This is a genomic window from Streptomyces tibetensis (assembly GCF_007655005.1).
Classification (GTDB): Bacteria; Actinomycetota; Actinomycetes; order Streptomycetales; family Streptomycetaceae; genus Streptomyces; species Streptomyces tibetensis.
This window is the reverse complement of the sequence record NZ_SZVW01000007.1, coordinates 1-112,442: the sequence shown is the minus strand read 5'-3', so window position 1 is coordinate 112,442 and position 112,442 is coordinate 1. Positions and strand designations below refer to the sequence as shown.

The 112,442-nt window shown below is 71.3% G+C and carries 104 protein-coding genes and 4 pseudogenes (1 of these 108 running past the window's edge); 58 read left to right on the top strand and 50 right to left on the bottom strand.

What is annotated here, in order from left to right; translation table 11 throughout:
* Window positions 1-74: the start of an ATP-binding protein gene (locus tag FDO69_RS13920; protein ID WP_104780112.1), read on the bottom strand. It extends 349 nt beyond the left edge of the window; 74 of the gene's 423 nt are visible here — the first part of the coding sequence; it begins with the start codon at window positions 72-74; its stop codon lies off the left edge, out of view.
* A gap of 245 nt (window positions 75-319) precedes the next feature.
* Here FDO69_RS13920 and FDO69_RS13915 point away from each other — a divergent pair, with 245 nt between their 5' ends.
* Window positions 320-1,573: a helix-turn-helix domain-containing protein gene (locus FDO69_RS13915; RefSeq protein ID WP_104780111.1), complete on the top strand. Its 1,254-nt coding sequence runs from the start codon at window positions 320-322 to the stop codon at window positions 1,571-1,573.
* Window positions 1,558-2,088, top strand: coding sequence for a GNAT family N-acetyltransferase (locus FDO69_RS13910; RefSeq protein ID WP_104780110.1), 531 nt, complete (start codon window positions 1,558-1,560; stop codon window positions 2,086-2,088). Before FDO69_RS13915 ends, FDO69_RS13910 begins: the two co-directional genes overlap by 16 nt.
* A gap of 648 nt (window positions 2,089-2,736) precedes the next feature.
* On the opposite strand, the gene FDO69_RS41160 is transcribed toward FDO69_RS13910, so the two are convergent.
* From FDO69_RS41160 to FDO69_RS13880, 6 genes are all read right to left on the bottom strand, one after another.
* Window positions 2,737-2,907, bottom strand: coding sequence for a hypothetical protein (locus tag FDO69_RS41160; protein WP_167526585.1), 171 nt, complete (start codon window positions 2,905-2,907; stop codon window positions 2,737-2,739).
* 352 nt (window positions 2,908-3,259) lie between these two features.
* Window positions 3,260-3,853 carry an alkaline shock response membrane anchor protein AmaP gene (amaP, locus tag FDO69_RS13900; RefSeq protein WP_104780291.1) on the bottom strand — a complete coding sequence of 198 codons (594 nt, stop codon included), beginning with the start codon at window positions 3,851-3,853 and terminating at the stop codon, window positions 3,260-3,262.
* 10 nt (window positions 3,854-3,863) lie between these two features.
* Window positions 3,864-4,553, bottom strand: a complete 690-nt coding sequence (locus FDO69_RS13895; RefSeq protein ID WP_104780109.1) for a DUF6286 domain-containing protein — start codon at window positions 4,551-4,553, stop codon at window positions 3,864-3,866.
* Window positions 4,550-4,996, bottom strand: a complete 447-nt coding sequence (locus tag FDO69_RS13890; RefSeq protein ID WP_104780108.1) for a hypothetical protein — start codon at window positions 4,994-4,996, stop codon at window positions 4,550-4,552. The genes FDO69_RS13895 and FDO69_RS13890 overlap by 4 nt, the downstream gene beginning before the upstream one ends.
* Complete coding sequence (locus FDO69_RS13885; RefSeq protein ID WP_020115651.1) at window positions 4,993-5,220, bottom strand: hypothetical protein; 228 nt, start codon at window positions 5,218-5,220, stop codon at window positions 4,993-4,995. Before FDO69_RS13885 ends, FDO69_RS13890 begins: the two co-directional genes overlap by 4 nt.
* A gap of 36 nt (window positions 5,221-5,256) precedes the next feature.
* Entirely contained in the window at window positions 5,257-5,688 is a 432-nt protein-coding gene (locus tag FDO69_RS13880; protein WP_104780107.1) for an Asp23/Gls24 family envelope stress response protein, read from the bottom strand.
* A gap of 727 nt (window positions 5,689-6,415) precedes the next feature.
* Between FDO69_RS13880 and FDO69_RS43035 the strand changes: the two genes are divergently transcribed.
* Together FDO69_RS43035 and FDO69_RS13870 are read left to right on the top strand one after the other, a co-directional pair.
* Window positions 6,416-6,697: a hypothetical protein gene (locus FDO69_RS43035; protein WP_420878506.1), complete on the top strand. Its 282-nt coding sequence runs from the start codon at window positions 6,416-6,418 to the stop codon at window positions 6,695-6,697.
* A gap of 243 nt (window positions 6,698-6,940) precedes the next feature.
* On the top strand, window positions 6,941-7,984 hold the full coding sequence (locus FDO69_RS13870; RefSeq protein WP_104780105.1) for a fatty acid desaturase family protein: 1,044 nt from the start codon (window positions 6,941-6,943) through the stop codon (window positions 7,982-7,984).
* A gap of 429 nt (window positions 7,985-8,413) precedes the next feature.
* On the opposite strand, the pseudogene FDO69_RS13865 reads toward FDO69_RS13870, so the two are convergent.
* Window positions 8,414-8,644 (bottom strand): annotated as a pseudogene (locus FDO69_RS13865) (tyrosine-type recombinase/integrase); the annotation flags it as partial.
* Between the two features lie 38 nt (window positions 8,645-8,682).
* Window positions 8,683-8,808, bottom strand: a complete 126-nt coding sequence (locus tag FDO69_RS42690; RefSeq protein ID WP_267896233.1) for a hypothetical protein — start codon at window positions 8,806-8,808, stop codon at window positions 8,683-8,685.
* Between the two features lie 6 nt (window positions 8,809-8,814).
* Here FDO69_RS42690 and FDO69_RS41935 point away from each other — a divergent pair, with 6 nt between their 5' ends.
* Window positions 8,815-9,303: a transposase gene (locus tag FDO69_RS41935; RefSeq protein ID WP_234387928.1), complete on the top strand. Its 489-nt coding sequence runs from the start codon at window positions 8,815-8,817 to the stop codon at window positions 9,301-9,303.
* A 9-nt stretch (window positions 9,304-9,312) separates the two neighbouring features.
* Here the strand turns inward: FDO69_RS41935 and FDO69_RS13855 are convergent, their stop codons facing one another.
* On the bottom strand, window positions 9,313-9,741 hold the full coding sequence (locus FDO69_RS13855) for a pyridoxamine 5'-phosphate oxidase family protein (protein WP_104780104.1): 429 nt from the start codon (window positions 9,739-9,741) through the stop codon (window positions 9,313-9,315).
* Window positions 9,742-9,925: 184 nt separating this feature from the next.
* Window positions 9,926-10,762, bottom strand: a complete 837-nt coding sequence (locus FDO69_RS13850) for an NAD(P)H-binding protein (protein ID WP_104780103.1) — start codon at window positions 10,760-10,762, stop codon at window positions 9,926-9,928.
* 82 nt (window positions 10,763-10,844) lie between these two features.
* On the opposite strand from FDO69_RS13850, the gene FDO69_RS13845 reads away from it, so the two are divergent.
* Window positions 10,845-11,873, top strand: a complete 1,029-nt coding sequence (locus tag FDO69_RS13845; protein WP_104780102.1) for an AraC family transcriptional regulator — start codon at window positions 10,845-10,847, stop codon at window positions 11,871-11,873.
* Between the two features lie 542 nt (window positions 11,874-12,415).
* Window positions 12,416-12,660 (top strand): annotated as a pseudogene (locus FDO69_RS41930) (SAM-dependent methyltransferase); the annotation flags it as partial.
* 543 nt (window positions 12,661-13,203) lie between these two features.
* Here FDO69_RS41930 and FDO69_RS41155 read toward each other — a convergent pair.
* The 3 genes and pseudogenes from FDO69_RS41155 to FDO69_RS13825 all read right to left on the bottom strand — a co-directional run.
* A complete protein-coding gene (locus FDO69_RS41155; protein ID WP_159030611.1) occupies window positions 13,204-13,341 on the bottom strand; it encodes a hypothetical protein in 138 nt (45 codons plus the stop codon).
* A 119-nt stretch (window positions 13,342-13,460) separates the two neighbouring features.
* Window positions 13,461-15,890: a SpoIIE family protein phosphatase gene (locus tag FDO69_RS13830; protein WP_104780101.1), complete on the bottom strand. Its 2,430-nt coding sequence runs from the start codon at window positions 15,888-15,890 to the stop codon at window positions 13,461-13,463.
* A gap of 152 nt (window positions 15,891-16,042) precedes the next feature.
* A pseudogene (locus FDO69_RS13825) lies at window positions 16,043-16,330 on the bottom strand (tyrosine-type recombinase/integrase); the annotation flags it as partial.
* Window positions 16,331-17,115: 785 nt separating this feature from the next.
* On the opposite strand from FDO69_RS13825, the gene FDO69_RS13820 reads away from it, so the two are divergent.
* The 3 genes from FDO69_RS13820 (at window position 17,116) to FDO69_RS13810 (ending at window position 23,505) form a co-directional block, all read left to right on the top strand.
* Entirely contained in the window at window positions 17,116-19,131 is a 2,016-nt protein-coding gene (locus tag FDO69_RS13820) for a glycosyl hydrolase (protein ID WP_104780100.1), read from the top strand.
* A 560-nt stretch (window positions 19,132-19,691) separates the two neighbouring features.
* Window positions 19,692-20,525 (top strand): PIG-L family deacetylase, encoded by an 834-nt coding sequence (locus FDO69_RS13815; protein ID WP_104780099.1) that lies wholly within the window; start codon window positions 19,692-19,694, stop codon window positions 20,523-20,525.
* 424 nt (window positions 20,526-20,949) lie between these two features.
* Window positions 20,950-23,505, top strand: coding sequence for a glycoside hydrolase family 32 protein (locus tag FDO69_RS13810; protein ID WP_104780098.1), 2,556 nt, complete (start codon window positions 20,950-20,952; stop codon window positions 23,503-23,505).
* Between the two features lie 146 nt (window positions 23,506-23,651).
* On the opposite strand, the gene FDO69_RS13805 is transcribed toward FDO69_RS13810, so the two are convergent.
* The 3 genes from FDO69_RS13805 to FDO69_RS13795 all read right to left on the bottom strand — a co-directional run bounded on the left by FDO69_RS13805 (window position 23,652) and on the right by FDO69_RS13795 (window position 27,245).
* The gene (locus FDO69_RS13805) at window positions 23,652-25,823 is read right to left on the bottom strand and encodes a TerD family protein (protein WP_104780097.1); all 2,172 of its coding nucleotides are present in this window, start codon (window positions 25,821-25,823) and stop codon (window positions 23,652-23,654) included.
* 99 nt (window positions 25,824-25,922) lie between these two features.
* Window positions 25,923-26,225: a putative quinol monooxygenase gene (locus FDO69_RS13800; RefSeq protein WP_104780096.1), complete on the bottom strand. Its 303-nt coding sequence runs from the start codon at window positions 26,223-26,225 to the stop codon at window positions 25,923-25,925.
* Window positions 26,226-26,258: 33 nt separating this feature from the next.
* Complete coding sequence (locus FDO69_RS13795) at window positions 26,259-27,245, bottom strand: carbohydrate kinase family protein (RefSeq protein WP_104780095.1); 987 nt, start codon at window positions 27,243-27,245, stop codon at window positions 26,259-26,261.
* 250 nt (window positions 27,246-27,495) lie between these two features.
* Between FDO69_RS13795 and FDO69_RS13790 the strand changes: the two genes are divergently transcribed.
* From FDO69_RS13790 to infA, 8 genes are all read left to right on the top strand, one after another.
* Window positions 27,496-28,512 (top strand): sugar ABC transporter substrate-binding protein, encoded by a 1,017-nt coding sequence (locus tag FDO69_RS13790; protein ID WP_104780094.1) that lies wholly within the window; start codon window positions 27,496-27,498, stop codon window positions 28,510-28,512.
* Between the two features lie 143 nt (window positions 28,513-28,655).
* Entirely contained in the window at window positions 28,656-29,669 is a 1,014-nt protein-coding gene (locus FDO69_RS13785; RefSeq protein ID WP_104780093.1) for an ABC transporter permease, read from the top strand.
* Window positions 29,666-30,502: an ATP-binding cassette domain-containing protein gene (locus FDO69_RS13780; protein ID WP_104780092.1), complete on the top strand. Its 837-nt coding sequence runs from the start codon at window positions 29,666-29,668 to the stop codon at window positions 30,500-30,502. The genes FDO69_RS13785 and FDO69_RS13780 overlap by 4 nt, the downstream gene beginning before the upstream one ends.
* A gap of 76 nt (window positions 30,503-30,578) precedes the next feature.
* Complete coding sequence (locus FDO69_RS13775; protein ID WP_104780091.1) at window positions 30,579-31,607, top strand: LacI family DNA-binding transcriptional regulator; 1,029 nt, start codon at window positions 30,579-30,581, stop codon at window positions 31,605-31,607.
* Between the two features lie 127 nt (window positions 31,608-31,734).
* The gene (locus tag FDO69_RS13770; RefSeq protein WP_104780090.1) at window positions 31,735-32,748 is read left to right on the top strand and encodes a LacI family DNA-binding transcriptional regulator; all 1,014 of its coding nucleotides are present in this window, start codon (window positions 31,735-31,737) and stop codon (window positions 32,746-32,748) included.
* Between the two features lie 183 nt (window positions 32,749-32,931).
* Window positions 32,932-34,266: a glycoside hydrolase family 68 protein gene (locus tag FDO69_RS13765; protein WP_104780089.1), complete on the top strand. Its 1,335-nt coding sequence runs from the start codon at window positions 32,932-32,934 to the stop codon at window positions 34,264-34,266.
* Between the two features lie 252 nt (window positions 34,267-34,518).
* The gene (locus FDO69_RS13760) at window positions 34,519-35,313 is read left to right on the top strand and encodes a GNAT family N-acetyltransferase (RefSeq protein ID WP_104780088.1); all 795 of its coding nucleotides are present in this window, start codon (window positions 34,519-34,521) and stop codon (window positions 35,311-35,313) included.
* Window positions 35,310-35,534, top strand: a complete 225-nt coding sequence (gene infA / locus FDO69_RS13755) for a translation initiation factor IF-1 (RefSeq protein WP_104780087.1) — start codon at window positions 35,310-35,312, stop codon at window positions 35,532-35,534. Before FDO69_RS13760 ends, infA begins: the two co-directional genes overlap by 4 nt.
* Before the next feature lie 181 nt (window positions 35,535-35,715).
* Here the strand turns inward: infA and FDO69_RS13750 are convergent, their stop codons facing one another.
* Window positions 35,716-37,053, bottom strand: a complete 1,338-nt coding sequence (locus FDO69_RS13750) for a GNAT family N-acetyltransferase (protein ID WP_104780086.1) — start codon at window positions 37,051-37,053, stop codon at window positions 35,716-35,718.
* Window positions 37,054-37,620: 567 nt separating this feature from the next.
* On the opposite strand from FDO69_RS13750, the gene FDO69_RS13745 reads away from it, so the two are divergent.
* The 3 genes from FDO69_RS13745 to FDO69_RS13735 all read left to right on the top strand — a co-directional run bounded on the left by FDO69_RS13745 (window position 37,621) and on the right by FDO69_RS13735 (window position 39,183).
* Window positions 37,621-38,277 carry a DUF6461 domain-containing protein gene (locus FDO69_RS13745; protein ID WP_104780085.1) on the top strand — a complete coding sequence of 219 codons (657 nt, stop codon included), beginning with the start codon at window positions 37,621-37,623 and terminating at the stop codon, window positions 38,275-38,277.
* Window positions 38,278-38,491: 214 nt separating this feature from the next.
* On the top strand, window positions 38,492-38,872 hold the full coding sequence (locus FDO69_RS13740) for a VOC family protein (protein WP_104780084.1): 381 nt from the start codon (window positions 38,492-38,494) through the stop codon (window positions 38,870-38,872).
* A gap of 50 nt (window positions 38,873-38,922) precedes the next feature.
* Window positions 38,923-39,183 carry a DUF7683 domain-containing protein gene (locus tag FDO69_RS13735; RefSeq protein ID WP_104780083.1) on the top strand — a complete coding sequence of 87 codons (261 nt, stop codon included), beginning with the start codon at window positions 38,923-38,925 and terminating at the stop codon, window positions 39,181-39,183.
* A 66-nt stretch (window positions 39,184-39,249) separates the two neighbouring features.
* Here the strand turns inward: FDO69_RS13735 and FDO69_RS13730 are convergent, their stop codons facing one another.
* Window positions 39,250-39,846 carry a hypothetical protein gene (locus FDO69_RS13730; protein WP_104780082.1) on the bottom strand — a complete coding sequence of 199 codons (597 nt, stop codon included), beginning with the start codon at window positions 39,844-39,846 and terminating at the stop codon, window positions 39,250-39,252.
* Between the two features lie 358 nt (window positions 39,847-40,204).
* Here FDO69_RS13730 and FDO69_RS13725 point away from each other — a divergent pair, with 358 nt between their 5' ends.
* Window positions 40,205-40,882 carry a glycoside hydrolase family 11 protein gene (locus FDO69_RS13725; RefSeq protein ID WP_104780081.1) on the top strand — a complete coding sequence of 226 codons (678 nt, stop codon included), beginning with the start codon at window positions 40,205-40,207 and terminating at the stop codon, window positions 40,880-40,882.
* A gap of 11 nt (window positions 40,883-40,893) precedes the next feature.
* Complete coding sequence (locus FDO69_RS13720; protein WP_420878505.1) at window positions 40,894-41,577, top strand: polysaccharide deacetylase family protein; 684 nt, start codon at window positions 40,894-40,896, stop codon at window positions 41,575-41,577.
* A 65-nt stretch (window positions 41,578-41,642) separates the two neighbouring features.
* Here the strand turns inward: FDO69_RS13720 and FDO69_RS13715 are convergent, their stop codons facing one another.
* Window positions 41,643-42,872 carry an HNH endonuclease signature motif containing protein gene (locus tag FDO69_RS13715; RefSeq protein WP_104780079.1) on the bottom strand — a complete coding sequence of 410 codons (1,230 nt, stop codon included), beginning with the start codon at window positions 42,870-42,872 and terminating at the stop codon, window positions 41,643-41,645.
* A 189-nt stretch (window positions 42,873-43,061) separates the two neighbouring features.
* Here FDO69_RS13715 and FDO69_RS13710 point away from each other — a divergent pair, with 189 nt between their 5' ends.
* The 6 genes from FDO69_RS13710 (at window position 43,062) to FDO69_RS13685 (ending at window position 47,177) form a co-directional block, all read left to right on the top strand.
* Window positions 43,062-43,556, top strand: coding sequence for a hypothetical protein (locus FDO69_RS13710; RefSeq protein WP_138430097.1), 495 nt, complete (start codon window positions 43,062-43,064; stop codon window positions 43,554-43,556).
* Between the two features lie 126 nt (window positions 43,557-43,682).
* Window positions 43,683-44,492 (top strand): SAM-dependent methyltransferase, encoded by an 810-nt coding sequence (locus FDO69_RS13705; protein ID WP_104780077.1) that lies wholly within the window; start codon window positions 43,683-43,685, stop codon window positions 44,490-44,492.
* A gap of 293 nt (window positions 44,493-44,785) precedes the next feature.
* Window positions 44,786-45,214, top strand: a complete 429-nt coding sequence (locus FDO69_RS13700; RefSeq protein WP_104780076.1) for a DUF5959 family protein — start codon at window positions 44,786-44,788, stop codon at window positions 45,212-45,214.
* A 71-nt stretch (window positions 45,215-45,285) separates the two neighbouring features.
* The gene (locus FDO69_RS13695; protein ID WP_104780075.1) at window positions 45,286-45,969 is read left to right on the top strand and encodes a hypothetical protein; all 684 of its coding nucleotides are present in this window, start codon (window positions 45,286-45,288) and stop codon (window positions 45,967-45,969) included.
* A gap of 44 nt (window positions 45,970-46,013) precedes the next feature.
* Entirely contained in the window at window positions 46,014-46,493 is a 480-nt protein-coding gene (locus tag FDO69_RS13690; protein ID WP_104780074.1) for a MarR family winged helix-turn-helix transcriptional regulator, read from the top strand.
* A gap of 144 nt (window positions 46,494-46,637) precedes the next feature.
* Complete coding sequence (locus FDO69_RS13685) at window positions 46,638-47,177, top strand: GNAT family N-acetyltransferase (RefSeq protein WP_104780290.1); 540 nt, start codon at window positions 46,638-46,640, stop codon at window positions 47,175-47,177.
* A 59-nt stretch (window positions 47,178-47,236) separates the two neighbouring features.
* On the opposite strand, the gene FDO69_RS13680 is transcribed toward FDO69_RS13685, so the two are convergent.
* Window positions 47,237-48,442, bottom strand: coding sequence for an MFS transporter (locus FDO69_RS13680; protein WP_104780073.1), 1,206 nt, complete (start codon window positions 48,440-48,442; stop codon window positions 47,237-47,239).
* A gap of 243 nt (window positions 48,443-48,685) precedes the next feature.
* On the opposite strand from FDO69_RS13680, the gene FDO69_RS13675 reads away from it, so the two are divergent.
* From FDO69_RS13675 to FDO69_RS13665, 3 genes are all read left to right on the top strand, one after another.
* A complete protein-coding gene (locus FDO69_RS13675) occupies window positions 48,686-49,678 on the top strand; it encodes an ArsR/SmtB family transcription factor (protein WP_104780072.1) in 993 nt (330 codons plus the stop codon).
* A gap of 9 nt (window positions 49,679-49,687) precedes the next feature.
* Complete coding sequence (locus FDO69_RS13670) at window positions 49,688-50,191, top strand: glutathione peroxidase (RefSeq protein ID WP_104780071.1); 504 nt, start codon at window positions 49,688-49,690, stop codon at window positions 50,189-50,191.
* Window positions 50,192-50,267: 76 nt separating this feature from the next.
* Window positions 50,268-51,152 (top strand): MerR family transcriptional regulator, encoded by an 885-nt coding sequence (locus FDO69_RS13665; RefSeq protein ID WP_104780070.1) that lies wholly within the window; start codon window positions 50,268-50,270, stop codon window positions 51,150-51,152.
* A 108-nt stretch (window positions 51,153-51,260) separates the two neighbouring features.
* Here FDO69_RS13665 and FDO69_RS13660 read toward each other — a convergent pair whose 3' ends face one another.
* From FDO69_RS13660 to FDO69_RS13650, 3 genes are all read right to left on the bottom strand, one after another.
* Window positions 51,261-51,452 carry a DUF397 domain-containing protein gene (locus tag FDO69_RS13660; RefSeq protein ID WP_104780069.1) on the bottom strand — a complete coding sequence of 64 codons (192 nt, stop codon included), beginning with the start codon at window positions 51,450-51,452 and terminating at the stop codon, window positions 51,261-51,263.
* Between the two features lie 197 nt (window positions 51,453-51,649).
* On the bottom strand, window positions 51,650-52,507 hold the full coding sequence (locus FDO69_RS13655; RefSeq protein ID WP_104780068.1) for a helix-turn-helix domain-containing protein: 858 nt from the start codon (window positions 52,505-52,507) through the stop codon (window positions 51,650-51,652).
* A 250-nt stretch (window positions 52,508-52,757) separates the two neighbouring features.
* Entirely contained in the window at window positions 52,758-53,513 is a 756-nt protein-coding gene (locus FDO69_RS13650) for a GOLPH3/VPS74 family protein (RefSeq protein WP_104780067.1), read from the bottom strand.
* A gap of 235 nt (window positions 53,514-53,748) precedes the next feature.
* Between FDO69_RS13650 and FDO69_RS13645 the strand changes: the two genes are divergently transcribed.
* Both FDO69_RS13645 and FDO69_RS13640 read left to right on the top strand, forming a co-directional pair.
* Complete coding sequence (locus FDO69_RS13645) at window positions 53,749-56,844, top strand: D-alanyl-D-alanine carboxypeptidase (RefSeq protein WP_234387927.1); 3,096 nt, start codon at window positions 53,749-53,751, stop codon at window positions 56,842-56,844.
* Between the two features lie 162 nt (window positions 56,845-57,006).
* Window positions 57,007-59,022 (top strand): hypothetical protein, encoded by a 2,016-nt coding sequence (locus FDO69_RS13640; RefSeq protein ID WP_104780065.1) that lies wholly within the window; start codon window positions 57,007-57,009, stop codon window positions 59,020-59,022.
* 3 nt (window positions 59,023-59,025) lie between these two features.
* On the opposite strand, the gene FDO69_RS13635 is transcribed toward FDO69_RS13640, so the two are convergent.
* Entirely contained in the window at window positions 59,026-59,865 is an 840-nt protein-coding gene (locus FDO69_RS13635; RefSeq protein ID WP_104780064.1) for a hypothetical protein, read from the bottom strand.
* An 85-nt stretch (window positions 59,866-59,950) separates the two neighbouring features.
* Here FDO69_RS13635 and FDO69_RS13630 point away from each other — a divergent pair, with 85 nt between their 5' ends.
* Together FDO69_RS13630 and FDO69_RS13625 are read left to right on the top strand one after the other, a co-directional pair.
* Complete coding sequence (locus tag FDO69_RS13630) at window positions 59,951-60,736, top strand: SDR family oxidoreductase (protein ID WP_104780063.1); 786 nt, start codon at window positions 59,951-59,953, stop codon at window positions 60,734-60,736.
* Between the two features lie 162 nt (window positions 60,737-60,898).
* Complete coding sequence (locus FDO69_RS13625) at window positions 60,899-62,467, top strand: sodium:solute symporter family protein (RefSeq protein WP_104780062.1); 1,569 nt, start codon at window positions 60,899-60,901, stop codon at window positions 62,465-62,467.
* A gap of 102 nt (window positions 62,468-62,569) precedes the next feature.
* On the opposite strand, the gene FDO69_RS13620 is transcribed toward FDO69_RS13625, so the two are convergent.
* Window positions 62,570-63,685: an ADP-ribosylglycohydrolase family protein gene (locus tag FDO69_RS13620; protein WP_104780289.1), complete on the bottom strand. Its 1,116-nt coding sequence runs from the start codon at window positions 63,683-63,685 to the stop codon at window positions 62,570-62,572.
* A 157-nt stretch (window positions 63,686-63,842) separates the two neighbouring features.
* On the opposite strand from FDO69_RS13620, the gene FDO69_RS13615 reads away from it, so the two are divergent.
* On the top strand, window positions 63,843-64,412 hold the full coding sequence (locus FDO69_RS13615; protein ID WP_104780061.1) for a GNAT family N-acetyltransferase: 570 nt from the start codon (window positions 63,843-63,845) through the stop codon (window positions 64,410-64,412).
* A gap of 17 nt (window positions 64,413-64,429) precedes the next feature.
* On the opposite strand, the gene FDO69_RS13610 is transcribed toward FDO69_RS13615, so the two are convergent.
* The 4 genes from FDO69_RS13610 to FDO69_RS13595 all read right to left on the bottom strand — a co-directional run bounded on the left by FDO69_RS13610 (window position 64,430) and on the right by FDO69_RS13595 (window position 66,638).
* Window positions 64,430-64,690, bottom strand: coding sequence for a hypothetical protein (locus tag FDO69_RS13610; protein ID WP_104780060.1), 261 nt, complete (start codon window positions 64,688-64,690; stop codon window positions 64,430-64,432).
* Entirely contained in the window at window positions 64,687-65,034 is a 348-nt protein-coding gene (locus FDO69_RS13605; protein ID WP_104780059.1) for a hypothetical protein, read from the bottom strand. The genes FDO69_RS13610 and FDO69_RS13605 overlap by 4 nt, the downstream gene beginning before the upstream one ends.
* Window positions 65,035-65,135: 101 nt before the next feature.
* Entirely contained in the window at window positions 65,136-65,978 is an 843-nt protein-coding gene (locus FDO69_RS13600; RefSeq protein ID WP_167526584.1) for a helix-turn-helix domain-containing protein, read from the bottom strand.
* A 225-nt stretch (window positions 65,979-66,203) separates the two neighbouring features.
* A complete protein-coding gene (locus FDO69_RS13595; RefSeq protein WP_104780058.1) occupies window positions 66,204-66,638 on the bottom strand; it encodes an ATP-binding protein in 435 nt (144 codons plus the stop codon).
* A 113-nt stretch (window positions 66,639-66,751) separates the two neighbouring features.
* Between FDO69_RS13595 and FDO69_RS13590 the strand changes: the two genes are divergently transcribed.
* The gene (locus FDO69_RS13590) at window positions 66,752-67,564 is read left to right on the top strand and encodes a helix-turn-helix domain-containing protein (protein WP_104780057.1); all 813 of its coding nucleotides are present in this window, start codon (window positions 66,752-66,754) and stop codon (window positions 67,562-67,564) included.
* The gene (locus tag FDO69_RS13585) at window positions 67,561-67,749 is read left to right on the top strand and encodes a DUF397 domain-containing protein (RefSeq protein WP_104780056.1); all 189 of its coding nucleotides are present in this window, start codon (window positions 67,561-67,563) and stop codon (window positions 67,747-67,749) included. The genes FDO69_RS13590 and FDO69_RS13585 overlap by 4 nt, the downstream gene beginning before the upstream one ends.
* A 3-nt stretch (window positions 67,750-67,752) precedes the next feature.
* Here FDO69_RS13585 and FDO69_RS42685 read toward each other — a convergent pair whose 3' ends face one another.
* The gene (locus FDO69_RS42685; RefSeq protein WP_267896229.1) at window positions 67,753-67,887 is read right to left on the bottom strand and encodes a hypothetical protein; all 135 of its coding nucleotides are present in this window, start codon (window positions 67,885-67,887) and stop codon (window positions 67,753-67,755) included.
* A gap of 273 nt (window positions 67,888-68,160) precedes the next feature.
* On the bottom strand, window positions 68,161-70,662 hold the full coding sequence (locus tag FDO69_RS13580) for a tetratricopeptide repeat protein (RefSeq protein ID WP_104780055.1): 2,502 nt from the start codon (window positions 70,660-70,662) through the stop codon (window positions 68,161-68,163).
* 99 nt (window positions 70,663-70,761) lie between these two features.
* On the opposite strand from FDO69_RS13580, the gene FDO69_RS13575 reads away from it, so the two are divergent.
* Window positions 70,762-71,274, top strand: coding sequence for a DUF2165 domain-containing protein (locus tag FDO69_RS13575; protein ID WP_104780287.1), 513 nt, complete (start codon window positions 70,762-70,764; stop codon window positions 71,272-71,274).
* Window positions 71,275-71,301: 27 nt separating this feature from the next.
* Here the strand turns inward: FDO69_RS13575 and FDO69_RS13570 are convergent, their stop codons facing one another.
* Window positions 71,302-71,856, bottom strand: a complete 555-nt coding sequence (locus FDO69_RS13570) for a hypothetical protein (RefSeq protein ID WP_167526583.1) — start codon at window positions 71,854-71,856, stop codon at window positions 71,302-71,304.
* A gap of 89 nt (window positions 71,857-71,945) precedes the next feature.
* A complete protein-coding gene (locus tag FDO69_RS13565; RefSeq protein WP_104780053.1) occupies window positions 71,946-72,944 on the bottom strand; it encodes a glycosyltransferase family 2 protein in 999 nt (332 codons plus the stop codon).
* Window positions 72,945-73,083: 139 nt separating this feature from the next.
* On the opposite strand from FDO69_RS13565, the gene FDO69_RS13560 reads away from it, so the two are divergent.
* Entirely contained in the window at window positions 73,084-73,554 is a 471-nt protein-coding gene (locus FDO69_RS13560) for a GtrA family protein (RefSeq protein ID WP_104780052.1), read from the top strand.
* Between the two features lie 36 nt (window positions 73,555-73,590).
* Window positions 73,591-75,015 carry a hypothetical protein gene (locus FDO69_RS13555; RefSeq protein ID WP_104780051.1) on the top strand — a complete coding sequence of 475 codons (1,425 nt, stop codon included), beginning with the start codon at window positions 73,591-73,593 and terminating at the stop codon, window positions 75,013-75,015.
* Window positions 75,016-75,187: 172 nt separating this feature from the next.
* Here the strand turns inward: FDO69_RS13555 and FDO69_RS13550 are convergent, their stop codons facing one another.
* From FDO69_RS13550 to FDO69_RS41605, 4 genes are all read right to left on the bottom strand, one after another.
* On the bottom strand, window positions 75,188-77,773 hold the full coding sequence (locus tag FDO69_RS13550) for a bifunctional FO biosynthesis protein CofGH (protein ID WP_104780050.1): 2,586 nt from the start codon (window positions 77,771-77,773) through the stop codon (window positions 75,188-75,190).
* Window positions 77,774-77,817: 44 nt separating this feature from the next.
* Complete coding sequence (locus FDO69_RS13545; protein WP_104780049.1) at window positions 77,818-78,024, bottom strand: hypothetical protein; 207 nt, start codon at window positions 78,022-78,024, stop codon at window positions 77,818-77,820.
* Window positions 78,025-78,167: 143 nt separating this feature from the next.
* The gene (locus tag FDO69_RS13540) at window positions 78,168-79,013 is read right to left on the bottom strand and encodes an LLM class F420-dependent oxidoreductase (protein ID WP_104780048.1); all 846 of its coding nucleotides are present in this window, start codon (window positions 79,011-79,013) and stop codon (window positions 78,168-78,170) included.
* 9 nt (window positions 79,014-79,022) lie between these two features.
* A complete protein-coding gene (locus FDO69_RS41605; RefSeq protein WP_199838286.1) occupies window positions 79,023-79,274 on the bottom strand; it encodes a hypothetical protein in 252 nt (83 codons plus the stop codon).
* Here FDO69_RS41605 and FDO69_RS13530 point away from each other — a divergent pair.
* The 8 genes and pseudogenes from FDO69_RS13530 to FDO69_RS13495 form a co-directional block, all read left to right on the top strand.
* Window positions 79,258-79,401: pseudogene (locus tag FDO69_RS13530) on the top strand (LuxR C-terminal-related transcriptional regulator); the annotation flags it as partial. The gene FDO69_RS41605 and the pseudogene FDO69_RS13530 sit on opposite strands and share 17 nt — an antisense overlap.
* A gap of 137 nt (window positions 79,402-79,538) precedes the next feature.
* Window positions 79,539-81,047 carry a CehA/McbA family metallohydrolase gene (locus tag FDO69_RS13525; RefSeq protein WP_104780047.1) on the top strand — a complete coding sequence of 503 codons (1,509 nt, stop codon included), beginning with the start codon at window positions 79,539-79,541 and terminating at the stop codon, window positions 81,045-81,047.
* A 230-nt stretch (window positions 81,048-81,277) separates the two neighbouring features.
* Complete coding sequence (locus FDO69_RS13520) at window positions 81,278-82,876, top strand: amino acid permease (RefSeq protein ID WP_104780046.1); 1,599 nt, start codon at window positions 81,278-81,280, stop codon at window positions 82,874-82,876.
* Window positions 82,877-82,934: 58 nt separating this feature from the next.
* Window positions 82,935-83,858 carry an urea amidolyase associated protein UAAP1 gene (locus FDO69_RS13515; protein WP_104780045.1) on the top strand — a complete coding sequence of 308 codons (924 nt, stop codon included), beginning with the start codon at window positions 82,935-82,937 and terminating at the stop codon, window positions 83,856-83,858.
* 1 nt (window position 83,859) lies between these two features.
* Window positions 83,860-84,666 (top strand): urea amidolyase associated protein UAAP2, encoded by an 807-nt coding sequence (locus FDO69_RS13510; protein WP_104780044.1) that lies wholly within the window; start codon window positions 83,860-83,862, stop codon window positions 84,664-84,666.
* On the top strand, window positions 84,663-88,253 hold the full coding sequence (gene uca, locus FDO69_RS13505) for an urea carboxylase (RefSeq protein ID WP_104780043.1): 3,591 nt from the start codon (window positions 84,663-84,665) through the stop codon (window positions 88,251-88,253). The genes FDO69_RS13510 and uca overlap by 4 nt, the downstream gene beginning before the upstream one ends.
* Window positions 88,254-88,258: 5 nt before the next feature.
* Window positions 88,259-89,926, top strand: a complete 1,668-nt coding sequence (locus tag FDO69_RS13500; protein ID WP_104780042.1) for an allophanate hydrolase — start codon at window positions 88,259-88,261, stop codon at window positions 89,924-89,926.
* A 75-nt stretch (window positions 89,927-90,001) separates the two neighbouring features.
* A complete protein-coding gene (locus FDO69_RS13495; protein WP_104780041.1) occupies window positions 90,002-90,703 on the top strand; it encodes a TetR/AcrR family transcriptional regulator in 702 nt (233 codons plus the stop codon).
* Window positions 90,704-90,798: 95 nt separating this feature from the next.
* Here FDO69_RS13495 and FDO69_RS13490 read toward each other — a convergent pair whose 3' ends face one another.
* Window positions 90,799-91,623: an endonuclease/exonuclease/phosphatase family protein gene (locus FDO69_RS13490; protein ID WP_104780040.1), complete on the bottom strand. Its 825-nt coding sequence runs from the start codon at window positions 91,621-91,623 to the stop codon at window positions 90,799-90,801.
* A 99-nt stretch (window positions 91,624-91,722) separates the two neighbouring features.
* On the opposite strand from FDO69_RS13490, the gene FDO69_RS13485 reads away from it, so the two are divergent.
* Complete coding sequence (locus tag FDO69_RS13485) at window positions 91,723-92,115, top strand: nitroreductase/quinone reductase family protein (protein WP_104780039.1); 393 nt, start codon at window positions 91,723-91,725, stop codon at window positions 92,113-92,115.
* Between the two features lie 6 nt (window positions 92,116-92,121).
* Here the strand turns inward: FDO69_RS13485 and FDO69_RS13480 are convergent, their stop codons facing one another.
* From FDO69_RS13480 to FDO69_RS13455, 6 genes are all read right to left on the bottom strand, one after another.
* Window positions 92,122-93,573, bottom strand: a complete 1,452-nt coding sequence (locus FDO69_RS13480; RefSeq protein ID WP_234387925.1) for an aldehyde dehydrogenase family protein — start codon at window positions 93,571-93,573, stop codon at window positions 92,122-92,124.
* Entirely contained in the window at window positions 93,570-95,300 is a 1,731-nt protein-coding gene (locus tag FDO69_RS13475) for an N-acyl-D-amino-acid deacylase family protein (protein ID WP_104780038.1), read from the bottom strand. Before FDO69_RS13475 ends, FDO69_RS13480 begins: the two co-directional genes overlap by 4 nt.
* A 104-nt stretch (window positions 95,301-95,404) precedes the next feature.
* Entirely contained in the window at window positions 95,405-96,523 is a 1,119-nt protein-coding gene (locus tag FDO69_RS13470; RefSeq protein WP_104780037.1) for an LLM class flavin-dependent oxidoreductase, read from the bottom strand.
* A gap of 97 nt (window positions 96,524-96,620) precedes the next feature.
* The gene (locus FDO69_RS13465; RefSeq protein ID WP_104780036.1) at window positions 96,621-97,391 is read right to left on the bottom strand and encodes an SDR family NAD(P)-dependent oxidoreductase; all 771 of its coding nucleotides are present in this window, start codon (window positions 97,389-97,391) and stop codon (window positions 96,621-96,623) included.
* A gap of 9 nt (window positions 97,392-97,400) precedes the next feature.
* Window positions 97,401-98,303, bottom strand: coding sequence for a TIGR03619 family F420-dependent LLM class oxidoreductase (locus tag FDO69_RS13460; RefSeq protein WP_104780285.1), 903 nt, complete (start codon window positions 98,301-98,303; stop codon window positions 97,401-97,403).
* A 14-nt stretch (window positions 98,304-98,317) separates the two neighbouring features.
* Complete coding sequence (locus tag FDO69_RS13455) at window positions 98,318-99,562, bottom strand: amidohydrolase family protein (protein WP_104780035.1); 1,245 nt, start codon at window positions 99,560-99,562, stop codon at window positions 98,318-98,320.
* Window positions 99,563-99,788: 226 nt separating this feature from the next.
* Here FDO69_RS13455 and afsR point away from each other — a divergent pair, with 226 nt between their 5' ends.
* Window positions 99,789-102,830 (top strand): SARP-family global regulator AfsR, encoded by a 3,042-nt coding sequence (gene afsR, locus FDO69_RS13450; protein ID WP_104780034.1) that lies wholly within the window; start codon window positions 99,789-99,791, stop codon window positions 102,828-102,830.
* Between the two features lie 227 nt (window positions 102,831-103,057).
* Window positions 103,058-103,234 carry a hypothetical protein gene (locus tag FDO69_RS41150; RefSeq protein WP_167526582.1) on the top strand — a complete coding sequence of 59 codons (177 nt, stop codon included), beginning with the start codon at window positions 103,058-103,060 and terminating at the stop codon, window positions 103,232-103,234.
* A gap of 84 nt (window positions 103,235-103,318) precedes the next feature.
* Here FDO69_RS41150 and FDO69_RS13445 read toward each other — a convergent pair whose 3' ends face one another.
* On the bottom strand, window positions 103,319-103,696 hold the full coding sequence (locus tag FDO69_RS13445; RefSeq protein ID WP_324826429.1) for a PIN domain-containing protein: 378 nt from the start codon (window positions 103,694-103,696) through the stop codon (window positions 103,319-103,321).
* A gap of 17 nt (window positions 103,697-103,713) precedes the next feature.
* Entirely contained in the window at window positions 103,714-103,995 is a 282-nt protein-coding gene (locus FDO69_RS13440) for a hypothetical protein (RefSeq protein ID WP_104780032.1), read from the bottom strand.
* A 117-nt stretch (window positions 103,996-104,112) separates the two neighbouring features.
* Here FDO69_RS13440 and FDO69_RS13435 point away from each other — a divergent pair, with 117 nt between their 5' ends.
* Window positions 104,113-105,048, top strand: a complete 936-nt coding sequence (locus FDO69_RS13435) for an SMP-30/gluconolactonase/LRE family protein (protein ID WP_104780031.1) — start codon at window positions 104,113-104,115, stop codon at window positions 105,046-105,048.
* Between the two features lie 80 nt (window positions 105,049-105,128).
* Here the strand turns inward: FDO69_RS13435 and FDO69_RS13430 are convergent, their stop codons facing one another.
* Window positions 105,129-106,751 (bottom strand): FadD3 family acyl-CoA ligase, encoded by a 1,623-nt coding sequence (locus FDO69_RS13430; RefSeq protein WP_104780030.1) that lies wholly within the window; start codon window positions 106,749-106,751, stop codon window positions 105,129-105,131.
* Between the two features lie 97 nt (window positions 106,752-106,848).
* On the opposite strand from FDO69_RS13430, the gene FDO69_RS13425 reads away from it, so the two are divergent.
* From FDO69_RS13425 to FDO69_RS13410, 4 genes are read left to right on the top strand one after another with little or no spacing between them, the layout of a single operon-like run.
* Window positions 106,849-108,009 (top strand): lipid-transfer protein, encoded by a 1,161-nt coding sequence (locus tag FDO69_RS13425; RefSeq protein ID WP_104780029.1) that lies wholly within the window; start codon window positions 106,849-106,851, stop codon window positions 108,007-108,009.
* A gap of 10 nt (window positions 108,010-108,019) precedes the next feature.
* Window positions 108,020-108,433, top strand: coding sequence for a Zn-ribbon domain-containing OB-fold protein (locus FDO69_RS13420; protein WP_104780028.1), 414 nt, complete (start codon window positions 108,020-108,022; stop codon window positions 108,431-108,433).
* Complete coding sequence (locus FDO69_RS13415; protein ID WP_104780027.1) at window positions 108,430-109,203, top strand: enoyl-CoA hydratase/isomerase family protein; 774 nt, start codon at window positions 108,430-108,432, stop codon at window positions 109,201-109,203. The genes FDO69_RS13420 and FDO69_RS13415 overlap by 4 nt, the downstream gene beginning before the upstream one ends.
* A gap of 50 nt (window positions 109,204-109,253) precedes the next feature.
* The gene (locus FDO69_RS13410; protein ID WP_104780026.1) at window positions 109,254-110,195 is read left to right on the top strand and encodes an alpha/beta fold hydrolase; all 942 of its coding nucleotides are present in this window, start codon (window positions 109,254-109,256) and stop codon (window positions 110,193-110,195) included.
* 23 nt (window positions 110,196-110,218) lie between these two features.
* On the opposite strand, the gene FDO69_RS13405 is transcribed toward FDO69_RS13410, so the two are convergent.
* Complete coding sequence (locus FDO69_RS13405) at window positions 110,219-110,842, bottom strand: hypothetical protein (RefSeq protein WP_104780025.1); 624 nt, start codon at window positions 110,840-110,842, stop codon at window positions 110,219-110,221.
* Between the two features lie 296 nt (window positions 110,843-111,138).
* The coding region (locus FDO69_RS13400; RefSeq protein WP_145475626.1) for an outer membrane protein assembly factor BamB family protein at window positions 111,139-112,442 on the bottom strand (1,304 nt) is incomplete at its 5' end.

The following is a 112,442-nucleotide window of genomic DNA, read 5'->3' as shown; positions in this document are numbered from 1 at the left end:
TCCGGCTCGCACGGCAACGTCTCGGTGTAGCCGGGGCTGCCGGTCGCAGTAGGTCTGGCTGCGGTCACGGTCACAGGAACATCCCTCCGGGGTGGACGCCCGCCCCCGCGACGGGGTGGCGCCGGGGCGGGCTCTCCTCCATGCCGTCGAAGGAAGGGGGAAATCAGGACCTCGACGGGCTGATACCAAGTCAACGACCTGCGGCCTGGGAGGAACAGGAAAGGTCGTGCTCCCACCGGTCGTCCCGAACCGGAAGACTTTACGGTCCCGTGATCTGGGGTCTGGTTCGGTCGGTGACTGTCGGTCTACGGTCGGTGGCATGGGAGCGAACGCCGTCCTCAAGGGCCGGATGGACGAACTCGGGCTCACGCAGGACGAATTGGCAGGTCGGATGAATGTGGCGCTGGCAGAGATCACCGGCAGGCCCGGCGACGTCTCGGCCCGTACGGTCCGCAACCTGCTGAACGGATCCTCCCACCGCCCCATCGGACGTACATGCGCGGCACTGGAGCGGGTGTTCGGCTGTCCCGTCGAGGATCTAGGGTTCAGCGCACCACGCACGATGCACCACCCGCAGGAGGACCCCGTGCGGCGTCGCACCTTCATCGCCTCGGCCACCGGGACCGCAGCCGCCGCCGTTCCCCTGGTGGCCCAGCGCCGCGCGGTCGGCATGTCGGACGTGGCTCGGGCAGCCGCCGGGATGAACGCCCTCGTCGAGGCCGACGACCGCCAGGGCGGTCACGCGGAGCTGGAGAAGGCTGCGATGAAGGGTCGTGACGGCGTACTGGAGTTGCAGCAGCGCAATGCCGGGGAACGCGTCCGCCGGGCCCTGTACGCGCTGGCCGCCGAGTACTCCACCGTCGCGGCCTGGTCCTGCATCGACGCCCGCAACCTCGACCAGGCGCAGCGGCACCTGAACGAGTCCGCGACGTATGCCGGTCTCTCCCAGGACGGCCCCACCGAAATGCGGGTATGGGTCAACCTCTCGATGCTCGCCTACCAGCGGCAGAACTGGCCCGAAGCGCTTGCGGCGGCTCAGGCCGCACAAGCCTCCTCGGCCGCTCGTCGCGACCCGTTCTTCGACTCGCTGGGGCGAGTCCGTGCCGCACTCGCCTACGCGGCTCTCGGCGACGGCCGTATCGCTGTGCGGTCTCTTGGATCCGCCCAGGACGCCTTCACCAGGACATCGGAGCGCGAGCGTCCGCGCTGGACGGCCTTCTACGGCCAGGCCGAACTCGATCACCTCGCCGCCGTCGTCCACTACAACAGCGGACACCACGCCCACGCCGAGGCCATGGCACACCGCGCCCTGGCCAAGATCCCGACCGCGTTCCGGCGCAACCGAGCACTCGCGACCGCCCAGCTCGCCCTCGCGCAACTGGACCAGGGCGAACCCGAGGAGGCCACGACCACCGCTGCCGATGTCTTCACGATCATGAACGGTGACCCCCTGCCCGGCCGTATGCGCACCCTCATCGGCGACTTCCACCGGGGCCTGTTCGTCCTGGCCCCCTCCGCCTCCTACGCACGAGACTGGGCAGACCGCATGCGAACCGAATGGAGTCGAGCGTGACCGACCTGCGTCACTTCCAGCACGGAAACCTCCCTGAGGACTTCCGGCAGATGCTCATCGACGTACACGCCGACGCCTACGCCGACCAGATGGACGACCCCTTCCACCAGCGCTTCGCCTGGTTCGTCGACCACTGGTCGGGGATGGACGGCTTCTCGTGCGTCGTCGCATACGACGCGGACGAGCCGGCCGGCTTCGCCTACGGCGCCCCGCTCGCCCCAGGCCGAGAGTGGTGGCGCTCCACCGGCTTCGAGCCGAATGACGACTATGCCGCCACCTACGCCGTCTCAGAGGTCATGGTGCGCCCGAGCTGGCGCAAGCAGGGCATCTCGAAACAACTGCATGAAGCGCTACTGAAGGAGCGCACGGAAGACCTTGCAGTACTCCTGGTCGACGTGACCCACCCCAAAGTGCAGGAGCTCTACGAATCGTGGGGATACGCCAAGGCCGGCGAGCAACAGCCTTTCGCCGACTCTCCGGTGTACGCGGTGATGGTCACCGACCTTCGCGGCTGAGTCGGGTGTTGCGCAGCTCCGGATCCCCCAGCAGCATCTCCCACCGCCTGCGCTTATCTGGCAGGCGAGGGACTCGTCACGGTCGACTGGGAGCAGGGAAACACACCCGCGATGGTCACGCTGACACACCAGAGGATCCGGCTCATGGAAAGCGGGGAGGAGGAACGCGGCTGACGCAGGGCGAAAGCCCTTCCCGGGCCGCGCGGAACCGAATGGACACGAGAACCGCGAGACACCGGATGCCTGAAATGTGCACCAGGCATAGCATGAAAGCGGGTCGGCACACTCTCACGTGCGACCGGCCCGGAAGGGCGACCCCGGTGTGTATACGCCGGGGTCGTTGGAGCACGACGGACGCGGCCGCCGGGGGCAGGGCGTGATCCGTTCCGCCGATGGCCGGTAGTGGCGCGACCCACGACGTCGTGGACCCGAAGGGGGCGCGGGATCGGCACTTTGGAAGCGGTCTACGCGAACACCACTACCGACCAACCGGCCATGGCCACCGTCTGCCCCTTCGATCAAGACCAGTACCCTCACCCTGGCCCGCTCACCGGCCGACGTGCCCATGTCCCCGTCGAACCAAGCCCCTTGTGGTGACTGGCGTTTGGTGGCGACGTGCCGGCCATGACGTGATCGGCGGAAAGCCGGTCAGCGGGCCGGGCGCCGGGTGGAGCGCCAGATGGAGCGGGCCGCCAGGTAGAGCAGATCGACGATGAGAAGCAGTACGCCGATGGACATCAGGTAGGGCATGCCGTCGACGGCCGCGCCGATGGCGACCAGAGCGATTCCGGCGATGAGCAGGATCAGGAAGAGGACCATGACGGGATGCCTCCTGGAACCGTGCGAGATCTGCGTGTTCTCTCGGCTACGGCAGGACACGCTGTGCCTGTGCTCGATGTCGCGTCGGCCGAGGGGTGATACGTGACGGCCCCGGTGCACAAGGCCGCCACCAGGGTGGCGGCCTCCGCCGACGGCGTGCCCCACCGACCTCAGGGTTCTCAGGATGATGCCGACGACAACCAAGGCAGGTGTCTTTGCGCACGCCGTCAGCGAAGCGAGTGCGCCAGGCAGCGTGCTGTTCGTTCACTCCTCCGCGTGCCAAAACGCTCGGGTTCCAGTAATCCGGGGCGCTTCGCGGCCGATACCCCCATGAGGCTTAGCCCAGGGGGTCCTAGGTGGCGCGTTTGGCGCGGTGGCGGGCTTCCCGGAGTCGGACCTTCGAGGGGAGGCGGTCCAGGCCGGCCGAGTCCCGTGCGTGTGCGAGTGTTTCGCAGCTCAGCTGCCCAAGAGCCCGCGCTGGATCGGCGTGAGGCTCCAACAGCAGCCGCACGCGTGCGGTCGGAGCGGTACGTCGGCCCGTCAGCCGGACATGAGCGCGCGAGACCCCGTCCAGGGCTTGCGCCTCTTCCTCGATGACGTTCTCCAGTGTGCGGCCGTTGAGTCGGGCTGCCGCGCCGTCTTCGCTGTCGACGAGTACACGGTCCAGGCGGTGTCTGCGTTGCGCTAGGAGCCACCACAGCAGCAGGGCCAGCAGCACGGCGAGCACCGCGATGACGGTCGGCCACCACCAGTCCTCTTCCCGCCACCGGGTGCGTCCCTCGGTGCCCAGCACCACATCGTCCGGCCCACGGAAGGGCCACCAGCCCGGCACGTCGAAGTCCCAGTGGCGCTGCAGGTCCAGTGCGCCCAGCAGTACGCCGCCGCCCAGGGCGAACAGTCCGAGGCCGAGCAGTGCGAGCAGCACCCGGTTCGCCGTCTTGAGCATCAGGATCACCTCAGCCCTTCTTGGGGCGCCGGACGCGCACGGCCAGTGTGGGTTGCCGGGCCAGGCCCAAGGACGTCACGGCTTCGCCCAGCTCGGCGTGCAGGTCCGCGCGGACCTCCTCGAGGTCGCGGAAATGTGCCCGTGCCTGGGCTTTGACCTTACGGCGGCCGACAGCGACCTGTGCCGACTGGACGCCGGGCACCTGCATGGCCCGGTCGCGCAGAACCAGCGCGGCCGCGCGGCGGTCAAGCCCGGCTCGGACGTCCTCTGTCCCAGGGATACCGGTGGGCCGCCGCATGGGCAGCAGCCTGCGCAGTCCCGGCGTCACCGCCAGCAGGAAAAGCCACAGGCCGAGGGCCATCGCCACTGCGGCCCCGACGATCATCCAGACGTCGTCCAGGGGCCGTGTGGCCAGTTCCTTGGCGAGCCGCCGCCGCCAGCGCATCGCATTACGACCTGCCCGCACCGCGACCACGTCGTACAGGAGAAATCCGACGGCCGCGGCGGACAGCAGGGCTGCCAAGGCCGCGGGGATCCGCCGCCCGGACCAGAAACGGTGCGTCGGCCGGCCTGATCCGTCGATCACCTTCGTAGCGTCCTCGGCCGCCCCCGGGGTGCCGTCGGCGGTCGGAGCCGCCTGTCCCGGACCGGAGGAGAGGTCGCTGTCACCGGTCGGCTGCCGCGAGGTGTTCGCGCTCATCTCACCCTCTCCCGGTCCGTGTGCCGCGTATGCGCCGAGTGCAGGTGCTCGACCGATACCGCGAGGTCGGACACCTTCATGCCGGCCCATGTCCTGAGCCGTTCGGTGACCTCCCGGCGCACCGCGGCGCACTGCGCCCCGATGTCGGACGGATAGCCGAGCTCGACGGTGATGCGCATCCGTGCCTCGCCGAGCACCGCCTGCCGTCCGGCGGCGGACTCGGCGTCTCGTCCTGCGCTGGTCCGTTCCGGCGCCCGCCGTACGGATGTGCTCACGTGTGGCTTCCGGCGGCCGGGAGGTACATGGCCGGCCGACTCGGTGAACCGGCTCAGCGCCTCGCGCGCCACCCGGGCAGCGATCTTCGCGACGACCCGGTCGGTGACGGCGGTCGCCCCGCGCTCCCCGCGGGGGACGCCCGGACGCTCATCGGTTTCCCCGCTCACCGCCGCCAGTCTCCCCGAGCCTGTCGCCGGTCATCTCGGATCCGATCCTGCCGGTCCCGGCGACGGACGAAGTCGCCCGGTTCGAGATCACCCTCCATGAACCGCCCGATGACGAGACCGACGAGGCCCAGCCCCAGCACCAGCAGGAAAGCCCAGAAGTCACCGAAATACGCGGCGAAACCCAGCGCCATTCCGGCCATCAAGCCCACCACGGCCCTGCTCATTTCGCGCTCCTTCACTCAAGCTGGCTGCCGCCCCGGCTACTGGATCCGCTGCCGCTCCTCCCCTTCGTCCTCCTCGTCGGGCAGCTTCACGTCGCTGACCATGATGTTGACTTCCACGACTTCCCGACCCGCCATCCGCTCCACCGCGGAGATCACGTTCTCCCGCACCGCGGCGGCCACGTCCGTGATCGAAACGCCGTAGTCGACGACGACCTCCAGATCGATGGCCGCCTGCAGCTCTCCAACCTCGACACTGACCCCACGCGTGGCGGATTTGCCACTGCCGGCGCCGGGCATCCGCTCCCGCATGGATCCCATCGAGCGGGCGAATCCGCTGCCCAGGGCATAAACGCCGCGTACGTCCCGTGCCGCCATTCCGGCGATCTTCTCCACCACCACATCGGCGATGGTCGTCCGGCCGCGAGAACCGGGCGCAGCGCCGAGCCTGACGCCGGTGTTCTCAGTCATCGGGATATTCCTCCCTCGCGAGGCCACAGAGCACCCATTACTCGGATTATAGTCTTTTTAGTACCTTTTGCCCGGCTGTAGAGCGTGAGACGGGGTGGTCCGACGAGTGGCCTGAGGCCCCTGCCCCGAGCTCTCGCGGACACTCCGGGCAGAGCGCCGCGGGAAGAGAACCGCGGCCGTGGAGAAGAACGGTGAGAGGCCAGTGACCGAGGCGTGGACGCAGGCAGTACGAAGCCAGCTCGACCTGGGCCGGCTGCTCCCGCTCGGCGGGCCCCACGACGGGACGTGGATCACCGAGCAAGCGGCCGTCCAGGCCCTCGGGCACACTGCCGCCGAGGTCCCAGGTGTCCGACTGGAGTCCCTGCGCATCGGGTCGGCGCCGCTCCAACCCGTGTCCGAGCCAGCCGTCCGTCCGCCGGCCAGCGCGCTACCGCCTGGCCCGCTCACCATCGAGGCCGCCTTCACCGCATCCCTCGTGCGGCCGCTGCCGGAGACCGCCGACGAATTGAGGAGCACACTGCTGGGCGCGGCAACTGAACGGCTCGGGCTGGCCACGGTGACGGCTGACATGCGCGTAACGGATCTCCGTGAGGTCCCGGAGGCAGGCATGACTTCTCGGACCGCGACGACGGCCATGAGGCCCACGCCGGAAGCTGCGGAGCCGCGGAGCTCGCCCCCGGTGACCGGAACAGGGTCCATGCGGGGACTCGTCAGGGAGCTGGCGGACATGGCAGCGGGTGTGCCGGGCGTCGCCCGCCTCACCGCCGTGCTGGGCAGCCGCCCGGTCAGGGTGGAGGACCATGATGATCCACCCGGCCGACACATCGAGGTTCACCTCGCGGTCGGCCCCGGACACCATCCGCTGAAAGTCGCCCGCGCCGTCCGGGAGGCGGTAGCCGAGGCAGCCACCACTGAGACCCCGGTCCCGGCCACTGTCGCCGTCCTCATCACGGAAACCGCGGCCTGGCGACGGACCTCGCCGGTCACCGTGATGAGTGCCCCTCAGTGATCAGCCGCCCCCCTTCCCCGTTCCCTGAAAGCGCGCGGCCGTTGCTCCGCCAGCCCTGTCCTGCCACGGTGTGAGACCTGCCTGGCAGGGAACCCGCATGCGGAGAGGGATGTCGTCGTCGCCCCTGCTCCTCGCGCGATGTGTATCCGCAACGGCGAAAGCGCATCCCTTCCTGTGGCCCGGTCTCAGCAACTCCGAGGCGGCGCCTGACCATCTGCCTCCTTCGGAGAGAGTTACAGCAACATGACCATAGACACCACGGTCCGCCCCCCGCCTTCGGAGGCGTCGGGCAGTGACTTCGCCCGATTGTCGAGAAGGATCGCTGATGCCGGCCTGTTAGGGCGCCGTCCGGGCTATTACGCAGTGCGGATCACAGTGGTGGCCGTGCTCTACGTCGGTGGGTGGGCCGCCGTCGCGCTCATCGGCGACAGTTGGTGGACGCTGACCGTCGCCGGCTTCCTGGCCGTCGTCTTCGGCCAGGTCGCCCTGATCGCCCATGACGCGGCCCACCGCCAGGTGTTCCGCCGACGCCGGGCCAGCGAAGCATCCGGCCGGATCGCCGGCACCGGCGTCGGGATGAGCTACGGATGGTGGCAGGACAAGCACACCCGCCACCACGCCAACCCCAACCACGAGGAACTCGACCCCGACCTCGACCCCGACCTGCTGGTCTGGTCCCGGGACCAGGCTCGGGCCGCCAAGGGGCTCCCCCGCCTCATCGGCCGCTGGCAGGCGTTCCTGTTCTTCCCGCTCCTCACCCTGGAGGGCGTCAACCTGCACGTGTCGAGCGTGAAGGCGCTGGCCAACCGCTCGCTCAAGCACCGAACGCTCGACGGCACCCTGCTGTTCGCGCACTTCGCGCTCTATCTGACCGTCGTGCTCTGGCTGCTGCCGCCCGGCATGGCGATCGCCTTCATCGTCGTCCACCAGGGCCTGTTCGGCGTCTACCTCGGCTCCCTCTTCGCTCCGAACCACAAGGGCATGCCGATCCTGACGGGCGATGACCGCCCGGACTTCCTCCGCCGCCAGGTGCTCACCTCACGCAACGTGCGCGGCGGCCGGTTCACCGACATCGCACTGGGCGGGCTGAACCACCAGATCGAGCACCACCTGTTCCCCAGCATGCCCAGCCCCAACCTGCGCAAGGCCCGAACCATCGTCCGCCGCTACTGCGAGGAACTGGGCGTGGACTACCTCGAGACCGGGCTGATCACCTCCTACCGGCAGGCCCTCACCAGCCTCCATGAGGCCGGAGCACCGCTCAGGCACCCCGGCGTCCCGGCCTAGAGACGCGCTGCCGCAGCCGTCGGTGCCCGTGATGCGGTGACTGACACGGCACACATCGGTCCAGGAGCACGGCTATCCGGCATACGGCGACGAATGCGTCACCGTCGACGACGAGCTCTGGTCGGCGGTCGCGGACCCGGCCCGGCGCTACAAGGTTGCCGTCGACTCGTCGTCGGACGAGGGCCTGGCAGAACGGATTCAGCACACATAAGGTCGGGAACCTCCGTGAACACGTGAGAACTACGGAGGGGTATTTCCCCAGGCCAGGCACCGTAATGTCGGCGTTTCCGCAGGTCACAGCCCCGCCCAAGGAAAACTCCTAAAGCGGGTGTCGCAGGTTCGAATCCTGCCGGGGGCACCAGCCAAAAGGCCCCGGACCGATCATGGTCCGGGGCCTTTGACATCTACTTCTGACATCAACGCGGGCAGTCACTCGCGGATGGGGCGTCTCCTGAGCAGCCGGTCCATGTGGCTCATGGCTTCGCGCTGCGTGTCCTGTACGACGTGCGTGTAGACGTTCATGGTGATGCTGATCTGGGAGTGGCCGAGGATCTCCATCACCACGCGGGGCGCGACTCCGGCCGCCGTGAGGAGGGTGGCGGTGCCGTGCCGGGCATCGTGCAGCCGGATGACGCGGAGGCCGGCGGACTGGGCGTGTCGTGCGATTGCCTCGCGCACGTGTACGACAACGCGGCAGATCATCCGGACCGGGTGCGCCGGTATCCCTCGGACATGAGCGACGAGGAGTGGACGGTGGTACGGCCGCTGTTGCCCACGCCGGCCTGGCTGGAGGGCCGGGCGGGCAGCCCGAAGGGTACTGCCACCGGCAGATGTTGGATGCGATCCGCTATCTCGTGGCGGGCGGGATCTCCTGGCGGTCAATGCCCGTGGACTTCCCCGGCTGGGACCGCGTCTACGCCTTCTTCCGCCGTGGGCGGCAGCACGGACTGATCACCGAGTTCCACGACCGGCTTCGTGACCGGGTCCGGGTCCGCGAGGGCCGCGAGGCGGAACCGACGGCCGGGATCATCGACGCGCAGTCGGTGAAGGCCGCCGCGACGGTACCCGCCGGCTCACGCGGCTACGACGGAGGCAAGCAGATCAACGGGCGGAAGCGGCACATCGTGACCGACTGCCTCGGCCTACCGTCTGAAGAACTGCCTCAGGGCCACCGGCCGGGACACCAACGCGGCCTGACGACTGGCCACGTTCAAGCGTACCGGCCCGGCCGCGCACCGGAGAGTACGCGGAAACCAGGGCACGCTGGGCACGCTGGCAACTATCTTTGCGCAGTCCGACGTACCGGTGGCGCGAGCTGAGGCTGGAGGTCAGTGCCCGTAGCGGTGCACGGTCTCCGGGTGGATGACGACGCGGAGTGGGTCAGCGGCCAGCATCATGGCGAGGTCGTGGGCCCGGGCCTGGTCGTCGAGGTCCCAGTAGCGAGCGGCGAGGCGGGAACACAGGTCGTGCGCTCCGTCGGCCGCCATCGTGGTGCGGCCGACGACGGACACCCAGCGCTCACGCTCACCTACCGGGGCTGCGACAACGATCGAGGCGCGGGGGTCGCGGTGCAGGCGCCGCACCTTCAGCGAGCCCGGCTCCGTGAAGAACTGGATCGTCCCCTCTGCGGTGGCCTCGAACCACACTGGCCGGGGCTGTGGCGGCTGCGTTCCCCCGGCCACGGACAGGAACCCGTGCAGGGGGCGTCCGAGGAACTCGAGGTCCTCGGCGGTCAGCCGGCTGGTGGCGGTGCTCATTGCGGTCCTTTCAGAAGATGCTGGCGTGACGGTGGATGGAGGTTTCGCTCCGTTCGCTCACCGCGATCACGGCGGGCTGACAGCGCGGACCGGATGCGCGGCGGCAACCGTTGGGAGACCACCCCGGCGCGCAACACCCCCACCGCCGGAGTCCGGCGCAGCCGCTGGACGGCCGCCCGAGAGGTCATGGCCGCCAGGCTCCCGCTGCCGCGGCCCGCACCACGTAGTCCTCGAAGTTTCGGGGCGCTCGCCCCAACACGGTGGCGATACCGTCCGTCGTTTCGGCAATCACCCCGCGCTCCATCAACACGAACATCTCGGCGACGTGGTGCGCGTCGTCCTCGCCCCACCCCTCCGCGACCAGCGCCGCGGTGTACTCGGCGGGGGAAAGCCGCTTGTAGGTCATGGGCAGTCCGGACGCCCGGGAGATCAGCTCGACGGCCTCCTCGAAGGTCAGCGCGCGCGGCCCGGTCAGCTCGTAGATCCGCCCGGCGTGCCGGCCGGGCTCGGCCAGCACCGCGGCCGCGGCGTCGGCGACGTCCTCCAGGTCGATGAACGGCTCGGGGACAGCACCGGCCGGGAGCGCCAGTTCGCCGGCGACCAGCGGGGCGTGGAAGAGGTCCTCGTCGAAGTTCTGGTTGAAGTTCGACGGCCGCAGGACGGTCCACTCCAGTGCCGAGCCGCGCACGGCGTCTTCGGCCGAGCGCATGTCCAGGCCGAACGTGGAGTCGCCCCAGGCGTCGGCGCCGTGCCCGGAGAGCAGGACAAGGTGCTGCACGCCGGCGGCCTCGGCCCGCGCCACGAACTCGTGTACCGGTCCGGGCACGGGCGGGGGTACCACGTAGGCGGAGGTGGTGCCCTGCAGGGCCGAATCCCAGCCGTCGGGGTCGGACCAGTCGAAGCGGGTCCGGCTGGATCGGGAGGCGGCGCGCACCTGCGTGCCGCGCAGCCGCAACCGGGCGGCGACCCGTCGGCCGGTCTTGCCGGTGGCGCCGAGGACGAGGGTGGTGTCGTTGCTCATGGCAGCGATTCAACGGCGTCTGCTCGGACGAATACATAGATGAAAAGCCGGATCGCATGTGTGATCGTCTAACCTCGGTGGGGTGGACGCGTTCGGTGACCTCTTCCGCGGGATGCGGGCCCAGGGCTCGTTGTTCGGCAACTCGATCCTGTCCCCGCCCTGGGCGTTGCACTTCGTGGACGGCGCGCCGCTGACGTTGTGCACCGTCCTCGGCGGGGCGGGCTGGATCGTGCCGGAGCACCGCCCGCCCGAACAGCTCCGCGCCGGCGAGACGGTCATCGTGCGGGGCCCCGCACCGTTCACCTTCGTCGACGAGGTCGGCACCCGGGCCGAACCGATCGCGTGCGGCGAGCACTGCGCGACGCCCGAGCAAGGCGGGACCCGGCACCGGCTCGGCTGGAACGACTGCGACGGCGACGCCGGCGACGGCGCGACGACGCTGATCGTCGGCGCCTACCCGGTACGCGGCGAGATCAGCCGCAGGCTGCTGGACGGGCTGCCCGTCGTGCTGCACGTCGTATCCGGCGGCGGGACCGACGCCGTACTCGACCACCTCGCCGCCGAGGTCGCCACCGACACCCCGGGCCAGCAGGTGGTCCTCGACCGGCTGCTGGACTGGATGCTGGTGTGCGCGCTGCGCGAGTACTTCGACCGGCCCGGCGGCGAGCCGCCCGCCTGGTACGCCGCCCAGCGGGACCCGGTGGTCGGCGACGCGCTGCGCCTGCTGCACGCCGAACCAGCGGCCCCGTGGACGGTGTCCTCGCTGGCCGACCGGACCGGAGTGTCACGTTCCACGTTGGCGAAGCGGTTCGCCGACCTGGTCGGCGAACCGCCGCTGACCTACCTCACCCGCTGGCGCATGACGCTCGCGGCGGACCTGCTGGCCGAACGTGAGGCGGCGACCGTCGCGGAGATCGGCCGCACCGTGGGCTACTCCGACGCGTTCGCGTTCAGCGCAGCGTTCAAACGGATCCGAGGCGTCAGCCCGAGCCGGTTCCGGCGCACCGGTACGGTCGTTCCCGAGCGGCCGACCGTCCCGCCCCTGCGGCCTCAGGGCACCGAACTGCCCGTCGTCCCCGCTCCTCCTCCCGGCGTTCGTGTGCGGTCCTGATGCCAGGACCGTAGACCTGGTATCAGGAACTCCACGGAACCGGGATCAGTTCAGGGCCGCCGCCGATGGGCGGCGGGAAGCCGTAGCCCGAGCATCTGACACAGCGGCTTGCGGGGCTTTGGCGGGCTGTCGCGGGAGCCGCCATGGGGATGACACCGCCCGCACCACTGCCCGCAGTGACCGGCCCGCCGTGATCCGGCCGGTCGGCACGGTACTGGCCGAGCAGAACGACGAATGGATCGAGGCCCGCAGCTACTGATACGTGGCTGCTCAGCCGAGTTGGCACCACTCGCCAACTCGGCTGCTTCATGTGCCACACCCCAAGGTCCAATCGGCTCAGGCACTGCGCGCCTCGGCCGGGCGGGCTGCCGCCGGTGGAGCATCGGTGGGGCGGCGATCTCGGTTAGGGCCGCCCGACACCGCCCCACCGCGTGAAGAGGTCCGCCCATGAGACCGTTCGACGATCCGCTGTTCCGGTTCCTCGCCGACCGGGCGCTGGAAGTCATCAAGGACGACACCCTCGGCGTCACGCCGAGCGCGACGTGACCGGCGCTCCGCGCGGGGACGCGCCGGGCCGGGACGCGCCGGGCGGCGGCCGCTACGGCGAGGCCGTATTCCGTCCGGAACAGGCAGACGAGGGCGAGCGCATCGACTTCGGCGCCCTCGCCTACGACAACATCACCATGGCGCGGCTGCGGGCACTCGGGGTCGGCCCGGGGTGGCGCTGTTCGACGTGGGTGCCGGCACGGGCACGGTCTCCCGCCGGCTGCTGGACGATGCCGCCTTGGAGGACTCGGGCGCGCTGCAAAAGACCGCGGTCGCGCGGGCACGCGGTACGAGCCGGGCAGCGGCCTCGGCGATGGCGAGGTCCGCCTCGGGGAGCAGGCTCGTGTATGTGTCGGCCGTGATGGTGATCGAGGAGTGGCCGAGCATCTCCTGGATGTCCTTCCGGTCGGCCCCGGCCCGCGTGGGCGAGGGTCGCCGCGCCGTGGCGGAGGTCGTGGAGCCGGACCGGCGGGAGGCCGGCCTCCTCGTACAGCTCGACGAACCGCCGGGTCACGTTGGCGGGGTGGGGCAACTCGCCGTTCTCCTTGGTGAAGACGCGTCCGGTCTCCGCCCAGGCGTTCCCTCATTCTTCGCGGTCCTTGTCCTGCTGGGCGCGGTGCCGCTTGAGTGCTGGACCGTGTCGGAGTCGAGCGCGACGGTGCGTGCGCCGGCGTCGGTCTTGGGGTCGTCCTCGTACACCTCCCAACCGTCGACCACGAGTTGCTTGGCGACGGTGATGAGCCCGGCGTCCGAGTGGGTATGCGTCCACTTCTGGCCGCATGCCTCACCGCGTCGCAGCCCGCGAAAGGCGGTCAGGTGGAAGAGCGCGTAGGGGGATCTGGGCGAGGTCCTCGAACGCCTTGCGGCGGGCTGCGTTGCCCTCGGCGATCTCGACGTCGGCCTCGGCGATGGCCTCGAACATCTTTGACAGGTGGGTGACCCGGAGGCGATCGAGCCGTAGGTGCCCGATCCGCGGTTGCGAGGCAGGGCGACCTTGTCCTGCCCCACGCTCCCCGTCGGCTGTCGCACTCGCCGGGACGGTCAACCCGGCAGAGGTTGCTCGGCCCAGATCGTCTTGCCGGCGGAGGTCTGGCGGCTGCCCCAGCGCTCGGCGACCTGGGCGACGAGCAGTAGTCCGCGTCCGCCCTCGTCGAACATGCGGGCTCGCCGCAGGTGCGGGGCGGTGCTGCTGCCGTCAGAGACCTCGCAGATGAGTGCCTCGGCTGCGATGAGCCGCAGCTCGATGGGGGCGCCGCCGTAGCGGATGGCGTTGGTGACCAGCTCGCTCACGATCAGCTCGGTGGAGAACTCGAGCTCGGCCAGGCCCCAGGCGGCCAGCTGTTCGCTCGCCATCCGGCGGGCCCCGGCGACGGCCGCGGGATCCACGGGCAGCTGCCAGGTGCGCACCTGGTCCGCGCCGAGACCGGTGGTGTGGGCCAGAAGCAGGACGATGTCGTCGGCAGGCGAGTTGGACCGCACCTTGCGCAGTACTTCGTCGCAGGCTTCCTCCAGGTCGGCGACCGGGCGGCGAAGCGCTTCGGTCAGCAGCTCCAGTCCGATGTCGATATCGCGACCGGGGGCTTCGATCAGGCCGTCGGTGTAGAGGGCGAGCAGGCTGCCCTCGCCCACTTCGATCCGCGCGGACTCGAAGGGCAGACCGCCCAGGCCGAGCGGTGGCCCGGCGGGCAGGTCCAGGACTTGTGCGGTCCCGTCGGAGGTCACCAGGACGGGAGGCGGGTGCCCGGCCCGTGCCAGGTCGCACAGGCCGGCGACCGGGTCGTAGACGGCGTAGATACAGGTGGCCCCGACCTCTCCCGAAGCCCCCTCCGCCTGCCGTCGCGCATCCGGGCCTTCCTCCCGGTCCAGGCGGATGACCAGGTCGTCCAGCCGGGTGAGCAGTTCATCGGGGGTGAAGTCCGCGTCGGCGAGAGTCCGTACCGCTGTGCGCAGGCGGCCCATCGTGGCCGAGGCGTGCACGCCGTGTCCCACGACGTCGCCCACCACCAGCGCGACCCGTCCCCCGGACAGTGCGATGACATCGAACCAGTCTCCGCCGATCCCGTCCGCCGAGCCGGCGGGGAAGTAGCGGTAGGCGAGGTCCACCGCCGCCAGCTCCGGCAGCCGTTCGGGCAGCAGCTTGCGCTGGAGGGTGAGTGCGGTCCGACGCTCGCGGGTGTAGCGGCGGGCGTTGTCGATACTCACCGCAGCCCTGGCGGCGATCTCCTCAGCGAGCAGCAGGTCTTCCTCGCTGAAGGCTTCCACCGTCCGGTGCCGTAGGAAGGAGACCAGGCCCAGGGTCACCCCGCGGGCACGCAGCGGCACCATCATCACCGCGTGGATCATGGCCCGGCCCAGGGCCCCGGGCCGGGCCGGGGAGACCGCCCCCCACTCCCGCAGCAAGGGGTCACCCGCCTGGTGCCGGCTGCCTCGACCGGTGACCAGGGCCCGGACCGGGGGCGAGTCCTGGGGAAAGACGTCCGCCTCCCCCGGCGTGAGCACGGACTCCGGGCAGTCCGGGAGCACCGACCGCTGCGCGGTGCGGCGGATGACGACCGGCCCGGTGGGCGGTACCGGTTCCGGCTCGTCGCCCCGGAGGACGGACTCCAGCAGGTCGACGGCGGCGAAGTCGGCGAACCCGTCCACCGTCACCTCAGTCAGTTCCTCGACTGTCCGGGTCACGTTCAGGCTGCTGCCGATGCGCAGGCTGGCGTCGTTGAGCACCGCCAGGCGACGCCGGGCCCAGTACTGCTCGGTGGTGTCGATCACCAAGGCCGACATGCCCTGCACCACACCGCTCCCATCCCTCAACGGGAAGAGGAACATCGACCTGGCGCGTGCGCGGGTCTCACCGGGGGCCTGCGCGGCGTACTCGCGGAAAAGCATCTCCCCAGTACGTAGGACCTGGCGCTGGAGACGGTCGATTTCGTCGAAGGGCGGGTGGGGCTCGATCTCCCACAGGGTGAGCCCTCTCATCTCCTCCTGGGTCCTGCCCAACATCTGGATCATCAACTGGTTGGCCGCCACGAACCGCGCTTCGCGGTCGTAGATCGCCACGGGCTGCGGGAGCTGCGCGAGCGTCCAGCCCCACAGCTCCGCCGCTCCCGGGACGGCCAGCGCGGAAAGGAGCGTCACCGTCCTGTCGGTGACGAGCCAGAGGGTCCTGCCATCCGCGTTCACCAGCGGCATTCCCTGAAGCTGCGCAACGACCCGACTTCCGCCCCGGTGCCGTAGCGCCACCTCACTCCCCCACGGCTTTCCGGCGGCCACACAGCGCTGCACGGAGACAGCCGGCTCCGCGGCGAGGAGGTCGGAGGCCGGCCGACCCACCACTTCCTCCGGCTCGTACCCGAGCAGTCGCCCGGCCCCGGCGCTCCACACCATGACGGCACCGCGGGCGTCGATGACGACCGCGAAGTCGCCGGGTGCTACTGCGCCCTCTGCTCCTGTGGTCGTGTCGGGCTCGTTGTCCATGGATGTATCCCGACCTCGTAGCTGCCGCGCCCGGCACAGCGCTGTGCCGGCCATCACGGGCACTTCCTCCAGCATCCCGCCTCGGCGCACGCAACTCAACCGGTCGCACCGCGCACGCGGGCGGCAGTCCCGGCGGTCAGCGGACATGTGCTTCAGAGCAGTCGGTCCATGTGGCTGATGGCCCGCTCTGGGTGTCATGCACGACGTGCGTGTACACGTCCACAGTGATGCTGATTCTGCTGTGTCCGAAGATCTCCATGGTGACCCTCGGCGCGACGTCGGCAGCCGTTGGCAGCGTGGCGCAGCCGTGCCGTGCGTCGTGCAGCCGGACCACCCGCAGCCCGGCACCGGCCGCGACCCGGAATGAACGACCCGCAGTCCTTCGGCAGCTCCACCGGGCGGCCGTTCCTCGTGGCGAGGACATGGCCGCTCTCGGACCAGGACGAAGAGGTACCGGGTCGGAGATGTCTTCACCTGCGTCCTCAAGGCAGCGGCCCCTTCGCGGTGAAGATCGACCTCAGCCGGATCTGGACCCACGCGCCCCCAGCAGCCGACAGCGCGTGAGCGATGCGTGAGCGGGGTGCGCCTGGGTCTCGCGAGCCGCTCAGCCTTTCTTTTTTCCTCAACCTCTAGTCGAATAGCGCCACTTGAAGCACACGTGTGTCGTGCGTTGCGGATGCCCCAGACCAGGACCCCACCTGCCCGCAGCCGACCGCGTAACGGGAAGGACCCCCACAGGTGACCTACGGACCCTGGATGCTCAGGGCAGCGGCGACCAGTGTCGTCCTTGCAGCGGTGGCAGTCACGTTCTCGGCCTTCGCGGTGGCGCAGGCCACGAGGGTGCACCGACGGCGGTCGCGGACCGGCACGATCCGATGGACCACGCCGAGGCACGACCACGACGTGGCGCCAGCATCAAGATCGAGATCGTCGAGGAGTCCCGGGACGGCTCCACGATCTTGCTCAAGGTCGGCCCCGCGGTGAAGTACGCACTCCGACCGGAGAAGTCACGACCGGCCGCAACCTCGGACAAAGGCCCTGGCCGGCCCCCGCGGCAACCCGATCACCGGGGCCCTGGCATACGACTACGGCGACCAGCCGCCGTGCCCGACGACGCCTGGAGCCGCCGACAGGAACAGGCCACGACACCCCTCGGAGCGGGGCACCGGGCCCCCGGGGGGCACCTTCCCTTGGCGAGAGACCGCCACGTCAAACGGAGACACACATGCCCAGCTCTCCCCTGAACCGTCGCACGTTCATCCTCCTCGGTGCCACGGTCGCCGCGGCAGCCGGCGCCCGAACATCGGTGGCCGCCGCGGCGACCTCCCGCACGGCGCTCGTCGGCCTGCCGACGCCGGTCCGGATCGTCGACGACAAGGCGACCCCCGCCACCCGCGCGCTGTTCGCGTACCTGAAGCGGCAGCAGGGCAAAGGCATCCTGTTCGGTCACCAGCACGACCTCACCTACGGCTTCACCTTCACCACCCCCGACGGCAAGGCGTCCGACACCAGGGCGGCGGTGGGCGACTACCCCGCAGTCTTCGGCTGGGACACCCTGATCCTCGACGGCGACGAACGCCCCGGCGTCGAGGGCGGGACCGAAGCCGAGAACATCGCCGCGCTCAGCCGGTGCATCCGGCAGGGGGACGCACGCGGCGGGATCAACACCCTCAGCGCTCACATGCCGAACTTCGTCACCGGCGAGAACTTCTACGACACAACGGGCCGAGTGGTCAGTCAGATCCTTCCCGGAGGCGCGAAACACGCGGCCTTCAACGCCTTCCTCGACCGCATCGCGAAGGCGGTCAGGGGCGCACGACGGCCGGACGGCACCGCGATCCCGGTCGTCTTCCGCCCCTTCCACGAGAACAACGGAGCCTGGTTCTGGTGGGGCGCCGGCCACGCCACCTCGGCCGAGTTCATCGAGCTGTTCCGCTACACCGTCGAGTACCTGCGCGACACCATGGGCGTCCACAACCTGCTCTACGCCTACTCGCCCAACTCAAGTTTCGGAGGCGACCCGACCGGCTACCTGAAGACCTACCCTGGCGACCGTTTCGTCGACATCCTCGGCTACGACTCCTACGACGAAAACGCCGGACCGACCCCGTGGCTGGACGGTGTGGTGAAGGATCTGGCCATGGTGGTCCGGCTGGCGAACGAGCGAGGCAAGGCACCAGCCTTCACCGAGTTCGGGGAGGGCGGCACCGAGGTCCGCAACCCGCAGTGGTTCACCCAGCTGTCGCAGGCCATCCAGGCGGACCCGCTGGCCCGTCAGATGACGTACATGCTCACCTGGGCCAACTTCGGAGGCACCAAGCGTGCTTATGTCCCGCACCCGGGCCACGTCCTGCTGCCGGACTTCGTCGCCTACCACCAGGACCCCTACACCCTGTTCGCCGCCGATCTCCGGGGGGTGTACTCCGCTCGCACCACCGCTGTCAGGAACGCCCCGTTCATGCACCTCGTGACCCCTACGGACCGGCAGCGCGTAGCGGCCTCCAAGACCACCGTCCGGGTGCGTGTCACACCTGCGAGGGCGAGCCGGGTCACCTACTCCGTGAACGGCGGACGCGCCAGACGGCTGCGCCTCGACGCCGACGGCTTCTACTCGGGCGACTGGTCGATCGACCCGGCCACGCGGAACAACCGCTCGGTGACCCTCACCGTGAGCGCGCGGGCGGACGGCAAGACGCTCACCGACTCGGCCGTGATCCTCCTCGGCGAGGTCGCACCCCTGCCTGCCGGCTGGGTCGACGACTTCGAGGGATACGCCGGAGACGACACCGCCCTGAGCCAGGCATACACCCATGTCAACTCCCCCACCCTCACCCTGTCCGCCGACCACAAGTCCTCGGGCTCCTACGGGCTGGCCTACGCGTACGACTTCACCGGCGCCGAGTACACCGGCACGGGCAAGCCGGTCGACGCGGACTGGTCCGCCTTCACGTCCCTTGCGTTGTGGCTGCAGGGCGACGGTTCCGCAAACGGCGGGGCGCTCCAGATCGTCGCCGGCGGAGTCGATTTCTGGTACCAGGTTCCGCTGTCCGACACGAGCGGGCAGGAGGTCAGGGCACCCTTCAGCGAGTTCACGCCCGCTCCCTGGGACACCGCACACGCCGGAGCCGTGCTCGACGCGGCTCACCTCGCCAAGGTGACGGCGTTCAATCTGTACCTCGTCCATGGGAGCGGCGCGGCGACCAAGGGCATCGTGTACGTGGACAGCATCAGGGCCGAATGACACACCGGCACGCGGTAACCCCCTGCCGAATGACACACCCGGCGCGGGGCCCGCCGCCCGAGTCCCCTTGCGCCGAGATCACGCTCCCGTGTGGGGACCGCGCCGGACGTGCAACGTACCCGCGGACTCCGCGGTATCTACGGTTCCCCGCGTGCAGGCCGTGCTCCAGCGCGAGGGTGTGGCGATCGTCGTGAACGGGTCGAGCGGGCTGATGCGCGAAGCCGGCCTCGCCGGCATCAGCCCGCGCCGCGCCAGCAAGCGCTTCACCCGCCGCGCCTCGGACGTCGGATGCCGGCAGTCAGGAAGGGGCGTTTGCGAGCACAAGGTGGCGCCGAGGACCACCAGCGGCCCATGTGCCGTCCGCGATGCACGACCCACATGTCCGGCGGCCGTAGCCGGGCGGGAAACCGCGCAGGGAGCTCAGGCGGCCCTCTTCACCGGCGCACAGAAACGCGCGCCGGGAACAGCCGGCCCGGCCGGCACGGTTACATCGATCGCGGGACACCCGTAGGCCCGCCACGCACTCGGACCAAGACGTATCTCTGCAGGAGGACTGCTGCATGACTGACCGGCCCTTGACGCTCATGGCAGTACACGCCCACCCCGACGACGAGGCCACCGGAACCGGAGGGGTCCTGGCGCGGTACGCGGCGGAGGGCATCCGCACGGTTCTCGTGACGTGTACCGACGGCCGTTGCGGTGATGGACCGGGGGGCGTCAAACCGGGCGATCCCGGGCACGATCCGGCGGCGGTCGCCCTGATGCGCCGTCGGGAACTCGAGGCGAGCTGTGACGTCCTGGGGATCAGCGATCTGGAGACGCTGAATTACGCCGACTCGGGAATGATGGGCTGGCCGGGCAACGACGCCCCCGGATCCTTCTGGCAGACCCCCGTGCAGGAAGGCGCCGCTCGACTCGCGGAACTCATGCGGCACTACCGACCCGATGTGGTCGTCACCTACGACGAGAACGGCTTCTACGGCCACCCCGACCACATCCAGGCCCACCGCATCACGATGGCGGCGGTGGAGATGACCGCGCTGGCACCGAAGGTGTACTGGACCACGATGCCCCGCTCGATGATGCAGCGGTTCGGCGAGATCATGCGCGAGTTCCATGAGGACATGCCGGAGCCGGATCCTGCCGAGGCCGCCGCGTTGGCCGAGATCGGCCTCCCCGACGACGAGATCACCACGTGGGTGGACACCACCGAGTTCAGTGGCCAGAAGTTCGACTCATTGGCCGCGCACGCCAGTCAGGGCGAGAACATCTTCTTCCTCAAGATGGGCAAGGAGAGGTTCGGCGAGCTGATGGGCATGGAGACCTACGTTCGGGTCCAGGACACCACCGGCGCGGCCGTACCCGAGAACGATCTCTTCGCCGGACTGCGTTGATACGCCCCTTCCGGCCGGCCGGGACAGCACACCGGCGACCGGCTGACTGACAGCCTGGCTGCGCCCGCCGGTGAGCCCGGTGGCGGACGGGACCGCGCGGCGGACGCGGGCCAGGGGTCGGGCCTGTGCTGATGAACGCGCTGCGTGACTCATGGCCTCGCGCCGGCTCCCCCTCGCCCGGTCGGCGGCCGGCGTGGACACCCGAAGGACCGGACGCCACGAAGCAATTCGCACCCGAACCGTTGACGCGGCCACCCGGCTGCGTCTCATAATCGGGCAGCCAATGTCATCGATGACACCTGTCAACGATGACACCCTCGGTCGATGACAGGTGAGCCCCCATCGGCCCGGGGTGCACTTCTCGGTCCGTCGCGCAGGGGGCTCGGTCGCCGCTGCGCGGACGGCCGCGGGACAAGGAGACACGATGAGCCGTGTACGCGTATCCCGGCATGCCCGCATACGGATGGCGACGGTGGTGACCGTCTGCGCCCTGTCGGCAGCCCCGCTCGCCCCCCGGGCCGTCGCAGCCGACGCCCCGGCGTACACCGAGACATACAGACCCCAGTTCCACTTCACCACGCAGAAGAACTGGATGAACGACCCCAACGGCCTCGTGTACTACCAGGGCGAATACCACCTCTTCTACCAGTACAACCCGAACGGCAACTCCTGGGGCGACATGTCCTGGGGGCACGCGGTGAGCAAGGACCTGGTGCACTGGGAGGAGTTGCCGCTCGCCCTCGCGCACGACGACGAGGAGATGGTCTTCTCCGGCAGCGCGGTCGTCGACTGGGACAACACCACCGGGTTCGGTACGAAGAAGAACCCGCCCATGGTGGCGATCTACACCAGCGCCTACAAGAACGGCGGCAAGCAGGCGCAGTCGCTGGCCTACAGCACCGACCGGGGCCGCACCTGGACCAAGTACCAGGGCAATCCCGTGATCGACATCGGCTCCGACAACTTCCGCGACCCCAAGGTGCAGTGGTACGCGCCGACCAAGAGCTGGCTGATGACGGTGTCGGTGTCCGTCGAGCACAAGGTGCGGTTCTACTCGTCGAAGAACCTCAAGGACTGGGAGTTGCAGAGCGAGTTCGGGCCGGCCGGCGCGACCGGTGGCGTGTGGGAGTGCCCGGACCTCTTCCCGCTCGCGGTCGACGGGGACAAGAAGAGAATCAAGTGGGTTCTGGTGGTCAACATCAACCCCGGTGGCATCGCGGGCGGTTCGGCCGCCCAGTACTTCGTCGGGGACTTCGACGGCAAGACGTTCACCCCCGAGGACAAGGGCACCTACACACCGCCCACCGGCGACGTCGTGCAGGACTTCGAAGGCGCCGGCTTCGGTGACTGGACGACGACCGGGACCGCGTTCGGCCAGGGGCCGGCGGCTGGTGCGGTGGACGGCCAGGGAAGCGTGTCGGGCTTCGACGGCAAGGGTCTCGCCAACAGTTTCCACGGCGGTGACGGCGCGACCGGCGTCCTCACCTCTCCCCCCTTCACCGTGAACAGCCCCTACCTGAACTTCAAGATCGGTGGCGGGCGGCATCCGCACGAGGCCGGCACCGTCCTGGACAGCACTCCGCCCGAGGGCACGGTCCTCGCCGACTTCGAGGGCGGAACGTACGGCGGCTGGACGGCGACCGGGGACGCCTTCGGCACCGCACCGGCCACCGGCACCCTCCCCGGCCAGCAACAGGTCAGCGGTTACCTGGGCGGCGGCCTGGTCAACACCTTCCGCAACGGCGACTCCACCACCGGCACCCTCACCTCGCCCGAATTCACCGTCGACAAGAAGTACATCGACTTCCTCGTCGGCGGCGGCAACCACCCGGCCGGCGCCGACCGTCCCACCGCGATCGAGCTCCTCGTGGACGGCCAGGTCGTCCGCAGCGCCACCGGGAAGGACGCCGAAGCGCTCAACTGGGCCTCGTGGGACGTCGGCGACCTCGCCGGCAAGAAGGCGCGGATCAGGATCGTCGACGACAACACCGGTGGCTGGGGCCACCTCAACGTCGACCACGTCGTCATGTCCGACAGCCCGGCCCCGCGCGCCTCCCTGGAGACGTCGGTCAACCTGGTCGTCGACGGCAAGGTCGTCCGCAGCGCGACCGGCACCGACAACGAGACCCTGGACTGGGCGTCCTTCGACATGCGCCCGTTCGCCGGCCAGAAGGCGCAGATCCAGATCCGCGACATGAACACCGGCGGCTGGGGCCACGTCCTGGCCGACCGGTTCACCGCCGCCGGCAAGCCCGCCGAGTCCGTGGTGCAGCGCGCCGACTGGGCCGACTACGGCAAGGACTACTACGCGGCCGTGTCCTGGGAGAACGCGCCGGGCGGCAAGCGCTACATGATCGGCTGGATGAACAACTGGGACTACGGCCAGTCCGTCCCGACCTCACCGTGGCGCGGCGCGCAGAGCGTTCCGAGGGAGATGGCCCTGCGGACCGTCGACGGCCGGGTCCGGCTGACCAGCAAGCCGGTGGGCAGCCTGGAGTCCCTCCGCCTGACGGACCCGGCGACGGCGTCCGGCGTCACGGTGAAGAGCACCTCGAAGCGCCTGACCGGCTTCGGGGCCGAGGACAACGCGCTCGACATCGAGGCGACCTTCTCCCTCGAGGACGCGGACCGCTTCGGCCTGAAGGTGCGCACCGGAGCGGGCGGCGAGGAGACCGTCATCGGCTACGACACCGCTGCCCAGGAGCTGTACGTCGACCGCAGCCGATCCGGCGCCGGGGACTTCAACAGCACCTTCCCCGGCGTGCAGACCGCTCCGCTGAAGGCCGAGAAGGGCAAGGTCAAGCTGCGGATCCTCGTCGACTGGTCGTCCGTGGAGGTCTTCGGCGGCAGTGGCGAGGCCGTGATCACCGACCAGATCTTCCCCGACCCCTCCAGCACCGGCGTCGAGGTCTTCGCCGAAGGCGGCACCGCCACCCTCGACGGCCTCCGCGCGTGGCGTCTGAAGTCCATCTGGCGGTGATGAGCCGTTCGTGCACGAAAACCGGGAGGCGCCGCGTGGGCGCCTCCCGGTCGAAGCAGAGGGCGAGGAGAGCGAAGGAACTCGGGTCATTTGGAGTGAATGAGAAGGAAGCCCCCTCATGGCCTCGCCGTCGGCAACGCTAGCACTCAGGCCGGGATCAGGTCGCGCAGATTTTCGAGGGTGATGATCCGGGAGTCCGGGTGCAGCCCCTCGGGACGTTCGAGACCGATGTACGTCACGGGCTCCTCGGGGACCGGCCCGCCGTCCCACAGGTCCATGGCCGTGGTGTCGCGGGACATCAGGTCGATCAGGTACCTCGTCGTCAGCTGCTCGCGCTCCACGAGGGCACGCACCACCTTGGACACCGACAGCTGGTTCTCCTCGACCCGGTTCGCCTCCGAGATGCCCTTCAGATAGAGGTGCAGCCACTTCGCGCGCCACGTGCCGTCGTCCCCGCGCTGGAAGACCAGAGGCAGTGCCACACGGCCGACCCCACGCAGCTCCGACTTCATCCGCACCGTGCGCGGCTCGAACGGACGGCCCTTCTGCTCACCTTCGCGCAGCATGAACCCGAAGAACGACTCCTCGACGTCCTCGAAGCCTTCGCCCGCGTAGACGTTGACCTGCGGAACGATGTACGTGCTGCGCACCCGGTCCAGGGCCAGGTCGATGAACTCCGAGGCTCCGTCGGGCGCCTCGGTGACATCGCCCGAGTGCCTGCCCCCGACGGCCGTCAGGGCCGTGTAGGAGAGCCAGGAGTCGGTGCTGTAGTCGCTGTGCAGCAGCAGGGCCGACAGGTCGTAGTCGGTGCGGAACTCGGTCTGCTTCCAGTACACGAAGAAGCGCAGCAGTTCGCCGTCGACCTGCGAGACCGAACCCCGCGGGAGTACGCCGAACCCGGTCGCGGTCGCCCTGCCGCTGAGCGGGAGCGCCACGTCGAGGACCTCGGGGTCGAGCAACAGCCGGCCCGGCGCCGGGAGCCGGCGGCGTATCTCGGTGTCGAGGGCGGCTATCAGACGTTCGCGGTCGGCGGCCGGTACCGGAGGCCGGCCGTCGGGGGCCACCCAGGCGCGGCCGCGGCGGTTGACGAAGATGCGGGGTTCGTCGGTCTCCCGTTCCCGGTTGTGGAAGTGCTCACGGACCGAGAGCACGACCCGGCCGGAGACCTCGGGAGCGACCTCCACCGCGGCGGCCACCACCGCGTCCCGCTCCTCCTGGCCGGCGGCGATGCGCAGCAGGAGGTCCAGGGCGCGGAACAGTTTGCCGGGAGCGGACTTCAACAGTTTCACCGCACCGGTGACGTCGAACTCGTCGAGCAGCTTCTCGACGCGGCCGTCGAAGGACCGCGCCTCCTTCTCGCCCCGCGCCACGGCGAACACGTCGGCGGCGTGCGGCCAGCGCGGGTACTCGTGTGGATGGAGTCGCTCACCGAGGCGCTTGAAGGGCTCCCGGTGCGCGTGCACGTCGGCGAGCTTCGCCGGGTTCGCCGCGACCACCGCGTCGAGGCCCGCGAGGAGCCCCCGGCGGACCGGTCTGGGCAGCGTCCGGAACCGGGTCGGCTCCTGGAGCGTCACGTCGCCGCCCGACAGGGCGCAGGCCAGACGCAGCACATCGGTGACGGTGTCCAGCAGGAGGTCGGCGCCGACGCCGAGGCGGGCCTCGTTGACGACCGCCCGGTTCTCCCGGACGGGGATCGCCTCCGGCTGGGGGCCGAGGGCGCAGCGCTCGGCGAGGGTCCCGAGGTCGCGCAGATGGTCCTCGCCCAGGGGCGTCGTGCTGCCCGCCAAGGCCAGGTAGAGGTCCGTGAGTTCGTCGTCCAGGTCCCGCCCGAGGTGAAGGACTGTCACCCGGTCACCCGCCGAGGCGATCAGCTCGTCCTGTGCCGCGAGCATCTCCTCGTAGGTGTGCTGGTAGCGGCCGTAGGTGGGGAGGCTGAGCAGGTTCACGACCCCGTGCGCCAGCTGCGTCAGCACGTTCTCGCGCGACGTGTCGTCAGCGAGCGCCTTCGTCACGCACCGCATCCAGAACTCTTCGGTGTCCGGCACGTTCGCCGGGAAGTCGATGAAGTACGCGTTGTGCCGGACGTGGTCGCCCACCATCTCGCTGACGGTGGCCAGCGTTCGCCGGGCGGTGTGCACGACCGCGGCCTCGGACAGCCCTGACAGCCGCTCCAGCAGTTCGGCGGAGAGCTTGAAGCCCACGGAGGTCAGCGCCGCGTCGAGCTGCCGGGCGGCGGTGGCGCCTTCCCCCGCGGATCCCTTGGGAGAGGGCAGGCGATGGGTGTGCCGGATGACCAGGGATTCGAAACTGTGCGCCATTCGGGGATGATCGCAGAGGTGCGCGAAGCGACGCACAGGAGTTTTTCGCACGACGCCGTGACCCGAGGCCTCCGGCGAGCGTGCGTCGGCCGATGTCCGTCAGGGACGCGTGGCCAGCGGATCGAGGAAGGTCAGTACGGACGCGTCCTCCTCGATCAGCGGAGTGAGGACGGCGTTGAAGGGGGCTCCGTACGGGGCCTTCAGGTGTGCCTGGAAGGCGTCCTCGTCGCGGTAGACCTCGAAGATCCAGTAGGCGCGGGGGGCGGCCGCTTTCGTGTAGACGTCGAAGGCCAGGTTGCCTTCCTCCTCGCGCACCTTCAGGGCGTACTCCTGGATCAGGCGGGCGACCTCGTCCTCCGCTCCCTCCCGGGCGGTGAATTCGGCGAGCAGGGTTTTCGTCATGGTCTTCCGTCCTTGTCCGTGGGGTCGGTGGGTTCAGTGGGTGGAGTCGAGGTGGCGGGCCGTGGGGGCGTCCGGCGTGAGCTGCGTCAACTGGTCCTGCCAGGGCGGGTTCGGGCCGGCGACCGAGCAGGTCAGGGCGGCGACCCGCACGGCGAACAGGCAGGCCGCCTCGACGTCGGCGAGGGTCAGCTCCGTCAGTCTGCCGCCGAGGAGGCCGTGGGTGCCGAGGTGGTGCAGCAGGCCCGCCGTGAAGGAGTCACCCGCACCGACCGTGTCGACGACCGGCGTGGCCACCGCCGGCACCCGCACCCGCTCGCCGTCGAGTGAGGCCAGGGCTCCGTCGGCGCCGCGCGTGATCACCACGAGCCGTGTGCCCGCCGCGTGCCAGGTGTCGCATGCCTGCTCGGGCGGTGTTCCGGGCAGGAGGAGATCCAGGTCGTCCTCGCTCAGCCGCAGCACGTCCGCGAGGCCGCACCAGTGCGCCAGCCGGGCGCGGTAGACGTCGGGGTGCACCAGGAGCGGGCGGACGTTGGGGTCGATGCTGATCGTGGCCCGGGGGGCGGCCGTCGCCAGGAAGTCCTCCACCACCGCCGCTCCCGGTTCCCTGACCAGGGCCAGCGAACCGGTGTGCACACAGGCGGTGTCGGCCAGGTCCACCCCGGCCAGTTCCGCGGTCGTCCACTGCCAGTCGGCGGTTGCCTGGGCGTGGAAGGAGAACGCCGCCTGGCCCTGGGCGTCCAGTTCGGCGACGGCGAGCGTGCTGGGCTCGACGGCCTCCACGGCGTGTGAGAGGTCCACGCCGGATGCCGCGAGGTGGGCCCGGAAGAGGCGGCCGAACACATCGCCGGACAGCCGCGCGAGGAAGCGGGCCGGGGTGCCCAGGCGTGCCAGGGCCACCGCCGTGTTGGCCGGCCCGCCGCCCGGCAGGACGCGCAGGGCGAGCTCGTTCCGGGCGGGTGCGGGCTCGGTGAACGCGTCGGCGACGCATTCACCGAGGACGGTGATCTGGGGCGGGCTCATGGGCTGCTCTTCTCTGGGGCGCGCGGAGCGGAAACGGGCATGACCCGGGCATGCTGGCGAGCGGCTTCGGGGCGGGCGGCCGCCGAGGGGCGTTGCCGATTTGTGACGAGTGCAAGGCATTGACGTTGCCGGTGAGCGGAGTCCATCATCCTCGCCAAGCAGTGTCAACGATGACATCGGTCATCGTTGACATCGCGGGACGGCAGGCCTCCCTGCCGTCCACCCGCCCGACATCCCGCTGGAGTCGTTCATGTCACGCACCTCTCGTCTGCCCTCCTCCCTGCTCAGAGCTGCCGCGTGCACGGGCATCGCGGCCCTCACCCTGACCGCCTGTGGATCCGGATCGGGATCGGGCAGCACGAGCACCGGCTCGGGCGAGGTCAAGGTCGGCCTGATCACCAAGACGGACACCAACCCGTTCTTCGTCAAGATGAAGGAGGGTGCGGAGAAGTCCGCGAAGGCCGAAGGCGTCAAGCTCATGACCGCGGCCGGCAAGTTCGACGGAGACAACGCCGGGCAGGTCACCGCGATCGAGAACATGGTCGCCGCCGGTGTGAAGGGCATCCTGATCACCCCGAGCGACTCCAAGGCGATCGTGCCCGCGATCGAGAAGGCCAAGGCCAAGGGCGTCCTGGTCATCGCCCTGGACACCCCGACCGAGCCGCAGAGCGCGGTCGACGCCCTCTTCGCCACCGACAACCTCAAGGCCGGTGAACTGATCGGCGAGTACGCCAAGGCCGCGATGAAGGGCAAGACCGCGAAGATAGCCGCCCTCGACCTCGCGCCGGGTGTGTCCGTCGGCGTCCAGCGGCACAACGGTTTCCTCAAGGGCTTCGGCGCCACCGACAAGGACGTCGCCTGCGCTCAGGACACCGGCGGCGACCAGTCCAAGGGCCAGACGGCGATGGAGAACTGCCTCCAGAAGGAACCCGGCATCAACGTCGTCTACACGATCAACGAGCCCGCCGCGCTGGGCGCGTACACCGCGCTGAAGGCCAAGGGCCGGGAGAAGGACGTCCTGATCGTCTCCGTCGACGGCGGCTGCACCGGCACCAAGGCCGTCAAGGACGGCAAGATCGCCGCGACCTCGCAGCAGTACCCGCTGAAGATGGCCGCCGAGGGCGTCAAGGCCGTCGTGACGTACGCCAAGGACGGCAAGAAGGCGTCGGGTTACACCGACACCGGGGTCACCCTGATCACCGACAAGGCACAGGACGGGGTCGCTTCCAAGGACACCGCCTACGGCCTGGACAACTGCTGGGGCTGAGCCGCCGGCTCCCCGCTGCCACCGTTCGACACCCCTCGCCGGGGCGGCCGGCCCCTCCTCCCCGACCGGGGCGGCCGCCTCCTCGTCCTCCTGCCGCCCGACAAGGACGGACAAGGACTTCTGTCTTCCGACAAGGACTTCGCATGACTGCCACGTCCACGCCACCCTCCACGTCCACGCCGTACGCGGAGCTCAAAGCGCCGACCACGGCCCGCAGACTGCTCACCCAGCCGACCACCGGCCCGCTGATCGCGCTCCTCCTGGCCTGTGTCTTCTTCTCCGTCTCGAGCGACCAGTTCCTCACCGGCGGGAACTTCTCGCTGATCGTCCAGCAGGTCATGGTCGTCGGCACGCTGGCCATCGGCCAGACGCTCATCATCCTCACCGCGGGCATCGACCTGTCCTGCGGAGCGGTGATGGCGTTCGGCAGCATCGTGATCGCCAAGATGGCCGCCGAGGGCTCCCTGCCACCGCTCGCCGCGATCGCGCTGGGCCTGGTCGTCTGCGGCGGCTTCGGCATGCTCAACGGGGCACTGGTGCAGAAGATCCCGCTGCCGCCGTTCATCGTCACCCTCGGCATGCTCAACGTGGCGTTCGCGCTGACGCACATCTACTCCGAGGAGCAGACGGTCAGCAACCTGCCCGGCCCGCTGACGGCCCTCGGGCAGACCTTCCCGCTGGGCAAGACCGACATCACCTACGGCTCGCTGGTCACCATCGCCCTGTTCCTCCTCCTCGCCTACGCGCTGAGCAGCACCGGCTGGGGCCGGCACGTCTACGCGCTGGGCAACAGCCCGGAAGCGGCGCGGCTGAACGGCATCCGCACCTCCCGGCTGACCATCGGCGTCTACACCGTGGCCGGTCTCCTCTACGGCGTCGCCGCCCTGCTGCTCATCTCCCGCACCGGAGTGGGCGATCCGCAGGCCGGGCAGACCGACAACCTCGACAGCATCACCGCCGTGGTGCTCGGCGGCACCAGCCTCTTCGGCGGACGCGGCTCGGTCCTGGGCACGTTCATCGGCGTCCTCATCGTCGGCGTCTTCCGCAACGGGCTCCAGCTGATGGGCGTCGCCTCCATCTACCAGACCCTGATCACCGGGGTGCTGGTGATCCTCGCGGTGACCGTCGACCAGATCTCCCGGAGGAAGGCCCGATGACCACGACCACCACCGAGACCCCCGTGCTGCAGGCTCGCGGTCTCGTCAAGCGCTACGGCCAGGTCACCGCCATCGACGGCGCCGACTTCGACCTGCTGCCCGGCGAGGTCCTCGCCGTCATCGGCGACAACGGCGCCGGCAAGACCAGCCTCATCAAGGCCCTCACCGGCGCGGTGGTGCCGGACGAGGGCGAGATACGCCTGAACGGCGAGCCGATCCAGTTCTCCGGCCCGCAGAGCGCACGCGCCCACGGCATCGAAACGGTGTACCAGGACCTCGCCGTCGCGGCGTCCATGGACATCGCCTCGAACATGTTCCTCGGCCGCGAGCTGCGCCGCCCGGGCATCCTGGGCAGCGCCTTCCGCATGCTCGACAAGAAGCGCATGCGCCAGGAGGCCGCCGAGCACATGGCGGATCTGAAGATCGGCCTGCGCTCGCTGACCCAGGCCGTCGAGACCCTCTCCGGCGGACAGCGCCAGGCCGTCGCGGTGGCCCGCGCGGTCGCCTGGGCCCGCAGCGTCGTCGTCATGGACGAGCCCACCGCCGCCCTCGGCGTCAAGGAGTCCGGCCAGGTCCTCGACCTGATCCGCCGGGTCCGCGACAAGGGCATGCCGGTCGTCCTGATCAGCCACAACATGCCGCACGTCTTCGAGATCGCCGACCGGATCCACGTCCACCGGCTGGGCCGGCGCGCTGCCGTGATCAAGCCGTCCGACTACTCCATGGCGGAGGTCGTGGCCATCATGACGGGCGCCCTCACCGTCGACGAGGCCGGAGATACTGTCGTAGCGGATTCCGAGGCCGCGAAGGCCGCCGGAGTACAGGCCACCTGACAGCGCAACCCGCTCTCGCATGTTCCGGCCGAGGCCGCGGCCCGGAACCGGGAGCATCCAGGAGACGGTTTACTCCATGGCAGCGAGCCGCAGACCCACCTTGGCCGATGTCGCCCGGGAAGTGGGTGTCAGCGCCAAGACGGTCTCCCGAGTCCTCAACGAGGACGGGCCCGTCTCGGCCCGGACGCGGGAACACGTACTCGCCGCGGTCGCCAAGCTGGGCTTCCAGCCCAACCTCATGGCCCGCAACATCCGCGTCGGCGGTCCGGACACGACCATAGGGCTGGTCGTTCCCGACCTGGCCAACCCCTTCTTCGGAGCCGTGGCCCGCGGTATCGAGGACACGGTCCGGGACCGCGGACTGACGCTGCTCATGGGGTCGTCCGCGGACGACCCCGAGCGCGAGCGCGCCCTGACGGCTCAGTTCCTCGCACGGCGCGTCAGCATCCTGATCGTCGTGCCGTCCGTCGGCGCCGACCACTCCGACCTCAAGTCGCACCGTACGGCGGGACTGCCCGTCGTCTTCCTCGACCGGCCGGGGGTCGGCCTGTCCACGGACAGCGTCGTCAGCTCCAACCGTGCGGGGGCCCAGGAGGGCGTCGCCCACCTGATCGCCCACGGGCACCGCCGCATCGGGTTCGTCGGCGACCTGCCGGTCAAGCTGTACACCCGCCGCGAGCGCCTCGCCGGATACCGGGCGGCCCTGCAGGAGGCCGACCTCCCCCACGACCGCTCGCTGGTCGCCAGCGCGCACGATCAGCAGGGGGCGGAGGCCGTGACGGCTCAACTCCTCGAACTGCCCGATCCCCCCACGGCCCTGTTCGCCGGGAACAACATCATGGCGTTCGGCATCGTCGCCGAACTCGCCCGCAGCAAGCGCAAACACGTCGCCGTCGTGGCCTTCGACGACGTGTCCCTCGCCGAAGCTTTGGAGCCGGCCCTCACGGTCGTCGCCCAGGACCCCGAGGAAATCGGCCGCAGCGCCGCGACCACCGCTCTGTCCCGCCTCGACGGCGACCGCTCCCGGGCCCGCACGATCACCGTGCCGACCCGGCTGGTCGTCCGAGGGTCGGGGGAACAACACGTCCGAGGCGGCGGTCGCTGACGGGCCGAAGCGCCTCTTGCGAGCGGTGCAGACCCGGGCGGAAGAGCAGTTGAGGGGCCGGCCGGCACCGGACCACCGGAAATGTGTGCAGGGCAGCTAATTCTGCGAGTTCGGGTACTGTACGGCCGTGGGAGAACGGGCGACCATCGGCGATGTCGCGGCCCGGGCCGGGGTGGGCGTCGGCACGGTTTCGCGCGTCCTGAACGACAGCCGGAACGTCAGCGAGGACACCCGCGAGCGGGTGCTGCGGGTGATCCGGGACCTGGACTACCGGCCCAACCGGCGCGCTCGCGCGCTGTCCACGGGACGCACCCAGAGCATCGCCGTCATCGCGCCCTTCGCCACCGAACCGTCCGTCGTCGAGCGGCTGCGCGGCATCTCGCACGTGCTGCACGGCAGCGACCATGACCTCACTCTGCTCGACGTGGCCTCGCCGGACCAGCGTGATCAGCAGTACCGGGCGGTGACGGCCGGGGACCGCTTCGACGGGCTGCTGGCGATCTCGCTCGCGCCCACCGACGACGAAGCGGAGCAGCTGACACGGGCCGGTCTGCCCACGGTGCTGCTGGACTGTGAGCACCCGGACCTTCCACGCGTGGTGATCGACGACGTGCGCGGCGGCATGCTGGCGACGCGTCATCTGCTGCAACTCGGCCATCGTCGGATCGCGTTCATGGGCGATGTCGCCGACGATCGTTTCCGTTTCAGCGCGAGCGCCCGTCGGCGCGAGGGCTGCGAGCTGGCGCTCAAGGCGTACGGCCTCACGCTGGAGGAGCCGTACGTCCGCGTCGGACCGCACGGCCGCGCGGTGGCGCACCGCCTCACCGACGAGTTGCTGGCCCGTCCGGAGCCCCCGAGCGCGATCGTCACCGCATCCGACACCCGGGCGCTCGGGGTGATCGAAGCGGCGAGCTCGGCGGGCGTGCGAGTCCCCCGGGAACTGTCCGTGGTCGGCTTCGACGACCTCGACGTGGCGGCCTACGTCGGGCTGACCACAGTACGCCAGCCCCTGCGCACCAGCGGCGGGATCGCCGCGCGTCTGCTGCTGGAACGCATCGGCCGGCCCCTCGGCGAGCCCGTCGAGCAGATGCTGGAACTGGAGCTCGTGCGCCGGCACACGACGGCCGCCGCTGGAGCCTGACCCACGCTGCGCCGACCACGTTGGATCGGCTTCCATTAACTTCCATGGCGCGACCTCGACCGCCCCTCGTACGTAAATTTTCACCTCACGAGTTCACTGCGTTTTACGCCAACTGAGGTACCGTCAGCGATGGAACCGGCTCCACAGCTTCCATTCGTTCCCTCTTCCCCCCAAGGGTGACGTATGTACAGAGCAAGACGAGCGGTGCTCCGGCTGGCGACGGGTCTGGCAGCCTTCGCGACGCTGAGCGGCATCATCACTCCCGCTTCCGCCTCCCCCCACGACGCGTCCCGGACGGGCGCACGGCAGTACACCGCCGACGACGACCACACAGCCGTCTGGTCCCGCGCGGACGCCCTGAAACTCAAGCAGGACAGGACCAACACCGCCCCTCGCGTGTCACCCGACTTCCCGGTGATGACCGACAAGGTGTGGGTGTGGGACACCTGGCCGCTCACCAAGCTCAGCACGCAGACCGCCACCTACAAGGGCTGGCACGTCATCTTCTCGCTGACGGCTCCCCGCTCGGTGCCTTTCGGCGACCGCCACTGGTACGCGAAGATCGGCTACTTCTACTCGCGTGACGCCAAGAGCTGGAAGTACGGCGGCGACCTGTTCCCGGCCGGCACCTCGTTCGGCTCACGTGAGTGGGCCGGCTCGACGGCGCTCATCGGCGACAAGGTGCAGTCCTTCTACACCGCCTCCGGGCGCGACAACGGCGGGGTCGACCCCAGCGACGCGCTGCAGCGCCTGGCGCAGGCGACCGGAAAGATCCACGCGGACAAGAACCGCGTGTGGTTCTCCGGCTTCCGGGACCACCGCATCATCGCCGAGGCCGACGGCAAGATGTACCAGACCCTCGAACAGTCGCAACAAGGCCCGATCATCTACGCCTTCCGCGACCCGTACGTCTTCCGCGACCCCCGGGACCGCAAGGTCCACCTGCTGTTCGAGGGCAACACGGGCGGCACCGCGGGCTCGTACCAGTGCACCGAGCGCGACCTGGGTGAACTCCCGGCCGGCCACGAGGTGCCGGCGGACTCGAAGTACTACACGGGCAACATCGGGCTGGCCACGGCCGACGGCGACAGCATGGAGAACTGGAAGCTCCAGCCCCCGCTGCTCTCGGCCAACTGCGTGAACCAGCAGACCGAACGGCCGCACCTGATCATCCGCGGCGGAAAGTACTACCTGTTCACGATCAGCCACAAGTTCACGTTCGCGCCGGGGCTGAGCGGCTGGGACGGCCTCTACGGGTTCGTGGGCCCGGGGCTGCGCAGCGACTACCGGCCGCTCAACGGCAGCGCGCTGGTCCTGGGCAACCCCGAGGACGCCCCGACACAGCAGTACTCGCACTACGTGATGCCCAACGGGCTGGTGGAGAGCTTCATCGACACGGTCCCGACCGCCGACGGCGGGACCCGCTTCGGTGGCACCCTCGCCCGCACGCTCGTGCTGTCCCTGAAGGACGACAGGACGAGGCTGGCCGGTCAGTTGGACTACGGCTTCATTCCGTAGACCGCCCTGAGCGGGTCGGGGGCGGCTGGTTCGATCAGCCGCCCCCGTCCGCCGTGGTGGGCGGAAAAACACTTTGAGCGCGGCGGTGGCCCGCTGCTACGGTCCCGGTCGGACCGTGAAAGCGACGTAGGAGGTGAGCCCCGTGAACGCAGTTACCCGTGGGTGCTCCCTCGATCCGTCACGGTCCGGCGGCTGACGTTCGGTGTCGCCAGGAGCGCCTGAGACCGAGGCACTCCTGGAAGGGAGACTCCGATGGACACAAAGCCTTTCGCATCCGGCCTGAGCGAGAACGCGGTGACGATCACGCGCGTCGCGTACAGGCAATGGCACGCGCTGGACGACGACCTGGTGGTCGGCCGCGGCCATGCGCACCACCGCCCCGACGGCCGCTTGTTCGTCAGCATCGACGCCTGGCATGACATCGCCTTCGACCGGCTCGCCGAGGTGATGGTGGCAAAACTGCCGGCGCCGCTGTACACGGTGGTCGACGAAGCGGACGTCGAGCTGACGGCCGGCTGGCGACGCGCCGGTTTCACGGTCCGGCGCCGCGAGTGGGAGTACGCCGTATCGACCGACCCGAGGGCCACAGGGCTCGAAGGGGTCCTGCCGCCTTCGGGCGTGACGATCGTGCCCGCCGGTCAGGCGGACGAGGGTCTGCTGCGCGAGGTGGACCGTGCGATCCGGCACGAGGTCGAGGCGACGGTCGGGTGGTGGCAGTCGATGCCCGCGGAGGTGCTGCCCCACACCGAGGGCGACACCGTCGTCGACCCGACGAAGTACGCGGTGGCCGCGGCGCCCGGCCGCTACCTGGGGCTGATCCGGGTGGTGACGGCGATCCGGCCGCGCATCGGCCTGGTCGCGGTCCGGGCAGGCGAGCAGCGCCGCGGCATCGGGCGAGCCCTGCTGGCCCATGCGCTGCTGACGGCGCACCGCTCCGGGTTCACCACGGCCTGGACCGAGGTCCACGAGTCCAACCACGCGGCCACGGCGCTGTTCGAGAGCGTCGGCGCCCGGCCGATGAGCAGCAACCTGGAGCTGGTCCGATGACGAAGAACAAGAACGTCATCGAGGTCGAGGGCAGGGTCGTCGAATGCCTGCGCAGCGCCATGTTCACCGTGGAGCTGGAGAACGGCCACCAGGTGCTCGCGCACATCAGCGGGAAGATCCGCAAGAACTACATCAAGATCTTGCCGGAGGACCGGGTACTGGTGGAACTCCCGCCGTACGACCTGACGCGCGGGCGGATCGTGTTCCGGTTCCGGAACTAGCGGCGGGCGGCGATTTCCGCCGTTGCCGTAGCCGTAGCCGCTGCCGCAGTCATGGCGGTGGCCGTAGCCGTAGCGCCAGCGGCAGCGGCAGCGGCAGCAGCTGATCTCGGGGTCCCGGTCGCGGTGTTCATGTGACCGGGGCCCCGGCCGTGTCCGGCTGTGCCGGTCTGCGAGGCGTGGGTCAGAACCAGTGCAGGCAGTGCGGGGAGCGCTCGGCCCGAAAGAGTGTGTCGGCGAGGGCGGCCGCGTCCGGGTGGTGGGCCAGGATGTGTCCGGCGCGCACGAGCGTGCTCGGGGCGGTGCCGCCGAGGTAGACCGAGCCAAGGTCGCGGATGTCGAGGGAGAGGTCGGGCTTGCGGTCCGTCGGGGCGCAGTCGGCCTTGCCGTTCCGGACGGTCAGCAGGTAGCGGTCGCGTTCGCCGAGGAACGGGTCGTGGACGTCGAGGACGAGCTCGCCGTCCGTGAACCAGCCGCGCGCGGTCAGCGCACGCGGGACGTCCAGCAGCCGCACCCAGAGCCAGTCCATGTCGCCGCTCACCTGGCCGGCGCGGAAGTCCGCGAGCTGCCGCCGCAGCGGGTGTTCGGGCTGGAGGTGCTTGAACACGACCTGGGACACCAGGTCGTGTGCGAGGGCGAACCGGGCCAGGGCCGTGAAGACCGCGTCGTCGGTGGCGATGGTCTCGTCGACCGTCAGGGTGCCGGACTCGATCGAGTAGCTGGCGTACCCGTCCGGGAGTCCGTCTGCGTCCCGGTGAACAGCGATGTAGCGCGGCTCCCGCGAGATCGGGGGCTGCCCCGCCCGCAGGGCCCACCAGCGGTGCGGCCGGGAGAGCGCGCCGGGTTGGGCGCGGCGATACCGGTCGTAGACCTCCTCCAGAATCCCGCCGCACTCGGACCGGCGCAGCACCTCGACCGAGCCGTTGTCCGGTCCGTCGACCGGGCCGCTGCCCGGGCCGTCGTCCGAGCCGCTGCCCGGGTCGTGGCGGGAGGCGTCGCCCGAGCCGTGGCCCGGGCCATTGCCCGAGCCGTCGCCCGAACCGGGCGTCGGCCCGTCGGCCAGTTCGCGTGCCCGGGGCGTCGCGAGGGCTGCCTCGTGACGCGGCACCTTCAGCTGCGCCGTGTAGGTCGCCGGTCCGTAGCCGAACCTGCCGTAGATCGAGGCTTCGGAGGCCAGCAGCACGGACAGGAGCTCCCCGCGGGCCCGCAGCTCGGCGAGCTGATACCGCATCATCGCGGTGAGCACGCCCTGGCGCCGGTGCGAAGGCAGGACGCCGACGGCGGTCACCCCGGGGGCCGGGACGAGGGTCTCGCCGGGCAGGGTGAGCTCGAAGGAGTGCGTGGCGGCGGTGCCGACGGGTCGGCCGTCCGCCGTCAGGGCGAGTAGGCAGCGGTCCGTTTCGAGCGCCGACCACCAAAGCCCGCCGCCCTCGACCGGGGTCTGCGGGAAGTGCCCGAACGCGGCATGAACGGTGTCGACGAAGACGTCGAGATCCTTGTCGGTCGTGGGACGGATCTCCATCGTTGCCGCGGCCTCCTCGGGATACGTCCACCACGACCACTCGTGGTGTCCGGTAGCCACAGTGCAGCGTTGCCCCCTGGCCTGGGCAAGCGAATTACCGGTAGGACCGGCCCGGTTGAGTGGTGCCGGCGGCTCGTGGAGGCGGCACTGGGAGCGGTGCTCGGCATCGGGGCGACACCTGCGGTGGCGACGGACCGTCAGGGACAACAGGCTGCTGGACCGTCGAGCCATGTACGCGGACTGCCTGGTGACTCTTCGCAGGCGCACTCACTGCGTCGGATACGCGAGGAACTCGCCTGATTCCATGTGACCTTTCCCTGGAGCTCGTAACAGGATCCTGTTGAGGTGCCCTGGCCGGGCGTGACAGGTGGGCTGGTGCAACCGCTCGCGGCCCCTTCCGCATCTGCTTCACCGGGCAGAATTCCGCTGAGTGCCCTGCCCGGTCCCGATCCCACCGCATGAACCAGGCATCATGATCCGGGCTCCCCGGCGTGCTTGGCCCACTGCGGGAAGCACGGAGAGCTCTACTCCGGCAGCCAATGCCCGGGTGAAGGACGGAGGCAGATCATGCAAGCAGACGGGGATTCGCTGGACTGGGCGAGGGCTTGGCTATGCGCGACCTTCACCCGCGCTCTCGGCCCCGAGGAGGTGTTCGCCCGGTACGGGGCCGACCCGAACCAGGCACGTCTGCTCGACTGGGACACGGCCTCGGACTTGGTCTCGGGCGAATCAGGTGACGGGACGGTCTCGCTGCTGCGGGCCGGCAGGATCGGTGAATGGGCCTTCTGCGTCGAGGAGGACGGTGGCATCGGCTTCGGGGAAGAATTGCTCGCGGAGTTGTCTCGGGGAACTGAGACGTACAGCGTGGCGACTACCGAAGGAATCGACGTCTTCCAGTACTGGCGCGACGGAGAGTGTGTCGAGTACTTCGAGCCCGGGATGCAGCACAGCCGGTCCGAACCGTTCGGCCCCTGGTGGGATCGGGTGGAGGAGGCGCTCGCCGCACACGGAGGCGAGGGCGCCGGGATGGCTCCAGTGGTGGCCCTCGTACTCGAGCACCTCGGCATCACCCTGGACGACGCAGCGCTCGCCGGGCCCTGGCCCAGCCTGACGCTCGCCGAGGACGACGCGCCAGCGGCATCGCTGGGCGATACCTACGCGGGCGAGGGACCGGTTCCGCCCGGGACCGTCCTGTATTTCGGCCCGCCGAACGGACTGTCCTGAAGGGCATGTCGCCCTCGCCGTCCTACGTCGGCTGTGCGGTATGTCATAAGATTTGCCCAGAATTTCTACACGTGGGCAATGGGCACCTACCGAAAAGCATTCGCAGCGGCTCGTCCCGCCCGGTACGGTCACGAGCGCGTTCCCGCTGCGGGCTGCTCGATGGCTCCGCGCGTGATGCCCCCGGCTGTTCCGACACTGAGAGTGGGTTTCGTCCATGGCATGTCGTATCAGTGAGCTCGTGCTCGGCTGCCGCGACCCCGAGGTGCTGGCACGATTCTGGTGCGAGGTCCTGGACTTCGTCGTACTCGACCGCGAGGAGGACGGCACTCTCGAGATCGGCCCGCGCGAAGGGTTCGGCGGCCCGCAGCCGACGATCATCCTCAGCCGCAGGGACGAGCCGGAGCCCGGGAAGTCCCGGCTGCACATCGACGTCAACGCCACCGACCGCGATCAGGACGCCGAGCTCGAACGCCTCCTGAAGCTCGGGGCGCGCCCGGCCGACATCGGCCAGACCGGCGAGGAGCAGTGGCACGTTCTCATGGACCCCGAGGGCAATGAGTTCTGCCTCCTCAAGGCCCGCCTCAACCCGCTGTGACGACACCGGACCCCGGGCAGCGGCCTGGCACAGCACCTGAGGACCAAGAAGTGCTGCCGGAAGCGCCCGACGCCATCTGGGTTCTGGAGGGGTTCAGCAAGGCGGACGACACCTTGCGTACGGAGCACCCCATCAGCCGTGAACAGCTCCTGCTGTTGCGAGAGGTGATCAAGCCGGATGCCGACGATCCCTGGATGATCTACTGCTACCGCGTGCCCGTCGAGGTGTGGCCGGAGGTGGACGCGATCCTCCAGTGCGGTCCGCCCAATCCCGAGCTGGACTACCTGACGGGGGCCTACGCGGCTGAGTGAGCCGAGCCGGAGGCGCGCGCATCCCGGTCGCCTGACCGTGCCGGGCCAACCCGGCGTGGGCGGCACCTACCCCCGCAGCGCCAGGTGGTACGACGAGGCCCACAGCACCAGCGCGCTGCCCAGGCCCACCACGACCCGCACGGTCTCGCTCGCGAGACCGGCCGCGACGAGGACGAACCCGGTGACCGCGACGGCCGTCAGCAGTGACGCCGTCCACCGGTACTGCCACTGGTCGTACAGACGGGCGAGCGGGAAGAAGTGCAGGCCCACGACGAGGGCGATGCCCGCGGGGACGACCTCGGGCCGGCCTGCGGCGTTGGACGCGGCGATGACGGCGAAGACGGCCACCAGCTCGACGGTGTTGACGATGCCGACGCCGCGCGCCCAGTGGGCGGGCAGGTTCACCGTCCGGGGCGAGGGCGTGGCGCCCTTGCGATACCCCAGGTGGATCGCCGCCGCGGTGAGCAGCAGCGCCGCCACTTCGATGCAGAGCGGCACGACGTCCGTCGCCGAGCCGGTCCCGGAGGCCGCCGCCGCGGCCCACAGCAGGGCGAACACGGAGAGCACCAGCACGCCTCGGCGGCGCAGAACGCGGGTGAGGGCGAGGCACTCGGCGTCCTTCTCGGACGGAGTGGCGGGTGTGGCGGCGGACGTTGATGTCACTCGCGGAGAGTACATCGGCCGGCCTGCGACATTCTCGCGAAATGCGATGAGGCCGGATTTCGCCGGTCCGGCGGGTGACATGACCGGGGTTTGATCCGGAAGCACTCCGAAACATTCGAGTAGAGGAACCCTGAATTCCGCACGCCCCGATGACTTCACATCGCACGGAATTCACCTCTCCGCACCGCCAACTCCCGTATGAGCAGCGAAAATACGCGACGGCCCACCCTCACACCATCCCGAACATTTCGCAGACACAGCCGAAACTATTGACAGTTGAGAGGGCCCGGCCAACACTCCCCGATTGACAGAGCTCCCCCGTCGACCCACCCCACTCGGACGAGGAGGAAGCACCCCCATGAAGAAGTCACCGAGCCGCTTCCGGCTGCTCATCAGCAGCACCTGCACCATGCTGCTGGTCGCGGCCGCGGCGCTCACCATGCCGGGCACCGCGCACGCCGACACCGTCGTCACCACGAACCAGACGGGCACCAACAACGGCTACCACTACTCGTTCTGGACGGACGCACCCGGCACGGTCTCCATGACCCTGTCCTCCGGCGGCAGTTACAGCACCTCATGGCGCAACACCGGGAACTTCGTCGCGGGCAAGGGCTGGAGCACCGGGGCCCGCCGGACCGTGACGTACTCGGGCACGTTCAACCCGTCCGGCAACGCCTACCTGACCCTGTACGGCTGGACGGCGAACCCGCTCGTCGAGTACTACATCGTCGACAACTGGGGCACCTACCGGCCCACCGGCACCTACAAGGGCACCGTCACCAGCGACGGCGGTACGTACGACATCTACAAGACGACGCGGTACAACGCCCCGTCCGTCGAGGGTGTACGCACCTTCGACCAGTACTGGAGCGTGCGGCAGTCGAAGCGGACGGGCGGCACCATCACGGCCGGCAACCACTTCGACGCGTGGGCCCGGGCCGGGATGCCCCTGGGCAACTTCAAGTACTACATGATCATGGCGACCGAGGGTTACCGGAGCAGCGGCAACTCCAGCATCAGGGTGGGGTCGTGAGGAGGAGGCCTGTGCCGACCGTTCTCGCGACGGTGGCGGCCGCGGCCCTTGCCGTCACGACCGCCACGACCATCACGACCGCCGCGGCCTCGACCGCCGCACCGTCGCCGGCCGCCGCCTGCACCGGCTACGTCGGGCTCACCTTCGACGACGGCCCCTCCGGCAACACGACGAAGCTGCTCGACGCGCTCCGCCGAAGCGGGCTGCGGGCCACGATGTTCAACGCGGGCCAGTCCGCGGCGGCCAACCCGTCCCTGGTCCGGGCGCAGGTGGCCGCGGGCATGTGGGTCGCCAACCACAGCTACACACACCCGCACCTGACCCAGCTGAGCCAGGCGCAGATCGACTCCGAGATCTCCCGTACCCAGCAGGCCATCGCGGGCGCGGGGGGCGGCACGCCGAAGTTGTTCCGCCCGCCGTACGGCGAGACCAACGCGACGGTGAGGTCGGTCGCGGCCCGGTACGGCCTGACGGAGGTCCTCTGGCAGGCCGACTCACAGGACTGGAACGGCGCGAGCACCGAGGCGATCGTCCAGTCCGCCGCCCGGCTCACCAACGGCCAGATCATCCTGATGCACGACGGGCCCGCCAACACCCTCGCGGCCATCCCCCGCATCGCCCAGAACCTGGCGTCCCGGGGCCTGTGCGCGGGAACGATCTCCCCACAGACGGGCCGCGCGGTGGCCCCGACGTGAGCGCAGGGCGCGACGGAACCCGACGCCTTCTCGCCACAGAGCGGTCCAGAGGGGGCTAGAGGGGGCTAGAGGGGCTGCCCGGCGGCAGCCCCTCCACCACCGCTCGCCGCATGCCGCTCCGACGCCACCCTGAGCAGGATCTCGCGCAGCGCCTCCCGCGTGCTTCCTCGGGTCTTGACGGCATGGCAGTTGGGGCAGAGGGCCACCATCTGGCTCGGGTGGTCGCGGCCGCCCCGGGTGAGGTCGACGACGTGGTCGACTTCCAGGATCGGGTGGTCGTCGTCGGTCACATCGGCCGGCTGGCCCGTGCATTCGGGGTTCTCGCAGCGGCCCCCGCTGCGGCTCAGAACCAGATAGCGGGCGGTGCGGGAGCGGACCGGGCGGTGGGTGGTGCCGGTGCGGCGGCGGCCGTGGGTCTGTGCTTCGCGTTCCTCGACGAACGTGCAGCCGCGTTCGTACTCGGCAGCGGTGAGGAGCCATCGCTCCGGTGCGCGGACGGCCCCGGTGCGCGGTTCGGCCGGGTCGAGGCCGTCCAGGCCCACTTCGGTGAGGAGCGGGGCTGCGTCGAGGTCCTCGAAGAAGGTGCCCACGAGCTGGTCGAGGACGGCCAGGCGCGTCACGGTGGAGTGTTGGAACAGGTCGTACACGGGCTCGGCGAGGCCGCCGAGGGGTTGATTCGTGGCGAACCAGCGCTTCACCCGCGCGTCCCCGTGGGCGGTGGTCACCGGGTCGGTGTACTCGCGCAACTCCCATATGCCATCCCGGTGGAGGGACGCGATCGGGTAGTCCGGGCGGGGCCGTTCGCCCCTCAGCCCGTGCCTGCGCAGCAGCAGCTTGAGGGCTGCCTCGGTCTCGGTCCAGGGAAGGAGCCGGGGCTCGCCCCGCAGTGCTCGCCCCATGGCCCACAGCAGCGCGATCGGCTTGTACAGGGCCAGGTGGCTCGCCGAGCGGTTCACCTGCAGGTGGGTGATGCGGTGGATCAGCTCGTCGTGGGCCGTCCCACCCGTCCCCGGTTCGTCGACGACGTCGTAGCCGAGCCGCTCGAGCCGGCGGGCGGCGTGATCCGCGCCGCCGGAGAAGCCCGGTGTGTCGGGGGTCAGGGGGAGTTCGCCCGGCAGGAAGCCGTGTGCCGCGCCTACGATCGCCTTGGAGTCGTACTCCCTGCCCTCGTGCACCAGCACGTAGCGACGTGCACGCCGGAACCCGTACGTCTTCAGGAAGGCGTCACGCCCGAGCCGGTCACACTCCTCGATCGCCTTCTCGATCTCGACGCGAGATATGTCCGAGAGTGCCATGGCGGAACCCTACGCGAGGGGGCTGACAGCGGGGGGCCTCGCCGAAGGCGTTGTCAGTGGCCGCGCAGCGGCAGCGCCGAACTCGCCGTTCCCCCGGACGCACTGGAATGCGGATGCGTGCGCTGGTGTGCGTCGTACTTGAGTACGCGGGCTCATGACGGGCCCGCGCTGGCCCCGGATCCTGGATGCATGACGAATCGGGGAATCGTGGCGGCCGGGGCCGCGCTTGTCGGTGGCGTGCCTGTGGCCGCTTGGGGGCTGATGGGGCAGCAGAACTACGACGGGCTGCCGGCCAGTGAGCTCGACTACGCGTTCCAGCCGTGGGACATCGGGGACGGCGTGGCCGCGGTCGCCGGTGGGCTCGCGCTGGTGCTGGCGGTGGCCGGTGCGGCGGTGCTCGTGCGGGCCTCGCTGCGCGGGGCGATGGATCAGCGGTGGTGGGGCGTGGTCGGGCCGTTGGTGGCGCTCGGGCTCATGGCCGGTGTGGGGTGGCGGATCCTGACCGCGGGTGGCATCGGAGCGAACATCGGCGCCGGGCTTCTGATCATTTTCGGTACGCCGGTCGCCGCCGGGCTGCTGCTGTGGTCCCTGGCATGGTCGTTCTGGCTGGTCACCCAGCGCCACGGGCACGAGGGCGGGCTCGGTGGCGGAGACATGGGCGGTTTCGCCTCCCGCGGGGTGTAGCCGCGGGGGCGTGGCCGAAACACCACGGCGGTCCGGTGCGGGGAAGGGCAACAGCCCTGCCCCGCATGGAAGTTCCCCTAGGTTGGTGGGCCGGACCCCCTTCCCCACCCCCCAGGAGGCCCCGCCGTGTCCGACGACAGCCTGCGTGACCGCATCGACACCTCCAAGCCGCACTCGGCGCGCTTCTGGAACTACTTCGTCGGTGGCAAGGACAACTACGAGGTCGACCGCGAGATCGGCGACCAGATCAAGTCGATCTTCCCGGGGCTCGTCGACGTGGCGGTCACGAGCCGCCGGTTCCTGGGGCGGGCCGTCACGCATCTGGCCGGTGAGCAGGGCGTACGGCAGTTCCTGGACGTCGGTACGGGGTTGCCCACCGCCGACAACACGCATGAGGTCGCGCAGCGCGTGGCGCCGGACGCCCGGATCGTCTACGTCGACAACGACCCGATCGTGCTGGCCCATGCCAACGCGCTGCTCACCAGCACCCCCGAGGGCAGGACCGCGTATCTGGACGCCGACCTGTACGACCCGGAGGCCGTCCTGAAGGCCGCCGCCGGCACGCTGGATCTCTCGCGGCCGGTCGGGCTGATGATCCTCAACACGCTCGGTCATGTCGCCGACTACGAGCGGGCGCGTGAGCTGGTGCGGCAGCTGATGGCCGGGTTGCCGGCCGGGAGCCACCTGGTGATCAGCGACAGCACCGCGACCAGTGAGGGCATGATCGCCGCGTCGGAGGCGTACAACGCGAGTGGGGCGGTGCCGTACTACGTCCGGCCGGTCGCCGAGATCGCCGGGTTCTTCGACGGGCTGGAGCTGGTGGAGCCGGGGGTGGTGAGGGTTCCCGAGTGGCGGCCGGAGGGTTCCGGGGAGGCCGGTGCGGGGTCCGGGGCCGCCGCCGTGGATGCGTACTGCGGGGTCGGGCGCAAGCCCTAGGGAGCCGCCGTCGTCGTGTGCCGCGCCGTGGGGGCCGGTCGCGCAGTTCCCCGCGCCCCTGGGTGGGGCCGGTCCCGTGCGTCGAGCGGCCCTGGACGGTCGATCCAGCCGCTCGGGCCCGTCGCGCAGTTCCCCGCGCCACCGGGGTGGGACCGGTCCTCGTCCGTCACCCCCTCACAGCGCGATGGCCCGCCCACCACCGGACGGCCGGCGGTCGACACACCCCACCTCGTCGCCCACGTCCGAGAGCCGACGACTAGTGTTCGGCGGCATGCGCGATGGGGAGGGCAGTCATGGCTGAGAACCCGATCGACCTGATCCGCCTGGAGGGGGAGGGCAACAGCGTCGTTCTCCGGATCGCAGGTCGGGAGGAGCGGAAGGGGCCCGCCGAGGCCGATGTCCTGGTCGGGGAGTTCCTGGTCGATACGCCTTTCGTCCGTGGCGCCCTCAAGACCTGGATCCTTCCCGAGGACCTGCGGCAGTGGCAGCAGGCCCTGGACTCGCTCGACGCGGGTCGGGACATCGCCTGGCGTGCGGGGCAACGCGCTCCGTGGCTGTTCATCGACCTCGCTGACGACGACGACCGGTGCCAGGTCACGATCAAGGACCACGCGATGTCCCTGACGACGGTGACGGTCACCGTCCCCCTGGTCGATGCCTGGTTCGACGACGCATACCGACGCCTCGACCTGGTCTGGGAGACCTGGCCCACAGCGGTCTGACCTGTTCCCGTCCGTCACCCGTCCGGGTCCGTCATCCCGGTCGGCCTCCTCCCCCACGCGATAATCAGGGCATGTCCGCCCCTCTCCCCGTTCCCGAGCCTGTCGGTCGGCTGCTTGGTGATCTTTTGGCCGTGGGTGAGGGCTACTCCCTCCTGCTCGCCGGGAGCTACGCGGTGCTGGCGCACGGGCTGGTTCAGCGGGCCGGGCGGGATGTGGAGGTGGCCACCGAGCACCCGGCCGCTACGGAGGTCATCGCGGACGCCGTCCGGGCCGGGCTGGTCGGACGCGGCTGGCTCGTGCAGACCCTGGAGGCCGGGCCGCTGTCCGCGCAGTTCCTCGTGACCGACGCGCCGAGCGGCGCGGAGTGCGAGGTCGCCCTGCGCAAAGAGGTGCTGTGGCGCCCGCCCCTGGCGACGGAGCTCGGGCCGGCGCTCGCCCTCGACGACCTCGTCGGCACCCGGGTGCGGGACCTGGCCGACCGAGGACTCGCGCGCGACCTGGTCGACGTGCACGCCGCCTCGGCCCGCTGGAGTCACCCCGAACTCGAGGAGCTGGGCCGCCGCCACGCTCCCGACGCGTTCGACCTCACCGACCTCCAGGCCCGGCTGACCGGCACGGACTGGCTCGACGACCGGGCCTTCACCGCCCACGGCGTCGACGCCGCCTCCGTCGCCGGGCTGCGCCGCTGGGCTCAGGAGTGGGCCGACGACATCGCCGAACGCCTCATCGAGGGCGAGGCCCCGGACGAGGAGTGACCCACAGCCCCGCACGGCGACCTACCGGTCGGTACCCTGAACCGATGGGGAACGGGGCAGCCGGGCAGGTGGGGGTCGTCGCCGCGCTGGTGCGCACGGCGTTCCTGGTCGACGGTGTGTACGCGGAGGCCGGCCGGGCCTACGGACTGACGCCGCAGCAGGGGCAGTTGCTGTGCGTGCTGCTGGCCCAGCCGTACGGGATGAGCGAGTTGGGCGAGACGCTCGGGCTGGCGAAGTCGAGTCTGACCGGGCTGGTGGACCGGACGGTACGGCGAGGTCTGGTACGGCGGGAGGCCGACCCGCGCGACGGACGGGCCGTGCGGGTGGGGCTGACGGACGAAGGCGCCGCGCTCGCCGGGAAGTTCTACGCCGAGACCTGCCGTCGTGTGGAGGCCCTGCCGTCCGGGCTGAGCCGCGTCGAGCGGGACCGACTGGCCGTCCTGCTGTCACGGGTCGTGGTGGACAACGAGGTCCCCGAGGTGTTCGCGGAGGTCACGAAGGTCCCGTTCTCCGGCGTCGACTAGTGGTGCCGCCACCGAGGTTCGCCGGGTCGGTGGGTCGCTTCGTCTGTCTGAGGGCGAGCCGTGCAGGTTCTTCTTCTGCGTGGCGTTGTCGTCCTGAGGAAAAAGAGATTGCCTCGGGCGCAGGGCTCACGTTGGCTGGGCAGCATGGCTGAACTGCGTACCGATCGCCTCACTCTCCGTCGATGGCGGGACTCCGACCTTGAACCGTGGGCGGCGATGAATGCCGATCCCGAGGTCCGGGAGCACCTGGGCGACCTGCTCACCCGCGAACAGTGTGATGCCTCCGTGGCCCAGTTCCAGGCCGAGTTCGACCGGCGAGGCTACGGCTGGTGGGCGGTCGAGGCGCGGGGCACGGGCGAGTTCATCGGCTTCGCGGGCTTGGACCAGGTGGATGACGGCATGCCGTTCACGGGGGTGGAGATCGGCTGGAGGCTCGCCCGCCCGGCCTGGGGCCAGGGCTACGCCACCGAGGCCGCACTCACAGTCCTGGCCCATGGCTTCGACACTCTTGGGCTTTCCGAGATCCTTGCTGTGACAACGGCCGCCAACCTCCGTTCGCAGGCGGTGATGCGACGGATCGGCATGACCCGGGACCCGGTCGACGACTTCGACGACCCCACCGCGCCCGAAGGGCCACTGCGTCCGAACGTGCTGTACCGCATCGCCCGTGGTGCGAGGATCTGACGTCGCCCCGCGTCCGGCCGCCAGGACCACCGGCACGGCGAACCTGTGCGGTCACAGCGCTAGCGGATCCCGTCGCCGGCCGACCGGCAAACCCCCACCGTCCTGGGCTCCTCCCGCCTCCCCGCGCTCATCAGCAGCAACGTCACCCCCGTCGATCCCACAGCCATCACCGTCATCGCCGTGGCCGGGGAGGTCAGTTGGGCCACCGACCCGGCGAGCGCCGCCGCCACCCCCTGCATCGTGAGCATCCCCGCCGAGTGCAGCCCCAGGGCGTGCCCCGTGAGCCCGTCGGGGGTGAGGGCCACCAGTCGCTCCTGTTGCACGAGGCTCGCGCCGAACCCCACGGAGGCAAGCGTGACCGCGGCCGCAGCGAGCGGTAGCGCCGGGTGCAGGAGGAACGGCACGTACGGGACGGCCAGGAGCAGCAGGAGCGGGAAGCCCAGACGGTGGCGAAGGCGCTGTGGGAGCACGCGGCCGACCAGCACGTCCCCGGCGAGCATGCCGAGCGCGGCGCAGGCGAAGAGGGTGCCGGCGGAGTCGGGGGCGTAGGAGACGTAGAGGGATTCGCAGCCGACGACCAGGCCGTTGGGGATCCACAGGGCCAGATAGACCTGCCGGCGGGGCGGGGAGGACCAGAGCAGTGCGTTGGCGCGCCAGGTCGCCGACACCGAGGGGCGGCCCGTCGTGCGGGGCGGGCGGCGGGTCAGGCCGAGCCGGACGACGACGGCCGCCACGACGTACAGGGCGGCCGCCGCCAGCAGGGACAGCCGTGGGGACAGCAGGGCCACGAGGGCGCCGCCGGTCGCGTAGCCGGCGATCTGCATGAGGCCGCTCATCATGTTGAACACCGAGCGGCCGAGCAGATAGCCGTCCTTGGAGAGGATCTCGTTGAGCAGGCCCCAGCGCACTCCCCCGCCCACGGACTTCACCAGCCCCTGGGCCAGGACGATCGCGAAGAGCGCCCAGAGGGGCATGCCGGGCAGGGCCAGGGCGGCGGTGGCCGCGGCGAAGAGGAGGGGCATGGCCGTCAGGGCCGCGCGCGGGGGCAGCCGGTCGGCGGCGGAGAGCAGGAAGGCCGCGCCCAGCACCTGCACCAGCGACGAGCCGAACATGCTCACCGCGGACAGCAGCGGCGACTCGGTCGCCCGGTAGACGAGGGTGCCCAGGGCGAGTCCGCCCATCGTCTGGGCGACCGTCTGCGCCGAAGCGGCCAGGAAGAACGGGCTGAACTCGGGTGTGCGGAACAGATCGCGGTAGCTGCGCATACGCGGAGTCTTCGACGCGCCTGTCGGCGTGGTTATTGTTTCGCGCAGACGCGAAACCTCACGGACGCGCTCGCGGAGCGGCTCGCGGAGGGGCTCACGGAGGGGCTCACGGACGTGCTCGCAGAGCGGGGGCACACGGACGCGCTCGCGGAGCGGGGGCACACGGACGCGCTCGCGGAGCGGGGGCTCGCGGAGGGGCTCACGGAGGGGGGCTCGCGGAGGGGCTCACGGAGGGGGCGGTCGATGGGCTGGTGGCAGATCAACGCCGACACCCTGGCGGGGAGCCGGTTCGTGATCTCGCCGTTCGCCGAGGCCTTCGCGAGTCTGCGGCTGCTGCACGCGGCCGAGGCGGCGCATCCCGGCGAGCGGCGGTGGCTCGACCCGCATCTGCCGGCGTATCGGAGGCGGCTGGCGGGTGACCCGGTGACGGCGCAGCTGATCCGCGCCGGGATCGGACGGGAGTGGACGGCCGACTTCCTCTCCCCCGCCCCGCGTGACGGGGAGACCTTCGAACAGGGGGTGGCGCGGGTGCGGGCGGCCGACCCGGACGCGGCCCGCACCGACCTCACCGTCTCCCTGCGCGGCCCGGTCCCGGCCCGGCTGCACCGGGGCGATCTCCCCCAGCGTGCCGCGGACCTTCTGACGTACGTCTGGACGACGGCCGTGCTGCCGTACTGGCCGCACCGCCGGCGCGTCCTCGAAGCCGATGTGGTCGCCCGGACCGCGCAGGTCAGCCGGGGTGGCTGGGCGAGTGCGCTGGACACGCTGCGGCCGGGGACGCAGTGGCTCGGGGAGAACCGGCTCCAGGTGAACGCGCGCGAGTACCCGCCGCGCGAGCTGTCCGGCGCCGAGCTGGTGTTCGTGCCCATCACGACACAGCGCATCGGCTGGGTGGCGTGGGAGGGCACGGAGCGGTACGCGCTGGTCTATCCGTGTGCCGGGGCGCTCGCCGACCCGGGCGGCAGGCCCGTGCCCGCGAGCCTCGGCGCACTGCTCGGCACCGCCCGCGCCGGGGTGCTGGTCCGGCTCGGCTCACCGCTGAGCACCAGCCAGCTGGTCGCCCTGACGGGGCAGGGCCTCGGCTCGGTGGGGCGGCATCTGCGGGTGCTGCTGGACGCCGGTCTCGTGGAGCGGCGGCGGGCGGGCCGGTCGGTGCTGTACTCGCGGACGGCGGCGGGGCAGGTGCTGGTGGAGGCCACCGAGGCCCGGAACCGGCCGGACATCCGGCGGAGCTAGGGTCTGCTCATGACGACTACCAACGGTTCCTCTCCCCTCGACGTCGAGATCGGTGCACTGCAGGGCGGTTCCGCCGACCTGTCCCAGTACGCGGGCAAGGCGGTGCTCGTGGTGAACGTCGCCTCCAAGTGCGGCCTGACCCCGCAGTACACGGCCCTCGAGAAGCTCCACGAGCAGTACGCGGCGCGCGGCTTCGCCGTCCTCGGCGTGCCCTGCAACCAGTTCCTCGGGCAGGAGCCCGGCAGCGCCGACGAGATCGCCGAGTTCTGCTCGGCGACCTACGGTGTGACCTTCCCGATGACCGAGAAGGTCGAGGTGAACGGCGAGGGACGGCACCCGCTGTACGACCGCCTGACCGGCTTCGCCGACGCCGAGGGCCACAGCGGGGACATCCGCTGGAACTTCGAGAAGTTCCTCATCGGCCGGGACGGCGGCGTCGTGGCCCGTTTCTCGCCGCAGACCGAGCCGGACTCGGCGGAGGTCGTGGCGGCGATCGAGGCCCAGCTGGCCTGAAGAGGGGCCGCGGCGCGTTGACCTTGCCCCTGGGGCAGGCCCGAGTGTCCTCGTCGTCGGGCGGAAGAGCTGCCCGGTGACGGAGGATGCCGTGGTGGACGGACCGGACAAGGACCTGGAACTGCTCACCATCGGGGCGTTCGCCGCGCGCGCCCGCCTGTCGGCGAAGGCCCTGCGGCTGTACGACCGGCTGGGCCTGCTGGCCCCGGCGCATGTCGACGAGGCCACCGGCTACCGCTACTACCGCGCCGGCCAGGTCGAACGGGCCCGGCTCGTGGCCATGCTGCGGCAGCTGGACATGCCGCTCGCCCGGATCGCCGAGGTGGTCGGGGCGGGCGACGGGCCCGCGGCGGCCGGGCTGCTCGGTGCCTACTGGGCGGACGTCGAGGCGCGGGTGGCGGGGCAGCGGACGCTCGCCGAGTACCTCCGTGGACGACTGTCGGGGAGGAGCTCCGAGATGTACGGGAAGTTCACGGTCGAGACGGTTCAGACGCCCGCCCAGGTGGTGATCTCCGAGAAGCGGCACACGCTGGTGGACGAGCTGCCGGCCTGGATCGGGGCGGCGCTGGGCCGGCTGGAGGAGGCTGCCCGGGAGTGCGGGGGCGTGGCCGGAGTGCCGTACGTCGCCTACCACGCTGAGGTCTCGATGGAGAGCGACGGTCCCGCCGAGGCGTGTGTTCCGGTGGCCGACGAGGCGGCGGCCCGGGCCTGGGCCAAGCGGCGGGGCCGGGCGTGGGAGACGGCGGTTCGGGTGGAGCCGGCCCGGCGGCTGGCGTACACCAGGATCACCAAGGCGCAGGTGGCGCACCCGCAGATCCTGGCCGCGTTCGAGGCGGTGGAGGAGTGGATGGCGGCGCGGGGGCTGACGGCGACCGGCCCCTGCCGGGAGCTGTACTTCGCCGACTGGGAGGCGTCGGGGCCCGGGGACCCGGTGTGTGACGTGGCGTTCCCCGTGAGCTGATCTCCCTCTCGGAGATCTCCGGGCACAAGCGGAGCCCTCTCGGCTAGGACGGCGATGCTGGTCGAGAGGGCTCTGTCGGTGGTGCTTGTGGTGCTGTCGATCGCGAGGTCAGGCCTTGACCGAGTCCACGAAGGCGTTCCACGCGTCGGCGGGAAACGCGAGCTTGGGGCCCTCGGGGACCTTGGTGTCACCGAGCTCCAGGGCCTCGTCGACGGTCGACCTGACCATCACGCAGGCGCCGTTGTTGTTGGTGTAGGAGGAGGTCGTCCACGTCTCCGTGGCGCCCAGACGAATTGCCATGTTCGCTCCGTTGCGAGTTGCGTTTACGCCAACCCGTGCTGGTGGTTGGCGTGATCGACGCTACTCGCCACCCTCCTCGTTCGGCGCAGGCATTCACTCGACCGGATGGCATATTCCAGGGGAGTCTTCCAGTCAGGCGTGTCAGGGGTGTAGCATCCCGCGCCTTGCCCGGCGGAAGATCATCCTCCGGCTCCGTCTCAGCGCGCGTACTCCTTCGCCACACGCTCGATGAGCTGCCGGGACTGGTCCACGTTCAGCGACTGGGCGCGCAGGTGCTCGTACATCACCGTGTACTTCTGCACGTCCAGCGGCTTCTCCAGGTACAGGTCGCTGGTGACGCCCTCGATGTAGACCACGCTCGAGTCGGCCGCGTCGGCGAACTCCAGGATCGAGTACTGGCCGTTGATGCCGGCGTGTGCGCCGACCTCGAACGGCAGGACCTGCACGGTGATGTGGGGCAGCTGCGACATCTCGATGAGGTGCTCCAGCTGTTCGCGCATCACCGGCCGGCTGCCGACGATCCGGTGCAGGGACGCCTCGTCCAGCACCACCCACAGCCGCAGCGGTTCGGTGTCGGCGGTGATCCGGCCCTGCCGGCGCAGCCGCACCTCGACGCGCTTGTCGTTGTCCGCCTCCGTCGCCTCGGGCGAACCGCCCCGGATGATGGCCTCGGCGTACGCACGGGTCTGCAACAGGCCGGTGATGATCTGGGGTTCGTAGACCCGCAGCGACTCGGCGTCCGTCTCCAGGCCGATGTAGACGCTGTAGGGGATGTCCCCGAAGGCGTGCCACCAGCCCTGCTGCCGGGAGTCCTTGGCCATCTGCATCAGCGAGTCGACGATGCGCTGGTCCTCGACCTCGTAGACCCCGCACAGGTCGCGCACGTCGCGCTGGCTGATGCTGCGCCGGCCGTTCTCCAGCCGGCTGATCTTCGACTGCGACACCAGCAGCCGCTCCGCCACCTCTTCGGCCGTCATGCCCTTGAGCTCGCGGAGCCTGCGGAGCTCCTGGCCCAGCCGGCGCCGCCTGACGGTGGGATTGACATTGGACGCCACGGGACGTGCACCTCCGGCTGCGTGCCTCTACTTTGCGTATCTGCTGCTGAGCAGACTGCCACCAAGGTGCTTACTACCGCTGGGAAACGGTGGATATGCGACGGGTACACGCCAGTTCGGGCACGGCACGCCGAGCGGGGCGAAGAGAGTGTGCGCTCTCTTCGCCCCGCTCGGACAGCGGCTCCCGTGACCGGGTTCGTGGGTCCCGTGGTGCGTGCCGGTCGTAGGTGTTGCGGGCGCGGCGCGCGGCTCAGTGGGCCACTGCGCGCGCCATGGTTCCGTGGCGCGGTTGCATCGGAACGCCTCGGGCGGGTTCCGTTGCGGGCCTGGTTCCGCCGGCGGCCTGACGGCCGGGCGGTGCCGGGCTGCGGCGCGGCTGGGCCGCGACGCCGTTCTGGACGTCCATCACCGCGTGCGCGACGAGACCGCCCATGGGGTCGTGCCGGATCAGGTCCCTGAGCCGGGAGCGAGAGGAACGTCCCTCGTTGCCCGGGTACAGGTGCTTGCCGAGGCCGACCGCGTGAGCGAGGGCGGCGAGTGCCGCGGTCCGCGGGTCCGGCGGTACGCCGGTGCGGATCGCGGAGTCCAGACGGGACCTGATCTCCCGGCTGATCTCGGTGTCCGTCGCCTGGTAGCGAGTCGTCGGCAGCACTCCGCACATCTGGCCCGCCACGGCATGCACCATGCCGCACCGCTCCAGATGCGAGAGGTAGGTCTGGCGCAGCCCCAGTCGCGGCCCGCCAATCCAGTTCACTGCCCGCACGGGAGCGCCACGCCTTCGCAGCAACTCCAACGCGCAGTCCAACGTTGGGTCTCCAGTCGGCCGTGGTGCCACCACGGCGATACGATCCCCGTCTGGGGCTATCCGTCCGGCCAGCGCCAGCTCTACTAGCTGTGCTCCGGCCAGACCGAGGTCGAGCGACTGCGGCTGTGCGGTGGTACCCGTGGTCGGGTCCAGCGCCAGCAACAGAAGCTCCTCCGGAAGTGTTCTGCGGCTCCTGCCCATCCATGCCTCCCCGCGTGGATGAAAGACAGGGTGACCCCTCTCACATTGGTCTGTCGAGGGTGCGTGACCGGTTCGTAGTGGAACCAGTAGGTATGTCGTTCTCGTCTACCGGATGAGTTTGGCCCGCACACAGGACACTGGTACATGGTTCGGACAGCGCCGGGCGGTGTCACGGGCGGCGGTTCACGGTTCGGTACGCGCACGCGGGGAGCAGCGGCGCGAGGAGGAGGCATCGGTGGCGGGCGAGTCCCCCGACAGGTCGAAGCAGCGCGAGTCGTCGGCACGAAAGACGTCGGGGAGCGCGAGTCCGGTTCCGGAGGCCAGGAGCGAAGCCGCCGACCCGCGGCTCGCGGTGGCCCGGGACGCGGAGAAGTCCTCGGCACGAGGCGGCGCCGATACGGCGACCCGCGTGCTGTCCACGCGGACGGCGGAGGAGCCGAAGAACTCCGAGCGGCCCGAGAGCGACTCGGACGCGGAGGGCGCCGGGAGCGGCTCGGACGCGGAGGGGGCCGGGAGCGGCTCGGACGCGGAGGGGGCCGGGAGCGACTCGGGAACCGAGGGCGCCGGGAGCGACTCGGGCACCGCGGACGCGGCGGCCGATGCCAAGCCGGGTGCGTCCGGCTCCGCCGGGGGATCCGGCGGCGGTGCCTCCTCCGACGGTGCGGGCAGTGACGGACGGCTGCGGGATGCCGTGGCCGCGTGGGTCGCGTCGGCGGACGGCGAGAAGGAGGCTGCCGCCGAGGGCGCCGACGAGGCTCCTGAGGCCGAGCGCGCGGAGAAGGCCGGGAAGCCCGAGGAGACCGACGCGGGCGCCCAGAAGGCCGGGAAGGCCGATGCCGACGCCCAGGGCGGGCAGGACGGGGCCGAGGGCGCCGTAGGGGACACGGACGCGTCCGTGGGCCCCGACACGGACGACGGGGACGGCACGGGCGCCGCACGGGCGGCGTCCGAGGGCTCCAAGGCCCCCCAGGACGACACCGACGAGCCCGAGGCGGACCGTTCCGCCACTGCGGACGACGGGGACGGCGCGGACGACGCAGACGACCCGGACACCGCAGAGGCGAACACGGACGAGCGGGCGACTGCGTCCACCGACGCCAAGACGAAGGCCTCCGAGGCCGAGTCGAAGGTGACCGACCGCGACGCCGGCACCGAGTCGAAGGCCTCCGACGGCGAGGCCAAGGGCGAGTCGAAGGTGACCGACGCCGAGGCCAAGGCCGAGTCGAAGGTGACCGACGGCGAAGCCAAGGCCGAGTCGAAGGTGACCGACCGCGACGCCGGCACCGAGTCGAAGGCCTCCGACGGCGAGGCCAAGGGCGAGTCGAAGGTGACCGACGCCGAGGCCAAGGCCGAGTCGAAGGTGACCGACGGCGAAGCCAAGGCCGAGTCGAAGGTGACCGACGGCGAAGCCAAGGCCGAGTCGAAGGTGACCGACGGCGACACGGACGCGCGGGAGGCCGACGGCGACGCCGACGCTGGCGAGCGGACCGGCGACAAGGACCGCGCCCCCGCTGACCCGCGCGTCTCCACCGACGCCAAGGCGGGCAAGCCCAGCACGGACACGACCCCGAAGACCGACACGACCCCGAAGACGGACAAGACCCCGAAGGCCGGCGGTGCCGTCGGCGGCGCCGACGCTGCGGGCGACGACGCTGCGGGCGACGACGGTGACGCTCCCGCCGAACCCCCCGTCGACCAGCCCACCGCCGTCTTCAAGACCCTGCGGCCCCCGGTCGATCAGCCCACCACCATGCTGAAGCTCGGGGGCGCGGCCAAGGACCTCCCGAAGTCGGACCTCCGTAAGACGGCCACTCCGAAGACGGACGGCCCGAAGACGGCTGCTCCGAAGACGGACGGCCCGAAGACCGACGGCCCGAAGACGGCCACTCCGAAGAAGGCCGATCCGGAGCGGGACGCCGAGCGGACCAGCAAGTTCGTCGCGCTCAAGCCGCTCGACGACCCGGCGGCCAGGAAGCCGGTCCCGCCGGCCGAGGCCACCGCGCCCGTCCCCACCGTCGGCCCCGAGCGGACCACGCAGCAGCCGCTGCCGCCCAAGCCGCCGCTGGATCTGCTGGCCGAGCTGACGAACACCCCGCCGCCCCCGGACACCCCGCTGCGCACGGCGGCCCGGCGGGTGAAGATCTGGACGCCGCTGGTGCTGCTGCTGGTGGTCGTCTTCGCGGTCGTGCAGAGCGTGCGCCCGCTCCCCACGCCCACCCTGGAACTCACCGCCAAGGACAGCTACACCTTCGAGGGCGGCAAGGTCGACATCCCCTGGCCCGCCGACGGCCAGGCCGCGCTGGACGTCCAGGGCATCGGCACGTTCGGGTCCTCCGGCGAGCAGAAGCCCGTCCCGATCGCGAGTGTCGCCAAGGTCATGACCGCCTACCTCATCCTGCGCGAGCACCCGCTCAAGAGCGGTGAGGACGGCCCGAAGATCCTCATCGACCAGACCGCCCAGGACCAGTCCGACGCCGGCCAGGAGTCCACCGTCGACGTCACCAAGGACGACAAGATCACCGAGCGGGAGGCCCTGGAGAGCATCCTGATCGCGTCCGCGAACAACATCGCGCGGCTGCTCGCCCGCTGGGACGCGGGGTCCGAGAAGGCGTTCGTGCAGAAGATGAACGACGCCGCCAAGGACCTCGGCATGAAGAACACGACGTACACCGACCCGTCGGGCCTGAACAACACGACCGTCTCCACGGCCGTGGACCAGGTGAAGCTCGCCAGGGCCGCCATGCAGCAGCCCGCGTTCCGCGAGGTCGCGGCGATGATGTCGTACGTCGACTACAAGGGCACGAAGCACGACAACTGGAACCGCCTGGTCGGCTCCAACGACGTCACCGGCATCAAGACCGGCACCACCACCTCGGCGCTCGGCAACCTCGTCTTCGCGGCCAAGAAGGACGTCGACGGCGAGACCCACCGGATCATCGGCGCGGTCGTGCGCCAGCCCGCCGGCGGCCCGGACAACACGATCCTGGGCGCCGCTCTGCACGAGGGCGACAAGCTGATCCGGGCCGCGCAGAGCGCGCTGGAGTCGGCGACGATCCTGAAGAAGGGCGAAGTCGTCGGTTACGCCGACGACGGTCTCGGCGGCCGCACGCCGGTCGCCGTCACCGAGGACGTCACGGCCGTCGGCTGGGCGGGCCTGTCCGTCAAGCTGACGTTCGCCGGGAACGACCTGCCGCACACGGCCAAGGCCGGCACGAAGGTGGGCACGCTCACCGTCGGTGACGGCACGACCAGCGCCGTGAAGGTCCCGGTCGCCCTCCAGAAGGACCTGGCGGAGCCGGGCTTCGGGGCCAAGCTCACGCGCATCGGCTGACCCGGGGTACGACCCGCACCACCGCACCCCGCCGGTAACGGCCCGTCCGGGCGCCGCCCGGCGGGGTGCGTGCTAGCGTCCCGAATCGGGACAGGTCGCCGCTCGCGCAGGCGCGGCAGCGGAAGCCGAGAACAGAAGACGGGACACGGGGAGTGCCTTCGAGTGGCCACTGCGGAGCCGACACGCGCAGACGACGCCGAACCGGGCTCGGTATCGGGCTCGCGAATACGCCTGCCCGAAGCACCGGAAGACAGTTCGTCGAACGCCGCGGTGCGTAACGCCGTCGCGCAGGACGACGGCACGCCCGAGGGCGGCTCACCCGCAGCCGGTCCGTCCGGAGCCGACTCGTCCGAAGGCGGCTCCCCCGAAGCCGGCCCGGCCGAACGCGGCCCGTCCGGCGCCGGCCCGTCCGACTCCGGCCCGGCCGCAGAGCGCGGGGCGGGGTTCGAGTGGCCCGCCCCGGTACTGACGCTGCGCGAGCGCATGCTGCGGCACCCCGTCCTGTCCATCACGGGTCTGGCCGCGGCACTGCACATCCTCTGGTTCTTCACGTTCGCGAACAGCGGCGGCGATCTGGCCGCGCAGGACGCGTGGGCCGAGTTCGTCGGCCGGCACCCGGACTCGGCGTACAACCTCGCCTGGTACGGCGGGATGCACCCGGTGTCGTACAGCGTGGTGTCGCCGTATCTGATGTCGGTGCTCGGCGTGCGGTCGACGATGATGATCGCGGGGACCGTCTCGGCCGGTCTGCTGACCCTGCTCCTGCTGCGCAGCCGCTCGGTCCTCAACCCGCTGTGGGCGTCGCTGGCGGGCGTGTTCGGGCTGTTCTGCAACGCGGTGTCGGGGCGGGTGACGTTCGGTCTCGGCATGATGTTCGCGCTCGGCGCGGTCGCCGTCGTGTTCTGCTGGCCCTACCGGTGGCGGTACAAGCGCTGGGCGAAGGCCCTGAGCGCGGCGCCGCTGGCCGCGCTGGCCACCATGGCCTCGCCGGTCGCGGGCCTGTTCGTGGGCTTGGTGGCGGTGGCGCTGTTCCTGCAGAAGCGGCGGCCGGGCGCGTGGGCGCTGGGCGTCGCGCCGACCGCGGTGGTGGCGGTGTCGGCGTGGCTGTTCCCGTTCTCGGGCACGCAGCCGATGGTGATCGGCTCGGTGCTGCTGCCGCTCGCGTTCTCGATTCTCGCCTACGTGCTGGTGCCGCAGGAGTGGAAGACGGTCCGGCTCACGGCCGCGGTGTACGGCCTCGGGGTCGTGCTGGTGTGGCTGATCAGCTCCCAGATCGGTTCGAACATCACCCGGCTGGCGATGCTGTTCGCCGGGGTCGCGCTGGTCGCGGCGCTGCCGTTCACGGTGCCGCGCAGCCGCAGGTGGTACGCGGCCGTCGTGGCGCTGTGCGGTTTCGGCGTGTGGATCGGCTTCAAGACGGTCGACGACATCGTGCACACGGCCCCGGCGGCGTCCTGGTCGCGTGAGCTCGCGCCGCTCGTCAACGAGTTGCAGGAGGTCGGCGCCGAGAAGGGCCGCGTCGAGGTCGTCCCCGCCCGCTCCCACCGCGAGGCCTCCGCGCTCGCCCCGTACGTCAACCTGGCCCGCGGCTGGAACCGCCAGGCCGACATGGAGCGCAACCCCCTCTTCTACGACGACACGCTCAACTCGGCGAACTACCGCGAGTGGCTCAAGCGCTGGGCGGTGCACTACGTCGTGCTGCCGAAGGGCGAGCCGGACGGTGACGGGGGGCAGCGGGAGCGGGCGCTGGTGCGGCGCGGGCTGCCGTATCTGACGCAGATCTGGGGCAACGACACCTGGCAGCTGTTCAAGGTGACCGCGCCGACCCCGCTGGCCGAGCCGAACGCGGTGGTCGACCGGGCCGAGCAGGGCGAGATGATCCTCCAGGTGAAGAAGGCGGGCCGGATCCTGGTGCGCATTCCGTACTCGCCGTGGCTGAGCATCGTCGACGCGCAGGGCAAGAGCCTGGCGCCGCCCCAGGAGACCGAGGAGTCCCGGAACCGTCCCGAGGACGAGCCGAAGACGTACGTGAACGTCAACGGCTGCCTGGCGGAGACGGAGGAGGACGCGCAGGGCGACAAGTGGACGGAACTGCTGGCCCCGAAGGCCGGAACGTACCGCCTGGCGGCGCCGTACCAGCTGCCGCGGGGCACGCCGTGCCCGGAGGAGTTGCGCTGACCCTCAGCGCAGCCGGTCCACGTACCGGTCCGTGCCCGGCACCGTCGGGATGAACGGTGCCACCAGTTCCACCCTGCCCAGGCCCGATTCCGTGACCGCCGCGTCGAGGCCGGTGAAGCAGGGGTCCCAGCACTCCCCCGGGTCGGTCTGGAGGAACCACAGGAGCGTCAGGCGGGTGTCGACGCCCTCTACCTGTTTGACGTAGGTCATGCGGTCGCCGGGGAGGGGGGTCGGGCGGAAGACCGTCACCAGCGCGGCCGGGGAGCCCGCCAGTCGCCGGGGGAGGTGGCGGGTGCGCAGCCACTGGAGGAGCGGGGCGCGTTGCTCGGGGGTGTCCGCCTCGACGACCTGGAGGACCAGGCCCGCGTAGGGGTGGTCGAGGGCGTGGACGTCGCGGGGGCCGGCCGCTCCGTCGCGGTACACCGTCGCCTCGTGGTTCTGGAACGCCGTGAGGACGTGCGTGCGGTCGTGGTAGACGCGGGCGTCCCGGTTGAGGCGCTTGTTGACGGCGACCGTCCAGCGCATGTGGTCGTCGTAGCGGCCGGCGGTGATCCAGTACGTGGAGAGGTAGCAGCCGGCGGTGACCGGCTGGGCGATCGCCGACTTCTCGGGGTAGCGCAGGAGCTGGAGGTCCCGGGTCGCCACCCAGCGGCGGCCCGCCTGCATCCAGGGCATGGCCATCGCGCCGGCGTAGTAGTGGTCGTCCTCGTACCAGCGGTTGTAGGCGTACTCGTGGCCGGGGTGCGGCTCGACCATGGTGATGAGGGCGTGTCCGGGGTGCGTGCCGTAGGGGCCGACGGCGGCCAGTTCGGCGTACAGCTCGCTGCGGGTGTCCTCGCTCATGCCCTTCCCCTTCGTCGGTGACTGACCCATACTCTGACGCTCCGTCAGATAGAGCGCCAGGGTTCCGGTCCGGGGAGGTCCTGCCATGTCACTGCTCGCGGGGAAGACGGTCGTCGTGTCGGGGGTCGGGGCCGGGCTCGGGCGGCAGGTCGCGGCGGCGGTCGTGCGGGACGGCGGGCGGGCCGTGCTCGGGGCCCGCACGGAGGCGAGCTTGGCGAAGACGGCCGCCGAGGTCGATCCCGGCGGGGCGCGCACCGCGTACCGGGCGACGGACATCTGCGACGAGGCGCAGTGCGAGGCGCTGGCGGAGCTGGCGCGGGAGCGGTTCGGCGGGATCGACGCGGTCGTGCACGTGGCCGCGCTCGACAGCTACTTCGGCGGGCTGGAGGACGCCGACTTCGAGTCCTGGCGGTCGGTGCTGGACGTGAACCTGCTGGGCACCCTGCGGATGACGCGGGCCTGTCTGCCGTCGCTCAAACAGGGCGGCGGATCCGTGGTGTTCGTCGGGACGCAGTCGGCGGTGGCCGCCCCCTCGCAGGTGCGGCAGGCGGCCTATGCGGCATCCAAGGGGGCGCTGACGAGCGCGATGTACTCGCTCGCCCGCGAGCTCGGGCCGCACCGGATCCGGGTCAACACCGTGCTGCCGGGCTGGATGTGGGGGCCGCCGGTGCAGGCGTACGTGCAGTTCGCGGCCCGGTCGGAGGGTGTGTCGGAGGCGGCGGTGCTGGGCAGGCTGACGGACCGGACGGCACTGCCGGAGCTGGCCACGGACGGGGACGTGGCGGACGCGGCGGTGTTCCTGGCGTCGGACCGGGCCCGGGCGATCACCGGGCAGTCGCTGCTGGTGAACGCGGGCGAACTGATGCGCTGAGGTCGATTTCCAGCCACTCGCGCCGATTCATGTACATGAACTGAAGTCACCTCACCGAACTATTTTACGGTCTCTTGACCTTCCCCTTGCTTGCCGTGCGCACGTCACCGAACCCAGAGTTCACATGCCTGACCCTGGCGGCAGCACCGTGGAAGGGGATTCATGAACGGTCTCGACTGGGCCGTGCTCGTCGGCTACTTCGCCGTGATGGTCGCGATCGGCGTCTGGTCGCACAAACGTGTCGACAACGTCAGCGACTTCTTCACCGCCGGCGGCAAGATGCCGTGGTGGCTCTCCGGCATCTCGCACCACATGTCGGGCTACAGCGCGGTGATGTTCACCGGGTACGCGGGCATCGCCTACACCTACGGCGTCACGTCCTTCGTCACCTGGTCCTTCCCCATCGCCCTCGGTATCGCCATCGGCTCGAAGCTGTTCGCCCCGCGCATCAACCGGCTGCGCTCCCGGCTCCATGTGGCCTCCCCGCTGGAGTACCTGAAGAACCGCTACGACCTGAAGACGCAGCAGGCACTGGCCTGGTCGGGCATGCTGCTGAAGATCGTGGACGTGGGCGCGAAGTGGGCGGCGATCGCCACGCTGCTGTCCGTCTTCACCGGCATCTCCCTCAACCAGGGCATCCTCATCACCGGCGCCATCACGGCGATCTACTGCACGATCGGCGGCCTCTGGGCGGACGCGCTGACCGAACTCGGCCAGTTCGTCATCCAGTTGCTGGCCGGCGTCGCGATGTTCGTGGCGGTCTTCGTACGCCTCGACGACCACGGCGGCTTCTTCGGCGTCTGGGACTCGCCGGAGCTCCAGGGCCACGGGAAACCGCTGGTCGGACCGTACGGCACGGTGTTCCTGCTCGCGTTCCTCTTCATCAAGCTCTTCGAGTACAACGGCGGCATGCTCAACCAGGCGCAGCGCTACATGGCCACGCCGAATGCCAAGGAGGCCGAGCGCTCCGCCCGCCTCTCGGCGATCCTCTGGCTGGTCTGGCCGCTGGTGCTGTTCTTCCCCATGTGGATGTCGCCGCTGCTCGTCGAGTCGCAGAAGCAGGACGGCTCGGACTCCTACGCCCTGATGACCGAACAGCTCCTGCCGCACGGTCTGCTGGGGCTGGTCATCGTCGGCTTCTTCTCGCACACCATGGCCATGTGCTCCTCCGACGCCAACGCCATCGCGGCGGTGTTCACCCGGGACTGCGCGCCGGTGATCTGGGCGCGGGCCAGGGCCTGGAACCAGAGCCAGGGCCTGCGGGTCGCCCGAATCGCCACGGTGGTCTTCCTCGGTCTGTCCATGGCGGCGGCGACGCAGGTCAACTCCCCCGCGTTCAAGGACATCATCACGGTGGTCATCAAGTGGGTGGCCGGCCTGATGGGCCCGATGGCGATCCCGATGATGCTGGGCCTGCTGCGCGCCTTCCGCCGGTCCGGCCCCACGGCGGCCCTGGTCAGTTGGTCGATGGGCCTGTTGGCGTTCTGGCTGGTGAACTACCCGATCCACTGGAACGTCGAGGGCGGCGTGCCGCTCCAGTACCAGGTGTCGATCCCCCTGGCGGTCTCCCTGGTCCTCTACATCGTCGTCGGCTACATCAAGCCGGAGGACACCCCGGAGCGGCTGGCGATCATCGAACGGATCAACACGGACGGGGACGGGACGGCAACGGCCAGGATCCCTGCACCGGCCGGACCGGCGGACGACGTGGTGCGAACCGCCAAGGACTGATCCCACCACCGTCGGGCCACTCCCCGGCAAGGGACTGAGCCACCACCGGGCGGCCACTCCCCCGGCAGGGGTGGTCGCCCGCCCGCATGGGCAGGGGCCGGCTCAGGCTCTCGGATAGCGGGCGAGCCAGCCCGGGGACGAGCCGCCGGGGCCGTGCAGGGCCGGGCCCTGGGTCATCTCCATCGCGAAGTCGTCGGCCAGTTCCAGCATCGTGGGGCGGCCTTCCAGTTCGGCCAGCCAGGCCGGGGGGAGGGCCGTCTCGCCGTGCAGGGCACCCAGCAGGCCGCCGGTCAGCGCGGCGGTGGCGGCGGACGGGCCGTCGTGGTTGACGGCGAGACACAGCCCGTGCCGGACGTCGGCGGCCACGAGGGCGCAGTACACGGCGGCGGCGACGAGCCCCTCGGCCGTACCCGCCCCGCCCAGCTCGGCCACGCGCTCCGGGCCGGGCATGCCCTGGCGCACGGCGCCCAGCGCGTGCTGCAGCGCGTCCGACACCGGCTGGTGCCCCGGCCAGGCGGCCAGCAGCCCGAGGGTTCGCTGCACGGCGGAGTCGAGGCTCTCGCCCAGCGCCAGCGCATGCACGATCACGGCGTACGCGCCCGCCGCGAGGCAGGCCGTGGCATGGCCGTGGGTCTGCGCGGCGCACTCGACGGCGAGCTGGGCGACCAGCTGCGGCTCCCAGCCCACGAGCAGCCCGAAGGGCGCCGACCGGGCGGCTGCCTCCGGCCCGGCCTCGCCGGGGTTCTTCGGCGCCTCGGGCGTCCCCATGGTCTGGTCGCCGAGTCCCAGCAGCAGGGTGCGGCTGGGGTCCCGCCGCGCGTACAGCCACTCCTCGCGCGCCAGCCACCCGTCTTCCTTGCGACGCTCGTCGGGTCCCCAGTCGCGCTGGGTGGCGGCCCAGCGCAGATACGCCCGGTGCAGGTCGGTGGGCGGGTGCCAGGCACCGGTGTCCCGCCTCACCTGGGCCCGGATCAGCCCGTCGACGGAGAACAGGGTGAGCTGGGTGAGGTGCGTGACGGCACCGCGTCTGCCGTAGGCGGGGGCCAGGTCCACCAGGCCCTCCGCCCCGTGCGCCTCCCGGATCGCCTGCATGGTCAGCCCGTCGACGGGCGTCCCCAGGGCGTCTCCCACGGCCACGCCGAGCAGGGTCCCCCGCACCCGGCTGCGGAAGTCCTGCTGCTCCGTACGGCCCCAGACGGCGCCGGCAGTCGCACCCACCTCGACCTCCCAGGGACCGTCCACACGTACGACAGCTAGGCACTGTAATCGAACGCGGACGGGGCGTTCGGAGGCCGGAACGCCGCCTTCACGGCGGGCTCACGGACCGTAGCTCTGAGCACTCGGGAGTATCGGACAGACGTGCGAGGATCCCCGCGTGAACGATCTGCGCGTACGCCCGGCCACCGAGGCCGATCTGTCCACCCTCGTCCGCCTCCGTGACGACGCGGCCCGCTGGATGCTGGCCCGGGGCATCACCGGGCAGTGGCAGCCGGGAGAGCTCGACGAGTCCCACTTCCGCCGGGTCATGACCCACGGCGAGGTGTGGCTGGCCGAGGCCGGAGGGCGCGTCGCCGGCGCTTGGGAACTCTGGTGGGAGGACGAGGCCGCCTGGGGCCCGCAGCCGCCCGTGGCCGGGTACGTGCACCGGCTCATGGTGGACCGGAGCACCGCCCCGCCCGGGACGGGCCGACGCCTGCTGCGCTCCGCGGAACACCGCGTGGCCGCGGCCGGACGGACTTACGTACGTCTGGACTGCCTGGCCGGCAACGTCCCGCTCACCACCTACTACCGGGGCGCCGGTTACCGCGTCGTGGGCCGCAAGGAGGGCAAGCCACAGCCGGGCGGGACGCCCAAGTCCTTCACGCTGCTGGAGAAGGACTTGGGCGAGCTGCCTGAGACTCGTCCCGGGGGTTGCTGGACTTCGGAGTCATCAGTGCGGTCCTGATCAACGACGGGTCGATGTCAGCCGTACCAGATCACGTTGCAGACGTAGACAGACGCGTGGCGTGGTACGGCCAGAAAGCTGATGAAGCCGCGCCCGCCCAGCAGGTCGAACTCCCGCAGCCCCGCCTCCCGGCCGAACGGCCTGCCGACTCTCACAGAGTCATGGCCCAGCGCTGCCAACTCGGCTGCGAGCCGTTCGACCTCCGCCACGACTCCGGGCGGCAGCCCGTTCGTCACGTACTCGGCACTCGGGTTGTACTCCCAGGACCAGTCGGTCACAGCCCTGCCTCTGCCTCTGCCGCCTCCCGGATGGCGCGGATCTCGGCGACGGCGTCGGAAGGGTCCTCTTCTCCGGCGTCCACGATCCGTTCCAGCTCCCGCAGCCGCTCGGCCCGCACGGGGTGTCGTTCGATCGCGACGAAGACCGCCCAGGAATGCACGAAGGCGCGCAGGGGGGCGAGGCTCTGGGTCTGCTGTGCGTTGGTGGTGGCCTCGAAAAGGTGCTGCGTGAGCGTGGGCAGCCGACTCGGGGCGATCCGGGCGACGGCATCACGCAGGGCGTCCGGGGTCAGCTGAGGCATGGGGATCAGCGGTGCGTACGGACCGTCGCTCTGAGCACTCACGGTGACCTCCGGTGCTGGTGCTTCGCTCCTCGTACGGTACCGGCGAACGCCCCGGGGCACCGTGGAGACGGCGCGGGCCCCATGACTCGTTCCCGGCATGTCTAGGCCGCGTCCCGCTCGGCAGGGCGGCAGTCTCGGCATCGACCGGGGTGCGCCGACCGGAAGGCCCGTTCGCAGCCGTCGCAGGTCTGGAGCGGGGCCGGGCGGGGGGTGGGTGCCGGGTGGGGCGGGGCCGCTGGGAGGGCCGGTGGGAGGAGGGTGGTCAGGCGGTGGGCGAGGAAGGCTGCCGGGTGCTTGATCGGCACGTGCGGCAGGCCCGACGTCAGCGTCCGTTCCACCGCCGTGACCGGGACGCCCCGCTCCAGCCACGCTGACACCTGCGGGGCCAGGCGGTGTACGTCGCGTTCGCTCAGCAGCAGGCGGGAGTCGGCCGCACGCAGGCCGGTGAGGAGATCGGCGGCGGTGCGGTGGGGCTTCGCGGCCGGGACTTCCGTCCGGGGCGGTGGGGAGACCGGGCGGGGCGGTGGGGAAACCGGGCGGGGCGGTGGGGAAACCGGGCGGGGCGGTGGGGAAACCGGGCGAGGCTCCGGGATCGTCGTCCCGGGCTTGTTGTACGAGACCGTGCGGGTTACGACTCGGCCGGATTGAAGACGCTCCCTGGCGCGCGTGAGGTAACCGTGGGTCTCCAGTTCCCGCAGGGCGGCGGCGATGCGGATCTCGCCCTCCTGGAACTTGGCCGTGAGCGCCTTGATGCCGATCGGGGTTCCGGCCGGGAGCGACTGGATGTGGACGGCCAGGCCGATCGCGGTGAGTGACAGGTCCGGGTGCTGGGCCAGGTGGTTGCCGACCACCGTGAAGTTGTCCTCGTGGCGTTCCGTCACGTGCTGGACACCGGAAGTGCCGGACTGCGCGCGTGCGGGCGCGCTAGGGTGCTGGTCAGTCATCGGGAAGGGTCTGCTTCCTAGGTGATCAGGCCCTCGCAGTGGGATGGCAGTCCCGGCGGGGGCCGAATTCGTTTGTGGGGTTGTCTGCGCCGACGCTGCACCATCGACTGCCTTCCACGCCAGTTGAGTTGGCGATGTTCACCCCTGAGGGTGAGCCGCGGGGGCGGTGGGGGCGGGTTGGTTCTTTCCCCGGTTCTTTGGTTCTTGGCGTCGGGACCGGCCGGGTCATGACGGGCCGCGATCCGGCTGCAGTTCGGCCCACACCGTCTTGGCGTGGGCAGGTGCCTCCTCCACTCCCCAACGGCTCGCGTAGGCCGCGACGATCCACAGACCCCGGCCGGACTCCGCGTCCTGCTCCGCCGGTTCCGAGACGCTCGGGATCCGGTCGCCCCGCGCGTCGGTGACCTCGACACGGAGCGTGTGGTCGGCGTGCAGCTTCAGCCCGAGACGGAAGTCCCTGCCCCGGACGTGGCCGTGCAGCACGGCGTTGGACGCCAGCTCCGCCACCACCTGCGCGGCAGCCTCGTAGGGCTCACCCCACTCGTCGAGCTGGCGTTCGGTGAGCAGGCGCGCCAGTCGGGCACCTCTTCGAGTGGCGGACAGCTGGATCGTGAAGTGGCGCACGGGGGCGCTGATTTCAGCGAGGGATTTCCGACTCATGTCACCCAGCGTGCTCGCCCGTCCCTACCCTGAACAGCAATGGCCTCGGTACGGAGCGTGACTGTCCGGACGCGTGGCGGGGTCGTACGGCTCGTACGTCAGGAGGGGAACGCGTGGAGGACGAGGAAGCGGCGGCCGTGCTCAGGACGGTCGGGCGGCAGATCAAGATGTGGCGCGAGGCAGCCGGGCTGAAGCAGGCGGAGTTCGGTTCGGCGATCGGGTACGGGGAGGAGATGGTGTCGTCCGTGGAGCGGGCCCGGCGCATCCCCAAGCCGGACTTCCTCGACAAGGCAGATGAGGTGCTCGGGGCCTGCGGCAAGCTCTCCGCGATGAAGGAGGACGTGGAGAAGGCGCGGTATCCGAAGAAGGTGAGGGATCTGGCGAAGCTGGAGGACGAGGCCGTCGAGCTCGGGGCCTATGACAACCACCAGATTCACGGGCTGCTCCAGACACCGGAGTACGCCCAGGCCTTGTACGCCATGAGGCGCCCGGCCTTCACCGAGGACGAGATCGAGCGGCACGTCGCCGCGCGCATGGCGCGGAAGGCCGTGTTCGATCGCCTGCCGCGACCGCTCATCACGTTTGTCCAGGAAGAGTCGACGCTGCGGAGGCCGATCGGGGGCAGAATGGTGCTCCGCCAACAGCTCGAACATCTGTTGGCGGTCGCCGCGTTGCGGCACGTGTCGATCCAGGTCATGCCGACGGACCGTGAGGACCACGCGGGTATGGCAGGTCCGTTCCGGGTGCTGAAGCTCCAGGAGGGCAGGACCTTGGGGCACTTCGAGGCCCAGTTGCACAACCGCGTGATCGACGACCCCCGGGAAGCCCAGATCCTCGACATGCGCTATGGAATGATCCGGGCCCAGGCCCTCTCACCTCGGGAGTCCCTGGCCTTCATTGAGAAAGTACTGGGAGAAGAGACGTGACCACTGAGCTCGACTGGTTCAAAAGCAGTTACAGCAGCAACGACGGTCCCGATTGCGTAGAGGTCGCCATATCCACAGCTCAGCCCGCCATTCTTCTCCGCGACTCCAAGAACAAGGACGGCGCCCGACTGGCGTTCACCGGCGGTGCCTGGTCCGAGTTCGTGGAGTTCGCGGCGAGGCGTTGAATCTCAGTTCTGGACAAGGGGCGTTTCAGGAGTCTCGGTCGGCTCGTCGGTCTCCTCGCGCTCCTTCTTCAGTGCGAGTTCTCGCGCCAACTTCTCGGAGTACAGCCGCATTTCCGCTTCCTTGCGCTCGTCGAACACCGATGCCTCCTCTGAATGCAGGGGTGTGGAGGAAAAAGACAGGGGGAGGGTGGGGAAGGTCAGGCAGGTGCGCCTAGGACCGGGGAACGCTGTGGCCCGGGAGTGAGTGTGCCGACTGGTGGTGGGATTCATCAGGGATCAGCCGCCGCACCATCGCACACCTCCCGGAAGTAACTCGACCAGGCCACAAGCCTCTTGGCTCGAAGATTACCCGACGGACCCGCAGCCCGTCACGACCCGATTTCCGTCCCACACAGCTGATTCGCACGATGTTCACCTGCCGATGAACGGCCCCAGTACCGCGCGGTCGGTATCCGCAAGGCGTTCCAGCGCCCCGTAATTCAGTTCCCGTATGCGTTCCACATCCGCCCGGGCCTCGTCCGGCCTTCCCGTGACCGCGTGCAGAACAGCCCGGCGGCACAGTGCCCAGACGTACCCCGGGCGCATCTCCACCGCTTTGTTCAGGTCGGCCAGGGCGTCGGCGTGGCGGCCCAGTCGGGCCAGGGACTCGCCCCGGCTCGCGTAGGCCGACGTGTACGTGGGATCCAGGGCCAGTGCGATGTCCAGGTCGGCGACCGCCTCCTCGTCGCGGTCCGCGACCCGCAGCGCGTCGCCGCGTTCGCAGCGGGCCCAGGGCCAGTCGGGGCTCTGGGCCAACGCCCGGTCGAGGTCGGCCAGTTGGCGGCGGGAGTCGCCCCGTGCCCGCCATACCCGGGCGCGACGGGCGAGCGCCCACGCGTAGTCCGGGTCGAGGTCCAGTGCCCGTCCGAGGTCGGCGAGGGCCGCTTCCTGGTCTCCGGCACGCTCGTGCGTGGCGCCCCGGGAGGCCCAGGCGAACGCGGAGGCGGGGTCGAGGCGAACCGCTTCGGTCAGGTCCCGGATCGCCTCCGCGTCGCGTCCGGCGATCCGGTGGTGCTCCCCGCGCAGTGCGACGTACCAGGCGTTGCCCGGGTCCAGCGCGACGGCCCGGTCCAGGTCGGCGATCGCCCCGTCGTGGTCGCCGAGGTCGCCCCGGATCCCGGACCGGTGCCGGTAGGCGAGGGTCAGGTCCGGATCGAGTGCGACGGCCTGGTCGTACTCGGTGAGGGCCTGCGCGTACGCGCCCTCGCCGCGCAGCTCGTCGCCCCGTACGAGGCGGGCGCGGGCCTGGGTCCGAGCGTCGAGTACCGCCCGGCGCAGGAGCAGCCCCAGCGCGGCGGCGATGCCCTCCGCGTCGAGTGCCGCCGTCAGGTCGGTTCCCCACTCGGCCACCGGTTGGAGATCCGCGTCCTGCCCGGCGTCCACCAGCACGCGTGCCCACCGCACGGCCATGACCTCGCCGGCGCCGCAGGCAGGGACGAAGTCCCGCAACGCCTGGGGCAGCGCCTCTCGTTCACCGGCGCAGAGCAGGTGGTAGAACTCGGCCTGGCGCAGGTCCCGCCAGGTGTCGTCCAGCCAGGTATCGGCCACTCCCCGCCCGGCCTCCTCCCGCCACTGGCGGAACGTGCCCGCCAGGCGCCGCTGCCGCTGCGCCCACTCCCGAGGTGCCCTGCGGCGTTCCGCGCGCAGCATCGGCGCCCGTACTACGTCGTGGTAGCGCAGCCGTCCCCCGCCGCGCTCTCCGACGAACGGCATCCCCCGCAACCACGCGTAGAGGGACTCGAGTTGGCCCGGTGGGACGTCGACAGCGGCCCGGAACACATCGCCGTCCAGCCACCTCGGCAGCGCGCAGGCCAGGGCAGCGGCCCGCCGGACCGGGTCCTCCTCCCACTTCAGGAAGCGGTCCACGGCCGTCGCGCTCGGGTCGCCCACGTCGTCCGGGGCGGTGGGGCGCGACTCGGCGAGGGTGGAGACCAGGACGGGGAGGCCGCCGGTGAGGCGCAGCACCTCCTCGACGACCGGTTCGGCCGTCACGCCCTTGGCGGCCAGCAGGCCGCGTGCCTCCGGCTCCGTGAAGGGGACCAGCGGGAAGTCCGCCACGAAGTCCGCCAGTCCGCCCCAGCGCGCCGGGTCCAGGGGCGTCCTGCCCGCCGTGGCCACCACCGTCGTGGCGGGCACGCCGCCGTGGCGGTCCGTCGTCATCGTCTCGTGCAGCCAGGGGTCCAGGTACGGACCCGTCCGCTCGTAGGTGTCCAGGAAGAGGGCGATCCAGGGCGCGTCCGAGTCCGCCAGCTCGCGCAGGAGCACCGGGGTGAGCACCTGCTCAGGGGTGAGGACCAGCCGGAGGTCCTCGTGGTTGCGGAAGCGGGCGATGAGGCTCGCCCGCAACCGGTCCGCGACGCCCGCGAGTTGCTCCGCGTCCAGCATCCCGGCCAGCGGCCCGACCACCGGCACCATCCCGGCCGCGACCACGCCGGCCCGTGCCACCATCCGGCCTCCCGTGGAGGGGCCGGTCTCCTCCGGCCCGGTGCCCAGGACGGCCAGTGCGGCCAGCTCCGCCTCGTGCCGGTGTTCGCGGTGCGCGGCGAGCAGGCGGTCCAGCTCCTTCAACCGCCGCCCCTGGGCGGCGAACTGGCGGCTGATCTCCGCCATCGCCTCCGGCACGCTGCCCGCACTGTCATCGACGTACGCCGTCAGCGCGCCGTGTTCGCGGGCGGTCTGCTCCAACTCCCTCAGCAGGAAGGTCTTTCCGACTCCCGCGTTGCCGTGCACGTGGAAGCGGAAACGGTGGCGTTCGTCGTGCGGGGCGGTCGCGAAGTTGGCGCGGAAGGCGGCGCGTTCGGCGGAGCGGCCGACGAAACCGGCCCGGCCGCGCTGCCGTATCAGCTCCTGCATGGACGGTTGCGGCTGCGCCATCCGTACGTTCCCCTCGTTGCACGCGGTCGGCCCGGTCGTCATTCTCGCTCAACCGCCGCCGGGTACATCGGATGCCCGTGCGCGGGGAGAATGATCGGCATGGCCACCTCCACAACTCCACGCGGCGGGCTGTCCCTTGCCGCCATGCTGCTCACCGCGACCATCGCCCTGTACATGGCGCTCGTCGCCTTCGGGAACATCACCGACTTCGGGACCAACCAGCAGTTCGTCCGGCATGTGCTCGCCATGGACACCACGTTCAAGGACGAGGACCTGATGTGGCGGGCCGTCACGAGCCAGGGTCTCCAGGACGCCGCCTACGTCGGAATCATCGTCTGGGAGACCCTCGCCGCGCTGGTCCTCATATTCGGGAGCTGGCTGTGGGCCAGACGCGATGAGCAGCGCGCCCGGCAGTGGTCCACCTACGGGCTGCTGATGGTGATGCTGCTGTTCGGGGCCGGGTTCATAGCCATCGGCGGCGAGTGGTTCTCGATGTGGCAGTCGAAGAGCTGGAACGGGCTGGACGCCGCGACCCGGATCTTCCTGTTCAGCGGAGTCGTGCTGATCGTCAACCAGCTGTCCGGCCGGCGGGCGGACGAGTCCGCCTCCTGAGCGCGGCTCCTGCGCGCGACCGGGTCGCTACCTGACCACGGTCACGGTCGTGCCGACCGTGCCGAACGTCCACAGGGCCGCGCCGTCCGCCTTCCGCATCCTGACTCCGCCCGTCGAGGTGCCGGAGGCGGGGGGCGGCGGTGAGGCCCCGTCGACCGCGTTGGAGAAGGCGACCGAGACGCCGGACTTCGCGGCGAAGTACAGGATGTGCTCGATCTGGACGCCGTCCGAGCCGGTCGTGCCCGGGTTGCGCGAGGACACCGTGTAGCTGCCCGGGTCGGGGCTGACCGAGCCCGGCCAGACGGTGAACGTCCGGCGGGTCGCCTCGCTCGCGTCGACCAGCCAGACCCGCTTCTCGCCGAGGGAGTAGACGATGCGCCGGCCGGTGCCGGAGCCGTCGGGCACCCGCGCGGGGACCGACGCCGTCGGGGTGGGCTGCGCCGAGGCCGTGGCTCTCGGCTTGGCCGAGGCGGCGGTGGGGTGCGTGCCCTGGTCCGCCTGCACGCCCAGGACCGTCACCGCGGCTATCGCTCCCACGGTCAGCCCGGTCACCCAGGCCCACGAAGGAAGTCGGGCAGGCACCGGCACGCATCTCCTCAGTCACGGGACCCCGCGTCGAAGCGGGGCTCCGATCATCGTACTGCGCGCCCGCGGCCCCTCGGCTCCCTCCCTCAGCCGCCCCCGGCGGTCTTGCGGACCGGTACCGGGCCCGTGCCTGCGCCGCGGGCGGCGAACCGCGGGGTGCGCACCGGGGCCGGGTAGGAGAGGTGCACCAGCCGGGTCTGTTCCTGACGCATGTGCATCAGCGATTCGAGGATGTAGCCCACGAGCAGCACGAGCGCCGCGATGGTCATGATCGCGGCGGCGAGGATCGCCGTCGGGACCCGGGGCACGGTGCCCGTCTCGACGAAGTCGGCGATGACGGGGATGCCGAGGATGACCGAGACGAGGGCGAGGACGCCCGCGAGCACGGTGTGGACCAGCGAGGGGCGCTCGCGCCGGGCCAGGTCGAGGATGACCCGCAGGATGCGCCAGCCGTCCCGGTAGGTGCGCAGCTTGCTCTCGCCGCCGGCGGGCCGGACCCGGTAGTCGGTGAGGACCTCCGCGGTGGGCAGCCGCAGGTGCAGCGCGTGGATCGTCATCTCGGTCTCGGTCTCGAACTCCCGGGCCAGCGCCGGGAAGGACTTCACGAAGCGCCGCGAGAAGACCCGGTAGCCGCTGAGCATGTCGGTCACGTCGTTGCCGAACAGGGAGCGCACGGCCCCGGTGAGCAGCTTGTTGCCGACCGCGTGCCCGGCCCGGTAGGCCTCGTCGGCCGTCACCCGGCGGGCTCCCACGACCTGGTCGTACGGCCCTTCGAAGAGCAGGTCGACCAGGTCGCGGGCGCGGGAGGCGTCGTAGGTGTCGTCGCCGTCGATGATGAGCAGCGCGTCGGCGTCGACGTCGGCGAAGGCGCGGCGGATGACGTTGCCCTTGCCCTTGCGGGTCTCCTCCCGGACGATCGCGCCGGCGGCCCGGGCGAACTCCACGGTCCGGTCGGTGGAGGCGTTGTCGTACACGTAGACGACTGCCTCGGGCAGGGCCGCGCGCAGGTCGCGGACCACCTTGCCGACGGCTGCCTCCTCGTTGTGGCACGGCACGACACACGCGATCGTCGGTTCCACGACCACTCCTCACTCGACCGGTGCCTCCCACAGTCAGCACCTCACACAGTCAGCACCTCATACATCAGCACCTCATACAGTCGGACATAGTGCGATATGAGCGCGCCTGACCGGATGGGGCACGCCGGGTCGTTACGCTCGCCGTGTGCCGGTCCTCGACTCTGTGACGCTGCGTGCGCGTGACGCCATCAAGGGCATCTGGCGCGAGGCCGCCAAGTTCGGCGCCGTCGGATTCCTGGCCTTCGTCGTCGACAACGGCGGCTACAACCTGCTCGTCTTCGGCCTGCCCGGCGGCGCGGAGGGCGGGGTGATGCGAACCGCCCCCGTGCAGGCATCCGTCGTCGCGACGGCCGTCGCCGCGCTCTTCAGCTGGGTCGGGAACCGCTACTGGACCTACCGCGGCCGGCACCGCGCGAAGGTGACCCAGGAGCTCGTGCTGTTCCTCGTCGCGAACGGGGTCGGGCTCGCCATCACGGCGGGCACGGTCTTCGCGTCCCGGCAGCTGCTCGGACTCGACTCGGCACTCAGCGACAACACCGCCCGCATCCTCGGCTGGGTCCTCGCGACCCTGTTCCGCTTCTACGCGTACCGGCGCTACGTCTTCGTCGCACCCTGACCGGCCTGCACCCACCGACCCGTTAGCATCCGGCATATGGGACAAACAGGATGGACGCGGCGGGTGCAGCGGCACTGGTCCTGGGGGCTGGCCGCCGTCGCCGCGGTCTGCTGCCTGGCCACGATCCTCGTCTTCACCCCCGGCTACCTGAGTCCCGACAGCCTCGACCAGCTCCGCCAGGCCGAGGGGAGGAAGCCCCTGACCGACTGGCATCCGCCCGTGCTGAGCCTGGTGTGGCGGGCACTCATCGCGGTGACCGGCTCGATCGCGTCCCTGCTGGTCCTGCAGTGCCTCGTCTTCTGGGCGGCGCTGTGGGCGCTGGCCCGGTGCGTGTGGCGGCTGACCGCGAGCCGGGGCGGTTCGCTGGCGGTGCTCGGCCTCGGGCTGCTGCCGTTCGTGCTGACGTTCGTCGGGGTGGTGTGGAAGGACGTGCACGCGGCGTTCGCGCTGCTCGCCGCCTGCGCGGTCGCCTTCACCGGCCTGCTGCTGCGGGACCGCGACCCCCGCCCCGCCGTGCGCTGGGGCCTGCTCTGGCTGGGCGTGCTGTTCCTCGCCTACGCCATGCTGGTGCGCAAGAACGCCTTCCTCGCCGCGATCCCCGTCTTCGTCATGCTGGTCCTCGCGCTGTGGGGTGCACCCGGACGCCGTACCTGGGTGACGTGCGCGGCGGCCCTCGTGGCCGGGCTCGTCGTGCCCGCCGCCGCCGTCTCCCTGTTCGCCGCGCCGCTGCAGACCAAGCAGGGCGCGCAGATCATGCTCGACGACCTCGTCCACGTGCTGCCCGTGGACGAGCTCCGCTCGGCGGACGTGTCACCCGCCCTGCGCGACCGGCTCGTGGCCTCCGCCCGCGAGTGCGAGCGCGTCGGCGCCCTCTCCGACGCCTACTGGGCCTGCTACCGGCGCCCGGCCGACGGGCTGCGCGGGGACTCGGGCGAGATCACGTCCCTGTGGCTGCGGGAGATGAGCGGGCACGTGCCGCAGTACCTCCAGTACCGCCTGCTGCTCTTCACGACCCTGCTGTTCGAGACCGACTACCCGTACAAGGCCGGGGTTTCCCGCAACGACCTGGGCGTCGAGGTGGCGCACCCCCGCCTGCGGGACATGCTCGGCACGTACGTCAAAGGCACGGCCCAGGACCTGCCGTGGCTGTTCCGCGGCTGGTTCTGGCTCGCCGTCGCGCTGGTGCTCGCCCTGCGCCCCGGCAAGGGCGTGTTCGCGATGCCCGTCCGGGCGCTGGGCATCAGCTCGGCGGCCTACGTCCTCGGCTATCTGCCGATCATGCCCGCGACGGACTACCGCTACGTCTACTGGCCCGCGATCGCCTGCTCCCTCGGCCTGCTCCTGCTGTGGCTCGGCCGGGGCACCCCTCCCCCGCGACCGGCGAGCCCCGGCGCCACGGCCGGCCGCGCCCTGGCGGCGCACCGGCCGGCGGACGCCGGGGACCAGTCACCGACCCACTGAACCCGGCATCAGTCGAGGCCGGGCCCAGTCGAGGCCGGACTCAATCGAGGCCGGACTCAATCGAGTCCGGGCTCAATCGAGGCCGGCGCTCAGTCGAGGCCGGGCTCAGTCGAGGTCCGGTTCAGTCGAGGCCGGCGCTCAGTGGGTGCCGGGGCGCGGTGGGGCCCCGGCGTCAGTCGAGCACCGGCAGCAGCTCCGGCAGATGCCCGTCCGACGCCTCCGCCGCCCCCTGCCGCTCCTCGGGGACGTCCCCGTAGAGGGTGGTGCGGGCCTTGGCGGGACGCCCGGCCGCCTCCGCCACCGCGATGAGGTCCTTCACCGACTTGTACGACCCGTACGACGAGCCCGCCATGCGGGAGATGGTCTCCTCCATGAGCGTCCCGCCGAGGTCGTTCGCGCCCGAACGGAGCATCTCGGCCGCCCCTTCCGTGCCCAGCTTCACCCAGCTGGTCTGGATGTTGGGGATGTAGGGGTGCAGCAGCAGCCGGGCCATGGCCGTGACCGCGCGGTTGTCCCGCATGGTCGGGCCCGGGCGGGCGATCCCCGCCAGGTAGACCGGGGCGTTGGTGTGCACGAACGGCAGCGTCACGAACTCGGTGAAGCCGCCCGTGCGCTGCTGGATGCCGGCCAGCGTGCGCAGGTGCCCGAGCCAGTGCCGGGGCTGGTCGACATGGCCGTACATCATCGTCGAGGACGAGCGGATGCCCAGCTCGTGGGCCGTCGTGACGACGTCGATCCAGTCGGCCGCGGGCAGCTTGCCCTTGGTGAGGATCCAGCGGACCTCGTCGTCGAGGATCTCGGCGGCCGTGCCCGGGATGGTGTCCAGGCCCGCCTCCTTGGCCGCGGCCAGCCACTCGCGGATCGACATGCCCGTGCGGGTCGCGCCGTTGACGACCTCCATCGGCGAGAAGGCGTGCACGTGCATGCCCGGGACGCGTTCCTTCACGGCCCGCGCGATGTCGAAGTACGCCGTACCGGGCAGGTCCGGGTGGATGCCGCCCTGCATGCAGACCTCCACCGCGCCCACGTCCCAGGCCTGCTGGGCCCGGTCGGCGACCTGGTCCAGGGAGAGGGTGTAGGCGTCGGCGTCCGTGCGGCGCTGGGCGAAGGCGCAGAAGCGGCAGCCCGTGTAACAGACGTTGGTGAAGTTGATGTTCCGCGTGACGATGTAGGTGACGTCGTCGCCGACGGCCGACTTCCGTACGTCGTCCGCGACCCGGGCGAGGGCGTCCAGCGCCGGGCCGTCCGCGTGCAGCAGGGCCAGCGCCTCGTCGTCGGTGAGCTTGGTGGGGTCGTCGGCCGCCGTGCGCAGGGCCTCGCGTACGTCGGTGTCGATGCGCTCGGGCGCCATGCCCGGGGCGGCGGCCTCGCGCAGGGCGCCCCAGTCGCCGTACACCTCGTCGAAGTCGTCCCGGCGGTCGGAAGTGCGCCCCTCGGTGTCGATGGAGCTGTGCAGGTCGGTGCGACCTGACGCCGTGAAGACCTCCTCCGGCTCCTGCCACGGCAGGCCCTGCGGCAACGCCTCGGAACGCGCCAGGCCGGTCTCCGGGTCGGCCAGGGCGGCCACGTGCGGGCGCAGCCGCGGGTCCAGCCAGGGCTCGCCGCGCCGCACGAACTCCGGGTACACGCACAGGCGTTCGCGCAGCTCGAACCCGGCCGCCCGGGACTTCTCGGCGAGCTGCTCGATCTGCGGCCAGGGGCGTTCGGGGTTGACGTGGTCGATGGTGAGCGGGGAGACGCCGCCCCAGTCGTCGATGCCGGCGCCGATCAGCCGCTCGTACTCGTCGTCGACGAGGTTGGGCGGGGCCTGGATGTTGCCGCTCGGGCCCATGAGGAGCCGGGCGACGGCCACCGTGGCGACCAGTTCGTCGAGTTCCGCGTCGGGCATGCCGCGCATGGCCGTGTCCGGCTTGGCGCGGAAGTTCTGGATGATCAGTTCCTGGATGCCGTGGTAGGCCCGTGACACCTTCCGCAGGGCGAACAGCGACTCGGCGCGCTCCTCGTAGGTCTCGCCGATGCCTATCAGGACGCCCGAGGTGAAGGGGACGGAAGAACGCCCGGCGTCCTCCAGGACGCGCAGGCGGACGGCGGGCTCCTTGTCGGGCGAGCCGTGGTGGGGGCCGCCCGGCTCCGACCAGAGGCGGGTCGCGGTGGTCTCCAGCATCATGCCCATGCTGGGCGCGACCGGCTTGAGCCGCTGGAAGTCGGTCCAGCTCATCACGCCCGGGTTGAGGTGGGGCAGCAGGCCCGTCTCCTCCAGGATGCGGATGGAGATGGCACGCACATAGGCGAGGGTGTCGTCGTAGCCGTGCGCGTCGAGCCACTCGCGCGCCTCCGGCCAGCGGTCCTCGGGCTTGTCGCCGAGGGTGATGAGGGCTTCCTTGCAGCCGAGGGCCGCGCCCTTGCGGGCGATGTCCAGCACCTCGTCCGGCGACATGAACATCCCGTGGCCCTCGCGGCGCAGCTTGCCCGGGACGGTGACGAACGTGCAGTAGTGGCACTTGTCCCGGCACAGCCGCGTCAGCGGGATGAAGACGCTCTTGGAGTACGTGATGACGCCCGGCCGCCCGGCCGCCGCCAGGCCCGCGTCCCGCACCCGGGCGGCGGAGGCCGACAGGTCCTCCAGCTGCGCGCCCCTGGCCTGGAGCAGCACCGCCGCCTCGGCGACATCGAGCGAGACACCGTCCCTGGCCCGTTTCAGGGCACGACGCATGGAGTTGTCGGTGGGGCCGGTCCCGGAGGTCGCAGGAGTCGTCATCCTTCGAGCATACGAGTGCGCTGATCACGCGCGGGGAAGCCCCGTCAGTGGAAGGCCAGCCACCCGATGCCCAGGGCCGAGGTGAGGCCCGCGGCGGCGACGGCGGCCGGTCTGTTGCGGTGCAGGGCGAACCAGACCAGCGCGGACGTCACCAGTACGGCCGCCGTGCCGATCGCGGCGCGCAGCAGCCCCTGGCTGTAGCCGTACTCCGTGAAGTGACGCAGCAGCCAGGCGAACCAGGCAAGCCTCATGACGCTCTCCCCCGTGAAGTCGGTGAGCCGGGCCCCTCACACCGTCCGGCGCGGTGGTCAGCCGCGCACCGGTGTGCTCCCGGCCGATTGTTGACCCACAGTTTAGTAGCGAACGCCAACCACCCTGCCAGGCCCGGGAGTTGTCAGAGGTATCCGGCGAGGCCGTCCAGGGTCTCGAGCACCTGCGTCTCCCCCGCCGGGGGCAGCTGCACCACGACCTCCTCGATGCCCAGGTCGGCGTAGCGGGCGAGCTTGCCCGGGGTGGGGTGGACGGCGTAGGGGACGACCTGGAGGGCCCGGGGGTCGCGGCCGGCGTCGGCCCAGGCGGTGCGCAGGACCGGCAGCGTCTCGCCGAGGCCCCGGCCGCCGATCGGCAGCCAGCCGTCGGCACACTCGCTGATGTGGGCGAAGAGCCCGGGTCCGGCGGCCCCGCCGACGAGCGTGCGCGGGCCGGTGACCGGGCCGCGCGGCTTCTGCACGGGCTTGGGATACGCATGGCTGGCCCGGACGCTGCCGAACTTCCCCTCGTAAGCGGTCGGGGCCTGCGACCACAGGGCCCGCATCAGCGCCATCCGGTCCCGGACCAGCTCGCGCCGGGTGCTCCAGCGCACGCCGTGGTCGGCGGCCTCCTCCACGTTCCAGCCGAATCCGACCCCGAGGGTGAACCGGCCGCCGGAGAGGTGGTCCAGGCTCGCGACCTGCTTGGCCAGGGTGATCGGGTCGTGCTGGGCGACGAGCGTGATGCCCGTGCCGAGCCCGAGCCGCCCGGTGACGGCGGCGGCCTGGCCGAGCGCCACGAACGGGTCCAGGGTCCGGCCGTACTCGGGCGGCAGCTCACCGCCCGCAGGGTACGGAGTGGTCCGCTCGACGGGGATGTGGGTGTGCTCGGGCAGGTACAGCCCGGCGAAACCGCGGTCCTCCAGTTCCCGGGCGAGCCGGGTCGGGGTGATCGTCTCGTCGGTGAGGAAGATCGTCACGGCGATGCGCATGACGCATCACTACCCGAGCGCGGCCCACCTGTCCATACCGACTGGTCGGACCTTCAGCAGACGGTCGCCGAGCAGGGCTCCGGTGCGGTGGGCCAGGAAGTCACCGGCCGCCGCGGCGCCCGCGGTGACCGCGACGACCAGCGGCAGGCTCAGGGCGCCGGTACGGGCGAGAGGCCCGGCGGCCAGAGCAGGCCGACGCCGGGGACGAGCGCGCCGACCAGCCTGCTCACCCGGGGGAGGAAGTAAGACCAACGCCGGCATCGCCGGCCGCCTCGGCATGCGCGAGAGCACCGTCAAGGTGCACGTCAGCCGCATCCTCACCGCGCTGGAGGTCACCAACCGGGTGCAGGCGGCCCTGCCGGCCCGGGTCGCGGACCTCACACCCTGACCCCGCGGCCTGTTTCCCTGCTGCCCGCCGTCCAATTCCCCTCCCTTGCACGCCTGTTCACGGCTGACTACAAGGGTGCACACGCACACCCCGCACCACCCGAGCCACGTCACCGACGACACCAGGGGAGCAGCAGCATGTGCGAGGACAGCCACGGCGGGTTCGGCCGGCGCGCTCTGTTCGTGACGGGAGCGGCGGCCGCGCTTACGTTGGGAAGTGTGAGCTTCGCTTCAGCGGCCGACGGTGACCGGGAGAGCAGGACCGTGCGCGGCACGCTGCCGCCCGGCTCCCCGGACTTCGTGTACGTGCCCGTCGAGATCCCCGCCGGGGTCCGGGAGCTGAAGGTCGCCTACACCTACGACCGGCCGTCCGTCCCGGCCGGCACCCCGGGCAACGCCCTCGACATCGGCGTCTTCGACGAGCGCGGCACCGAGCTGGGCGGCCGGGGCTTCCGCGGCTGGTCGGGCGGGGCGCGCACGGAGTTCTTCGTGCGCGCCGACGACGCGACGCCGGGTTACCTCCCGGGCCCGGTGCGCGAGGGCACCTGGCACATCGCGCTCGGCCCGTACACCGTCGCCCCGCAGGGCCTGTCGTACGAGATCACGGTCACGCTGACGTACGGGGAGCCGGGCGAGGCGACCGAGCCGGTGTATCCGCCGGAGCGGGCGAAGGGCCGGGGCCGGGCCTGGTACCGGGGCGACTGCCATCTGCACTCCTGGCACTCCGACGGCCGCCGCACCCCCGCCGAGATCGGGGAGCTGGCCCGGGCGGCCGGCCTGGACTTCATCAACTCCTCCGAGCACAACACACACGCGGCGCACGCCCACTGGGCCGATGTGGCCGGGGACGACCTGCTGGTCATGCTGGGCGAGGAGATCACCACCCGCAACGGGCACGTCGTCGCGCTCGGCACCGACCCGGGCACCTTCGTCGACTGGCGCTACCGGGCCCGCGACAACCGCTTCGGCCGGTTCGCCCGGCAGATCCGCCGTGCCGGCGGCCTGGTCGTCCCGGCCCACCCGCACGCCACCTGCGTCGGCTGCAACTGGAAGTTCGGCTTCGCCGAGGCGGACGCCGTCGAGGTGTGGAACGGCCCCTACACGCCCGACGACGAGGTGGCGCTCGCCGACTGGGACAGCATGCTCGTGGCGTCCGTGCGGGACGGGCGCGGCTGGCTCCCGGCGATGGGCAGCAGCGACGCCCACCGCTCCCCGGACGCGGTGGGAAGCCCCCAGACGGTCGTCCTGGCCGACGACCTGACCCGGGAGGCGATCCAGGAGGGCATCCGGGCGGGACGGTCCTACATCGCCGAGTCCGCGCGCGTCGCACTGTCCTTCCGGGCGTCCGGCGGACGCGGTGAGCACGCGGGCATCGGCGAGCGGCTCACCGTGGGCCGCGACACCCCCGTCACCGTCCGCCTGGAGGTCACCGGCGCCCCACGCTGCACGGTCCGCCTCGTCACCGACCAGGGCGTCCTCCACACCAGCGCCCCGCTGCCGGTCTCCGGCTCGGGCGTCGTCGAGTGGCGCACCACACCGTCGTACGCGGCGTACGTACGGGCCGAACTCCGCCACGAGGCGGCCGCGGGACCGCTGCCCGGGGCCCTGGCGGCGTTCACCAACCCGATCTTCCTCGGGCGCGACTAGGGACTTTCGTTCGCATCATCGTGCGGACGCGCGCCAAGCGGAGGAGCCGGCCCACGGCCTTCCCCGTGGCCCGCTCGGTCTCCGTTTCCCGGCCCCTGCCGTAAGGCCGCACGTGAGAGGCGCCGGATACAGCAAGTTAACCGTCGCGACCCGGGAGTGAGACCGACCCACCTCACCATCGCAATACCTGTCGATCGATAGGTATACCTCGACCCTTCGGAGGTGCGGTGATGAGACGGTCCGAGCTCACCGCTGCGTCACGCCCTGTCGGCGACATCACCAGTCCCGCTCCCGTCGGCTATCCGCCGGAACTGCGCCGCGGGGTGGGTGGCTTCGCGTCATTCGCCGCGGGCTTCTCCTTCGTGTCCATCCTCACCACCGTCTTCCAGCTCTTCGGCCTCGGTTTCGGCCTCGGCGGAGCGGCGTTCTTCTGGACCTGGCCGCTGGTCTTCGCGGGGCAGCTGCTGGTGGCGCTCTGCTTCGCCGAACTCGCGGCACGGTGGCCCCTCTCCGGGGCGATCTACCAGTGGTCGAGCCGGCTGGCCGGCACGACGGTGGGCTGGTTCACCGGCTGGATCATGATCATCGGGCAGATCCTCACCGTCGCCGCGGCCGCGATCGCCGCACAGGCGGTGCTGCCGGGCATCTGGTCCGGATTCCAGATCGTCGGCGGTCCCGGCGCCGACCCGTCGATCGTCTCACCGACCGGCGCGCACAACGCGGTCCTGCTGGGCTGCCTCCTGCTGGTGATCACCACAGTGGTGAACATCCTGGGCATCCGCCAGATGGCCGCCGCTACCAGTGCCGGTGTCGCGGTGGAGATCGTCGGCGTGATCGCACTCGTACTGGTGCTCTTCTTCCTGCCCGAGCGGGGCCCGCAGGTGGTGGCCCACACCACCGGCTGGGCGGGTGGTGGCGGCTACTTCGGGGCCTTCCTCGCGTCTTCGCTGATGGCGGCGTACGTCATGGTCGGCTTCGACTCGGCGGGCGAGCTGGCGGAGGAGACCCACAGCCCGCGCCGGACCACCCCCCGGACGATCCTTCGTGCCCTGGTCACCTCCGGCGTCGGCGGCGCTGCGCTGATCGTGTCGGGGCTGATGGCGGCGAGCAGCCTGACCGACGGGAAACTGGCCGCCGGCGGTCTCTCCTGGGTGCTCACCGACCGGCTCGGAACGGTTGTGGGCAGGCTGCTGCTGTGCTGCGTCGCGGTCGCGGTGTTCGCCTGCACGCTCGCCGTGCAGACATCCGGCGCACGGATGATGTACTCCATGGCGCGCGAGGGTGCCCTGCCCGGCCACCGGTACCTCGCCAAGGTCTCGGCCCGCACCGGCACGCCGATCATCACGTCGATCGTGGTGGGTGCGGGCGCCGCCATCGCGCTCTTGGTGAACGTCCGCCAGTCCGCGATCTTCACCGCCCTCTCCAGCCTGTGCATCGCCATGCTGTATCTCGCGTATCTGGGCGTGACCCTGCCGCTGCTGGTCGCCCGGATCCGGCAGCGGCACACCGGCGGACTGCCGGACGGCGTCGACGAGACGGGCCGGCCGCTGTTCTCGCTGGGCCGCGGGGGCACGGTGATCACCGCGCTCGCCGTGCTCTACCAGGTGGGCATGACGGTCAACCTGCTGTGGCCGCGCGCGGAGATCTACGACCTCACGGGCGGCACCTGGTGGCTGCGCTGGAGCGCCCTGCTGTTCATCGGGCTCTGTCTCGTCGCCGGTGCCGCCTACTTCCTCGCCCGCGGGCTGCACCGCCGGATCGAGTTGAGGCACGTGTCCCACACCCACGTCGAGCCGCCGTCCGTCGAACCCGTCGCCGAACCCGCCTGACACTCCAGAGGCACCACAGGCAGCGGCAATCCACCCACGAAGGGACCACGGGACCCCCATGACCACGGCCGAAGAGTCGCGGGCCACCGCGCCGCACGACCCACACCCCACCGAGCACCCCACCGGGCAGTCCCCCGCCCGTGTCCGTGATCTCCACCGGACCGACAGCGTTCGAAGCGCCCGGCAGGACGCACGTGCCCAGGGCGGGCAGGCCGGCGAGTGGATGCCGCACCTTCCGGCGTCCAGCAGTCCGTACCCGCCACCGGGAGTGGATCCGGCCGCGCTGGTGTGGGCGGAGACGGTGGCACCCGGCGGCTACACCCACAAGGTCCTCGCCCGCGGCACCCGGCTGCACTTCGACGACCCGACCGGTGACGCCTGCGCCCACCTGCTGCTCTTCAACGCCCTGGAACCGGTCGAGCGGCTCAACGTCGCCGACACCCAGAAGATCCCGTGGCGGGCCTACCTGGGTGAGAACCACCCGCTGCTGTCCGGCGACGGCCGTGTCCTGGCCGTGCTCACCGGTGACTCCTCGGGCCGGCACGACGCCTTCTGCGGCACCACCACCGACGCCTGGAACGAACGCAAGTACGGTGACGCCCGCCCGCACGGGCCGTCCCCGTCCGGCCGCGGACTCTTCGTCAAGGCGGCCGCCAAACACGGTCTGAGCCGACGCGACCTGCCGCCGAGCGTCTCCTTCTTCCAGGGCGTACACGTCGAGGCGGACGGCACGCTCGCCTGGCGGGGCAGCGCGGGAGCGGGCACCCACGTCGAACTCGTCGCGGAGATGCCGCTGCTGGTGCTGGTCGCCAACGTCGCCCATCCGCTGGACCCGCGCCCCGGCTACGTCGTCGGGCCACTGCGGGTGCACGCCTGGCGGGGCAGCCCCACCGGCCCGGACGAGCCACGGTTCACCGCCACGCCCGAACTGCACCGGGCGTACCTCAACACCGTCGACTACTGCGAAGCCCGGGGGTTGTGACATGGGGACCACGCAGGCCGAGAACACCCTGACCACCTGTCCGACCTCCTCGGGCGGCACCGTCGCCTCCACCGTGCCGGTCGGCGCCGCGTACGCCGAGGGTTCCGCCCTGGACTGGGGAGCGAGCCTGGTTGCGGGCCAGGTCGTCCTGGACGAGGAAGTGGCACCCAACGCACCCTGGTCGGCGGTGGTGCGCAAGGGACACGTCCTGACCATCGTCGACGTCGGCGGCAACCAGTCCGCCGACTGCCTGCTCTACAACGCCGACGACACCGAGGAGCGCTACAGCGTCCCCGACACGCTCGCCTGGCAAGGCAACGCCTACGTGCGCACCGGAACCGTGCTGCGCAGCAACGAGGGCCGTGCGCTGATGACCGTCGTCGGCAACGAGATCGACCGTCAGGACACGATCGGCGGCGCCTGCGGCAAGGAGTCCAACACCCTGCGCTACGGCCACCACGTGATGTTCCATCACGGCTGCCGTGAGAACTTCCTCGCCGAGGCCTCCCGGCGCGGCCTCGGGGCTCGGGACGTCGTCTCCAACCTCAACTGGTTCATGAACGTACCCGTCGAGGCGGACGGCGCGCTGGGCATCGTGGACGGCATGTCGGCGCCCGGCCGCCGGGTCGCGGTCCGCGCCGAGAGCGATGTCCTGGTGATGGTGTCCAACTGCCCGCAGATGAACAACCCGTGCAACGACTTCAACCCCACCCCCTTGCGGATGATCGTCGTCGCTCCGGACAGCGCGGGAGATCCGAAGCATTCCCGGCTCCCGCAGGATTCCAGCACCCCGGAGGGCGCCGCGTGACCCGCCCCACCGCTGTCCTCGTCGCCAACCGCGGTGAGATAGCCCGCCGCGTCATCCGCACGGCCAGGAAGATGGGCCTCGGCACCGTCGCCGTCTTCTCCGACGCCGACCGAGCCGCTCCGCACGTCCGCGAGGCCGATCACGCGGTACGCCTCGGCCCGGCTCCCGCCCGGGAGTCGTACTTGCGCGGCGACAGAATCGTCGAGGCCGCACTCGCCCACGGCGCCGGAATCGTCCACCCGGGCTACGGCTTCCTCTCCGAGAACACCGCCTTCGCCCGTGCCGTCGAGGAGGCCGGCCTGCGCTTCGCCGGCCCGACCGCCGACCAGATCACCGCCTTCGGCGAGAAGCACACCGCTCGCGCCCTCGCCGCGGCGGCCGGCGTCCCCCTGCTGGCCGGGACGGAGCTGCTCGGGAGCGCCGAGGAGGCCGTCACCGCCGCCGAGTCGATCGGGCTGCCCGTGATGGTCAAGGCCACCGGCGGGGGCGGCGGCATCGGCATGCAGGCGTGCGCCACCCCCGCGGAGGTGCGCGAGGCCTTCGCCCGCGTCGCGGCGCTCGCCGAGTCCAACTTCGCGTCGGCCGGCGTGTTCCTGGAGCGCCTGGTGCGCCCGGCCCGCCACGTCGAGGTGCAGGTCTTCGGCGACGGCAGCGGCAGGATCGCCGTCTTCGGCGACCGCGACTGCTCGCTGCAGCGCCGCAACCAGAAGGTGATCGAGGAGGCCCCGGCCCCGGCCCTGCCCGGCCATGTCCGCGCGCTGCTGCACGACTCGTCGCGCCGCCTGCTCGCCTCGGTCGGCTACCGCGGCGCGGGGACCGTGGAGTTCGTCTACGACCCGGTGCGAGAGGAGGCCGCCTTCCTGGAGGTCAACACCCGGCTCCAGGTCGAACACCCGGTGACCGAGGAGGCGTACGGCGTCGACCTGGTCGCACTCATGCTCACCCTGGCCCGCGACGGCCGGGTCGACGACGCGGTGTTCGAACGCGAGTGGACGCCCACCGGACACGCCGTGGAGGCCCGGGTCTACGCCGAGGACCCCGACAAGAACGCGCTGCCCTCCTCCGGCCTGATCACGCGGGCGGTCTTCCCGGGCCAGGGCGCGGAACCGATGCCCGGCGTCCGCGTCGACGGCTACGCCGAGACCGGCCTGGAGATCTCGCCGTACTACGACCCCATGCTCGCCAAGGTGATCGCGCACGGCGCCACCCGGGACACCGCGTTCGACGTGCTCGGCGAGGCCCTGGGCGCCAGCCGGGTCGACGGCATCGTCACCAACCTGGGTCTGCTGCGCTCGCTGACCGAGCGGGCCGAGGTCCGTGAGGCCGTGCACCACACCACCACGCTCGCCGTCACCGCCGACCCCGATCCGCGCATCGACGTCCTGACGCCGGGAGCGATGACCACCGTCCAGGACCTTCCCGGCAGGCTCGGCTACTGGCACGTCGGCGTACCACCGAGCGGGCCCTTCGACCCCGTCTCCTTCGCCGAGGCCAACCTGGCCGTCGGCAACCCGCCCGGGGCGCCCGCGCTGGAGGTCACGGCGGGCGGGCTGACCCTGCGCCTGTCCACCGCCACCGTCGTCGCCGTCACCGGCGCTCCCGTCCAGGTCACCGTGGACGGCACCGCGGCACCCCTGTGGGAGCCGGTGCCGGTTCCGGCCGGCGCCACCCTCGTCCTCGGCACCTCCCTAGGCCCGGGCCTGCGCAACTACGTGGCCGTCCGGGGTGGCATCGACGTACCCGCCTACCTGGGCAGCGCCTCGACCTTCACCCTCGGTGGCTTCGGCGGGCACGGCGGCCGGGCCCTGCTCCCCGGGGACGTCCTGCGGCCCGGAGCCGCCGCAAGCACCGGCGGCGGCCCGACCCCGCACGGGCGCCGCCCCGCGATCACCTCCCACTGGCGTATCGGCGTCACCGAGGGACCGCACGCGGCACCCGAGTTCTTCACCCGCGAGGACATCGACACGCTGTACGCCACCGACTACACGGTGCACCACAACTCGGCCCGCACCGGCATCCGCCTGATCGGTCCCCGGCCGCGGTGGGCCCGCCAGGACGGCGGCGAGGCCGGGCTGCACCCCTCGAACATCCACGACACGCCGTACGCGGTCGGCGCCCTGGACTTCACCGGCGACACTCCGATCATCCTCGGGCCCGACGGCCCGTCCCTCGGCGGGTTCGTCTGCCCCGCGGTGGTCGCCAGCGGCGAGCTGTGGAAGCTCGGCCAGCTCCGCCCCGGCGACACCGTCCGGTTCGTGGGGGTCAGGGAAGCCGACGCGGCCGGCCTCGACGCCCGTCGCGCCTCTCCCGCACTGATCAGCGACGGCGGGGACGGTGACGACGGCGTACTGGGCCGCCTGGAGGCCACGGACGACCGCCCCGGTGTCACCTACCGCCGGGACGGCGACGACAACGTCCTCGTCGAGTACGGCCCCATGGCGCTCGATCTCGGCCTGCGGATGCGGGTGCACGCCCTGCAGGAGACCCTCGCCGCCCACGCGCCCGACGGCATCATCGACATCACCCCCGGCATCCGCTCCCTGCAGGTCCACACCGATGCCCGCGCGTTGAAGGCCCGTGACCTGACCGCGCTCCTGCGCGAACTGGAGGACGAGGTACCGCCGACCAACGAGCTGGTGGTGCCCTCCCGCACGGTGCGGCTGCCGCTCAGCTGGGACGACCCGGCGACCCGGCTGGCCATCGAGCGGTACATGGCCGGGGTCCGCGACGACGCCCCGTGGTGCCCCTGGAACATCGAGTTCATCCGGCGTGTCAACGGCCTGGAGAGCGCCGACGACGTGTACCGCACCGTCTTCGACGCCTCCTACCTGGTGCTCGGCCTCGGAGACGTCTATCTCGGCGCACCCGTCGCCACCCCGCTCGACCCACGGCACCGCCTGGTGACGACCAAGTACAACCCGGCCCGCACCTGGACCGCGGAGAACTCCGTCGGCATCGGCGGCGCCTACCTGTGCATCTACGGCATGGAGGGCCCCGGCGGCTACCAGTTCGTCGGCCGCACCGTGCAGATCTGGAACCGCTTCCGCACCGGCGGCCTGTTCCAGGACTCGCCGTGGGCGCTGCGCTTCTTCGACCGCATCGAGTGGTACCCCGTCACAGCGGAGGAACTGCTCGAACTGCGTGCGGAGACCGACGCCGGCCGCGGTGCCTTCGACACGCGGGAGGGCACCTTCTCGATCGCCGAGTACAACGCCTTCCTGACGGCCGAGGCCGAATCGATCGCCGCCTTCCGGCAGCGGCAGAGCGCCGCCTTCGAGGCGGAGAAGGAACGCTGGCGTGCCGCCGGCGAGTTCGACCGGGTGGACGAACCCCGGCCCCCGGCCGCCGACCCCGTCGCCGTCCCGGACGGAGCGGTCCCGGTCACCGCGCCGTTCACCGCCACCGTCTGGCAGACCGTCGCCGAGCCGGGCGCCGACATCGCCGAGGGCGAGCCGATCCTATGGCTGGAGGCCATGAAGATGGAGTCCAAAGTGAGTGCCCCCGCCGCCGGGACACTGCTGGAGATCTACGTCAAACCCGGTGAGCAGGTCGCCCCCGGGCAGATCCTCGCGGCGGTGCGGGCATGAGCGCGATGACACCGGCCGAACGCGTCGAGGCCGCCTACGACCGCATCCGGTCCGTCGACCGGCCGGAGATCTGGATCCACCTCCGGCCCCGCGACGAGGTGCTCGCCGAAGCGGCCGCCGTCGACCCGGCGTTGCCGCTGGCCGGCCTGGTGGCAGCCGTCAAGGACAACATCGACGTGGCCGGCCTGCCCACCACGGCGGCCGCGCCGACGTACGCCTACCTGCCCGGGGCCGACGCGCCCGCGGTGGCACGGCTGCGCGCGGCCGGGGCCGTGGTGCTCGGCAAGACCAACCTGGACCAGTTCGCCACCGGCCTGGTCGGCACCCGCAGCCCCTACGGTGCGGTCCGCAACGCCTGGGATCCGGCCCGCATCTCCGGCGGCTCCTCCTCCGGTTCGGCCGTCGCGGTGGCGCTGGGCATCGCCGACATCGCCCTCGGCACGGACACGGCCGGCTCCGGGCGGGTGCCCGCCGCGCTCAACGGCATCGTCGGGGTCAAGCCCACCAAGGGTCTGGTGCCCGTGACCGGGGTGGTGCCCGCCTGCTACAGCCTGGACTGCGTCACCGTCTTCGCGCGCGATCTGCGCCTGGCCCGCACCGCGGCGGAGATCGTCGAGGGACCCGATGCGGCCGACCCGCTCTCCCGCACCGGCACCCAGCTCCCGCCGCCGCCCGCACGCCCCAGGGTCGCCGTCCCGGCCCCGCACCACCTGGAGGGCATGGCCGACGGCTGGCGCACCGCCTTCCACAGCGCGGTGGCCCGTCTGGCCGCCACGGGCGTGGAGATCACCGAGGCCGACATCACCCCGCTGCTGGAGGCCGCGGAGCTGCTGTACGGCGGCGCGTTCGTCGCCGAGCGGTACGCGGCCGTGGGCGGGCACCTGGAGAAGCACCGCGACCTGATCGGTACCCGCCTCGATGCCACCGTCGCCTCCATCGTCCTGGCGGGGCGGGAGCGGACCGCCGCCGAGTGGGCCGCGGACACCGCCCGGCTCGCCGCCCTCGGCGCCTCCGGACGCGCGGCCCTCGACGGCTGCGCGGCGCTCCTCACCCCGACCACCACCTGGCATCCCACCCTGGCGGAGGTGGCGGCCGACCCGGTCGGCGCCAACGCCCGGATGGGGCGCTTCACCAACTTCGCCAACCTGCTGGACCACGCCTCCCTCGCGGTTCCGGCCGGATGCGTGGACGGCCTGCCGTTCGGGGTGATGCTCACGGGCCCGGCCTTCTCCGACCGTGCCCTGGCCGTCCTGGCCGAGCGCCTGGCCAACCCGGGAGTCGACCTGTTCGTGGTCGGTGCCCACCTCACCGGCCAGCCGCTCAACGCCCACCTGGTGCAGGCGGGCGGCACGCTGGTGGGTCCGGTGCGTACCGCCGGCGGGTACCGGCTGCACGCCCTGGCCACCGAGCCGCCCAAGCCGGGCCTGGTACGAGCGGTCGGGGCCGGGCCGGGCAGCGGCGGGCGGGCGGGCGTCGAGGGTGAGATCTGGCGGCTGCCGGCGGCGGGCTTCGGGACGTTCACCGCGGCCGTCCCCCCGCCGATGACCATCGGCACCGTGGAGCTGGCCGACGGGCGTCAGGTCAGCGGCTTCCTGGTGGAGCCGTACGCCGTCGAGGGCACGCCCGACATCACCCGCTTCGGTGGCTGGCGAGCCTATCTGGCATCCACCTGACAGCAGCCGGCGAGGAGCGGGCACCCGTGCGCCGGGCGGGCTCGGGTGCCCCCCACCGGGTGACAGGATGGGGGGATGACGACGACGCGCCCGCGCCAGGGCAGGCCCCGGCACTCGCAGCCGTCCGAACCCGGCACCTCTGCCCGGGCACAGATCCTCGACGCCGCCGGGGAGCTCTTCGTCGAACGCGGGATCGCCGCCACCAGCACCCGCATGATCGCCGAGCGGGTGGGCATCAGGCAGGCCTCGCTCTACTACCACTTCGCCACCAAGGACGACATCCTGGCCGAGCTGCTGGACACGTCCGTTCGGCCCAGCCTGGAGATGGTGGAGCAGATCCAGGCGCTGGTGCCCGCGCGGACCAGCGCGGCCGCGGCTCTCTACGCGGTGGCGGTGATGGACGTGCGCACCCTGTCCAGCACTGCGTACAACATCGGCACGCTGTATCTGCTGCCGGAAGTGCGGGCCGAGCAGTTCGACGCCTTCCGTGAGGAACGGGGCCGGCTGCAGGACAGCTACGGCGCTCTCGGCGCCCTGGCAGCGACAGCGGACGTCGCCCGCGGCATGTCCGCCGAGCGGCTCGGCGAACTCCTCATCCAGCTGGTTGAAGTCGTCATTCAGATACGGCGTTCCCGTGAACCGGAAGCGGCCGACACCGACGCCATCGCGTCCTCGTGCCTGAGGCTGTGCGGCCTCGGCGAGCCGGCGGTGACCGCGGCCCGGGACGAGGCGCGCATCCTGCTGGGCCGCCTGGCGGGCACCGCGCCCCACGTCTGACTTCCGCCCGCTCGCCCCCGAAGCCGTTTCACTTCCCCCGGCCTCACTCCGGTGGCCACCCACCCTCAACCTGCATGACTCGACGTGACGAGGCGCTACCGGGCGGTGTCCGCCAGGTCGGCGACGACCGCCGCGTGGTCGGAGGGCCAGATCCCGTCGACCGGGCCGTCGCAGGCCCGCCGTACGTCCTGTACGTGGCCGAGTCCGTCGGGGCCGGGCGGGCCCACGTGGATGTAGTCGATGCGCACGCCGGGCTCCCAGGTGCGCGCCACGTACGGATTGGCCGCGTCCCAGGTCACGCAGGGGGCGGCCGGGTCGGCGTACTCCCACGCGTCCAGGAGGACCTGGCCGGGCACCGCCGGGGCGGTCTTGTAGCCGCCGAGGAGGCGGACCTCGTCGGAGTCGGGCCAGGCGTTGAGGTCGCCCGTGACGACCGGCGGGAAGGAGGTGTCGCCGCGGTGCCGGGCGACGAAACCGGCGAGCGCGGCGGCCTGGCCGCAGCGGACCGCCGAGGCGTCCGGGGCGGAGGTGAAGTGGGCGGTGAAGAAGGGCACTTCGTGGCCGGGGGCGGCCAGGCGAGCGTAGAGGGCGAGGCGGCCGTCGTCCGTGTCGGCCGGGGCTGGCAGCGGCAGCACGTCCTGGTCGACGACCGGCCATCGGCTCAGCACGGCGTTGCCTATGCCGACCGTCGGGTCCCCGATCCGCCGCTGCCAGCGTTCCGGGGCGGTCGAGGCGCCGTAGGCGCAGTGCAGGCCCAGCTCAGCGGCGAGCCACTCGGCGAGGTTCTCGCCGTCGGCCGCCCACACCTCCTGGAGCCCGACGACGTCGGGCCGCAGCTCCCGCAGGGCGTTGAGGATCGCCTTCTGCCGCGTCTGCCACGGCCCGAAGCGCCACCACAGGTTCCAGGTCACGATCCGCATCCGCAGCCACCCGCTCTCCCTCGATGCCGCGTGGGGGATCATTGAAGCAGGAAGCATTGCAGAAACCGTGAGAGCTTCGTGCGAAGGAGACCCGCAGAGATGTCCCGCCGCACCGACCTGTGGTTCCGGGCGACCACAGCCTTCCAGCGCCGCCTCAACCCGCTCCTGCGCCGCCTCCCCTTCCAGACGGTCCTGGAGACGACGGGCCGGGTCTCCGGGCTGCCCCGCCGGACGCCGGTGGGCGGGCGCCGCGTCGGCGGCTCCTTCTGGCTGGTGTCGGAGTTCGGCGAACGCTCGCAGTACGTACGCAACATCAAGGCCGATCCACGGGTGCGGGTGCGGATCCGGGGGCGGTGGCACGAAGGGACCGCGCACCTGATGCCGGACGACGATCCGGTGGCGCGGCTGCGGGGGCTGCCGCGGGTCAACAGCCTGGGAGTGCGGGCGTTGGGGACGAATCTGCTGACGGTGCGGGTGGACCTGGACACCTGAGAGGCGTCAGCCCGGCCAGACGATCGACTGCACCTCGCTGTACGCGTGCAGGGCGTACGAGCCGACGTCGCGGCCCACTCCGCTCTGCTTGAACCCGCCGAAGGGCGCCTCCATGTTGCGGCCCACGGTGTTGATCCCCACCCCGCCGGCCCGCAGTCGCCGGGCCACCCGGAAGGCCCGGGCCACGTCGCCCGACCAGACGTAGTCGATGAGGCCGTAGTCGGTGTCGTCGGCGAGCGCGATGCCCTCGTCCTCGTCCTCGAAGGGGATGACGACCACCACCGGGCCGAAGATCTCCTCACGGGCCACGCGCATGTCGCCGGTGCAGTTCGCCAGGAGGGTCGGGGCGACGTAGAAGCCGGTCGGCAGATCCGGGCGTTCGCCGCCCGCCACCACCACCGCGCCCTCCTTGCGGCCCAGTTCGACGTACGACTCGACCCGGTCCCGGTGCGCCGCCGAGATGACCGGCCCGACGACGGTGTCCGGCTCCCGTGGGTCACCCACCTTCAACCTGCCCGCGTAGGCCGCCAGTTGCTCCACCAGCCGGTCGTGGATCCCGCGCTGCGCCAGCACCCGCGTCGGTGCGGTGCAGATCTGCCCGCTGTAGAAGGAGAAGGTGGTGCCGATCCCGGCGACGGCCGAGCCGAGGTCGGCGTCGTCGAAGACGAGCGCCGCCCCCTTCCCGCCCAGCTCCATCAGCTGCCGCTTCATGCCCCGACCGCACACCTCGGCGATCCGGCGTCCGACCGCCGTGGAACCGGTGAAGCTGACCATGTCGACGTCCGGCGACGCCACGGCCGCCTCGCCCACCTCCGTACGTGAACCGCCGACGACGTTCACCACCCCCGGCGGGGCGCCCGCCTCCTCGAGTGCCTCGGCCATCCGGTAGACCGACAGCGGATCCTGCGGGGCCGGTTTCACCACGACCGTGTTGCCCATGGCCAGGGCGGGGGCGACCTTCCCGGCCGGGTTGGCCCAGGGGTTGTTGTAGGAGGTGATGCAGGTGACGACCCCGACGGGCTGCCGGACGGCCAGAGCGCCCATCACCCCGGCCTTCCCCATCGGTCCGGCCTCGTTGATCTGCGGCGGGATCGGCCACTCGGCGGGCTCCAGGCGGGCGTAGCGCCGGAAGCGGGCGGCGGCGACCCCGACCTGCAGGGCGCGTGCGGTGCCGAGGGTCGCTCCGGTCTCGGCCCGGGCCAGCTCCGCGTACTCCTTCAGCCGGCCGGCGATGATCCCCGCCGCCCGTCCGAGGACCGCGGCCCGTTCCTCGGGTGCGGTGCGCGACCACGGCCCGAAGGCCTCGCGGGCCGCGGCACAGGCCGCGAGCACCTGGTCCCGCGAGGCCTCCGGCGCCCACCCGACGGTCTGTTCGCCCGCCGGGTCGATCACCTCGTAGTGGCCGCCGTCCGGCTCCACCCAGGAGCCGCCGACGAACAGCGACTGGCGTGCCGTCACCTCGTGCTCACCGTCTCCGTGTCCCGCCCGGAGCGGAGCACCCGGCCCGGGACGGCGCCGGTCACCACGTCGTCCCGGATCGCCTCGACCCCGTTGACCCACACGGCCCGCACGCCCAGCGCCCGGGAGTCCAGCCGCGGGCTGTCACCCGGCAGGTCGTGCACCAGGGTGGCCGGGCCCGCGTCGATGCGCTCCGGGTCGAGCAGGACCAGGTCCGCGTGCCAGCCCTCCCGCACCCGCCCCCGCTCCCGCAGCCCGAAGAGCCGGGCCGGGTCGTCGGTCAGCATCTTCACGGCCTGCTCCAGACCGACGAGCTTGCGGCCCCGCAGACAGTCCCCGAGGAAGCGGGTCGTGTACGGCGCCCCGCACATCCGGTCCAGATGGGCGCCCGCGTCGGACCCGCCGAGCAGCACGTCCTCGTGCTGCCAGGTCTCGGCCCGCAGCGCCCAGGACGCCGGGTCGTTGTCGGTCGGCATCGGCCACAGCACCGTGCGCAGCTCGTCGTTGGCGCAGATCTCCACCAGGCACGCGAAGGGCTCCTGCCCGCGCTCCTCGGCGATGTCCTTCACCACGCGCCCGGTCAGTTTGGCGTTGGCCTCGCTGTAGGTGTCGCCGATGACGTACCGCCCGAAGTTCGCGAGCCGCCGGAAGACCCCCGCCTCCTTGGAGTTGGCGCGCCGCAGCAGCTCGGCCCGCACGTCCGGATCGCGCAGCCGCTCGATCCGCTCCGGCAGGGGCAGCCCGAGCACCGGCCCCCAACCGGGGATGAGGTTCAGCGCGCAGAACGTTCCCAGGGACATGTTCATGGGCGTGAGGATCGGCATGGTGAGGGCCACGACTCTCCCTCCCGCCTTCCGCGCCTGCTCGCTCGCGAGCAGCTGCCGGGGCACGCGTTCGGGCACGGCCGCGTCGATCGTCAGCACGTTCCAGTTCAACGGCCGCCCCGCGACCGCGCTCATCTCCACGAACAGATCGATCTCCGCGTCGCTGAACTGATCCAGACAGCCCGCGACGATCGCCTCGATCTGCGTGCCCTCGCACTCCCCGACCGCCCGCGCCAGGGCCAGCAGCTCGGCCGGCCGGGCGTGCCGCGAGGCGACCGGCTGCCCGTCGCCGTCGGAGTGGCTGCTCGACTGGGTCGTGGACAGCCCCCAGGCCCCGGCGTCCATGGCCTCCCGCAGCAGCCTCACCATCGCGGCGAGCTGCTCCTGACTCGGCTGCCCGCCCACCGCGTCCGGCCCCATCACGTACCGCCGCAGCGCACAGTGCCCGACCATGAACCCGGCGTTGACGGCGATCCGCCCCTCCAGGGCGTCCAGGTACTCCCCGAAGGAATGCCAGCTCCAGGGCGCCCCCTCCTCCAGCGCCACCAGCGCCATGCCCTCGACCCTGGACATCATCCGCCGCGTGTAGTCGGCGTCCCCGGGCCGGTCGGGATGCAGCGGCGCGAGCGTGAACCCGCAGTTCCCGCCGGCGACGGTGGTGACCCCGTGGTTGAGCGAGGGTGTGGCGTACGGATCCCAGAAGAGCTGGGCGTCGTAGTGGGTGTGGGGGTCGACGAAGCCGGGGGTGAGGACGAGGCCGTGAGCGTCCTCGGCGGTCCGGCTTTCCTCGGTGGCCCGACCGATGACGGCGATCCGCCCGTCGCGGATGCCGACGTCGGCGGTGTAGCCGGGCCCACCGGACCCGTCGACGACGGTCGCCCCTTTGATGACGTGATCGAGCATGACCACTCAACTCCTAGAGCTGGATGCCCCAAAGGGGCGCGGGGAACTGCGCGACACGCCACGCACCGCCCGCACTCGCCGGACGGCCCGCGGCTCTGCGGCGATTACGCGCTCTGCCGGAAACGGGACGTGCGGTGCACCGGATCCGTGTCGATCTTGGGAATCACGTACTCCCCGACCAGCCGGATCGTCTGCAGCGTCTCCTCCTTCGGCACCCCCACCGGCAGCCCGAAACTCAGCTGGTCCGCCCCGGCCCGCTCCCACCGCTCGCACTGCCGCAGCACCTCGTCCGGATCCCCGCAGATCAGCAACTCCTCCTCGATCAGCACCTCCACGAACTCCTCGGTGTACTCCGGCAGCGTCTCCGGCCACACCGGGAACCCCTCGGGCCGCGGGAACGTGTCGTGGTACCGGAACACCAGCGACGGCAGATAGTGCAGCCCTCCGCTCGCCGCGATCCGCACGGCTTCCGCATGGGTCGGCGCGCAGATCGCCGTGGTGGTCACCATCACGTTGTCGTTCACGAAGGCCCCGACCGGCTCGGCGTCCACGATCGCCGTCTTGTACTGCTCCAGCACCCACTCCATGTCGGAGACCTTCTGCACGCTGAAGCCGAGCACGCCGAGCCCCTTCTTCGCGGCCATGGCGTACGACGGCGGCGACCCGGCCGCGTACCACATCGCCGGGTGCGACCCGCCGTACGGCTTGGGCAGGATCTTGCGCGGCGGCAGCGACCAGTGCTTGCCCTGGAAGCCCTGATACTCGTCCTGGAGCCACATCTTGGGGAACTCCGCGATGGTCTCCTCCCAGAGTTCCTTGGTGTGGTTCATGTCGGTCACCCCCGGCATGAACCCGAGGATCTCGTGCGACCCGGCGCCCCGCCCGCTGCCGAACTCGAAGCGGTTGCCACTGAGGTGGTCGAGCATGGCGACCTTCTCGGCGACCTTCACCGGGTGGTTGACCGGGGCGAGCGGGTTGAAGATCCCCGAGCCCAGGTGGATCCGCTCGGTCGCGTGCGCCAGGTAGCCGAGGAAGACGTCGTTGGCGGACAGGTGCGAGTACTCGTCCAGGAAGTGGTGCTCGGAGGCCCAGGCGTACTTGAAGCCCGACTTGTCCGCCTGGATGACGTACTCGGTCTCCTCCATCAGCGCCTTGTGCTCGGCGAGCGGGTCGGTCTCGGCCCGTTTGCCGACGTATCCCTGAACGAAGATGCCGAATTCCAAGGAGGTTCACCGCCCCACGGTCAGTTCTGACGATGCGTCAGATTTATGGCTCCGACTGTTCCACCGGCCTCGAAGAGCGTCAATACCTGATGGACCGTCAGATAACGGTGACCCCGGCCAGCCACCCGCCGTCGATCACGAACGGCTGTCCCGTGATGTACGAGGAGTCCTCCGAGGTCAGGAACAGCGCGAGCCTCGCCACCTCCTCGGGCCGCCCGACCCTGCCCAGCGGCACCAGCTTGCGGTACAGCCGGTCGAGGCCCTTCGACGTCTCCGCCGGGTCGGCGTCCGGGTCGAGCCGGGCCGGGTTGGCCATCGGGGTGTCGATCGCCCCCGGGCAGACGGCGTTGACCCGTATCCCGCGCCCCGCCAGCTCCAGCGCGGCGACCCGGGTCAGACCGACCACGGCGTGCTTGGTCGCCGCGTAGGAGCCCACCGCGGCCATGCCGGTCAGGCCCGTGCAGGAGGCGGTGTTCACGATCGTGCCCCCGTCGGCCATCTCCGGGGCGACCGCCTTGATGCCGAGCAGGCAGCCCACCTGATTGACCTGCACGACCTGCATGAACTCGTCGAGGGGCGTGTCGAGGAGGGAGTTGAAGCGCAGGATCCCGGCGTTGTTGACCAACCCGTCGACATGGCCGTACGCGTCCTTGGCGGCGGTGACGGCGGCCTGCCAGTCCTCCTCCCGGCCCACGTCCAGATGGACGTACCGCGCGCCGATCTCCTTCGCGAGGGCCTCACCCTGGTCGTCGAGCACGTCCGCGACGACCACCCGTGCGCCCTCGGCCGCGAACAGCCGGGCCTCCTGTTCGCCCTGGCCGCGTGCGGCGCCGGTGACGATGACGACTCGTCCGTCGAGCTTGCCCACGGGGTCTCCTCACAGCTCGGGAGCGACCTCGGCGCCGAACGCCGCGATCTGGTCGATGAGTTCGTCGCGGCTCCGGCTGCGGAACCGCACCTGGAGCTGGTGCACGCCCATCGCCCGGTACGCCCGCAGCGACTCGGCGAGCCGCTGCGGCCCGCCGGTCACGGTCCGGCGCCCCACCTCCCAGCGGGGCGTGCCGACGTACAGCGGCTCGGCGATGGCACCCACGGTGAACGGGCCCTGCACGCCGGCCCGCTCGCGCAGCTCCCTGATCCGGCCGATCTGCGCGGGCAGCCGGTCCCTCGGATCCCCCTGCGGCAGCCAGCCGTCGCCCTTGAGCGCGGCGCGGCGTACGGCGGCGGGCGAGGAGCCGCCGACCCACACGGGAACCGGTTCCTGCGCCGGACGGGGCCGCTGCCCGAGCCCCTCGAAGTCGTACAGCTTGCCGTGGTGCTCGGGGAACTCGTCGGGGCCGAGGGCGGCGCGCAGGGCGTCGATCGACTCGTCCAGCACGGCCCCGCGCCGGTGGAAGTCGACGCCCAGGGCCTCGAACTCCTCCTGGACGTGCCCGGCACCGACCCCGAGGATCAGGCGGCCGCTCGACAGGTGGTCCAGGGTGGCGTACTGCTTGGCGACGAGCAGGGGGTGCCGCAGTCCGACGATCGCGACGTGGCTGAGCAGCCGGACGCGTGGGGTGGCCGCCGCGAGGAAGGCGAGGGTGGCGACGGGGTCGTACCAGACGGTGCTCATCGCGGCGGCGAGCCGGCGGGGGATGCCGACGTGGTCGCAGCCCGCCAGGTAGTCGAACCCGGCCCGGTCGGCGGCGCGGGCGATCTCCAGCAGGTCGTCCGGCCCGGCCTCCGCCTCCCAGCCCTCCGCGTAGAGGGTGCTCTGCGACTGGACGGGCAGCTGCATCCCGTACCGCAGGCTCACCGCGCACCGCCGCCACCCGGCCACAGCCCCTCGGCCGTCAGTCCGAGCAGCTCGATGGCGTTCCCGCGTACGATCCGCTCGACCACGTCGGCCTCCAGGTGCCCCATCTGCGCCTCGCCGACCTCGCGGGACTTGGGCCAGGTGGAGTCGGAGTGGGGGTAGTCGGTCTCGTAGAGGACGTTGCCGACGCCGATGGAGTCGAGATTGCGCAGCCCGAAGGCGTCGTCGAAGAAGCAGCCGTAGACGTGCTCGGCGAACAGCTCGGACGGCGGCCGGTGCACCTTGTCGGCGACGCCGCCCCAGCCGCGGTTCTCCTCCCACACCACGTCGGCCCGTTCCAGGATGTAGGGGATCCAGCCGATCTGGCCCTCGGCGTACATGACCTTGAGGTTCGGGAACTGCTCGAACTTGCCGCTCATCAGCCAGTCGACCATGGAGAAGCAGCAGTTGGCGTAGGTGATGGTGGAGCCGACGGCGGGCGGGGCGTCCGCGGAGGTGGAGGGCATGCGGCTGCTGGAGCCGATGTGCATGGCGACGACCGTGCCGGTCTCGTCGCAGGCTTCGAGGAACGGGTCCCAGCCGTCGGTGTGGATGGAGGGCAGCCCGAGGAACGGCGGTATCTCGGAGAAGGCGACGGCACGCACCCCGCGGGCGGCGTTGCGCCGGACCTCCGCCGCCGCCAGCCCGGCGTCCCACAGGGGGATGAGGGGCAGGGGTATGAGCCGCCCGTGCGCGTCCGGACCGCACCACTCCTCCACCATCCAGTCGTTGTAGGCCCGGACGCAGAGCAGGCCCAGCTCGTGATCCTTCGCCTCGGTGAAGGTCTGGCCGCAGAAGCGCGGGAAGGTCGGGAAGCACAGGGCGGACTGGACGTGGTTGACGTCCATGTCGGCGAGCCGCGCGGTGACGTCGTAGGAGCCGGGCCGCATCTGCTCGTAGGTGATGACCTCCAGCCGGATCTCGTCCCTGTCGTACCCGACGGCGGTGTCGAGCCGGGTCAGGGGCCGCCGCAGATCCTCGTAGACCCACCAGTCCCCGACGGGACCGTCGTCCCCGGGCTGTCCCATGACCGGCTTGAAGCGGCCTCCGAGGAAGGTCATCTCCTTCACGGGGGCCCGGACGACGCGCGGTCCGACGCCCTTGTACTTCTCCGGAAGCCGGTCCTGCCAGACGCTCGCGGGCTCCACGGTGTGGTCGTCCACGGAGATGATCAGCGGAAAGGTGCTGTCGTGGGTGTCCATGGCGCTCACGGTAGCGCCGATCTGACGGGGCGTCAGCTATGCACACAGGGACTGATTCCGGCCGCGATGGCGTGATACGCGCGATACGGCCGGGCGCATGCGGAGAGAGTGTGCAGACCTGGTGGACTCCCCTGCGCCGCCCTGTGATCGGTGTCTCCCACGGCTGACGTATCCGCCGCCAACAAGGCAAACTGGCCTGGTTGCTCAGGATGTCTAGGGGGACTGCATGAACGGTGTACCGAAGGGTGTGCCGCGCGTACCGGAGCAGCGGCGTCCCGACTCCACGCCGGAGTCGGCCATGACCACCGGGCCGGCCGGGCCGGCGGAGGCCGCGGCCCTGCGTTTCGGCGTGCTCGGCCCCGTGCGCGCCTGGCGCGGCGACGAACCCGTCACCACCGGATCCCCCCAGCAACGCGCCCTGCTGTCGGCCCTGTTGCTTCGCGAAGGCCGGACTGCCACGGCGGCGGAGCTGATCGACGCGCTGTGGGGCGAGGAACCGCCCTCGCAGGCACTGGCGGCGGTGCGGACGTACGCCTCCCGCCTGCGCAAGGTGCTGGACCCGGGCGGCGAGGCCCGCCGGTCCGGCGGCGCCGCGGCCACCGCCGTCCTGGTCAGCGAGTCCGGCGGCTACGCGGTCCGCGACCTCGCCGAAGGCGCCCTTGACCTCACCGTCGCCCAGGACCTGGCGACCGAGGCGGAGAAGGCCCGCTCCGCCGGCGACCTCTGCCACGCCCGCGCCACCCTGCGCCGCGCCCTCGCCCTGTGGGACGGGGAGACCCTGGCCGGAGTGCCGGGCCCCTACGCGGAGGCCCAGCGCGTCCGCCTGGAGGAGTGGCGGCTCCAACTCCTCGAATCCTGCCTGGACATGGACCTGGAGCAGGGCTGCCACGCCGAGGCCGTCTCCGAGCTCACCGCGCTCACCGCGGCCCATCCGCTCCGCGAGCGGCTGCGCGAGCTGCTGATGCTGGCGCTCTACCGCAGCGGCCGCCAGGCCGAGGCCCTGGCCGTCTACGCCGACACCCGCCGCCTGCTCGCCGACGAGCTCGGCGTGGACCCGCGTCCCGGCCTGAGCGAGCTGCAGCAGCGGATCCTCCAGGCCGACCCGTCACTGGCGGAGCCCTCCTCCCCGGCACCCGAGCCGGCTTCCGTCCCGGTCCGTCCGGCACAACTGCCCGCGACCGTGCCGGACTTCACCGGCCGCTCCGGCTTCGTACGCGAACTCGGCGACATCCTCGCCTCCGCCGAGGGCCGGGTCATGGCGGTCTCGGCCCTCGCGGGCATCGGCGGCGTCGGCAAGACGACCCTCGCGGTGCACGTGGCGCACCAGGCCCGCACGGCGTTCCCGGACGGGCAGCTGTACGTCGACCTCCAGGGCGCGGGCGCCCGGGCGGCGGAGCCGGAGACGGTCCTCGGTTCCTTCCTGCGCGCCCTCGGCACCGCCGACTCGGCGATCCCCGACTCCCTGGAGGAGCGCGCGGCCCTGTACCGCTCGGTCCTCGCCGGGCGCCGGGTGCTGGTCCTGTTGGACAACGCCCGCGACGCCGCCCAGGTGCGCCCCCTGCTGCCCGGCACGGACGGCTGCGCCGCGCTGGTCACCTCCCGGGTGCGGATGCTGGACCTGGCGGGCGCCCACCTGATCGACCTCGACGTGATGTCCCCGGACGAGGCGCTGGCGCTGTTCACGAAGATCGTGGGCGAGGAGCGGGTGGCGTCCGAGCGGAAGGCCGCCCTGGACGTGGTGGCCGCCTGTGGTTTCCTGCCGCTGGCGATCCGCATCGCGGCGTCCCGCCTTGCGGCCCGCCGCACCTGGACGGTGTCGGTCCTCGCGGCGAAGCTCGCCGACGAGCGCCGCCGCCTGGACGAACTCCAGGCCGGCGACCTGGCCGTCAAGGCGACCTTCGAGCTCGGCTACGGCCAGCTGGAGCCCGCCCAGGCCCGGGCGTTCCGCCTGCTCGGCCTGGCGGACGGCCCCGACATCTCCCTGGCCGCCGCCGCGGCGGTCCTGGACCTTCCTGTCGAGGACACGGAGGACCTGCTGGAGTCCCTCGTGGACACCTCCCTCCTCGAATCGGCGGCCCCCGGCCGCTACCGCTTCCACGACCTGGTGCGGCTCTACGCGCGTGCCTGCGCGGAACGGGACGAACTGGCCCCGAGCGAACGGGGGTCGGCGCTGTCCCGGCTGCTGGACTTCTATCTGGCGTCCGCGGCCGGGGTGTACGCGATCGAGCGGCCGGGCGACCGGCTGGTCGATCACTTGGAGACCACGTCGTACCCGGGGCTGCGGTTCGACGACCGGCACGCGGCACAGGACTGGCTGTACGCGGAGGCCATGTGCCTGCTCGCGTGCGCACGGCGGTCCGCGGGGCGGCCCGAGAGCCTCCCCAGGGCCATCGACATGCTGTGGGCCGCGCACGACCTCTCCGAGTCGGGGGCCAACTCCCGGGAGTACGAGGCGACGGCCGAGGCACTGGTCGCCGCGGCCCGCTCGCACGGACTCGGGCGGGCGGAGGCCCGGGCGCTGATGACGCTCGTCAACGTCCATCACGTGAGCGGCCGTTTCGAACGGGCCGAGGAGGAGGCGGAGCGGGTCATCCTGCTCGCCCGGGAGTCCGACGACCTGCTCCCCGTCTGCTGGGCCCGCAACGCCCGCGGCATCATCGCGCTGTACCAGAACCGGCACACGGACGGCGAGGAGCACCTCTCCCGGGCCATCGAGCACTTCCGGGCCCTGGGCGACCGCCCCGGCGAGGCCGCCGCCCTCTGCAACCTCTCCCGGATCCATCTCGCGACCGGGCGCACCCAGAGCGCGGTCGCACTGGCCCAGGAGGGCATCGACATCTACGACGGCATGGGCAACTCCATGCGCGGCGCGAACGCCCGCTACGCCCTCGGGCTCGCCCTCACCCAGAGCGGGGAGCTGCGCGACGCGGCCGACCGGCTCCAGGAGGCGCTGGAGGTGTTCCGCGACAGCAGGCAGCGCCTCTGGGAGGGCATGAGCCTGTTCCGGCTGGCCGAGGTGGATCTCGCCGCCCGGCGTGCGGCGCGGGCCGCCGCGAACGCCGAGATGGCGCTCACGGTGCTGCGCGGGATCGGCGGGGAGTGGCGGCGGGGCAACGTCCTCACGGTCCTCGGGCGGGCGCTGAGCGGCATCGGCCAGACCGGCCGGGCCCATGTCTGCTGGCAGGAAGCGGCCGTGATCTACGAGGAGTTGGGCTCGCCCGAGGCTGCCGAGGTGCGGGCGCTGCTGTCCCCGGTGCAGGCGGCCTGAAAGGTCTTCGGGGCGCCGTCGGGGCGTTCATCATTCGTTTATCGCCTCCCGCCATGATGGACGCAGTCGATCCGTCGCGTCGGGGGGCAGACGGGTCGCCGCACGGGCCTCGCCCTGATGTTCCGGGGTGGGCGGCCCGGGTGGGCCCGTCCGGCCGTCCTCGGGGGAGTGGCCGGGCGGGCCCGCCGACCTCACTGCTTGATCCATGCCAAGGGGAGTTGACGATCATGGGCGACGAGCTCAAGCCGCAGGACCTGCACGCCACCGACGAGCCGCTCAAGACCGAGGACCTGCACGCCACGGACGAGGGCGCCGTCAAGAAGCAGGACCTGCACGCCACGGACGAGCCGCTGGAGACGAAGGACCTGCACGCCACGTCGGAGCCCTTCAAGCCGACGAAGTAAGCCACCGGTACACGGGGATCGGCCGCGGCGGCGCGGAGGGGGAGCCGTCGCGGCCGAGGTGTGTCCGCGCGCGATGGCGTCGCCTCAGAGCGAAACGACCCGTACTCCCGGCCCGCACAGTTTCCCCATGTCGTCCTCGTCGGACGTGAAGAGCACCACGCCTGCGGGCTGCCGGCCCGCGATCACGGCCAGGGCCGCGTCGATCGCGTACTTGTGGCCGTGCAGGCCGGTGTCCTGGAGCAGAGCGACCGCCGCTTCGGCGATCTCCCGGGTCACGGGTTCCACGACGACACGCGACATCGCCCACGTCCAGGCCGCACGCTTCACCCGGCCGTGATACGCCTCGATCAGCGTCATCGAGCTGGTCACGACACGGATGCCGGATCGGTGCGCGTCCTTGAGCCGCGCGAGCATCACCCGGTCGCCCAGGACGGCCCGCGACAACGCCTCGGAGTCCAGCACGTAGCAGGACGGCACCACTAGCCTGCCCTCCGGTGCCGCTCACCGGCCGCCCCGGGGCCCTGTTCCGCGAAGTGACGCTCGAACTCCCTCCGCTCGGCCTCGGCCGAGGCGAGCTCGTCCTCGGTGACCGGGCCGTGCTCCTCTTCCAGCCGGGTCACCAGCTCTCCCAGCCGGTCCTGCTCGCGCTGGCGCTCTATGGCCCGCGTGACATAGGCGCTGAAGCCGCCGGATCCGACCTCGTGCCGGATCTCCTCGGCGAGCTCCTCCGGCAGCGTCACGGTGTACTTCTTCGTTGCCATACCACTTACCATACCGGCCGGGAGGGCCGTCGGCCCGGCGGAGTGCGCCGCAGACCGGAGCGCGCGATAGTGGGTCGGCGCAGATCGACAGTCGGCCCACATCCGAAGGCGGCCCCCATGCCCGGCGAACAGCCCCACCTCTACGAGACCCTCGACGAGCGGTTCCGGACGGGCAGGTGTCAGGCGGGGGACTCGCGGCTGGAGACGTTGTACGAGGGGTGCCGGTGGGCCGAGGGGCCGGTGTACGTGCCCGCCGGGCGGTATCTCCTGTGGAGCGACATCCCCAACGACCGGCTGCTGCGCTGGGACGAGACGACGGGGGCCGTCGGGGTGTTCCGCTCCCCCGCCGGCTACCCGAACGGCAGCACCCTGGACGTCCAGGGCCGCCTCGTCACCTGTGAACAGGGCAATCGGCGGGTGACCCGGACCGAGCACGACGGCTCGGTCACCGTGATCGCCGAGCGGTTCCGGGGCAAGCGGCTCAACAGCCCGAACGACGCCGTCGTGCGGTCGGACGGGTCGGTATGGTTCTCCGACCCGGAGTTCGGGATCGCCACCGACTACGAGGGGCATCGCGCCGAGAGCGAGATCGGCGCCCGGAACGTCTACCGCGTCGACCCCGCGAGCGGCGAGGTGCGGCTGGTCGCCGACGGGTTCCAGGGGCCCAACGGACTGGTCTTCTCGCCGGACGAACGGCGGCTGTACGTGTCGGACAGCGTGGCCAACCACATCCGCGTCTTCGACGTCCAGGAGGACGGGATCTCGCTCTCCGGCGGCGAAGTCTTCGCCGCGTGCGCGCAGGGCAACTTCGACAACATCCGCTTCGACGACCAAGGGCGGCTCTGGGCCGCCGCCCTGGACGGGGGCGTGCACTGCTACGACCCCGACGGCACGCTGATCGGCCGCATCCTGGTGCCCGGCACCGTCGCCAACGTCCGGTTCGGCGGGGCCCGGCGCAACCGTCTGTTCATCGCCGCCGACACCACCCTGTACTCCCTGATGATGTCGGTCACCGGCACTCCGGCCGTGCCGCTGACCAGGTCCGGGGCTTGACCGGAGGAGGTGGGCAGCAGCCGTACGGGGATGCGCCACAGCAGACATCCGCTGTCGTACGGCGTGCCCCACCGTCTGTTCTACGACCTTCCCGCCCGGCCGCCGACCGCGTCCCGCAGGGCGCCCTTCACGACCTTCCCGCTCGCGTTGCGCGGCAGCTCCGCGACGAACTCGACGCTTCTCGGGACCTTGTAGTTCGCCATCTCCCTGCGGGACCAGGCGATCAGGTCGTCGGCGGTCAGCAGGGCGCCGGGGCGGCGTACGACGTAGGCCCGGCCGACCTCCCCGAGCCGGGCGTCCGGTACGCCGATCACCGCCACGTCGGCCACGTCCGGGTGGAGGCCCAGGAGCTGTTCTATCTCGGCGGGGTAGGCGTTGAAGCCGCCGACGATGAACATGTCCTTGAGGCGGTCGGTGATGCGCAGGTTGCCCGCCGCGTCCAGGACGCCCACGTCGCCGGTGCGCAGCCAGCCGTCCTCCGACAGCACCTCGGCGGTGGCCTGCTCGTCCTCGTAGTAGCCGGTCATGACGTGGAAGCCGCGCACCAGGACCTCGCCCGGCAGCCCGGGTTCCAGGGGCCGGCCCTCGGGGTCCACGACCCTCAGCTGCGTGCCGGGGATGGCCCGGCCCGAGGTGGAGGCGATCACCGTCGGGTCGTCGCCTCGGCGGCACATCGTGACGACGCCGCTCGCCTCGGAGAGGCCGTAGGCGGTGAGGACCGTGCCGACGCCGAGTTCGGCGCGCAGGCGCTCCACGAGACGCAGCGGCACGACCGCCGCTCCCGTCACCACCAGGCGCAGGGCCGTCAGGTCGTGGGCGTCGCGGGCGGGGTGGTCCAGGAGGGACTGGAGGAGGGTCGGGGGGCCGGGGAGTACGGAGACCCGCTCGGCGGCGATGTTGGCCAGGACCGTGGTCACGTCGAACACCGGCTGGGGGATCATCGTCGCGCCCCGCATCAGGCAGGCGATCACGCCGGCCTTGTAGCCGAAGGTGTGGAAGAAGGGGTTGACGATGAGGTAGCGGTCGCCCCGGGTGAGGCCCGCGAGGTCGCCCCAGATGTCGTACGCGCGCAGCGTCTGGTCATGAGTGATGACCGCGCCCTTGGGGCGGCCCGTCGTGCCCGAGGTGAAGATGATGTCCGAGGGCCAGAACCCCTGGACGGCGCCGGACCTGACCAGGACGTCCGCCGCCCCCACCCCCTCCCCTGCGGCCAGGAAGTCCTTCCAGGTCAGGAAGCCGGCCGGGGCGTCCTCCGAGAGGACGACCGCGTGCTTCAGGGCGGGCAGGCCGGGCAGCGGTCCGGTGCCGGGGCCGTCCCCGGCGGCCCTGCGCAGGGACGCGACGTACGACGTGCCGAGGAACGTGCCCGTCACGAACAGCAGCCGGGCGCCGCTGCGGTGCAGGACGTCCGCCGCCTCGGCACCCTTGAAGCGGGTGTTCAGCGGCACGAGCACCGCCCCCGCCGAGACCGCGCCCAGGGCGCCGACGATCCAGTCGAGGGAGTTCGGCGCCCAGATGGCGACCCGGTCGCCCGGTTGCACGCCGGTCGCCAGGCAGGCCGCCGCCGCGCGCTCCACGCGTGCGCCCAGTTCCGCGTAGGTGACGCGGGTACGTCCCTCCACGACGGCCTCGACGTCCGCGTAGCGCTCGGCCGCCGCCCGGACCAGGGCCGGAACGCTTTCCCATGCCGTATCCGCTCGCACAGCGCGCCTCCCGACGTCGTAGGAGCTGACTGTCCGTCAGATTATCTGTAATCTGACGACCTGTCAGCGACCGTTCGGCCCCGGAGGTGCGCGCAGCATGGCAGCAGGATCGGGAGGCCTCAAGGACGCCACCGCTCTCGTCGGCATAGGCCAGACCCCTTTCGCCAAACGGCTCCCGGAGGACGAACGCACCCTCGCCTGCCGTGCCGTTCTGGCCGCGCTCGACGACGCCGGGATCGCGCCCGGCGAGGTCGACGCCCTCGCCTCCTACACCATGGAGGAGACCGACGAGGTGGAGCTGGCGAAGGCGTGCGGCTTCGGTGACCTCACGTTCTTCAGCAAGGTCGGTTTCGGGGGCGGGGGTTCGTGCGCCACCGTCGCCCATCTCGCCGCCGCCATCGCCGCCGGGCAGGCGAGCGTCGGGGTGGCCTGGCGCTCCCGTAAGCGGGGCAGCGGGCCCCGGCCCTGGACCAACACCACCGCCCAGCTCCCGACCCCGGCCCAGTGGACCCGGCCCTACGGGCTGCTGCGCCCCGCCGACGAGATCGCGATGCTCACCCGCCGCTACCTGCACGAGTACGGCGCCACCCGCGACCACCTGTTCAACGTCGCCCTCGCCTGCCGCAACCGGGCCAACCAGAACCCTGACGCGATCATGTACGAACGGCCCCTCACCCGCGAGATGTACATGACCTCGCGCTGGATCAGCGAGCCGCTCTGCCTCTTCGACAACTGCCTGGAGACCGACGGGGCGCTGGCCTGCGTCGTGGTCTCCGCCGAGCGCGCCCGCGACTGCCGGCGCAGGCCCGTGTACGTCCACTCCGCCGCCCAGTCGCTCCCCGCCCAGCACCACGGCATGGTCAACTACTGGAACGACGACCCCCTCACCGGCCCCGCCTGGAGCGCCGCCCGGCATCTGTGGAAACACTCCGACCTGGCCCCCGAGGACGTCGACGTCGCCCAGATCTACGACGCCTTCACGCCTCTGGTCCTGCTCTCACTGGAGGGCTACGGCTTCTGCGGGCGGGGCGAGGGCGGGGCGTTCACCGAGGGCGGGGCGCTGGAGACCGGCGGGCTGCTGCCGCTGAACACCGGCGGGGGCGGACTGTCCGAGGCCTACGTCCACGGCTTCAACCTCATCAACGAAGGGGTCAGGCAGCTGCGCGGCACCAGTACCGCGCAGGTCCCGGGCGCCTCCGTCTGTCTGGTCACGGCGGGTGAGGGGGTCCCGACCTCCGCCCTGCTGCTGAGGAGTTGAGGAGCTACCGATGCTGCGTCCCGTCCCCGACACCGACGGCGCCCCCTTCTGGGAGTACGCCGCACAGGGCGAACTGCGCGTCCAGGCCTGCGCCGCGTGCGGCGAGTTCCGCTTCCCGCCGCGGCCGTGCTGCCCGCACTGCCAGTCCTTCGAGAGCGAGTGGCGGCCGGTGTCCGGCCGGGGCCGGGTCTGGTCGTACGTCGTCGCCCATCCGCCGCTGCTGCCCGACTACGCGGCGCGGGCGCCGTACAACGTGGTCGTCGTCGAGCTGGACGAGGCGCCGCGCATCCGGCTGGTGGGCAATCTGGTCGCCGGGGCCGGGCAGCCCCTCGGCTCCCTGCCGCCGGAGAGCATTCGCATCGGCGCCCGGGTGCGGGCCGTCTTCCACGACGGGCTTCCCCAGTGGGTCCTGGAGCGGTCATGAGCAGTGTGCTCGTAGAGGCCGACCGGGACAGCGCGGTCGCCGTCGTGACGCTGAACCGGCCCGGACGGCTCAACGCCATCGACCTCGCCATGGCCGACGAACTGGCCGCCATGTGGGACGAGTTGCGGTTCGACGACGCCGTGCGGGCGATCGTCCTGACCGGGGCCGGGGAGCGTGCCTTCTGCACCGGCATCGACCGGGACGCCGTCGTCCCGCAGCCCAGCTCGCCGTACGCGCAGGACGATCCGCTGCTCGGCATCGGGCCGAAGGCGAACGACCTGTGGAAACCGGTCGTCGCCGCCGTGCACGGCATGGCCTGCGGAGGGGCCTTCTACCTCCTCGGCGAGGCGGAGTTCGTCGTCGCCGACACCACCGCCGCCTTCTTCGACCCGCACACCACCTACGGCATGGTCAGCGCCTACGAGTCGGTGCTCATGGCGCAGCGCATGCCGTACGGGGAGGTCGCGCGGATGGCGTTGATGGGGACGGCGGAGCGGATCTCGGCCCGGCGGGCGTACGAGACCGGGCTGGTGTCGGAACTCGTCGCGGAGGGAGAGGCGTTGGGCGCGGCGACCGCCTGCGCCGCCGTCCTCGCCGGGTATCCGACCGAGGCCGTGCAGGGGACCGTGCGGGCGTTGTGGGCCGCGAGCGAGGCGGGCCGGGCGCAGGGCCTCGCACAGGCACCGCACCTCATCGCACTCGGGAACGCGACGGGCGAGCGGCAGGCCCGGTTGTTCGCGGGGCGGTCACGGGAGTACCGGTTGCGGTAGGAAATCGTTTCCTCCTACACGCGTATGCTCGAGGTGTGGTTGAGCATCGGATGATCGACGTCAATGGCATACAGCTGCACATCGCGGAGCAGGGTGAAGGTCCGCTCGTGGTGCTGCTGCACGGTTTCCCGGAGTCCTGGCGCCACCAGTTCGGTCCGCTGGCCGAGGCCGGCTTCCGGGTGGTCGCGCCCGACCAGCGCGGGTACGGCGGCAGCGACCGCCCCGAGGACGTGGCCGCGTACAGCATCCTCCACCTGGTGGGGGACGTGGTCGGGCTGATCCACGCGCTGGGCGAGGAGCGGGCGTTCGTCGTCGGGCACGACTGGGGCGCCCCGGTGGCCTGGCACACCGCGCTGCTGCGGCCGGACGTGGTGCGCGGGGTGGCCGGGCTGAGCGTGCCGCCGCCGTTCCGCGGCAGCCGGCCTCCGCTTCAGGCCATGCAGGAGCGCTTCGAGGGCCGCTTCTACTGGAACTACTTCAACCGGCCCGGGGCCGCGGAGGCCGAGTTCGACGCCGATCCCCGCACGGCGCTGCGCAAGCTGCTGTACTCCACGTCCGGTGACGCGCCGGGCGCCGGGCGGCCCGAGCAGGCCCTGGTCGACCCGGAGCGCGGCTGGCTCGCGGACGCCCCGAACCCCGAGGTGCTGCCCGCGTGGCTCACCGAGGGCGATCTCGACCTGCTCACCGAGAGCTTCGAGCCGGGCTTCACCGGCGCCCTCAACTGGTACCGCAACCTGGACCGCAACTGGGAGCTGACCGCCCCGTGGCAGGGCACGGTCGTGTCCCCGCCCGCGCTGTACATGTACGGCGACCGGGACCTGGTGCCGGCCTTCCCGGGCACGCCCGAACTGATCGAGCGGCTGCCGGATCTGATGCCGAACCTGCGCCGCAAGCCGCTCGTGCTGCCGGGCTGCGGCCACTGGACGCAGCAGGAGCGGCCCGCCGAGGTGAACGAGGCGCTGATCGGCTTCCTGACGGAGCTGCGGGGCTGACGTCCTGTCGCCCGCGGGCCGCGTCAGTCGTCGACGAGGGCCTGGCGGTCGACCTCGCAGTGGTCGACCGAGTCCACCAGGCCCGAGCCGCCCACCCGGACGTCGACGGTGGCCCTGCCGTTCGCGGGGACCGTGACGTCGCCGTACCGGCTGACGACGGTGATGCCCCGGTCGTCCTCGAAGGTCACCGAGACGGAGAAGTCGGCCTTGCGGCCGTTGGGGTTGCTGACCTCGACGGTCGCGTAGGGGGCCGCCGGGGTCGCGCAGCTCACCAGCCGCGCGGTGCCGTCCTTCAGGGCCTTGCGGCTGCCGGAGCCGGAGGAGGACGTCGGCGTGGAGCCGTAGCCCGGCCTGCGGGTGTAGGAGCTGCCACCGGAGCTGCTGGAGCTGCCGCTGTAGTCATCATCGTCGTCGTCGGAGCGGTAGGAACCGCCGCTGGAGCCGCCCGAGCCGTAGCCACCGCCGCTCGACGTGGACGACCTCGAACTGTCGTGGTCCTGGCTGGAGCTGCTGCACCCGCCGCCGCCTCCACCGCCCCTGTGGCCGTGGCTGCCGCCGTGACCTCGGCCGGACGAGAAACCGGTCAGTGCCAGCACCACCAGAACCAGCACCGCCGTGAACCTGAGCCTGCGTCCCCGTGTCTGCATGCCGCAGAGCCTAGTGATCGCCTGTCACGGCCATGTCACCGCATGGCGACCGCAGCGTGCCCGGCGTAGCGTCGTGGGTGGAAGCGGTGAACGCACCGCTCCCCACCGAGCGACGGCCGCCGTCCGGGGCCCCTTCCGTACGCCGGTGCGACGGCCGTCCCGGGCCGGTCAGGCGTTCCGACGGTCGTGCCGCACCCGTCAGGCGTTGCGACGGCCGCCTCGGGTGGCCCGTCAGGCGGTGCGACGGCCGCCTCATGTGGCCCCGTCAGGCGGTGCGACAGCCGCCCGGTGGCCCGTCAGGCGGTGCGCGCCGTGCCCGTGCCCTTCTCCGCGTCCAGTGCGTACACGCAGCGGTCCTTGCTGCACGCGTACACCACCCCGTCCCGGACGACCGGGGAGCCGGTGATCTCGCCGCCGGTGGCGAGCTTCCAGCGCAGCCGGCCGTCGTCGGCCTTCAGGGTGTAGAGCAGGTGGTCGGTGGAGCCGAAGTGGATCCGGCCCTCGGCGACCGAGGGGGCGCCCACGATGTCGCCGCCCGCCTGGAAGCGCCACTTGGGCGTGCCGGTGACCGCGTCGAGGGTGTAGAGGCCCTTGCCGCTGCCCACGTGGACATGGCCGGCGGCGACCAGGACGGGGTCGACGCAGGAGCGGGACTCGGTGGCGATGCGCCAGCGGTCACGCCCGTCGGTGGCGTCGAGGGCGTAGACCGTGCCGAGGTAGTCGGCGAGGTAGATGCCGCCGCCGGTGACGGCCGGGCCGGGGACGAAGGTGGGCGGGCAGAGGAACACGGCCGGGGCCTCGAAGTGCCACTTCACGTGCCCGGCGGCCACGTCCAGGGCGAGGACGCGGGTGCCGGCGCAGACGTAGACGTAGCCGTCGGTTGCCTGGGTGAGCCGGATCGGGACGCCGCCGCAGGAGGCCGCGTCGCCGATCGGGTACGACCAGCGCTCCTCGCCGGTGCGGGCGTCCAGGGCGCGCAGCCGGGCGTCCTGCCACACGTAGACCGTGCCGTCGTGCAGGACGGGTCCGGCCTCGGGGGACTCGAAGTCGGTCTGGCAGCCGGTGATCTCCCAGAGCTTCTGGCCGCCGGAGGCCTCCCAGCCCTGGACGCCGCCGCCGCGGGTGCCGGTGACGACGGTGCCGCGGCCGGCCTGGAGCGTGTAGACCCACGCGTCGGTCTGCAGACGCCACAGGTCGGCGCCCTCACGGGCGTCGAGGGCGAAGAGGGTGGGCCCGTCGGAGGCGTGGATCCGCCCGTCCGCGACCGCCATGGACCAGGCGACGTCCCTGGTCTTGAAGCGGCGGCGGCCGGTGGCGACGTCCAGGGCGTGCACCTCGAAGGAGGTGACGTAGACCAGGTCGTCGGCGACCGCGGGGGTGCCCCAGACGTCGTTGGACATGCGAAAACGCCAGGGCCGCCAGCCGCCGGCCTGCTCCGGCGGCGCGGCCGGGGCCGGAGGTGCGGCGACGGCCGGGCCCACGGCGGGGCCGGTGCCGTTGACGCCCGGGCGGGGCTTGGCCCAGGAGGCGGCGAGGGCCGCCTCGGGTGGGGGTGCCTTGACGGCGGCGGCACGCACGTCGGCGACGCGCGGGCCCGGGC

What these genes read in the sequence shown, in the direction of transcription:
- FDO69_RS13915 (WP_104780111.1), top strand. Translation starts at nt 320, where the DNA reads ATGGGAGCGAACGCCGTCCTCAAGGGCCGGATGGACGAACTCGGGCTC.
- FDO69_RS13910 (WP_104780110.1), top strand. Translation starts at nt 1,558, where the DNA reads ATGGAGTCGAGCGTGACCGACCTGCGTCACTTCCAGCACGGAAACCTC.
- FDO69_RS41160 (WP_167526585.1), bottom strand. Translation starts at nt 2,907, where the DNA reads ATGGTCCTCTTCCTGATCCTGCTCATCGCCGGAATCGCTCTGGTCGCC.
- amaP (WP_104780291.1), bottom strand. Translation starts at nt 3,853, where the DNA reads ATGCTCAAGACGGCGAACCGGGTGCTGCTCGCACTGCTCGGCCTCGGA.
- FDO69_RS13895 (WP_104780109.1), bottom strand. Translation starts at nt 4,553, where the DNA reads ATGAGCGCGAACACCTCGCGGCAGCCGACCGGTGACAGCGACCTCTCC.
- FDO69_RS13885 (WP_020115651.1), bottom strand. Translation starts at nt 5,220, where the DNA reads ATGAGCAGGGCCGTGGTGGGCTTGATGGCCGGAATGGCGCTGGGTTTC.
- FDO69_RS13880 (WP_104780107.1), bottom strand. Translation starts at nt 5,688, where the DNA reads ATGACTGAGAACACCGGCGTCAGGCTCGGCGCTGCGCCCGGTTCTCGC.
- FDO69_RS43035 (WP_420878506.1), top strand. Translation starts at nt 6,416, where the DNA reads ATGGCAGCGGGTGTGCCGGGCGTCGCCCGCCTCACCGCCGTGCTGGGC.
- FDO69_RS13870 (WP_104780105.1), top strand. Translation starts at nt 6,941, where the DNA reads ATGACCATAGACACCACGGTCCGCCCCCCGCCTTCGGAGGCGTCGGGC.
- FDO69_RS41935 (WP_234387928.1), top strand. Translation starts at nt 8,815, where the DNA reads ATGTTGGATGCGATCCGCTATCTCGTGGCGGGCGGGATCTCCTGGCGG.
- FDO69_RS13855 (WP_104780104.1), bottom strand. Translation starts at nt 9,741, where the DNA reads ATGAGCACCGCCACCAGCCGGCTGACCGCCGAGGACCTCGAGTTCCTC.
- FDO69_RS13850 (WP_104780103.1), bottom strand. Translation starts at nt 10,762, where the DNA reads ATGAGCAACGACACCACCCTCGTCCTCGGCGCCACCGGCAAGACCGGC.
- FDO69_RS41155 (WP_159030611.1), bottom strand. Translation starts at nt 13,341, where the DNA reads ATGTTCGAGGCCATCGCCGAGGCCGACGTCGAGATCGCCGAGGGCAAC.
- FDO69_RS13830 (WP_104780101.1), bottom strand. Translation starts at nt 15,890, where the DNA reads ATGGACAACGAGCCCGACACGACCACAGGAGCAGAGGGCGCAGTAGCA.
- FDO69_RS13820 (WP_104780100.1), top strand. Translation starts at nt 17,116, where the DNA reads ATGCCCAGCTCTCCCCTGAACCGTCGCACGTTCATCCTCCTCGGTGCC.
- FDO69_RS13815 (WP_104780099.1), top strand. Translation starts at nt 19,692, where the DNA reads ATGACTGACCGGCCCTTGACGCTCATGGCAGTACACGCCCACCCCGAC.
- FDO69_RS13810 (WP_104780098.1), top strand. Translation starts at nt 20,950, where the DNA reads ATGAGCCGTGTACGCGTATCCCGGCATGCCCGCATACGGATGGCGACG.
- FDO69_RS13805 (WP_104780097.1), bottom strand. Translation starts at nt 25,823, where the DNA reads ATGGCGCACAGTTTCGAATCCCTGGTCATCCGGCACACCCATCGCCTG.
- FDO69_RS13800 (WP_104780096.1), bottom strand. Translation starts at nt 26,225, where the DNA reads ATGACGAAAACCCTGCTCGCCGAATTCACCGCCCGGGAGGGAGCGGAG.
- FDO69_RS13795 (WP_104780095.1), bottom strand. Translation starts at nt 27,245, where the DNA reads ATGAGCCCGCCCCAGATCACCGTCCTCGGTGAATGCGTCGCCGACGCG.
- FDO69_RS13790 (WP_104780094.1), top strand. Translation starts at nt 27,496, where the DNA reads ATGTCACGCACCTCTCGTCTGCCCTCCTCCCTGCTCAGAGCTGCCGCG.
- FDO69_RS13785 (WP_104780093.1), top strand. Translation starts at nt 28,656, where the DNA reads ATGACTGCCACGTCCACGCCACCCTCCACGTCCACGCCGTACGCGGAG.
- FDO69_RS13780 (WP_104780092.1), top strand. Translation starts at nt 29,666, where the DNA reads ATGACCACGACCACCACCGAGACCCCCGTGCTGCAGGCTCGCGGTCTC.
- FDO69_RS13775 (WP_104780091.1), top strand. Translation starts at nt 30,579, where the DNA reads ATGGCAGCGAGCCGCAGACCCACCTTGGCCGATGTCGCCCGGGAAGTG.
- FDO69_RS13765 (WP_104780089.1), top strand. Translation starts at nt 32,932, where the DNA reads ATGTACAGAGCAAGACGAGCGGTGCTCCGGCTGGCGACGGGTCTGGCA.
- FDO69_RS13760 (WP_104780088.1), top strand. Translation starts at nt 34,519, where the DNA reads ATGGACACAAAGCCTTTCGCATCCGGCCTGAGCGAGAACGCGGTGACG.
- infA (WP_104780087.1), top strand. Translation starts at nt 35,310, where the DNA reads ATGACGAAGAACAAGAACGTCATCGAGGTCGAGGGCAGGGTCGTCGAA.
- FDO69_RS13750 (WP_104780086.1), bottom strand. Translation starts at nt 37,053, where the DNA reads ATGGAGATCCGTCCCACGACCGACAAGGATCTCGACGTCTTCGTCGAC.
- FDO69_RS13745 (WP_104780085.1), top strand. Translation starts at nt 37,621, where the DNA reads ATGCAAGCAGACGGGGATTCGCTGGACTGGGCGAGGGCTTGGCTATGC.
- FDO69_RS13740 (WP_104780084.1), top strand. Translation starts at nt 38,492, where the DNA reads ATGGCATGTCGTATCAGTGAGCTCGTGCTCGGCTGCCGCGACCCCGAG.
- FDO69_RS13725 (WP_104780081.1), top strand. Translation starts at nt 40,205, where the DNA reads ATGAAGAAGTCACCGAGCCGCTTCCGGCTGCTCATCAGCAGCACCTGC.
- FDO69_RS13715 (WP_104780079.1), bottom strand. Translation starts at nt 42,872, where the DNA reads ATGGCACTCTCGGACATATCTCGCGTCGAGATCGAGAAGGCGATCGAG.
- FDO69_RS13710 (WP_138430097.1), top strand. Translation starts at nt 43,062, where the DNA reads ATGACGAATCGGGGAATCGTGGCGGCCGGGGCCGCGCTTGTCGGTGGC.
- FDO69_RS13700 (WP_104780076.1), top strand. Translation starts at nt 44,786, where the DNA reads ATGGCTGAGAACCCGATCGACCTGATCCGCCTGGAGGGGGAGGGCAAC.
- FDO69_RS13695 (WP_104780075.1), top strand. Translation starts at nt 45,286, where the DNA reads ATGTCCGCCCCTCTCCCCGTTCCCGAGCCTGTCGGTCGGCTGCTTGGT.
- FDO69_RS13690 (WP_104780074.1), top strand. Translation starts at nt 46,014, where the DNA reads ATGGGGAACGGGGCAGCCGGGCAGGTGGGGGTCGTCGCCGCGCTGGTG.
- FDO69_RS13685 (WP_104780290.1), top strand. Translation starts at nt 46,638, where the DNA reads ATGGCTGAACTGCGTACCGATCGCCTCACTCTCCGTCGATGGCGGGAC.
- FDO69_RS13680 (WP_104780073.1), bottom strand. Translation starts at nt 48,442, where the DNA reads ATGCGCAGCTACCGCGATCTGTTCCGCACACCCGAGTTCAGCCCGTTC.
- FDO69_RS13675 (WP_104780072.1), top strand. Translation starts at nt 48,686, where the DNA reads ATGGGCTGGTGGCAGATCAACGCCGACACCCTGGCGGGGAGCCGGTTC.
- FDO69_RS13670 (WP_104780071.1), top strand. Translation starts at nt 49,688, where the DNA reads ATGACGACTACCAACGGTTCCTCTCCCCTCGACGTCGAGATCGGTGCA.
- FDO69_RS13660 (WP_104780069.1), bottom strand. Translation starts at nt 51,452, where the DNA reads ATGGCAATTCGTCTGGGCGCCACGGAGACGTGGACGACCTCCTCCTAC.
- FDO69_RS13650 (WP_104780067.1), bottom strand. Translation starts at nt 53,513, where the DNA reads ATGGGCAGGAGCCGCAGAACACTTCCGGAGGAGCTTCTGTTGCTGGCG.
- FDO69_RS13635 (WP_104780064.1), bottom strand. Translation starts at nt 59,865, where the DNA reads ATGAGCGAGGACACCCGCAGCGAGCTGTACGCCGAACTGGCCGCCGTC.
- FDO69_RS13630 (WP_104780063.1), top strand. Translation starts at nt 59,951, where the DNA reads ATGTCACTGCTCGCGGGGAAGACGGTCGTCGTGTCGGGGGTCGGGGCC.
- FDO69_RS13625 (WP_104780062.1), top strand. Translation starts at nt 60,899, where the DNA reads ATGAACGGTCTCGACTGGGCCGTGCTCGTCGGCTACTTCGCCGTGATG.
- FDO69_RS13600 (WP_167526584.1), bottom strand. Translation starts at nt 65,978, where the DNA reads ATGACTGACCAGCACCCTAGCGCGCCCGCACGCGCGCAGTCCGGCACT.
- FDO69_RS13595 (WP_104780058.1), bottom strand. Translation starts at nt 66,638, where the DNA reads ATGAGTCGGAAATCCCTCGCTGAAATCAGCGCCCCCGTGCGCCACTTC.
- FDO69_RS13580 (WP_104780055.1), bottom strand. Translation starts at nt 70,662, where the DNA reads ATGGCGCAGCCGCAACCGTCCATGCAGGAGCTGATACGGCAGCGCGGC.
- FDO69_RS13575 (WP_104780287.1), top strand. Translation starts at nt 70,762, where the DNA reads ATGGCCACCTCCACAACTCCACGCGGCGGGCTGTCCCTTGCCGCCATG.
- FDO69_RS13555 (WP_104780051.1), top strand. Translation starts at nt 73,591, where the DNA reads ATGGGACAAACAGGATGGACGCGGCGGGTGCAGCGGCACTGGTCCTGG.
- FDO69_RS13550 (WP_104780050.1), bottom strand. Translation starts at nt 77,773, where the DNA reads ATGACGACTCCTGCGACCTCCGGGACCGGCCCCACCGACAACTCCATG.
- FDO69_RS13545 (WP_104780049.1), bottom strand. Translation starts at nt 78,024, where the DNA reads ATGAGGCTTGCCTGGTTCGCCTGGCTGCTGCGTCACTTCACGGAGTAC.
- FDO69_RS13540 (WP_104780048.1), bottom strand. Translation starts at nt 79,013, where the DNA reads ATGCGCATCGCCGTGACGATCTTCCTCACCGACGAGACGATCACCCCG.
- FDO69_RS41605 (WP_199838286.1), bottom strand. Translation starts at nt 79,274, where the DNA reads ATGCCGGCGTTGGTCTTACTTCCTCCCCCGGGTGAGCAGGCTGGTCGG.
- FDO69_RS13525 (WP_104780047.1), top strand. Translation starts at nt 79,539, where the DNA reads ATGTGCGAGGACAGCCACGGCGGGTTCGGCCGGCGCGCTCTGTTCGTG.
- FDO69_RS13520 (WP_104780046.1), top strand. Translation starts at nt 81,278, where the DNA reads ATGAGACGGTCCGAGCTCACCGCTGCGTCACGCCCTGTCGGCGACATC.
- FDO69_RS13515 (WP_104780045.1), top strand. Translation starts at nt 82,935, where the DNA reads ATGACCACGGCCGAAGAGTCGCGGGCCACCGCGCCGCACGACCCACAC.
- FDO69_RS13510 (WP_104780044.1), top strand. Translation starts at nt 83,860, where the DNA reads ATGGGGACCACGCAGGCCGAGAACACCCTGACCACCTGTCCGACCTCC.
- FDO69_RS13500 (WP_104780042.1), top strand. Translation starts at nt 88,259, where the DNA reads ATGACACCGGCCGAACGCGTCGAGGCCGCCTACGACCGCATCCGGTCC.
- FDO69_RS13495 (WP_104780041.1), top strand. Translation starts at nt 90,002, where the DNA reads ATGACGACGACGCGCCCGCGCCAGGGCAGGCCCCGGCACTCGCAGCCG.
- FDO69_RS13490 (WP_104780040.1), bottom strand. Translation starts at nt 91,623, where the DNA reads ATGCGGATCGTGACCTGGAACCTGTGGTGGCGCTTCGGGCCGTGGCAG.
- FDO69_RS13485 (WP_104780039.1), top strand. Translation starts at nt 91,723, where the DNA reads ATGTCCCGCCGCACCGACCTGTGGTTCCGGGCGACCACAGCCTTCCAG.
- FDO69_RS13475 (WP_104780038.1), bottom strand. Translation starts at nt 95,300, where the DNA reads ATGCTCGATCACGTCATCAAAGGGGCGACCGTCGTCGACGGGTCCGGT.
- FDO69_RS13460 (WP_104780285.1), bottom strand. Translation starts at nt 98,303, where the DNA reads ATGCAGCTGCCCGTCCAGTCGCAGAGCACCCTCTACGCGGAGGGCTGG.
- FDO69_RS13455 (WP_104780035.1), bottom strand. Translation starts at nt 99,562, where the DNA reads ATGGACACCCACGACAGCACCTTTCCGCTGATCATCTCCGTGGACGAC.
- afsR (WP_104780034.1), top strand. Translation starts at nt 99,789, where the DNA reads ATGAACGGTGTACCGAAGGGTGTGCCGCGCGTACCGGAGCAGCGGCGT.
- FDO69_RS41150 (WP_167526582.1), top strand. Translation starts at nt 103,058, where the DNA reads ATGGGCGACGAGCTCAAGCCGCAGGACCTGCACGCCACCGACGAGCCG.
- FDO69_RS13440 (WP_104780032.1), bottom strand. Translation starts at nt 103,995, where the DNA reads ATGGCAACGAAGAAGTACACCGTGACGCTGCCGGAGGAGCTCGCCGAG.
- FDO69_RS13435 (WP_104780031.1), top strand. Translation starts at nt 104,113, where the DNA reads ATGCCCGGCGAACAGCCCCACCTCTACGAGACCCTCGACGAGCGGTTC.
- FDO69_RS13425 (WP_104780029.1), top strand. Translation starts at nt 106,849, where the DNA reads ATGGCAGCAGGATCGGGAGGCCTCAAGGACGCCACCGCTCTCGTCGGC.
- FDO69_RS13420 (WP_104780028.1), top strand. Translation starts at nt 108,020, where the DNA reads ATGCTGCGTCCCGTCCCCGACACCGACGGCGCCCCCTTCTGGGAGTAC.
- FDO69_RS13415 (WP_104780027.1), top strand. Translation starts at nt 108,430, where the DNA reads ATGAGCAGTGTGCTCGTAGAGGCCGACCGGGACAGCGCGGTCGCCGTC.
- FDO69_RS13410 (WP_104780026.1), top strand. Translation starts at nt 109,254, where the DNA reads ATGATCGACGTCAATGGCATACAGCTGCACATCGCGGAGCAGGGTGAA.
- FDO69_RS13405 (WP_104780025.1), bottom strand. Translation starts at nt 110,842, where the DNA reads ATGCAGACACGGGGACGCAGGCTCAGGTTCACGGCGGTGCTGGTTCTG.